General features: G+C 62.5%; 108 protein-coding genes and 1 pseudogene (1 of these 109 running past the window's edge). 66 read left to right on the top strand and 43 right to left on the bottom strand.

The window, feature by feature from the left end:
- A protein-coding gene (locus tag VWZ87_RS15795; RefSeq protein ID WP_416534596.1) for a hypothetical protein crosses the window boundary here: on the bottom strand, positions 1–230 show its start. Its footprint begins 604 nt before the window's first position; the window shows 230 of its 834 coding nt (coding positions 1–230); the start codon lies at positions 228–230; the stop codon falls past the left edge of the window.
- Between the two features lie 381 nt (positions 231–611).
- On the opposite strand from VWZ87_RS15795, the gene VWZ87_RS15790 reads away from it, so the two are divergent.
- Positions 612–1,586, top strand: a complete 975-nt coding sequence (locus VWZ87_RS15790; protein ID WP_416534595.1) for a DUF2332 domain-containing protein — start codon at positions 612–614, stop codon at positions 1,584–1,586.
- A 98-nt stretch (positions 1,587–1,684) separates the two neighbouring features.
- Here VWZ87_RS15790 and leuD read toward each other — a convergent pair whose 3' ends face one another.
- Genes leuD through VWZ87_RS15775 form a run of 3 tightly spaced genes read right to left on the bottom strand, consistent with a single transcriptional unit; the run spans position 1,685 to position 3,860 of the window.
- On the bottom strand, positions 1,685–2,290 hold the full coding sequence (leuD, locus tag VWZ87_RS15785; RefSeq protein WP_416534594.1) for a 3-isopropylmalate dehydratase small subunit: 606 nt from the start codon (positions 2,288–2,290) through the stop codon (positions 1,685–1,687).
- Between the two features lie 12 nt (positions 2,291–2,302).
- Entirely contained in the window at positions 2,303–3,706 is a 1,404-nt protein-coding gene (gene leuC, locus VWZ87_RS15780) for a 3-isopropylmalate dehydratase large subunit (RefSeq protein WP_416534593.1), read from the bottom strand.
- Positions 3,707–3,761: 55 nt separating this feature from the next.
- The gene (locus VWZ87_RS15775; RefSeq protein ID WP_241770621.1) at positions 3,762–3,860 is read right to left on the bottom strand and encodes an isopropylmalate isomerase; all 99 of its coding nucleotides are present in this window, start codon (positions 3,858–3,860) and stop codon (positions 3,762–3,764) included.
- Between the two features lie 236 nt (positions 3,861–4,096).
- On the opposite strand from VWZ87_RS15775, the gene VWZ87_RS15770 reads away from it, so the two are divergent.
- The 3 genes from VWZ87_RS15770 (at position 4,097) to rlmH (ending at position 6,635) form a co-directional block, all read left to right on the top strand.
- Positions 4,097–5,497 (top strand): mechanosensitive ion channel family protein, encoded by a 1,401-nt coding sequence (locus VWZ87_RS15770; RefSeq protein ID WP_340546749.1) that lies wholly within the window; start codon positions 4,097–4,099, stop codon positions 5,495–5,497.
- 214 nt (positions 5,498–5,711) lie between these two features.
- Positions 5,712–6,080, top strand: coding sequence for a ribosome silencing factor (rsfS, locus tag VWZ87_RS15765; protein ID WP_340546750.1), 369 nt, complete (start codon positions 5,712–5,714; stop codon positions 6,078–6,080).
- An 84-nt stretch (positions 6,081–6,164) separates the two neighbouring features.
- A complete protein-coding gene (rlmH, locus tag VWZ87_RS15760) occupies positions 6,165–6,635 on the top strand; it encodes a 23S rRNA (pseudouridine(1915)-N(3))-methyltransferase RlmH (protein WP_416534592.1) in 471 nt (156 codons plus the stop codon).
- A 46-nt stretch (positions 6,636–6,681) separates the two neighbouring features.
- Here rlmH and VWZ87_RS15755 read toward each other — a convergent pair whose 3' ends face one another.
- Together VWZ87_RS15755 and VWZ87_RS15750 are read right to left on the bottom strand one after the other, a co-directional pair.
- On the bottom strand, positions 6,682–7,050 hold the full coding sequence (locus VWZ87_RS15755; RefSeq protein WP_416534591.1) for a hypothetical protein: 369 nt from the start codon (positions 7,048–7,050) through the stop codon (positions 6,682–6,684).
- Positions 7,051–7,086: 36 nt separating this feature from the next.
- A complete protein-coding gene (locus VWZ87_RS15750; protein ID WP_416534590.1) occupies positions 7,087–7,839 on the bottom strand; it encodes a DUF599 domain-containing protein in 753 nt (250 codons plus the stop codon).
- Between the two features lie 91 nt (positions 7,840–7,930).
- On the opposite strand from VWZ87_RS15750, the gene VWZ87_RS15745 reads away from it, so the two are divergent.
- The 5 genes from VWZ87_RS15745 (at position 7,931) to VWZ87_RS15725 (ending at position 13,574) form a co-directional block, all read left to right on the top strand.
- Positions 7,931–9,379 carry an FAD-linked oxidase C-terminal domain-containing protein gene (locus tag VWZ87_RS15745; protein ID WP_416534589.1) on the top strand — a complete coding sequence of 483 codons (1,449 nt, stop codon included), beginning with the start codon at positions 7,931–7,933 and terminating at the stop codon, positions 9,377–9,379.
- Between the two features lie 86 nt (positions 9,380–9,465).
- Positions 9,466–10,566, top strand: a complete 1,101-nt coding sequence (locus tag VWZ87_RS15740; RefSeq protein WP_416534588.1) for an FAD-binding protein — start codon at positions 9,466–9,468, stop codon at positions 10,564–10,566.
- A gap of 3 nt (positions 10,567–10,569) precedes the next feature.
- A complete protein-coding gene (gene glcF / locus VWZ87_RS15735) occupies positions 10,570–11,904 on the top strand; it encodes a glycolate oxidase subunit GlcF (protein ID WP_340546756.1) in 1,335 nt (444 codons plus the stop codon).
- 128 nt (positions 11,905–12,032) lie between these two features.
- On the top strand, positions 12,033–12,872 hold the full coding sequence (locus VWZ87_RS15730) for a trypsin-like serine peptidase (protein WP_416534587.1): 840 nt from the start codon (positions 12,033–12,035) through the stop codon (positions 12,870–12,872).
- A gap of 243 nt (positions 12,873–13,115) precedes the next feature.
- Positions 13,116–13,574 carry an Hsp20 family protein gene (locus VWZ87_RS15725; RefSeq protein ID WP_340546757.1) on the top strand — a complete coding sequence of 153 codons (459 nt, stop codon included), beginning with the start codon at positions 13,116–13,118 and terminating at the stop codon, positions 13,572–13,574.
- Between the two features lie 91 nt (positions 13,575–13,665).
- Here the strand turns inward: VWZ87_RS15725 and VWZ87_RS15720 are convergent.
- Positions 13,666–15,856: pseudogene (locus VWZ87_RS15720) on the bottom strand (esterase-like activity of phytase family protein).
- 135 nt (positions 15,857–15,991) lie between these two features.
- Positions 15,992–17,467 carry an NAD-dependent succinate-semialdehyde dehydrogenase gene (locus tag VWZ87_RS15715; protein ID WP_416536888.1) on the bottom strand — a complete coding sequence of 492 codons (1,476 nt, stop codon included), beginning with the start codon at positions 17,465–17,467 and terminating at the stop codon, positions 15,992–15,994.
- A 202-nt stretch (positions 17,468–17,669) separates the two neighbouring features.
- On the opposite strand from VWZ87_RS15715, the gene VWZ87_RS15710 reads away from it, so the two are divergent.
- The 11 genes from VWZ87_RS15710 (at position 17,670) to VWZ87_RS15660 (ending at position 29,388) form a co-directional block, all read left to right on the top strand.
- Entirely contained in the window at positions 17,670–18,455 is a 786-nt protein-coding gene (locus tag VWZ87_RS15710; RefSeq protein ID WP_340546760.1) for an alpha/beta hydrolase, read from the top strand.
- A gap of 260 nt (positions 18,456–18,715) precedes the next feature.
- Positions 18,716–19,924 carry an aminopeptidase P family protein gene (locus tag VWZ87_RS15705; RefSeq protein ID WP_416534585.1) on the top strand — a complete coding sequence of 403 codons (1,209 nt, stop codon included), beginning with the start codon at positions 18,716–18,718 and terminating at the stop codon, positions 19,922–19,924.
- 351 nt (positions 19,925–20,275) lie between these two features.
- Positions 20,276–21,028 (top strand): CDP-alcohol phosphatidyltransferase family protein, encoded by a 753-nt coding sequence (locus VWZ87_RS15700; protein WP_260079953.1) that lies wholly within the window; start codon positions 20,276–20,278, stop codon positions 21,026–21,028.
- 18 nt (positions 21,029–21,046) lie between these two features.
- Positions 21,047–21,673, top strand: a complete 627-nt coding sequence (locus VWZ87_RS15695) for a class I SAM-dependent methyltransferase (RefSeq protein WP_340546762.1) — start codon at positions 21,047–21,049, stop codon at positions 21,671–21,673.
- Between the two features lie 219 nt (positions 21,674–21,892).
- Positions 21,893–22,975, top strand: a complete 1,083-nt coding sequence (locus tag VWZ87_RS15690; protein ID WP_416535296.1) for a hypothetical protein — start codon at positions 21,893–21,895, stop codon at positions 22,973–22,975.
- Positions 22,976–23,409: 434 nt separating this feature from the next.
- Entirely contained in the window at positions 23,410–24,531 is a 1,122-nt protein-coding gene (locus VWZ87_RS15685) for a hypothetical protein (protein WP_416535295.1), read from the top strand.
- Positions 24,532–24,638: 107 nt separating this feature from the next.
- Positions 24,639–26,576 (top strand): ATP-binding protein, encoded by a 1,938-nt coding sequence (locus tag VWZ87_RS15680; RefSeq protein WP_416535294.1) that lies wholly within the window; start codon positions 24,639–24,641, stop codon positions 26,574–26,576.
- Positions 26,573–26,947, top strand: coding sequence for a hypothetical protein (locus tag VWZ87_RS15675; RefSeq protein ID WP_416535293.1), 375 nt, complete (start codon positions 26,573–26,575; stop codon positions 26,945–26,947). Before VWZ87_RS15680 ends, VWZ87_RS15675 begins: the two co-directional genes overlap by 4 nt.
- A gap of 121 nt (positions 26,948–27,068) precedes the next feature.
- Complete coding sequence (locus VWZ87_RS15670; protein WP_416535292.1) at positions 27,069–28,466, top strand: DUF6638 family protein; 1,398 nt, start codon at positions 27,069–27,071, stop codon at positions 28,464–28,466.
- Positions 28,466–28,732, top strand: coding sequence for a hypothetical protein (locus VWZ87_RS15665; protein WP_416535291.1), 267 nt, complete (start codon positions 28,466–28,468; stop codon positions 28,730–28,732). The genes VWZ87_RS15670 and VWZ87_RS15665 overlap by 1 nt, the downstream gene beginning before the upstream one ends.
- A gap of 8 nt (positions 28,733–28,740) precedes the next feature.
- Entirely contained in the window at positions 28,741–29,388 is a 648-nt protein-coding gene (locus tag VWZ87_RS15660; RefSeq protein WP_340546769.1) for a DUF1523 family protein, read from the top strand.
- Positions 29,389–29,433: 45 nt separating this feature from the next.
- Here VWZ87_RS15660 and VWZ87_RS15655 read toward each other — a convergent pair whose 3' ends face one another.
- A complete protein-coding gene (locus VWZ87_RS15655) occupies positions 29,434–31,011 on the bottom strand; it encodes a DUF5928 domain-containing protein (RefSeq protein WP_416535290.1) in 1,578 nt (525 codons plus the stop codon).
- 141 nt (positions 31,012–31,152) lie between these two features.
- Here VWZ87_RS15655 and VWZ87_RS15650 point away from each other — a divergent pair, with 141 nt between their 5' ends.
- Positions 31,153–31,971: a sulfotransferase family protein gene (locus VWZ87_RS15650; RefSeq protein WP_416535289.1), complete on the top strand. Its 819-nt coding sequence runs from the start codon at positions 31,153–31,155 to the stop codon at positions 31,969–31,971.
- A 130-nt stretch (positions 31,972–32,101) separates the two neighbouring features.
- Here the strand turns inward: VWZ87_RS15650 and VWZ87_RS15645 are convergent, their stop codons facing one another.
- The 3 genes from VWZ87_RS15645 to VWZ87_RS15635 form a co-directional block, all read right to left on the bottom strand.
- Positions 32,102–32,569 carry an NUDIX hydrolase gene (locus VWZ87_RS15645; protein ID WP_416535288.1) on the bottom strand — a complete coding sequence of 156 codons (468 nt, stop codon included), beginning with the start codon at positions 32,567–32,569 and terminating at the stop codon, positions 32,102–32,104.
- A gap of 115 nt (positions 32,570–32,684) precedes the next feature.
- Positions 32,685–34,529 carry a dihydroxy-acid dehydratase gene (gene ilvD, locus VWZ87_RS15640; RefSeq protein ID WP_416535287.1) on the bottom strand — a complete coding sequence of 615 codons (1,845 nt, stop codon included), beginning with the start codon at positions 34,527–34,529 and terminating at the stop codon, positions 32,685–32,687.
- A 79-nt stretch (positions 34,530–34,608) separates the two neighbouring features.
- A complete protein-coding gene (locus VWZ87_RS15635) occupies positions 34,609–34,890 on the bottom strand; it encodes a benzoate/H(+) symporter BenE family transporter (RefSeq protein WP_416535286.1) in 282 nt (93 codons plus the stop codon).
- A gap of 150 nt (positions 34,891–35,040) precedes the next feature.
- Between VWZ87_RS15635 and VWZ87_RS15630 the strand changes: the two genes are divergently transcribed.
- The 6 genes from VWZ87_RS15630 to VWZ87_RS15605 all read left to right on the top strand — a co-directional run bounded on the left by VWZ87_RS15630 (position 35,041) and on the right by VWZ87_RS15605 (position 40,175).
- Positions 35,041–35,601: a helix-turn-helix domain-containing protein gene (locus VWZ87_RS15630; protein ID WP_416535285.1), complete on the top strand. Its 561-nt coding sequence runs from the start codon at positions 35,041–35,043 to the stop codon at positions 35,599–35,601.
- A gap of 180 nt (positions 35,602–35,781) precedes the next feature.
- Positions 35,782–36,645, top strand: coding sequence for a DMT family transporter (locus tag VWZ87_RS15625; protein ID WP_340546775.1), 864 nt, complete (start codon positions 35,782–35,784; stop codon positions 36,643–36,645).
- Between the two features lie 81 nt (positions 36,646–36,726).
- Positions 36,727–37,203, top strand: coding sequence for an SsrA-binding protein SmpB (gene smpB, locus VWZ87_RS15620; RefSeq protein ID WP_340546776.1), 477 nt, complete (start codon positions 36,727–36,729; stop codon positions 37,201–37,203).
- A gap of 236 nt (positions 37,204–37,439) precedes the next feature.
- Complete coding sequence (locus VWZ87_RS15615) at positions 37,440–38,000, top strand: hypothetical protein (protein WP_416535284.1); 561 nt, start codon at positions 37,440–37,442, stop codon at positions 37,998–38,000.
- 139 nt (positions 38,001–38,139) lie between these two features.
- Positions 38,140–38,991 (top strand): 3-mercaptopyruvate sulfurtransferase, encoded by an 852-nt coding sequence (gene sseA, locus VWZ87_RS15610; protein WP_340546778.1) that lies wholly within the window; start codon positions 38,140–38,142, stop codon positions 38,989–38,991.
- Positions 38,991–40,175: an amino acid aminotransferase gene (locus tag VWZ87_RS15605; protein ID WP_340546779.1), complete on the top strand. Its 1,185-nt coding sequence runs from the start codon at positions 38,991–38,993 to the stop codon at positions 40,173–40,175. Before sseA ends, VWZ87_RS15605 begins: the two co-directional genes overlap by 1 nt.
- Before the next feature lie 217 nt (positions 40,176–40,392).
- Here VWZ87_RS15605 and VWZ87_RS15600 read toward each other — a convergent pair whose 3' ends face one another.
- A complete protein-coding gene (locus VWZ87_RS15600; RefSeq protein ID WP_340546780.1) occupies positions 40,393–41,736 on the bottom strand; it encodes an ammonium transporter in 1,344 nt (447 codons plus the stop codon).
- Between the two features lie 26 nt (positions 41,737–41,762).
- Positions 41,763–42,101, bottom strand: coding sequence for a P-II family nitrogen regulator (locus tag VWZ87_RS15595; RefSeq protein ID WP_024095995.1), 339 nt, complete (start codon positions 42,099–42,101; stop codon positions 41,763–41,765).
- A 270-nt stretch (positions 42,102–42,371) separates the two neighbouring features.
- Between VWZ87_RS15595 and VWZ87_RS15590 the strand changes: the two genes are divergently transcribed.
- Positions 42,372–44,627, top strand: coding sequence for a transglycosylase domain-containing protein (locus tag VWZ87_RS15590; protein ID WP_416535283.1), 2,256 nt, complete (start codon positions 42,372–42,374; stop codon positions 44,625–44,627).
- A gap of 272 nt (positions 44,628–44,899) precedes the next feature.
- On the opposite strand, the gene VWZ87_RS15585 is transcribed toward VWZ87_RS15590, so the two are convergent.
- Complete coding sequence (locus tag VWZ87_RS15585) at positions 44,900–45,508, bottom strand: MlaC/ttg2D family ABC transporter substrate-binding protein (RefSeq protein WP_340546782.1); 609 nt, start codon at positions 45,506–45,508, stop codon at positions 44,900–44,902.
- The gene (locus tag VWZ87_RS15580) at positions 45,498–46,277 is read right to left on the bottom strand and encodes a VacJ family lipoprotein (protein WP_374015516.1); all 780 of its coding nucleotides are present in this window, start codon (positions 46,275–46,277) and stop codon (positions 45,498–45,500) included. The genes VWZ87_RS15585 and VWZ87_RS15580 overlap by 11 nt, the downstream gene beginning before the upstream one ends.
- 184 nt (positions 46,278–46,461) lie before the next feature.
- On the opposite strand from VWZ87_RS15580, the gene VWZ87_RS15575 reads away from it, so the two are divergent.
- The 6 genes from VWZ87_RS15575 to VWZ87_RS15550 all read left to right on the top strand — a co-directional run bounded on the left by VWZ87_RS15575 (position 46,462) and on the right by VWZ87_RS15550 (position 52,383).
- Positions 46,462–48,192, top strand: a complete 1,731-nt coding sequence (locus tag VWZ87_RS15575; protein ID WP_416535282.1) for a type I secretion system permease/ATPase — start codon at positions 46,462–46,464, stop codon at positions 48,190–48,192.
- The gene (locus tag VWZ87_RS15570) at positions 48,189–49,505 is read left to right on the top strand and encodes an HlyD family type I secretion periplasmic adaptor subunit (RefSeq protein WP_416535281.1); all 1,317 of its coding nucleotides are present in this window, start codon (positions 48,189–48,191) and stop codon (positions 49,503–49,505) included. Before VWZ87_RS15575 ends, VWZ87_RS15570 begins: the two co-directional genes overlap by 4 nt.
- A gap of 125 nt (positions 49,506–49,630) precedes the next feature.
- A complete protein-coding gene (locus VWZ87_RS15565; protein ID WP_416535280.1) occupies positions 49,631–50,089 on the top strand; it encodes a RidA family protein in 459 nt (152 codons plus the stop codon).
- Entirely contained in the window at positions 50,086–50,859 is a 774-nt protein-coding gene (locus VWZ87_RS15560; RefSeq protein WP_416535279.1) for a glycerophosphodiester phosphodiesterase family protein, read from the top strand. The genes VWZ87_RS15565 and VWZ87_RS15560 overlap by 4 nt, the downstream gene beginning before the upstream one ends.
- Before the next feature lie 46 nt (positions 50,860–50,905).
- Complete coding sequence (locus VWZ87_RS15555) at positions 50,906–52,093, top strand: GNAT family N-acetyltransferase (RefSeq protein ID WP_416535278.1); 1,188 nt, start codon at positions 50,906–50,908, stop codon at positions 52,091–52,093.
- A complete protein-coding gene (locus VWZ87_RS15550) occupies positions 52,090–52,383 on the top strand; it encodes a 4a-hydroxytetrahydrobiopterin dehydratase (RefSeq protein WP_416535277.1) in 294 nt (97 codons plus the stop codon). Before VWZ87_RS15555 ends, VWZ87_RS15550 begins: the two co-directional genes overlap by 4 nt.
- 100 nt (positions 52,384–52,483) lie before the next feature.
- Here the strand turns inward: VWZ87_RS15550 and VWZ87_RS15545 are convergent, their stop codons facing one another.
- A complete protein-coding gene (locus VWZ87_RS15545; RefSeq protein ID WP_340546790.1) occupies positions 52,484–52,972 on the bottom strand; it encodes a peroxiredoxin in 489 nt (162 codons plus the stop codon).
- 123 nt (positions 52,973–53,095) lie between these two features.
- Here VWZ87_RS15545 and VWZ87_RS15540 point away from each other — a divergent pair, with 123 nt between their 5' ends.
- From VWZ87_RS15540 to VWZ87_RS15525, 4 genes are all read left to right on the top strand, one after another.
- Positions 53,096–54,307 (top strand): NAD(P)/FAD-dependent oxidoreductase, encoded by a 1,212-nt coding sequence (locus VWZ87_RS15540; protein WP_416535276.1) that lies wholly within the window; start codon positions 53,096–53,098, stop codon positions 54,305–54,307.
- On the top strand, positions 54,304–54,858 hold the full coding sequence (rsmD, locus tag VWZ87_RS15535; RefSeq protein ID WP_416535275.1) for a 16S rRNA (guanine(966)-N(2))-methyltransferase RsmD: 555 nt from the start codon (positions 54,304–54,306) through the stop codon (positions 54,856–54,858). Before VWZ87_RS15540 ends, rsmD begins: the two co-directional genes overlap by 4 nt.
- A 24-nt stretch (positions 54,859–54,882) precedes the next feature.
- On the top strand, positions 54,883–55,551 hold the full coding sequence (locus VWZ87_RS15530; RefSeq protein ID WP_416535274.1) for an HAD family hydrolase: 669 nt from the start codon (positions 54,883–54,885) through the stop codon (positions 55,549–55,551).
- 185 nt (positions 55,552–55,736) lie between these two features.
- The gene (locus tag VWZ87_RS15525) at positions 55,737–56,063 is read left to right on the top strand and encodes a hypothetical protein (protein WP_040181163.1); all 327 of its coding nucleotides are present in this window, start codon (positions 55,737–55,739) and stop codon (positions 56,061–56,063) included.
- Positions 56,064–56,146: 83 nt separating this feature from the next.
- Here the strand turns inward: VWZ87_RS15525 and map are convergent, their stop codons facing one another.
- Positions 56,147–56,956, bottom strand: coding sequence for a type I methionyl aminopeptidase (gene map, locus VWZ87_RS15520; protein WP_340546794.1), 810 nt, complete (start codon positions 56,954–56,956; stop codon positions 56,147–56,149).
- Between the two features lie 157 nt (positions 56,957–57,113).
- Between map and VWZ87_RS15515 the strand changes: the two genes are divergently transcribed.
- A complete protein-coding gene (locus tag VWZ87_RS15515; protein ID WP_416535273.1) occupies positions 57,114–58,040 on the top strand; it encodes a mechanosensitive ion channel family protein in 927 nt (308 codons plus the stop codon).
- A 17-nt stretch (positions 58,041–58,057) separates the two neighbouring features.
- Here VWZ87_RS15515 and sfsA read toward each other — a convergent pair whose 3' ends face one another.
- The gene (sfsA, locus tag VWZ87_RS15510; protein ID WP_416535272.1) at positions 58,058–58,765 is read right to left on the bottom strand and encodes a DNA/RNA nuclease SfsA; all 708 of its coding nucleotides are present in this window, start codon (positions 58,763–58,765) and stop codon (positions 58,058–58,060) included.
- Positions 58,766–58,815: 50 nt separating this feature from the next.
- Here sfsA and VWZ87_RS15505 point away from each other — a divergent pair, with 50 nt between their 5' ends.
- Genes VWZ87_RS15505 through VWZ87_RS15490 form a run of 4 tightly spaced genes read left to right on the top strand, consistent with a single transcriptional unit; the run spans position 58,816 to position 61,849 of the window.
- The gene (locus VWZ87_RS15505) at positions 58,816–59,553 is read left to right on the top strand and encodes a competence/damage-inducible protein A (protein ID WP_416596891.1); all 738 of its coding nucleotides are present in this window, start codon (positions 58,816–58,818) and stop codon (positions 59,551–59,553) included.
- Entirely contained in the window at positions 59,550–60,293 is a 744-nt protein-coding gene (locus VWZ87_RS15500) for a GNAT family N-acetyltransferase (protein ID WP_416535271.1), read from the top strand. Before VWZ87_RS15505 ends, VWZ87_RS15500 begins: the two co-directional genes overlap by 4 nt.
- Positions 60,294–60,296: 3 nt before the next feature.
- Entirely contained in the window at positions 60,297–60,872 is a 576-nt protein-coding gene (locus VWZ87_RS15495) for a peroxidase-related enzyme (protein ID WP_416535270.1), read from the top strand.
- Positions 60,869–61,849: an OmpA family protein gene (locus tag VWZ87_RS15490; protein WP_416535269.1), complete on the top strand. Its 981-nt coding sequence runs from the start codon at positions 60,869–60,871 to the stop codon at positions 61,847–61,849. The genes VWZ87_RS15495 and VWZ87_RS15490 overlap by 4 nt, the downstream gene beginning before the upstream one ends.
- A 123-nt stretch (positions 61,850–61,972) precedes the next feature.
- Here the strand turns inward: VWZ87_RS15490 and VWZ87_RS15485 are convergent, their stop codons facing one another.
- Positions 61,973–62,878 carry a LysR family transcriptional regulator gene (locus VWZ87_RS15485; protein WP_340546801.1) on the bottom strand — a complete coding sequence of 302 codons (906 nt, stop codon included), beginning with the start codon at positions 62,876–62,878 and terminating at the stop codon, positions 61,973–61,975.
- Between the two features lie 198 nt (positions 62,879–63,076).
- Between VWZ87_RS15485 and VWZ87_RS15480 the strand changes: the two genes are divergently transcribed.
- From VWZ87_RS15480 to VWZ87_RS15465, 4 genes are all read left to right on the top strand, one after another.
- On the top strand, positions 63,077–63,544 hold the full coding sequence (locus VWZ87_RS15480) for a DUF4399 domain-containing protein (protein ID WP_416535268.1): 468 nt from the start codon (positions 63,077–63,079) through the stop codon (positions 63,542–63,544).
- Positions 63,545–63,642: 98 nt separating this feature from the next.
- A complete protein-coding gene (locus VWZ87_RS15475) occupies positions 63,643–63,966 on the top strand; it encodes an NIPSNAP family protein (RefSeq protein WP_416535267.1) in 324 nt (107 codons plus the stop codon).
- Entirely contained in the window at positions 63,963–64,319 is a 357-nt protein-coding gene (locus tag VWZ87_RS15470) for an antibiotic biosynthesis monooxygenase family protein (RefSeq protein WP_416535266.1), read from the top strand. Before VWZ87_RS15475 ends, VWZ87_RS15470 begins: the two co-directional genes overlap by 4 nt.
- Complete coding sequence (locus VWZ87_RS15465; RefSeq protein WP_416535265.1) at positions 64,316–64,714, top strand: hypothetical protein; 399 nt, start codon at positions 64,316–64,318, stop codon at positions 64,712–64,714. Before VWZ87_RS15470 ends, VWZ87_RS15465 begins: the two co-directional genes overlap by 4 nt.
- A gap of 70 nt (positions 64,715–64,784) precedes the next feature.
- Here VWZ87_RS15465 and VWZ87_RS15460 read toward each other — a convergent pair whose 3' ends face one another.
- Together VWZ87_RS15460 and VWZ87_RS15455 are read right to left on the bottom strand one after the other, a co-directional pair.
- Positions 64,785–65,336, bottom strand: a complete 552-nt coding sequence (locus VWZ87_RS15460) for a type 1 glutamine amidotransferase domain-containing protein (RefSeq protein ID WP_416535264.1) — start codon at positions 65,334–65,336, stop codon at positions 64,785–64,787.
- A gap of 160 nt (positions 65,337–65,496) precedes the next feature.
- The gene (locus tag VWZ87_RS15455; RefSeq protein WP_416535263.1) at positions 65,497–67,524 is read right to left on the bottom strand and encodes an FAD-dependent oxidoreductase; all 2,028 of its coding nucleotides are present in this window, start codon (positions 67,522–67,524) and stop codon (positions 65,497–65,499) included.
- A 158-nt stretch (positions 67,525–67,682) separates the two neighbouring features.
- Between VWZ87_RS15455 and VWZ87_RS15450 the strand changes: the two genes are divergently transcribed.
- Positions 67,683–68,165, top strand: a complete 483-nt coding sequence (locus VWZ87_RS15450; RefSeq protein WP_340546806.1) for an RNA pyrophosphohydrolase — start codon at positions 67,683–67,685, stop codon at positions 68,163–68,165.
- A gap of 38 nt (positions 68,166–68,203) precedes the next feature.
- On the top strand, positions 68,204–68,707 hold the full coding sequence (locus tag VWZ87_RS15445) for a hypothetical protein (protein ID WP_416535262.1): 504 nt from the start codon (positions 68,204–68,206) through the stop codon (positions 68,705–68,707).
- Between the two features lie 20 nt (positions 68,708–68,727).
- Here the strand turns inward: VWZ87_RS15445 and VWZ87_RS15440 are convergent, their stop codons facing one another.
- On the bottom strand, positions 68,728–69,597 hold the full coding sequence (locus VWZ87_RS15440) for an EamA family transporter (RefSeq protein WP_416535261.1): 870 nt from the start codon (positions 69,595–69,597) through the stop codon (positions 68,728–68,730).
- Positions 69,598–69,679: 82 nt separating this feature from the next.
- Between VWZ87_RS15440 and VWZ87_RS15435 the strand changes: the two genes are divergently transcribed.
- Entirely contained in the window at positions 69,680–70,168 is a 489-nt protein-coding gene (locus tag VWZ87_RS15435; RefSeq protein ID WP_260082048.1) for a MarR family winged helix-turn-helix transcriptional regulator, read from the top strand.
- A 98-nt stretch (positions 70,169–70,266) separates the two neighbouring features.
- On the opposite strand, the gene VWZ87_RS15430 is transcribed toward VWZ87_RS15435, so the two are convergent.
- Both VWZ87_RS15430 and nth read right to left on the bottom strand, forming a co-directional pair.
- A complete protein-coding gene (locus tag VWZ87_RS15430) occupies positions 70,267–71,256 on the bottom strand; it encodes an adenosine kinase (RefSeq protein ID WP_416535260.1) in 990 nt (329 codons plus the stop codon).
- Positions 71,253–71,897, bottom strand: coding sequence for an endonuclease III (gene nth, locus VWZ87_RS15425; RefSeq protein WP_340546810.1), 645 nt, complete (start codon positions 71,895–71,897; stop codon positions 71,253–71,255). Before nth ends, VWZ87_RS15430 begins: the two co-directional genes overlap by 4 nt.
- 177 nt (positions 71,898–72,074) lie before the next feature.
- On the opposite strand from nth, the gene VWZ87_RS15420 reads away from it, so the two are divergent.
- Positions 72,075–72,932 carry a methylated-DNA--[protein]-cysteine S-methyltransferase gene (locus VWZ87_RS15420; RefSeq protein ID WP_416535259.1) on the top strand — a complete coding sequence of 286 codons (858 nt, stop codon included), beginning with the start codon at positions 72,075–72,077 and terminating at the stop codon, positions 72,930–72,932.
- Here VWZ87_RS15420 and VWZ87_RS15415 read toward each other — a convergent pair.
- Positions 72,887–73,171: a hypothetical protein gene (locus tag VWZ87_RS15415; RefSeq protein ID WP_416535258.1), complete on the bottom strand. Its 285-nt coding sequence runs from the start codon at positions 73,169–73,171 to the stop codon at positions 72,887–72,889. The genes VWZ87_RS15420 and VWZ87_RS15415 overlap by 46 nt on opposite strands.
- A gap of 103 nt (positions 73,172–73,274) precedes the next feature.
- Between VWZ87_RS15415 and VWZ87_RS15410 the strand changes: the two genes are divergently transcribed.
- From VWZ87_RS15410 to VWZ87_RS15400, 3 genes are all read left to right on the top strand, one after another.
- Positions 73,275–73,982, top strand: coding sequence for a helix-turn-helix transcriptional regulator (locus tag VWZ87_RS15410; RefSeq protein ID WP_340546813.1), 708 nt, complete (start codon positions 73,275–73,277; stop codon positions 73,980–73,982).
- Positions 73,983–74,106: 124 nt separating this feature from the next.
- Complete coding sequence (locus tag VWZ87_RS15405; RefSeq protein ID WP_340546814.1) at positions 74,107–74,766, top strand: OmpA family protein; 660 nt, start codon at positions 74,107–74,109, stop codon at positions 74,764–74,766.
- A gap of 221 nt (positions 74,767–74,987) precedes the next feature.
- Positions 74,988–75,530, top strand: a complete 543-nt coding sequence (locus tag VWZ87_RS15400; RefSeq protein ID WP_416535257.1) for an NADPH-dependent FMN reductase — start codon at positions 74,988–74,990, stop codon at positions 75,528–75,530.
- An 83-nt stretch (positions 75,531–75,613) separates the two neighbouring features.
- On the opposite strand, the gene VWZ87_RS15395 is transcribed toward VWZ87_RS15400, so the two are convergent.
- A complete protein-coding gene (locus VWZ87_RS15395) occupies positions 75,614–76,030 on the bottom strand; it encodes a VOC family protein (protein ID WP_260101075.1) in 417 nt (138 codons plus the stop codon).
- A 23-nt stretch (positions 76,031–76,053) separates the two neighbouring features.
- Positions 76,054–77,118 (bottom strand): NAD(P)/FAD-dependent oxidoreductase, encoded by a 1,065-nt coding sequence (locus VWZ87_RS15390; RefSeq protein WP_416535256.1) that lies wholly within the window; start codon positions 77,116–77,118, stop codon positions 76,054–76,056.
- Between the two features lie 57 nt (positions 77,119–77,175).
- Between VWZ87_RS15390 and mnmD the strand changes: the two genes are divergently transcribed.
- Together mnmD and VWZ87_RS15380 are read left to right on the top strand one after the other, a co-directional pair.
- A complete protein-coding gene (gene mnmD / locus VWZ87_RS15385; protein WP_416535255.1) occupies positions 77,176–77,874 on the top strand; it encodes a tRNA (5-methylaminomethyl-2-thiouridine)(34)-methyltransferase MnmD in 699 nt (232 codons plus the stop codon).
- Positions 77,871–78,788: a DMT family transporter gene (locus VWZ87_RS15380; RefSeq protein ID WP_260093550.1), complete on the top strand. Its 918-nt coding sequence runs from the start codon at positions 77,871–77,873 to the stop codon at positions 78,786–78,788. The genes mnmD and VWZ87_RS15380 overlap by 4 nt, the downstream gene beginning before the upstream one ends.
- Here VWZ87_RS15380 and VWZ87_RS15375 read toward each other — a convergent pair.
- Positions 78,762–80,720 carry a lytic transglycosylase domain-containing protein gene (locus VWZ87_RS15375; protein ID WP_416535254.1) on the bottom strand — a complete coding sequence of 653 codons (1,959 nt, stop codon included), beginning with the start codon at positions 80,718–80,720 and terminating at the stop codon, positions 78,762–78,764. The genes VWZ87_RS15380 and VWZ87_RS15375 overlap by 27 nt on opposite strands.
- Before the next feature lie 139 nt (positions 80,721–80,859).
- Here VWZ87_RS15375 and dapA point away from each other — a divergent pair, with 139 nt between their 5' ends.
- Positions 80,860–81,732 carry a 4-hydroxy-tetrahydrodipicolinate synthase gene (gene dapA, locus VWZ87_RS15370; RefSeq protein WP_340546818.1) on the top strand — a complete coding sequence of 291 codons (873 nt, stop codon included), beginning with the start codon at positions 80,860–80,862 and terminating at the stop codon, positions 81,730–81,732.
- A 375-nt stretch (positions 81,733–82,107) separates the two neighbouring features.
- On the opposite strand, the gene sigJ is transcribed toward dapA, so the two are convergent.
- The 6 genes from sigJ to VWZ87_RS15340 form a co-directional block, all read right to left on the bottom strand.
- Positions 82,108–82,989: an RNA polymerase sigma factor SigJ gene (gene sigJ, locus VWZ87_RS15365; RefSeq protein WP_416535253.1), complete on the bottom strand. Its 882-nt coding sequence runs from the start codon at positions 82,987–82,989 to the stop codon at positions 82,108–82,110.
- On the bottom strand, positions 82,986–83,459 hold the full coding sequence (locus VWZ87_RS15360; protein ID WP_014875774.1) for a carboxymuconolactone decarboxylase family protein: 474 nt from the start codon (positions 83,457–83,459) through the stop codon (positions 82,986–82,988). Before VWZ87_RS15360 ends, sigJ begins: the two co-directional genes overlap by 4 nt.
- A gap of 147 nt (positions 83,460–83,606) precedes the next feature.
- Complete coding sequence (locus VWZ87_RS15355; RefSeq protein WP_416535252.1) at positions 83,607–84,494, bottom strand: dimethyl sulfoxide reductase anchor subunit family protein; 888 nt, start codon at positions 84,492–84,494, stop codon at positions 83,607–83,609.
- Positions 84,494–85,288, bottom strand: coding sequence for a 4Fe-4S dicluster domain-containing protein (locus tag VWZ87_RS15350; protein WP_260093545.1), 795 nt, complete (start codon positions 85,286–85,288; stop codon positions 84,494–84,496). Before VWZ87_RS15350 ends, VWZ87_RS15355 begins: the two co-directional genes overlap by 1 nt.
- A 79-nt stretch (positions 85,289–85,367) precedes the next feature.
- Positions 85,368–88,208, bottom strand: coding sequence for a molybdopterin oxidoreductase family protein (locus VWZ87_RS15345; protein ID WP_416535251.1), 2,841 nt, complete (start codon positions 88,206–88,208; stop codon positions 85,368–85,370).
- A gap of 76 nt (positions 88,209–88,284) precedes the next feature.
- The gene (locus tag VWZ87_RS15340) at positions 88,285–89,418 is read right to left on the bottom strand and encodes a citrate synthase (RefSeq protein ID WP_416535250.1); all 1,134 of its coding nucleotides are present in this window, start codon (positions 89,416–89,418) and stop codon (positions 88,285–88,287) included.
- A gap of 32 nt (positions 89,419–89,450) precedes the next feature.
- Here VWZ87_RS15340 and VWZ87_RS15335 point away from each other — a divergent pair, with 32 nt between their 5' ends.
- Entirely contained in the window at positions 89,451–90,302 is an 852-nt protein-coding gene (locus VWZ87_RS15335; protein ID WP_416535249.1) for a phosphate acyltransferase, read from the top strand.
- A 37-nt stretch (positions 90,303–90,339) separates the two neighbouring features.
- On the opposite strand, the gene VWZ87_RS15330 is transcribed toward VWZ87_RS15335, so the two are convergent.
- The 6 genes from VWZ87_RS15330 to VWZ87_RS15305 all read right to left on the bottom strand — a co-directional run bounded on the left by VWZ87_RS15330 (position 90,340) and on the right by VWZ87_RS15305 (position 98,058).
- The gene (locus VWZ87_RS15330; protein ID WP_340546825.1) at positions 90,340–91,500 is read right to left on the bottom strand and encodes an acetate/propionate family kinase; all 1,161 of its coding nucleotides are present in this window, start codon (positions 91,498–91,500) and stop codon (positions 90,340–90,342) included.
- Positions 91,497–92,243 carry a TSUP family transporter gene (locus VWZ87_RS15325; RefSeq protein ID WP_416535248.1) on the bottom strand — a complete coding sequence of 249 codons (747 nt, stop codon included), beginning with the start codon at positions 92,241–92,243 and terminating at the stop codon, positions 91,497–91,499. Before VWZ87_RS15325 ends, VWZ87_RS15330 begins: the two co-directional genes overlap by 4 nt.
- 5 nt (positions 92,244–92,248) lie before the next feature.
- Positions 92,249–94,024 carry a sulfoacetaldehyde acetyltransferase gene (xsc, locus tag VWZ87_RS15320; protein WP_340546827.1) on the bottom strand — a complete coding sequence of 592 codons (1,776 nt, stop codon included), beginning with the start codon at positions 94,022–94,024 and terminating at the stop codon, positions 92,249–92,251.
- A gap of 275 nt (positions 94,025–94,299) precedes the next feature.
- Positions 94,300–95,775, bottom strand: coding sequence for a PLP-dependent aminotransferase family protein (locus VWZ87_RS15315; protein WP_340546828.1), 1,476 nt, complete (start codon positions 95,773–95,775; stop codon positions 94,300–94,302).
- A gap of 161 nt (positions 95,776–95,936) precedes the next feature.
- A complete protein-coding gene (locus VWZ87_RS15310) occupies positions 95,937–96,518 on the bottom strand; it encodes a GNAT family N-acetyltransferase (RefSeq protein ID WP_416535247.1) in 582 nt (193 codons plus the stop codon).
- Positions 96,519–96,660: 142 nt separating this feature from the next.
- Complete coding sequence (locus tag VWZ87_RS15305; protein WP_340546830.1) at positions 96,661–98,058, bottom strand: aspartate aminotransferase family protein; 1,398 nt, start codon at positions 98,056–98,058, stop codon at positions 96,661–96,663.
- Positions 98,059–98,299: 241 nt separating this feature from the next.
- Here VWZ87_RS15305 and VWZ87_RS15300 point away from each other — a divergent pair, with 241 nt between their 5' ends.
- The 8 genes from VWZ87_RS15300 to VWZ87_RS15265 all read left to right on the top strand — a co-directional run bounded on the left by VWZ87_RS15300 (position 98,300) and on the right by VWZ87_RS15265 (position 109,074).
- Positions 98,300–99,106 (top strand): 3-keto-5-aminohexanoate cleavage protein, encoded by an 807-nt coding sequence (locus VWZ87_RS15300; RefSeq protein WP_416535246.1) that lies wholly within the window; start codon positions 98,300–98,302, stop codon positions 99,104–99,106.
- On the top strand, positions 99,103–100,446 hold the full coding sequence (locus VWZ87_RS15295) for an aspartate aminotransferase family protein (RefSeq protein ID WP_416535245.1): 1,344 nt from the start codon (positions 99,103–99,105) through the stop codon (positions 100,444–100,446). Before VWZ87_RS15300 ends, VWZ87_RS15295 begins: the two co-directional genes overlap by 4 nt.
- A 191-nt stretch (positions 100,447–100,637) precedes the next feature.
- Entirely contained in the window at positions 100,638–102,107 is a 1,470-nt protein-coding gene (locus VWZ87_RS15290; protein ID WP_416535244.1) for an aminotransferase class V-fold PLP-dependent enzyme, read from the top strand.
- Positions 102,107–102,886: a class II glutamine amidotransferase gene (locus VWZ87_RS15285; protein WP_340546834.1), complete on the top strand. Its 780-nt coding sequence runs from the start codon at positions 102,107–102,109 to the stop codon at positions 102,884–102,886. Before VWZ87_RS15290 ends, VWZ87_RS15285 begins: the two co-directional genes overlap by 1 nt.
- A gap of 248 nt (positions 102,887–103,134) precedes the next feature.
- On the top strand, positions 103,135–103,887 hold the full coding sequence (locus VWZ87_RS15280; protein ID WP_416535243.1) for a 5-oxoprolinase subunit B family protein: 753 nt from the start codon (positions 103,135–103,137) through the stop codon (positions 103,885–103,887).
- Positions 103,884–104,939: a biotin-dependent carboxyltransferase family protein gene (locus tag VWZ87_RS15275; protein ID WP_416535242.1), complete on the top strand. Its 1,056-nt coding sequence runs from the start codon at positions 103,884–103,886 to the stop codon at positions 104,937–104,939. Before VWZ87_RS15280 ends, VWZ87_RS15275 begins: the two co-directional genes overlap by 4 nt.
- Positions 104,936–105,709, top strand: coding sequence for a LamB/YcsF family protein (locus VWZ87_RS15270; protein ID WP_416535241.1), 774 nt, complete (start codon positions 104,936–104,938; stop codon positions 105,707–105,709). Before VWZ87_RS15275 ends, VWZ87_RS15270 begins: the two co-directional genes overlap by 4 nt.
- 149 nt (positions 105,710–105,858) lie before the next feature.
- The gene (locus tag VWZ87_RS15265; protein ID WP_416535240.1) at positions 105,859–109,074 is read left to right on the top strand and encodes a 2Fe-2S iron-sulfur cluster-binding protein; all 3,216 of its coding nucleotides are present in this window, start codon (positions 105,859–105,861) and stop codon (positions 109,072–109,074) included.
- A gap of 86 nt (positions 109,075–109,160) precedes the next feature.
- On the opposite strand, the gene VWZ87_RS15260 is transcribed toward VWZ87_RS15265, so the two are convergent.
- Positions 109,161–111,737 (bottom strand): HWE histidine kinase domain-containing protein, encoded by a 2,577-nt coding sequence (locus VWZ87_RS15260; protein WP_416535239.1) that lies wholly within the window; start codon positions 111,735–111,737, stop codon positions 109,161–109,163.
- Between the two features lie 81 nt (positions 111,738–111,818).
- The gene (locus VWZ87_RS15255; RefSeq protein WP_416539408.1) at positions 111,819–112,358 is read right to left on the bottom strand and encodes a hypothetical protein; all 540 of its coding nucleotides are present in this window, start codon (positions 112,356–112,358) and stop codon (positions 111,819–111,821) included.
- Positions 112,359–113,006: the final 648 nt, after the last annotated feature.

The following is a 113,006-nucleotide window of genomic DNA, read 5'->3' as shown; positions in this document are numbered from 1 at the left end:
GCCAAGGCGATAAACCGCATTCGGTTCAGCGGCGGGGCTTCGCGAAACTCGACGAAACTGGGGTAGCTTGAGAAATATTCGGCAAAAGTCAGCGCCGCTGCGAGGATCGCAAGAAGGGCAATCACCTCAGGTGATCGGGTTGCCGTATCCGGCAACAACAGCGATGGCATTGCGATCAGCAATGCAACAAAGATGCCGCGGATGGCCGCGCCTGTAATCCGTGCAATCACGCTTCGATCCCTTCAAACTGGACTGGCCGGTGCATTGCCGTGCCGTTGTTCCAACTTGATGCTCGGAGTCGTTTCTTGGTGAAACGTTGTTGCCGAGCGCTGCCTCATTTCTGCCTTATTTCTGCCTGTCAGCGGGAATTTGCTCAAGTTTGATGACGTGATTTGAGATCCTTCCGTGTACTTTGGGTTGCAGACTGGTGCCGGTTTGCATCAGTTGCATATCTTGAGTTGCAATTAAAACAATGGCTTATCGAGTTCTGCACAAGATATTGTGGAATGTCAGCCGTAAAGGGCTAGTAGAATCGTTTCACGGGACGAGGGGGCGCAGCTCAGTCCAGTCAGCGCACTGACAACCGCCGCACCGATCTGACCGGGGGAGCCATGACCAGCGAGATTGCCGCACGTTACACCAGATTCGCGCAGGTGGAGGCGGCAGGTCGGTCGCTGATTTACGAACGGCTGGCATTGCAGGTGGCCCGCTCGCCGCGCTGTCTGGCGTTCCTGTCAGCGCTCCCTGCGGATCGCCAGCAACCGAATCTGCTGTTCGCGGCACTGCGTTCGGTTACAGGCGATATCCCATGCGATGACCGGCTGGATAGGGCAATCCACGAGCAGGGGGATGATATCGCAGCCGTGATGCTGTGCCGGACAACCCAGACGAACGAGCCGGGACGCTGTGCGGTCCTGTTGCCCGTATTGGCCCAGATTACGGGACCGATTGCCCTGATTGAGGTCGGAGCATCCGCAGGGCTTTGTCTGTTGCCGGACTACTATGGCTATGATTGGGAACGTTATCAGCTGCCGCCGTCGCAGCAAATCGGGGTTCGTGCCCCTGTGATGATCTGCAATGCGTCACCCGGTACACCTTTGCCGCGGGCGCATCCCGAAATCATCTGGCGCGCGGGGCTGGATCTGAACCCGCTTGATGTCAATTGCGAGGCGGATGTCCGCTGGCTCGAACACCTGATATGGCCCGAACATCAGTCGCGCCTCGACAGGCTGCGCGCCGCTATCGCCGTTGCCAGGAAGGCTCCTCCGTCGATTGTCGCCGGGGATCTGACCCAGGATCTGCCTGCTCTAATTGCCAAGGCACCTTCCGAGGCGACGGTTGTCGTCTTTCATACAGCGGTGGTGACTTATGTTGCCGATCAGGGCCAGCGCGACGCCTTCGCGGAAATGATGTTGAACAGCGGGGCGATCTGGATCAGCAACGAGGGTACGCGCGTCTTCCCGCAGTTTGCGGACCGGGCGGGACCGGTGCGGGACAATATGTTTCTGCTGACGCAGAATGGCCATCCGCTGGCCTGGACCGGCCCGCATGGCCAGGTGATCGAGTGGCTGCCAGAAAATCGTTGAAACCTCGAGTTTGCCGATTTTCGCCCGCGATCCGCCTCATGGAAAAAGCCGCCCATGCGGGGCGGCTTTTCTGTGCATAGTCGGTTTGAACCGTCGGGTCAGACCCAGGGGCGCTCCTGCGCGGCCTTGTCTTCAAAGCTGGCGATGGACGCGGATTTTTCCAAGGTCAGGCCGATATCATCCAGCCCGTTCAGCAGACAGTGCTTGCGGTGAACGTCGACTTCAAATGCGACGACTTCGCCGTCGGAGGTGGTGATTTCCTGTGCTTCCAGATCCACGGTCATACGGGCATTCTCACCCTTCTCCGCGTCCTTCATCAGCAGATCAACCTGCTCCTGCGGCAATACGATGGGCAGGATCCCGTTTTTGAAGCAGTTGTTGTAGAAGATGTCCGCAAAGGAGGTCGAGATCACGCATTTGATACCGAAATCCTTGATCGCCCAGGGCGCATGTTCGCGCGAGGAGCCACATCCAAAGTTGTCGCCTGCAACCAGAATCTCGGCGTTGCGATACTGCGGCTTGTTCAGCACGAAATCCGCAATCTCAGACCCGTCGCGGTTGTAGCGCATCTCATCGAACAGATTCTTGCCGAACCCGGTGCGCTGAATGGACTTCAGAAACACCTTCGGGATGATCATGTCGGTGTCGATATTGACGAGCGGCATCGGTGCGGCGACGCCGGTGAGTTTTTGAAACTTATCCATTGGGCGTATTCCTTACATCAGCTCGCGAATATCGGTCAGCTTGCCGGTCAGCGCGGCAGCGGCAGCCATGGCAGGCGACACCAGATGGGTGCGGCCCTTGTAGCCCTGACGCCCCTCGAAATTGCGGTTCGAAGTGGCGGCGCAACGCTCGCCCTCGGACAGCTGATCGGGGTTCATAGCCAGACACATGGAACACCCCGCAAGGCGCCATTCAAACCCGGCCTCGGCAAAGATCTCGGCCAGGCCTTCCTCCTCGGCCTGAGCGCGGACCAGACCGGACCCCGGTACGATCATCGCACGCATGCCTTCCTTGATCTTCTTGCCCTTCACCACCTCGGCAACAGCGCGCAGATCTTCGATGCGGCCGTTGGTGCAGGAGCCGATGAACACGGTGTCGATTTCGATGTCAGTGAGCTTCTGGCCGGGGGTCAGCCCCATGTATTCGATCGAGCGGCGCGCGGCTTCAACCTTGCCGCCCTCGAAATCCTCGGGGTTCGGCACCACGCCGGTGATCGGCAGCACGTCCTCAGGGCTGGTGCCCCAGGTCACAACCGGCTCGATATCTTCGCCCTTCAGGGTGACGACCTTGTCGAAATGAGCGCCCTCGTCGGTGTAAAGCGTCTTCCACCAGTTGAGCGCCGCTTCCCACTGGGCGCCCTTCGGGGCGTGCGGGCGACCTTTGACATAGTCAAAGGTGGTCTCGTCCGGTGCGATGAGGCCTGCGCGAGCGCCGCCTTCGATTGCCATGTTGCAGACGGTCATGCGGCCTTCCATCGACAGGTCGCGGATCGCTTCACCGCAGTATTCGATGACATAGCCGGTGCCGCCGGCGGTGCCGGTCTCGCCGATCACCGCCAGGGTGATGTCCTTGGCAGTCACACCCGGCTTCAGCTTGCCGGTGATCTCCACCTTCATGTTCTTGGACTTTTTCTGGATCAGCGTCTGGGTGGCCAGCACATGCTCCACCTCGGAGGTGCCGATGCCATGTGCCAGCGCGCCGAAGGCACCGTGGGTGGCGGTGTGGCTGTCGCCGCAGACCACGGTCATGCCGGGCAGGGTCCAACCCTGTTCCGGGCCAACGATATGCACGATGCCCTGGCGAATGTCATCCACCGGGTAGTAATGCACGCCGAATTCGCGGGCGTTCTTGTCGAGCGCCTCGACCTGAATACGGCTTTCCTCGTTTTCGATGCCTTTGGCACGGTCCAGTGTGGTCGGCACGTTATGGTCCGGCACCGCGATGGTTTTTTCAGGCGCGTGCACTTTGCGGCCCGCCATGCGCAGGCCTTCGAACGCCTGCGGGCTGGTCACTTCGTGAACCAGGTGGCGGTCGATATAGAGCAGGCAGGTGCCATCCTCTGCTTCATGCGCGACATGCGCATCCCAGATTTTATCGTAGAGCGTCTTGGGGGACATGAGTCCTCTCCCGTAGTTTTTGGAATGTAGCTGGCAAAAGGGCTTGGCGGCAGCCTTATAGCCGCGCCAGAACCGTGCGGGCGGCGCCAAAGAACCGTTCGCGCAGGCGCGCGCGGTCTTGCAGTTCGATATGATGGGCCAAAACGAGCGTCATGAGCGCTGGGATACCGCGCTACGCCACGGCAATCAAGATTCGTTCTGAGCGGTCAGCCCGTCATGACCGCGCCATTCGCCCGGCGCGCGTCGTGCCAATGGCGGTCAATGAAGCTACTGTCGCCGGGTGGGCGGACCTACCGCGTTGCAAAAACAACCAAATCTTTGACAGGCCTGGCCGCGACCCCTTGCTTTTGGCAGGTCTCTATCGGCATCCTGAGAAGCAGGAGGCGCGTCATGGAAGAACTGGAACTGCCAGCAACGGTGGTCACGCTTTGGGATCAGATCCTGCATGTCGTGGAGTTGGGGCTGACGCCCGGCTGGCGGCAGTATCAGATCGCCATCATCATATGTCTCTTCATCGTCGCCTATGTTCTGAGGCTCGTGACGCAGCCGGGCTGGGACCGCTGGGCCAGATCCAGAAGCGGCTGGCCCAAGTGGCGCTTGCGGGTTCTGGTGCAGGTACTGCGGCGCATCACCCTGATTTACTTCGTTATTCTTTGCTGGGGCACCTATGTCGTCATGCAGCAGATGACCTGGCCCTCGCGAAGTTACCTGATCGGTGTTGCGGCAACGCTGGGGGTGGCCTGGCTGATGATCGGGTTTCTGGCCCGATTCGTGCATAACCGGACATTGCGCCGCCTAGTGACATGGTCGCTGTGGATCTACGCCACGCTGGTCGCGCTCAACCTTGTCGATGACGTGGCGCAGTTCCTCGATGGGGTCGCGCTGGATATCGGGTCCATGCACCTGTCGTTGCTTGCGGTCCTGAAAGCCTGTGTTCTGGGGGCGGTGCTGCTGACGATGGCGCGGCTCGGGACGCAGGCCGCAGCCGGTGGCTTGCGCCGGAACGAGGATATCTCGCCGTCGATGCAGGTCCTGATGGGCAAGGCTGTGCAGGTTGTGCTCTATGGTTTGGCTTTGCTGTTCAGCATTCGCGCCATCGGATTCGATCTTACCGGGCTTGCAGTCCTGTCTGGCGCGATCGGTGTCGGTATCGGTTTCGGCCTGCAAAAAGTGGTGTCGAACCTGGTCTCGGGAATCATCATCCTGATGGACCGGTCGATCAAACCGGGTGATGTGATTTCGCTGGGCGAGACCTTTGGCTGGATCAATGCGCTTGGCGCCCGTTACGTATCCGTGGTGACCCGCGACGGGCGTGAATATCTGATCCCGAACGAGGATTTTATCACCAGCCAGGTGGTCAACTGGTCCCATTCGGACCGATTCGTACGGCTCGATCTGAATTTTGGCACCGGTTACAATGATGACCCGCATGAGGTGCGCCGCGTCGCCATCGAGGCCACAAAAACGGTGGGTCGGGTGCTCAGCGGTGGCAAGCGTGCCCCCGTCTGCCACATCGTCGGCTTTGGCGACAGCAGCGTGGATTACGTCCTGCGTTTCTGGATCAGCGATCCGACCGGCGGTCTGACGAATATTCGCGGCAATGTCTATCTGGCGCTCTGGGACGCCTTTAAAGGCGCCGGAATCTCCATACCTTTCCCACAACGGGAAGTGCGCGTCCTGAACGACGCACTGCCGGTCGCAATGCAGGATACGGAGGCACGTCGGGGCGGCGGCACAGTGGATGGTTCGGGGGCAGGCCCAGAAGCCGCCGCGCGGCCAATTCAGGACTGACATCACCCGGCCGCACGACCATGCGTTTCGCGCTGCTTTCACGCCTGCACAAGACGCATAGCCGCCGACCATCAAGCTTCATTGAAAAACCGCTTGTAGCTTGCTACATTAACTCAACCCCAGCGCCGGGGGACCGGCGGCGCGCTACAAGGAGGACAATGTCCTGTCACCCGAACCTCAGGCGGCCCCAGATGCTGGTCGCGGAGTGGCCGTAATGGCTACCACATCACAGCCAACCAGCGACGAGCTGCTGGCGCGTGTTCTTTCCTCGCTGAATGACGACAAGGCCGAAGATGTTGTGCAGATCGACCTGCGCGGCAAAACGGCTATTGGCGACCATATGGTCATCGCCTCGGGTCGCTCGACCCGTCAGGTGGCGTCGATGGCTGAAAAGCTGGCCGACCGCCTGAAGCAAGACTATGGCATGGTCTGCAAGGTCGAAGGCAAGGACACCGGCGACTGGGTGCTGATCGATACCGGCGATATCATCGTCCATCTGTTCCGCCCGGAAGTGCGCGAATTCTATCAGCTCGAAAAAATGTGGCTGCCCGCAGGCACGTCACCAGCCCAGAGCGAGAACTGATCCAGCGACGGGATCCGGTTCCAAGAGATCGGTCCGCGCAGCTCGTCCTTTGCGTCTGGCGCGGACCCGTATCGAAAGTTCCTCATGCGACTCTACTTCTGTGTGGTCGGGCGCCTCAGGGCCAGCCCGGAAAAGCAGCTGATCGACGATTATATCGAGCGTTTTGACCGTACCGGTCGTGCGCTGGGTCTGGGTCCCTGCCGGATCGTCGAAGTTGAGGACAAGAAAAACGCAGGCATGGCCGCTGAGGCGGAACTGCTGCGCAAGGCAATCCCCAAGGGGGCTGTCATCTGCGTGTTGGACGAGCGTGGCAAGCTGCTCAGCTCGCCGGATTTCTCCAAACGTCTGTCTGATTGGCGCGATACCGGCCGTCAGGATGTTGCTTTTGTGATCGGCGGGGCGGACGGCATTGATCCGAGCCTGCGCGCTGAAGCCGATTTTTCAATTTCATTGGGCAAGATGGTCTGGCCGCATATGCTGGTGCGGGTGCTGCTGGCAGAACAGGTCTATCGTGCCGCAACCATACTGGCGGGCAGCCCCTATCACCGGGTTTAGCAGGCGCATCGCGTCTGGTGCGCAGGCACCGGCCACCGCGCGGTGTTCAGCATGAGGTGCAGGTCAGGCGGAGCGTATATGTTGTCTCAGCCCAGCCGTCGACATTGCAGCGCGCCTGAATGAGGACGCTGTCCAGCCCGTCTGGTATCGCCACACCGGCCAGTGATCTGGTGAATGGCTGTTCGTTGACATGCGGATGCGCCAGTTCCCTCAGGCCCAGCACATTCCCGTCCATATCGAGCACCCGCCAGCCGTCGGTATAGTGACCCCAGCCGGTATCGGGGTGGCGCAGGGTGACGCTGATGCGCCAGCTGCCAGCTGTCTGCTGCGCGACAGCATCAGTTATTTGCGGATCATCGGCCAGCGCCGCCGCAGGCAGGCTTACCGCCACGAGCAAGGCGAAGAGTTTTGTCATGGCGCGAGTATAGGTCCGAAGCCTGCCGCGGTAATGTCACAACTCTGTGTTGGCAGCGGATCCTGAGGGTTCGTTTAAGGGTGGGGTCGCGTTTGCTGGGACCCGCTGCAGAATCTGGCGGGACTGCGAGGCAAACTCCCGCCGATAAAGCACCGCAAAGGTCACGATTGTCGCCGCAACCAGCGCCCATGGTCCGATCAGCCATGCGACGGCGGCGAGCGCGAAATAGGTGGACCGCATGGCGCGGTTGAAACTGCGCGCGGCCGTGATGCTCAGGTCTGCTGCCTGTCGCGCGCGGGGATAGGCACGGGGGTCGGCGTCGGTATTGGGCACAGCGGCCATCAGCACAAAACAATAGCCGAACAGACGATGCGCCCAGACATATTTCAGGAACGCATTGGACAACAGCAACAGCACCAACAGGATTTTGACATCCCAGACAAAGGCAGGCGCGCTCTCCAGATTGAGATCCTGCGCCACACCGGCCAGTTGATCGGTATTGCCGATCAGTGCCAGTCCTCCGCCGATGGCGATCATCGAGGCAGAGGCAAAGAACGCGCTGCCTTGTCGCAGATTTGCGATCAGCTGGGCGTCAAAGATGCGGGGATCACGCTGCACCATCTGAATCATCCAGGCATGGCGGAACTCGGCCATCAGGCCAGAGACCGAGGGATGCTCCGAAGTGGCGTGTTCAATGCGCCAGCCGATGCCGATCCAGCAGAGCATCAACAACAGGCAGGCCGCCAGATCTAGGGGCGAAAACAGGGCGATACGGTCAAGCAGTGTCATGGCTCGACCCTACCTCCGGAACTCGGGGCTTGCCAGATCGGATAATTGGTAATATTAGTTTACCAAATTTAGAAATCCACAGGAGAGCCCCATGGAGATGCCAGCCCCGGATCAGACCGTCCTGTCGCGCAAGGCTGAACTTGTTTCGCGTCTTTCTGCTGTGTTGCCTGCGGATGCGCTGGTCGAAGATCCCGCAGCGACGCGGGCCTACGAATGTGATGCGCTGACCGCCTACAAATGCCCGCCGATGCTGGTGGTGCTGCCGCGGAGCACGCAAGAGGTCTCGGATGTGCTGCGGATCTGCCACGAGGCAGGCGTGCCGGTGGTCCCGCGCGGGGCCGGGACGTCGTTGGCCGGCGGGGCGCTGCCAACGGCCGATTGTGTCCTTCTGGGCGTCGCGCGGATGAACGCGGTGCTGGAAACGGATTACGACAACCGCATTATCCGGGTGCAAACCGGCCGCACCAACCTGAGTGTTTCGGGCGCGGTGGAGGAACAGGATTTCTTCTATGCTCCTGATCCGTCCTCGCAGCTGGCCTGCGCCATCGCCGGCAATATCGCGATGAACTCCGGTGGCGCGCATTGTCTCAAATACGGTGTGACCACCAACAACCTCATGGGTGTCACCATGGTGATGATGGATGGCACCGTGGTCGAGATCGGCGGCGCCCATCTGGATGCGGGCGGGCTGGATCTGCTGGGTGTGATCTGCGGCAGTGAAGGGCAGCTGGGCGTGGTGACCGAGGCGACCCTGCGGATCCTGCGCAAACCCGAAGGCGCGCGCCCGGTGCTGATCGGTTATGACAGCAACGAGGTGGCGGGGGCCTGCGTCAGCGATATCATCAGGGCAGGGGTTCTGCCGGTTGCGATCGAATTCATGGACCGGCCCTGCATCGAGGCCTGCGAGGCCTTTGCCAAGGCGGGTTACCCGATGTGCGAGGCGCTGTTGATCATCGAGGTCGAAGGTAGCGACGCGGAAATTGACCTCCAGCTGAGCCTGATCACCGAGATAGCCCGTTCGCACAATCCGGTGGAGCTGCGCGAGGCGCGTGACAGCGACGAGGCCGCGCGGATCTGGCTGGGCCGAAAATCGGCCTTCGGGGCGATGGGGCAGATCAACGACTATATGTGTCTGGATGGCACGATCCCTGTCACCGCGCTGCCGCTTGTCCTGCGCCGCATTGGGGAAATGAGCCGGGAGTTCGGACTGGACGTCGCCAATGTGTTCCATGCGGGCGATGGCAATATGCACCCGCTGATCCTGTTCGATGCCAACAAGCCCGGCGATCTGGAGACCTGCGAAGCCTTTGGCGCCGAAATCCTGAAGCTCTGTGTGGAGGTGGGCGGATGCCTCACCGGAGAGCATGGCGTGGGGATCGAAAAGCGCGATCTGATGCTGCATCAGTACCGGCCCGCCGATATCGAGGCGCAGCTGCGGGTGAAAGATGTGTTCGATCCTAAATGGCTGCTCAACCCGGCGAAAGTGTTCCCGCTGTCCACGACGCAAAGCAGACGCGCGCCCGCAATCGCGGCTCAGTAACAGATGGTAGTCGACAGGCCCCGATGTGGGCCTGTTGCGGGGGCCTTGCCCCCACACCCCCAGAGTATTTTTGAAAAGGTGAAATCATGACACCTCAGAGTGAGGCCGAACTGGCCGAGATTATTGCGGGGGCCAAGGGGCCTTTGAGTATCCGAGGCAGCGGCACCCGTGGTATCGCCGACAACGGCGCGCCGCTGTCGGTCGCGGGGTTGAGCGGTGTCACCCTTTACGAGCCGGGAGCGTTGACGCTTGTTGTGCAGGCGGGCACACCGGTTGAGGAGGTGAAGCAGATCCTGGCAGGTGAAAACCAGCGCCTCGCCTTTGAGCCGATGGACCATCGCGGACTGCTTGGAACTGACGGTGCGCCCACTATGGGCGGTGTGTTTGCCGCCAATATCTCCGGTCCCCGCCGCATCCAATGTGGTGCGGCGCGCGATTTCCTGTTGGGGGTCCGGTTTGTGGACGGCCGCGGTGACGTGCTGAGCAACGGTGGCCGGGTCATGAAGAATGTCACCGGCTATGATCTGGTCAAGCTGATGGCCGGTGCCCATGGCACCCTGGGTGTGTTGAGTGAGCTGTCGTTGAAAGTCTTGCCCAAGGCTGAAGCCTGCGGAACCGTGGCGGTTGACGTCGCCGATCTGGCAACAGCAGTGGCGGCCATGTCGGTTGCGCTGGGCTCTCCTTATGATGTGACCGGGGCCGCCTATGATCCGGATGCGCGAAGGGCCTATATCCGGCTTGAGGGGTTTGAGGCCTCCGTTGCCTACCGTGCCGAAGCCCTGGCGAAGGAGTTGGCTGGATTTGGCGCCCCGGAGATCTCTCTTGGTGAGAGCACCGCATTGTGGGAGGGGGTTCGCGATGTGGCAGCTTTCCACGACAAACCGGGCGATGTCTGGCGTATTTCGGTGAAACCCTCCGACGCGGTGGCGCTGGCGCCCGCACTGCGGGCGGAGGCTTTGCAGTTTGACTGGGGCGGCGGGCTGATCTGGGCGCTGGTGCCCGAGGGGACTGACCTGCGGGCGCGGATCGGCGTGCCAGGCCATGCAACGCTGGTGCGGGCGTCTGCTCAAACCCGGCAGCAGCTGGGACAATTTCATCCGCAACCTGCCACGCTTGGCGCGATATCTGCGGGGCTGCGCCAGCAGTTCGATCCGCGCGGCATTCTTAATCCGGGACTGATGGGGTAGATCATGCAAACCACGTTTACCGAAGAGCAACTGCGCGATCCCGGCACCCAGCGGGCCAATGAGATTCTGCGGACCTGTGTGCACTGCGGCTTTTGCACGGCGACCTGCCCGACCTATCAGGTTCTCGGCGATGAGTTGGACAGCCCGCGCGGACGGATCTATCTGATCAAGGACATGCTGGAGAACGAGCGCAAGCCCGACGCCAAGACGGTGAAGCACATCGACCGCTGCCTGTCCTGCCTCGCCTGCATGTCGACCTGCCCGTCGGGTGTGCATTACATGCATCTCGTCGATCACGCCCGTGCCTATATCGAAAAACACTATGACCGGCCCTGGAGCGATCGTGCCCTGCGCTGGCTGCTGGCGCGGATTCTGCCCTATCCCGGCCGCTTCCGGCTGGCGCTCGTCGGGGCGAAGCTGGCACGGCCGTTTCGTGCATTTGTGCCCGACGCGCGATTGCGGGCGATGCTGGACATGGCGCCGAAGCGCATTCCGCCGGTCAGCCGCAACGATGATCCGCAGCGATTTGCACCAATTGGACCGCGCAAGAAACGCGTGGCCCTGATGACCGGGTGCGCGCAGAAGGCGCTCAACACCGATATCAATGATGCCACGATCCGCCTGTTACGCCGTCTCGGCTGCGAGGTTGTCGTCGCCGAAGGGGCGGGGTGCTGCGGGGCGCTGACACATCACATGGGTCGCGAAGACGAAAGCCATGCCACCGCTGCCAAGAACATCCGCGCCTGGTGCACAGAGATGGACTGGAAGGGCCTCGATGCGATTGTGATCAACACCTCCGGTTGCGGCACGACGGTGAAAGACTACGGGCATATGTTCCGAAATGATCCTCTGGCGGCAGATGCGGCGCGGGTGTCGGCCATTGCCATGGACATATCGGAACTGCTGATGCAGCTGGAACTGCCAGAAGGTGAGGACAAGCAGCTGACCGTGGCCTATCACGCGGCCTGTTCACTGCAACATGGCCAGCAGATCAAAACCCACCCCAAGACCCTTCTGAAACGGGCAGGTTTCTCTATTGTTGAACCGGCGGATCCACATCTGTGCTGCGGGTCGGCCGGAACCTACAATCTGATGCAGCCGGAAATTTCGGCAGAGCTGAAGGCGCGCAAGGTCAAGACGCTTGAGGCGAAGAAACCGGATCTCATCGCGGCCGGGAATATTGGCTGCATGATGCAGATCGGATCGGGTACTGAGCTGCCTATCGTGCACACTGTTGAGCTGTTGGACTGGGCGACAGGCGGGCCCAAGCCGCGCGCGCTCCAGCTGGGCGGTAGCGTCACTGACACACGGGCCGGTGAGATCCCGATCTTGCGCTGACGCGGTCGGCAAGAAGCCGCCGCAGGCGCTAAACTGCCCGGGTGCATTCCACGTCCGGTTGCCGTAATTTTGCCCCAAGCAGTGCTTACCCTCGGAGGCGAGCGATTGGGACATGGGGCGGCGAAATGATGAGCGCGGGAATACGGATCAGGCAGCTGGTGCTGTCGCTGGCAGCTGCGCTGTCGAGCGTTGCTGTGCCCTCGGCAACGCTTGCCGATGACAGCCGCCTCCAGCGCCTCGAAACCACAGAGGCGGGCCGTGACTGGCAGGCGGTTGGTCGGCTGGACGTCAATGGCGAAGGGTTCTGTACCGGTGCGCTGATCGCGCCGGATCTGGTGCTGACGGCAGCGCATTGCCTCTATGATCGCGACAGCCGCACCCGGATCGAGCCGCAGACCATCGAATTTCTAGCCGGGTGGCGCAATGGTCGGGCCTCGGCCTACCGAAGCGTGCGTCAGGCGGTGATCCATCCAAGCTACATCTACGATGGCAAGGTGTCGACCGACAGGGTGCGCAACGATATCGCACTCCTGCAGCTGCAGAGACCGATCCGCAACACCACAGTGACCCCGTTTGAAACCGACCAGCGCCCGGAGAAAGGCGCCCGGATTGGCGTTGTCTCTTATGCGCATGACCGATCGGAGGCGCCGTCGCTTCAGGATGTCTGTGCCGTCATGGCCCGGCAGGAGGGGGTGCTGGTGATGTCCTGCGATGTGGACTACGGCTCCTCCGGTGCGCCGGTGTTTTCCTTTGATGCCGGTCGGCCCAAGATCGTGTCGGTCGTCTCTGCCAAGGCCGAGGTCTCAGGCCAGCAGGTTGCGCTCGGGGCCGCCCTGGCTGAGGAACTGGCGCTGTTGCGCGCGCAGCTGGCCGGAAGCCGGATCGGTGGCCAGATGCCGCCCGGTGTCGGGCGTGTAACTGTGGGCGAACGGGGTACGACCTCAGGGGCCAAGTTCATCAAGCAATGAGGTTTCGCGCCGCTGGCCGCAGCCGGTCGGTAGATCGGCGGTTCAGGCGCATTTCGGCGGCTGTCGGCAACCGGATGAAAGCTGAGAAATTTGTGCGCCCCAGAGGGTGGACGCCCTCTTGAACCGGCAATTCCAGTCCTTATCTCAGTGCTGTTCGGATCGCCGATGAACGGGGTCCGACGCTCCAGACGCCCGTCCCGATTGGGAGGGCAGGTTGAAATCGCTCACTGATGAGGATGACACATGCGTAGTTTTGATTTTGCACCGCTGCACCGGGCCACCATTGGCTTTGACCAGATCGCCGACCTTATGGATCGTGCACTCAGCTCTGATGTCGCGCAGCCGAGCTATCCCCCTTACAATATCGAAAAAACCGCCGCTGATGCCTATCGGATCTCGATTGCCGTTGCGGGCTTCTCCGAAGCCGATCTGGGTGTCGAGGTGAAGGAAAACGCGCTCGTCGTTTCGGCCAAGAAATCCGAGGATGACAGCGACCGCACCTACCTGCATCGCGGTATCGCGACCCGCGCGTTTGAGCGCCGGTTCACCTTGGCCGACCACGTGCGCGTCACCGGCGCCAGCCACTCCGACGGGATGCTGCATATCGACCTGCAGCGCGAGGTGCCCGAGGCGCTGAAACCGCGCCGGATCGAGATCACCTCAAACAAGACCCGCGAATTGGACGCCAAACCGGTCAACTGATCCGCGCTGATCGCTGAGTTCGGACAATCCAGAAACACAACAGCCCCCCGGATCCGCCGGTGGGTTGTTTGATATTGTGTCGGGAGTCGGCTCAGTTCACCTTGAGCTGGCTGACCATCCCGATGGAGAAGAACATCGTCTCGCCGGAGGCATCATCGACGCCGTCGTTGTCCGTCACGACAAAGCCTTCTCCCTCGGCAGTGATCGCGAGGCCTTCGACCTTGTCCAGCACGTAGCCACCGGTTGTGGTCAGATCGGGCAGCAGATCGCGGACCAGCTCCTTGCTGACAACCGGCAGATCGCCGCCCAGCGGTGCAGGCTGCATCTCAGCCAGCGGAATGCGGTAGATCTTCTTGGTGATGGCGCGGAAATCATGCTGGTTGTCGCGTTCGATCACATAGACATAATCGCCATGCGCCACGATCTCCGACAGGCCGGTCCAGCCGGTCTGCGGCTCAGCCTTGGGATAATGGACCGCCCCCCATTCCTTGGTTTCCAGATTGTAGGCCACAAGTTTGACGTGGTTCTTGGGATCGTCTTTCCACTCGCGCTGAACCGCCATCCAGAGCGTCTCGCCGATCCTGGTGATGCCTTCAAAGCCAAAGCGTTTTTCAACCGCCATCAGTTCGGCGGGCAGACCGATTTCACCCGTCTTTGCCTTTATCAGACCATCCTTGGAAACGTGATAGATCGCGTGCGGGATGACGCGATCGCTGCGGCCTTCGGAGGCCACGTAAAAGCCGCCTGCGCCGTCAAGCGTAATGCCTTCCAGATCCAGTTTCTGGGCGGGGTTGCCGTCTTGCCGATGGATGCGGATCACATCGACGATGCGGGCCGGTGTCTGGCTGGGGTCAATCTTGAAGATCGAGGGCTGGAAGCCATAGAAACTGTCGTTGACCGCGTAGATCATGCCGTCGGCATCCGCGACCATGCCCGATAGCGCGCCCCAGCCGATCAGTTCATCCGCCCCGGCAGAGGTCAGATGCGGATAGACCGGCGCGCCATCCTGTAGCGCGTACATCATCACGTGGGCGCGGGGGCCCTTGTCGTCGATCAGGTCCTTTTCATTGGCGGAGACCAGCAGATTGCGCTCAGGCAGTACAGCGTAGCCTTCCGGGCCGACGCCCGAGGGCAAGAGCTGTGTCAGCACCGGGTTGGCCAGATCGCTGACATCGTAGACGCCGACAACAGACGCCCGCTCAGCCCCGACAAATACATAGGGTGTACCGTCGAACTCCGCGAAGATCACGCTTTCGGGTTCCACTCCTTTGGCGTCAGAGCGTTTGTCAGGGTAGTGGCCGATCTGCACGATTGCATGTTCGAAGGAAGTGCCACTGTCATAGACGACGGTGCCGTCCTTGTTAAAGATCGTCCAGCCGCGCGATCCGCCCTGATAGTCGCCTTCGTTTGCGGTGGCGAAATGGGCGTCATCAATCCAGGTCACCGCATCCGGTTCGCGCAGGCGACCCTTCTGGTTCTCTTCAAAAATCAGTGCACCGCGTTCGTCCGTGGCGTCGATACCCTCCAGATCGACAGCCCCTGCCGAGAAATGGCTCACGATCTCGCCGTCCCTGGAGACGATCACCAGATGATTGTTCTCCTGAAGGGTGACGACGGTTTCCCCCAGCCCATTCACAGAGACATACTCTGGTTCCGGGTCCTCGCCTGCGATGTCAGCAAGGCCTGTCAGGTTCACCATCTTCATCGACGCGCAATCAAGGCCTCCCTCGGTGGTATTCACCAGCACCAGATTGCCCGCAGGCATCTGCGGCAGCATACCATCATTCAGATCCTCGTCCCGCTCGTTTTTCGATCGCCACGGCGAGGAAGGCGCCATCCTTGGACTTGGCGAGTGAATCCGGCTGACCACCCAGGTCGCAGGATCCGGTTTCAGCGCCTGTTTCCGTGTCAAAGGATGTCAGCAGACCCGAGGGCTGCGTGTAGCTCTCAGAGGTGTTCACGCCCACATAGGCCGTGCTGCCAACAACCGCGACCGATGTCGGCTCACCTGGCAGGGCGATATTGCCCTTGGGGGACGGATTGGCCGGGTCGGTGATATCAATCAGCCCCAGCGCGCCCAGCGGGCTGTCGGTATAGACCAGCGTCATGCCATCCGCTGTGGCGTCGATGATCTCGGGCGAGGTCTCGCGCGTCTGATCCTCACCGGCGGCCATATTCTGGACGACGGGAAAGGCGGCGACGCGGTTAAAGGATTTTTCTGCCTGGGCGACACCAGCGGTGAGGGCCAGCACAGAAGTCAGGCACATGAGGCGCGGAAACATCGGCTACTCCGAAAATTGGACAATTGACTGCCCATGCTCCTGCCCGTTCTGCCTAACGGGAATGTGACGGTTCGATGTAGTTTTGATGATGCAAGAAGGCCCCGACAGCGATCTGCCGGGGCCCTATGTTGCGGATCAGATCGACATGCAGATGTATTTCATCTCCAGATAGTCCTCGATGCCGTGGTGGCTGCCCTCTCGGCCCAGTCCCGATTGCTTGACGCCGCCAAACGGCGCCACCTCGGTCGAGATGATGCCGGTGTTAACGCCGACAATCCCGTATTCGAGCGCTTCGGCCACCTTGTAGACCCGGCTCAGATCCTTGGCATAGAAATAGGAGGCAAGGCCAAAGATGGTATCATTGGCCATCTCGATCACGTCGTCCTCGGTCTCGAATTTGAACAGAGGTGCCATCGGGCCAAAGGTTTCGTCCTGAGAGAACACCATATCCTGTGTGGCGCCGGTGATGATCGTCGGCTCAAAGAAGGTGCCGCCCAGCTCAGAAGGATTGCCGCCCAGGATCACCTCTGCGCCTTTCTCCTTGGCATCGGCAATATGTGCCTGCACTTTTTCAACAGCTTTCTGGTTGATCAGCGGCCCGAACTGTGTGCCCTCACTCAGGCCATCACCAACCGTCATCTTGGCCACGGCCTCCTTCAGCTTGGCAGCAAAGGCGTCATAGACACCGGCCTGCACGTAGATCCGGTTGGCACAGACACAGGTCTGGCCGTTGTTGCGGAATTTGCACATGATCGCGCCTTCGACAGCCGCGTCGAGATCGGCATCGTCAAACACGATAAATGGCGCGTTGCCGCCCAGTTCCATCGAACATTTCATGACGGTATCTGCCGCCTGCCGCATCAGGATACGACCAACCTCGGTGGAGCCGGTAAAGGTCAGCTTGCGCACGGCTTTGTTCTCGCAGAACTCCTTGCCGGTCTCAGACGCATTGGAGGAGGGGACGACATTGAACACACCAGCAGGAATGCCGGCGCGCTCCGCCAGAACCGCCAGAGCGGTCGCCGACAGCGGGGTAAGCTCGGCGGGGCGGGAGACAAAGGCGCAGCCAGCCGCCAGCGCCGGGCCCGCCTTGCGGGTAATCATCGCATTGGGAAAATTCCACGGCGTGATCGAGGCTGCAACGCCGATCGGCTGTTTCAGAACGGTGATGCGCTTGTCACGCTGGTGGCCCGGAATAGTCTCGCCATAGATACGTTTGGCTTCCTCGGCGAAAAACTCGATGAACGATGCGCCATAGGCGATTTCGCCGCGCGATTCCGCCAGAGGCTTGCCCATCTCGGCGGTCAGGATCACCGCCAGATCCTCCTGGTTTGCCATCATCAGGTCGAACCATTTGCGCAGCACGCCCGCGCGCTCCTTGCCGGTCCATTTGGCCCAGTCCTTCTGCGCCGCCTCTGCCTGGGCGATGGCGCCTGCCACCTGGCTGCGGCTGACATCGGCCACCTGCGCGATCACATCGCCACGGGCCGGGTTGATCACGTCAAAGGTGCCGTCGTCGCCATCAACGAACTGGCCGCCGATATAGGCCCGGCTTTCCAGCAGGCTGGGGTCTTTGAGCAGGGATTTCAGATCTGTAGTCGCGTCAAGCATGGCTTGCCTCCCGGATGTCGTTTGCTGGGAATGGAAATCAGCTGTCACTTGATATGTCCAGAAAGAGTGATGAGTCCAGAATTTGATCAAATATACCGGCGGTATGTGGCTCGCTATTGCGCCGCCGGTTGCCGTGGGCCGTTTGACATGTCCGACCCAAGGTAGTCAGGTAGGGCAAATACCAAAAAAGGGGAGGTCCGGCATGGAACTGGACGACGCATATTCCAACGGGGCCTATATTGAGAACGCTGAAAGCTATCCGCCACGCTGGGCGGCCTCGGCCGAGGATTTCCGCAACGCCATGCGGGAGCGGTCGCGTATTGACGTCTCCTATGGGGACAGCGAACGCCAGAAATATGACCTGTTCTTCCCGAAAGGAGAGAGCAGGGGTCTCCTTGTCTTTGTCCATGGCGGCTATTGGCTCGCCTTTGACAAATCCAGCTGGTCCCATCTTGCGGTCGGGGCGCTGGCCCATGGCTACGCTGTCGCCATGCCCTCTTATGACCTCTGCCCCGAGGTGCGCATTGCCGATATCACCCGCCAGATTGCGGCGGCGGTGACGGCCATTGCAGCAGAGGTGCCCGGCCCGATCTCGCTGGCCGGGCATTCGGCCGGGGGGCATCTGGTGGCGCGGATGCTGGACAGGGCGCTGCTGCCCGCCGAGGTCGGGGAGCGCATCCAGACGGTCGTGCCGATTTCGCCTCTTGCGGATCTGAGACCGCTTCTGCGGACCTCAATGAACGACAAGTTCAAGATGGAGGCAGCCAGTGCGGCGGCGGAAAGCCCGGTGGATATGCAGGACCGCTATCGGGCGGAGGTCACCGTCTGGGTTGGCGGTGAAGAACGCCCGGCGTTTCTGGATCAGGCGGTCTGGCTCACCGAAGCCTGGGACGCAGATCACGTGATCGCCTTCGGCAAGCACCATTTCAACGTGGTCGAACCGCTGGCCGATCCTGAAAGCGATCTGGTGAAGCTGCTGACCAGGTAGCCGATCCGAAAGATCGCGATAACCGGGCCGCAGAAATTTGCGGCCCTTATCTTTCCAGGGGGCGTTTCGGCAGCCCGTGTTGAGGTCGCTTTTGGGCGATAGCTGGTGATTTCGAACCAGCGCCGTGATGACGCTCGGCCTATCGTGGTGTCACGGGTAAGGCGATGGCGTCGCCGCATGCACAGCATATTGCCCATGATTGATCTCAAAAAACACGTCCTGAACGCCGGGACCTTTCTTGTAAGATGGAAGGGTCGACTATGACTTCACGTCCTGAAATGTATCGTTTTCACAATGGTGAAAAGGCACCGCTGCAATTTGCCGTCTCCGAATATGAGACGCGGATCGCAGGCCTGCGCAAGATCATGGCAGACACCGGTGTGTCCGCCGCGGTCTTCACCTCGATGCACAACATCTCTTATTATTCGGGCTTCACCTATTGCGCCTTTGGCCGCCCCTACGGTCTGGTGGTGACCGCAAGCGAAGCCGTAACCATCTCGGCAGGTATCGACGCGGGCCAGCCCTGGCGCCGTTCGTTCTGCGACAACATCACCTATACCGACTGGCAGCGTGACAATTTCTGGCGTGCCATCAAGTCGGTGAGCGGCGAGGGCGTGGTGGTCGGCTATGAGAGCGACCACCTGACCCTGCTGCAGAAGGCCAAGCTGGAGGGCTTCCTGAAGCCGTCACAGCTGGTGGACCTTTATGAGCCGACCATGCGCCAGCGGATGGGCAAATCCGCAGCTGAACTGGAGATGATCCGGGCCGGTGCTGCGGTGGCGGACGTCGGCGGCTTTGCCATCCGCGACGCGGTCAGGGAAGGCGCGCGGGAGATTGACGTGGCGATGGCGGGCCGTGACGCGATGGAGCTGGAGATTGCCAAGCGTTTCCCGGATGCCGAATACCGCGATACCTGGGTCTGGTTCCAGTCCGGCATCAACACCGATGGCGCCCATAACCCGGTGACCGGTCGCACCCTGCAGCGCGGAGATATCCTTTCCCTGAATACTTTCCCCATGATTTCAGGATATTACACCGCGCTGGAGCGGACCATGTTCGTAAAGGAGGTGGATGCCGACTCGCTGCGCATCTGGGAGGCCAATGTGGCGGCTCATGAGCTGGGCATCTCGCTCTTGAAACCGGGGGCAAGCTGTGCGGAGATCACTCATCAGATCAATGCCTTCTTTGAGGAACAGGACCTGCTGCAATACCGCACTTTCGGCTATGGTCACTCGTTCGGCGTCCTGTCGCACTACTATGGTCGCGAGGCCGGGCTGGAGCTGCGCGAGGACATCGACACGGTGCTGGAGCCGGGCATGGTGATTTCTATGGAGCCGATGCTGACCATCGCCGACGGCCAGCCGGGCGCCGGCGGCTACCGTGAGCATGACATCCTGATCATCCACGAGGACGGCAACGAGAACATCACCAAATACCCCTACGGGCCGGAGTTCAACGTCGTCGGCTGATCCCGGCGCTGGATGGGCTGAAATATTGTCGGCAGGCGAGTGCTCCCGCCTGCTCCCCGCCTCCCGAAGGGAGGCCGTCCCAGTTGGGCGTGGCACCGTGCAAGGCACGGTGCCACATCGCACTTTCGAAGGTCTCCCCCGATCTGAGAGCGGCGGGGTGCCGCGCGTCTTCGCTGCGGGTGGCGGATGATCCTGTCGTCAGACCGGACCGGTGTGTCGCAAAGATTGCGCTGGCGTCCGGCATGAGGCATATGTGCGCTAAGGCGACATCTGATCCAGCGATCACGCCCGGTTCCCGGCTTATGCGGGGCTGCGGTGGATCCCGGTCGTGAACAAGGACATATCACAGCCATGCACCACCCCCCGGAGAAGCGAAAATCCGAATATGCGCTGATCCAGCTGTTGCCGAACATGATGACCATCGCGGCCATCTGTGCGGGGCTGTCTGCGATCCGCTTTGGGGTGCAGGGCAACTACACGCTGGCGGTTCAGCTGATCCTGGCGGCTGCGATCCTTGACGGGTTTGACGGGCGTCTGGCGCGTATCCTGCGCAGCGACAGCAAGATGGGCGCTGAGCTCGATTCGCTGGCGGATTTCCTCAACTTCGGCGTCGCCTCACCGCTGGTGATCTACTATTGGGCATTGCAGGATATGCGCGGCCTCGGCTGGCTCGCGGTGCTGGTGTTCTCGGTCTGCTGCGTGGTGCGTCTGGCGCGCTTTAATGTCTCCACCAAGTCCGAGCAGAAAGTCACCGCAAAAAGCGTCTATTTCGAAGGCGTCCCATCTCCGGCGGGGGCGCTCCTGGCCATGCTGCCGATGTTCATCTCATTTGCCTTCGCCGACGCGCCGGTGGTCCCGGACATTCTCATTTGCCTTCACATGGTTGTCATTGGATTGCTTATGATCAGCCATGTGCCAACCTGGTCGCTGAAGGCTGTCAAAATTTCGCGCGAAAACGTGAAGTACTTTCTGGTCGGTTTTGCCTTTGCGGGGGCAGCCGTCCTGATTTACGCATGGATTACGTTGGTGATCCTGTGCCTTGGGTATGCCGCGATGGTGGCCTGGGGATTGGTTAAGAGGAAAACGCCGGAGACCGGCGCATAAAAGAGTAAGGGTGGAGAATTGGATATAAAGGCTGTTGAAACGTCGTATGCCCGTTGGGCGCCCGTTTATGACAAGACCTTCGGGGCGATCACCAATGTCGGCCGCCGCCGCGCTGTTGGTTACGTCAACGAACATCGCAGCGGTCGGGTTCTGGAGGTGGGCGTTGGCACCGGCCTCTCTCTGCCGCTCTACAAATCCCACCTGAAAGTCACCGGTATCGACTTCAGCGAAGACATGCTGCGCAAGGCGAAAAAACGTGTCGCCGAAAACAAGCTGCATCATGTCGAGGCACTGCGCCAGATGGATGCGCGCGCGCTCGATTTCCCCGATGCCACCTTCGACACCGTTTCTGCCATGCATGTCCTGTCGGTTGTGCCCGATCCAGAGAAGGTGATGGGCGAGATTGCCCGTGTCCTCAAGCCCGGGGGCAAGGTTGTCATCACCAATCATTTTCTGCGCGAACAGGGGGTGCTGGCCTTCATTGAACGGGTTTCGGCGCCCTTTGCCAATGTGCTGGGCTGGCATTCGGATTTTGAACTCGACACGATCCTCGGTGAAGATCATCTGTCCGTGGAGCATCATCAGCCCTTGCCGCCCTTTGGCCTGATGACGTTTCTGGTGCTGTCCAAAATTCAGTCCGTCTGAGTTGCTATGCCGCACGGTGGGGGCGTCATCTGACGTCAAAGACCGATCGGGGAGCCGGTCGGTCTTTTCATTGCGGGGTGGCTCTGCAAAACTATCGCCAACCGGCCTGATGTCTGGTGCCTGATGACGGCATGGCAGTCGGGTTTTCTTTATCCGGGGGATGTAAATTATGTTCACATTCCCCATATGACACATAAGACATTGCAGAAAGGGCACTTTATGAGCCAATCACAATTTGACGAGATGGTACGCGCCTCCCAGGACAAGGTGCGCGAGTCGCAATCCAAGATCGAGGCGCTGACCTCGCGCATCGAGGTTGCGCGTAGCAAGATCGAGGCGGGCGAGGATGCCAGCATCGACATTGAGAACGCAACGCTGGACGACGTGCACGCCCATACTGAGGTGATGAATGCCAATATCGCCGAGCTGATCATGGGGCTGGATGATGTGACCACCGCGTTCTCCAAGGATTTCGACGAGATGCGTTCGAAAACCGGCTGGGAGAGCTTTGTTGGCTTTTTCAGCCGTGGCAAATCGGATTCGATGCGCCAAGAACGGATGCGCACGGCCAGTATCGACGACAAGCTGCAGGACCTGATTGCCAAGTCTGACGTGATCGTAAAACTTCTGGAGGGTCAGCTGGCGACGCTGGAAGATCAGCGTGAAAAGGTGCAGGTGAACCTGTCGGCCACATTGGACGACCGCGAATTCACTGTGCAAGAGCTAGAGGCGGTTCGCGCCGAGATTGTGGCCCTGGACCCCCAGATCATTGAGCTGGAAAACAAAATCTCGGTTGAGCAGGACGCGGCCGCGCGCACCAAACTAGAGACCGAGCTGGCGGATCTGAATGCGAAATATAACGCGATGGTGCAGGATGAGCAGGTGAAGCTCGCCAAGTCCCAGACGCTGGAGCGCTACATCGAGAAGGGCAAGACCTGGGTCGACTCCCTGCAAAACCAGGCAGCGACGCAGATGGTGCTGATCAACAAGCTGCAGACGGACACCCAGCAGCGAGTGGTGCTCTATGACGCGCTGACCAAATCGCTGAAGACCGCGCAGCAGCAGGATGTGGCGCACCGGATCAACGAGATCGGCGTACAGACCGACAAGGAAGCCCAGACCGCGATGGCCGCAATCGGCACCGCCACCAACCAGAAGATGGCTGACATGCTGGAAAGCCACGAGGACAACATGGTGTTCGCCCGCGACGTGCTGGAGAAGAAGGCCAAGGCCGATGAACGCTTTGCCCGCCGGTTCGCGGCGATTGTCGAGAAGCACGATAAGAACCTGTATGGGGGGTGATGTACCGAAGACGGTCTCTGCTAGGTGATGCCAGACCGGGTTCCCGGGAAACGCGGCTGAAAAAGCGATTTCTGATCAGCGCCGTCGTGACCGGTTTTGCTGCGGCGTGCTTCTTTCTCGTTGGTTTCATCCGATTTGGAAGCTGGAGCCTTTGGTTAACTATTGGCCTATTGGGGTCTTTGGAGCTGTTGCGGGGAATAAGGTATCTGCTGCGAGTGTTCAGCTTTTGGATGCCGGGCCTGTCTATTTGGTACGCGCGATATGAAAGTTGGATGGATGAAAAGATTCAGCCGTGAGCTTCATGATAGAGGACTGAGCGCGGCAGCGGGTGGGGGCGTATCGCCCGCCGTTTTGCCCGGGGCAAACCTTCGGTTTGATGGGGGCGGCCGGGCGCTGTCCGCGCCGCAAGCGGTATGTCCGGAAAGGGTGTGCGCATGACCGATCCCTCGCATGATCACGCCGGCCTCAGCGATACCTTCGCCTCACGCCGGTATTTCAAGAAGTTCGAGACCATTATCCGGCACCTAACCCGGGTGTCGGCAGCGATGCAGGCGGAGGGGCGGCTGTCGAAATCGGATGTGAAGGTGCTGACCGCCTACCTGATGCGGCTGAACTTCACCTTCCGCGCGCTCTCGATGAAGTACCTGATGGCGGGGCGCGACACCGGGCGGTTCTTTGGCAGCTTGGCGATGGACAAACGCGATAGCGGGTTTCCCGTCGCCGCCGAGTTGATGACCATGGCCAATGACGCCCAGCAGGCGGAGCGGCATCTGGCCAATATGGCCAGCGAGACGCAGCTGAAGGACGATATGGTGCGCACCATCATTTCAGATCGCGCAGCGCCATCAAAACTGCAGTTCGCTCTGTCGCAACGGCTTTATTATCAGGAGCTCATGAAGGGGCAGCTATTTTGGACCCAAAATGATCCGGTCTGCGAATGGCTGGAAAACCTTGGCCCGCGCCGTCGGCGCTTCCTTTTGCATTGGGCAGCCTACGACAGCCAGGTGAACCTGCCAGTGATCTACCTGATGGAGCTGGAGGACAGCGGCAAGGTGGCCTTGCCCAAGGACGAGCGTCGCTGGCCCGAGGTGCAGGCGCATCTGATGGCACAGGCCTTGGCCGGGCTGAAGCTGGTCACGATTGCCAAGGGGTTTGACGAGGATTTCGACGACCTCCACCCCAAGCATCTGCGCCGCTACCATGTGGGGCCGATGTATTCCTCCGCCTATACCGATCAGTCCGGCCCTCTGCACCGGGTGCTGGAGGAGGCGGAGGCCCCAGCGGGTCAGGATTGGGCCCTGGCCTGGACGCTGGAGGAGTTGGAAAGCGAAGAGGTGCGCGAGGAGCGGTCGGGCTGGTTCGGCACCGTGGAGCGGGAGATCTTCGCGCTCGACCCCTTTGGCGGGCGTGGTGCGGATACCGGCGCGACCCGGACCCAGCGCGCCATCATCCTGCCGCAGCGCCCGTTTCAGGTGCTGGCAGAGCTGGACCCGCCGGGGTTCGGCGATGTGCAGAAATTCGTGGTGAGCGAAGCGGGGCAGGTGCTGCGGTACTGACGTATGTGCTTGTGGCCGGGTGCGGGAGCCTCCGGCGGGGATATTTTTAGCCAGAAGATGGGCGGGCCGGATTTTTCGCCCGCGACGATACGAATTGAGAGGGTGAGATGAGCATTTCAGGCAATCAGATGGAACTGCGGGAAGAGGATATCCGCAAGCACTACGCGGCGGCGGCGGCGATGCTGGAGGGGTTTGACCACACCCCGCGCATTGCCAAGCCTGCGGTCGAGGGCAAGGCGCCAGAGCGATCTGCAGGGATCGGCACGCGGCGGCGATTCCGCTCGACCACGCCAGGGCTGGTCACACGCTCCACCGCGCGCCCTGAGGGTGTGCATCTGATTGCCCGCATCGAGGCGGCGGATGACGATGATCCGCTGACCTCGCCGCTGCAGGCGACCCTGCAGCACGCCTTGCGCCGGGCGCTGGCGGTTTCCCTGGCGATGGGAGAGGCTTATGCGGATGTCTCGGGTCTGGGTGATCTGAAACGGGCCAATCTGGCCGGCTCGCTGGATGCGGCGCGCAAGGGGGAGTTCACCGAATTGCTGGCCGCCGAGGCGCTGATTGCAGCGCATGTGTTTGCCAATGCCGCCGCCTATCTGCTGGCACCGCATGGGAGCGAGGCGCAGGCCGAGGTGGGCGAGGCGGAGGAGCTGCTGACGGACAACGCGCCGCTGGCCCTGCACGGGGCGCTGTGGGAGCTGGACCAGAAACTGGCGCTGCATGCCCCCGATGATGCGCATCTGATCGCGGCCACGGCCGCCTATGCCGAGCAGCTGATGGAAAAGGCGGCCTTGCGCGCCCAGAACGCGCCGCGGCTGGAAGCGTTCACCGCTGCGGACTGGCGGGTGGAGGCAGATGATCTGACCATCAGCGGTTTTGAACCGGCGGCGAAGGCAAAGTCCACAACGCTCACCATGGCGTTCAAGAAACCGCATGAGGTGGTGGGCAACCATATCGCCAAATACCAGGCACTGCGCCTGTCCAAAATGCTGATGGCCTATGATTTCGACCGCCGCCTGAACCCGTTTGCCGAAATGGGTGGCTTCATCTTCACCTTCATGGGGGATGGCAAGCCCGGGACGGGCAAGACCACGCTCATTCAGATGATGGCCGGCCTCATCCATGATTATTGCCAGAATGCGGGCTATGCCTTCCGCTACCAGAATTTCGGCATCGACAATATCGACAGCTATCAGGGCAAGTCGGGGCAGAACGCCAAGTCTTTCATCCAGAATGTGATTGACCCGCATGTCATCGGCTTTGGCACCATCGACGACATCGACCAGATCGCAGGGAAACGCGGCGACCGGCAGTCCAGCGCGGGCCAGCAGGAGGTGACGGCGGTGTTCATGGAGGCCTTTGCCGGCGCCAATACCGTGGTGCGCGGCAACTGCACCTTTGGCATGTTCTCCAACTACCCGGAAAATGTGGACGACGCCCTGCGGCAGCGGGCCGGCGCGCGGTTCCTAGTGGACGGGCCGCAGACGCGGGAGGATTACATCGACATCCTGACGCTCTTGATGGGCAAGAACCATGCGATCCCGCTGGGCGACCATGACCTTTACGGTGCGCAGGAGATTAAACAGGCCGTTGCACGGTCGTTCGAGGCGCACAACCGCCCGCAGGAGCCGGGGCTGATGGAGGTCTTTGGCCGGGTGCAGGATCAGATCGGCGCGCTGGATGATCTGGCCAAGCTGGGCACGTACCTTAAGGCGATTCAGCAGGCGGATGAGCGCTTTACCGGCCGCGCGATCAAGAACATCACCGATGCGGTCAAGGTGCGGGCGATGGATTTCGAGCTGCCGGATGAATGGATGGAGAACCCGGAGCTGTTCCTGTTCAAGGATTACGAGACCAAATCCGCGATGATTGCGGAACTGCGGGTGCCCATCACGGTTGACATGGTGGTGCAGGAGATCAACCGCTACGCCGACAGCGAGTTCCGCTATGCCGACAAGTCGGATGAGGTGGCGATAGAAAACATGGTGCGCGACTTCGGGCGGCAGGAAGAGGCCAAGCGGCGGTATCTGGAGGGGAAGGGGTGACTGGACTGGATAAGAAGACTGTCGAAATTTTGGCTGCGGCGGGAGTTAAGTTTGTAAGTGGAGTCACGGCGCCCGGCGGGCAACAGACTGTTTACTTAGAGCCTGCTGATTTACCAGATTTCGTGTCCGACAATGAACTTTGGTTCGCCATGAAGCATGGTGCTACCAAAGAAGATTACCTCAATTGGGTTCACTCTGAAGGGACGCCAAAATGTGGATTTATTCTAAAGAATGGGCGACGTTGTCGAAATATCGTTAGCGGTGGAATTCAAAGAAGTTTTCTCGATTGGTTAAACGAAGAAGCTGGGCTTTGCACCGTGCATGGAGGCGATAATAGCGAAGAGGCTAAAGAAAAACGGTGGAAGCGTTGAGTTCATCGGTTGCTCTCGCGGCGAAGCCGCGACGCGCCCGACCCGCCCCCCAGGGCGGGCGCGTTCCGCACCCACCCTCGGGTCGGGCGCATCGCTTGTGCTATGCACACAGGAGGACAGCATGAAACGCCTCATCCAGCATGGCCTGATGTTCGGCAATCTCTTCCATGTGGCCTCGCCCGCGCTGGTGGAGCGCTATAACCGCGCGCTGACGCATCTGACCGGCAAGACCACGGCTCTGACGGATTTCCACGTCGATATCTCTGGCTACTCGCCGGAGGTGGGCGATGAGCTGGGCGATGATCACTATCTGAACCACGCGGGCGTCAACCGGCAGTTCATCCTGCTCAGCACCGAACAGAAGCGCTGCCCGCTCCTGAATGTGAAATTCTCCACCAGCCGGGACATTCTGCGCCGGTTCATTGCGGCCAATGAAAACCAGCTTTTTGCGCTGACGGCGACCGATGCAGTGGCGGGTGAGTTGGTCAATTCGGTGTTTGAGGTGGCAACGCCTGCGCAGCTCTTTGACATTCGGCAGGTCAGGGTCGAGGCGGACACCACAAGGGGCACGCTGCGGCAGGCCGACCAGCTGGCCGAACTGGTGGAGCGGTTCAAGAGTGAGGAAGACGGCTGGTTCGATGACGCGCTGATCGCCGAGATGATCGAGACGGCGGAAAAAACCGGCGATGTCACCCGCAACCCGGTGCGGTTGAAGCATGAGGTGTTTGAGCAGCAGAATTTCTGGACCGCGCATTTCGGCGGGCTTTACGTGTTTCAGAAGGTGGAGCACCCGGCGGTGATCGCCAGCGGCGCCAAGCCCGAGGGCGTGCCGCTGGACCATGTGTTCGACCTTGGCCAGAAGAACGCCATTGCCAAGTTTCTGGAGTTGAACGGGCTGGTGGAGCCGATCATCCGCGCACGCGGTGTCGATGGCGCGGCCATCCTGCGCCAGAAGATGGGATTTCTGGCGATCAGTGTTCTGGCGGATAAGGGCATGGACCTCTCCGGCCTGTCGCGCAGCGATCTGCGGCGGCTGGCAGCGCGTCACGCCAGTGATCTGCCTGCGGAGTTCGAGGGCATGGCGGCCATGGTCCGCTGGGCAGATAGCGGCGGTGCATGGCCCCAGATCAAATCGGACCATCCCGCCTATTTCTATTGCCTGCGGGCAACCAATACGCCGGATCGCGATCTGGTCAACATGCTGCTGGCAGAGCTGACCCCGCTGGATTTCCGCCAGCTGTTCATCTGCCACAAGGAGGCGTTCTATCAGCAGTATCGCGGCTGGCCAGAGAACAAGAAGGATCACGTCGTGACCTTCCTTGCGCGGGAATATGCCGTGGACAAGGCCGGCGCGCGGGCTGCTCTCTTTGGTCATGAGCCGGATATGAGCGGTCGCAGCCCTGCGATTGAAGCCCGCCGTCGGGGGGGCGAGCAGGCGCCTTCCCCGGATCGTCTGGTCGAGCGGGTCGGCCCCTGGGGGGCGGTAGGTCGCCGGGGCAATACGCGGGGGCGGCGCTGATGTTTGCCTTCATTCGCCTGATGGCGATCCTTCTTGTGGTGCTGACGGTGATCTATGCCCTGGTGTCGCTCTACTCGCGCGAGGTACGTCGGGCCAAGCTGAAACGCCGCTGGACCGAGAAGGGGTTGACCGGAGACCGTTCCGCCTTCATCCAGCGCGGGCTGCACCAATATGACCGCTCGCTGCGGCGCAGGCTGATCCTGCTGGTCTATATCGTGCCGCTGGGGGCCATTGCGCTTCTGGTTTATGTCATGAATTTCATGTGAGGTCGCTGATGCGTTACGTAAAATGGGTGTTCATTCTCACCTTCTGGCTGCTGGCGGGGGCCTTTCTGCATTACACGCTGCCGCAGAACGACGTGGTGCGCGTGGTCAAGACCGAGGTGCGCCGGGTCGATTTTGGTGAAAACTCGATCTTCTGGGCACAGCAGGATACCGCGCAGGAAAGCGCGACCAGCGTCAACCGCGACGTGCGCTTTGTCGAGGCTTTCTTTCCCAATGGTCGCCCCATCGTCTATCGCAACGAGGACACCGGCTGGGGCTGGCCGCCGTATTTCAAGCTGGACAGCTCCAATCTTCAGGCCGAGCTGACCGATCTCGCGTCCACCAAATCAGACCCGCAGTGGGTGCTGGTCCGCCACTATGGCTGGCGCAATGAATTCCTGTCGATCTTTCCCAACGCGGTTGCGGTCAAACCGGTTGACGGCCCGGATCATACCCAGGTGAACTGGTTCAACATCATCTTCCTCACGCTGCTGGCAGCGGTGGTCTGGGCGATATATGTGCGCTGGCGCCGTTTCCGCCGGGCGCGCATCGACCCGATGGTCGAGAATGTCGAAGACAGCCTTTATGCTGCCGGCGATGCGCTGTCGGAACGCCGTGGCCGGTTGCGCCGCTGGCTGGACAGCTGGAAGCAGAAATAGCGCAGGACAAGCGGGGCTGCCGACTGCGCAGCCCCAGATGGCCCCCTAGTCAGAGAACAGGTGCTCGGTCCGGGCAAGGCTCAATGCGGCGTCATGGTCCAGCGCCAGAAACGGCATCATCTGTTCGGCGATCTGCTCGTCACTGTCGCTTTCGCGGATCAGGCTGAGGTGATCAAATCCCACATCGCGGATGCGGTCGGATTCATGCTGGATATCGTTGCGGATCGTCGGCAGCAGCCGCTCCAGTGCGGCGGCTGAGGTTTGTTGACCGGCCAGACCAATGCGTTCGGCATGACCGGTGAGATAATCGTCGCTCAGGTTGCATTCGATCTGTAGCAGACGTGTCACCGCCCGGTCCGCGCAGAAATCCTGCATCAGCTCCAATGCCGAAGGGTCAAGGCAGATCACCAGCCGGTCGGTCTCATAATAGTCAAACAGCATCCGAACCAGCGCGCGGCGGTGGCGGGTGCGTTTCCATAACGTCGCCTCGATACCGCCGAGGTCGGGCATCTCGGTGCCTTCTTCGTCAAACAGATAGGCGAGCGCCGGGATGTTGCTGACCTCACGCAGCCGCTCGATCAGGCGTTTGGCCACATGCCATTTCTTGCAGGTGATGATCAGCAATTCGCGGTTGCGCCCGAGCGTGCTTTCGGTTTCCCAGAAACGGGGGGCAAAGCGCAGCCCGTTGCGTCCGCGTTTGGTCAGAAACTCATAGAGGTTACGACCCTCGTTGGAGATCTGAAACTCAACCCCCTGTGCGGCATAAAGCGCGCCGAGCCGGGATTTCAGCTCCTGTGCCTCGGGGCTGATCTTGCGGGCAAAGAGAAAATCCTGCCCCATCAGCATGTCGTAATGGTCGTTGTAGAACTGGACCGGCATTCCGTAGTCAGAGAACATCAGCAATGTCAGCGTGCGGCTCTCGATCTCCCTGGCGGGAACCAGATGGCGCACCAGGGTCTGAAAGAAGGTCTCATCCGGGATCCAGGTGGTGCGAAAGAACCGCAGCACATCGCGGCGGTCCTTCAGGAACGCCAGGATCCATTCCACGGTGCGGCGGCGCAGGCACCACCACTGGCTGCCGATCTGGATCTGCATATCCTCGGGCAGGACGCGCGTCAGGCCCAGCCGTTTCTGCACCATGTGGCTCAGATCAAAGAGGCGTTTGTTCCTGCGTTCGTTGAAGATATGGCGATAGATCAGCCGGTCTTCCTTCATGCCGGTCTTGATCCAGTCGCTTTCAAAAAAATCGAAGCTCTCGATGTAATCGCAATCCTGCGCGTCCAGCAGCTGGCTCGCGTATTCGGCCGTCTTGATCGCCATGCAGTCGCCGGACACCATGTAGAAATGCGTCGCCCGAGGGAAGGTGGCGACGGCGCTTTCAAGCGCGTGGAGCGTCGCCTGAACCAGAGACCATTCGCCCCAGCCGCATTTGACCCGCTTGCGGGCAAAGCAGACATTCGGGTTGTCCTTCAGCGCGGCTCGGATCTGCTGGAAATCACGTGCAGGAGACCGGCCATCGAAGTGGATCGCCATGTAATCCCCGGCGGCAGTCAGTTGCTCTGCCTGCTGGATAATCGCCTCTGGGTCCTTATGGCACAGCAGAACATATGCGATTTTTGCCATGACGACGCCCCGGGGTCTTATTTTGATTGATTGTTTCCTTGATACTGACGAATTCTCACTGAATAAACCGCATTATTTAGCTTTTAACGACTAGGCTGGCAGATGGCGCCTATTGCAGCGCATCGGACTGGGAGAGCAAGAATGGGATTTCCGGGCACTTGGATGACAGAGAGCGAAAGCGTGGTCTACCGCGTGGTGCCCAAATGTGCCTGCTCGACCATTGGTCAGATCATGTATTACTCAGATCATGGCCGGTTCTTCGATGGCGATATCCATGATGCCACCAGCGGGCTGCATAAATGGGCTCTGCCGGACAGCCAGCCGCTGATTACCGGCAATGTGCAGTCGCAGAAATCCTATGCGTTCACCTGCGTGCGCAACCCTTACACGCGCGTGCTGAGTTCCTTCTTCGACAAGATTTGCGGCATCCAGCGCAATGGCAAACGCTACCGGGGCAATCTGGTGCCGCGGCTCACCTATGACTACGGCATCGAAGTGGGCGGTGACGATGGCAAGCAGCCCTTTGACCAGATCAAGAGCTTTCGCCGTTTCCTGCTGTTTGTCCGCGACACGGTGAAGTTTCGCCGCCCGATGGATCCCGATATCCACTGGTCCGCAACCTCGGGCCATGTTTCCACCTTCATCTGCAACGGCGGGCGCTACGACAAGGTGATCTGGACCGAAGCCTTCAACGAGGGCATGCAGGATGTACTGGACGCCATCGAGACGCCGCATCAGGTCGATCTGGCGCAGATCCCACGCTTCAACGAAAGCGAAGGTCACGGTCCCAAGCGGGCGCATCCGGTCGAGGAGTACTTTGACGATCTGTCGATGCATCTGGTCTATGAGATCTACAAGCGCGATTTCGAGGTGTTCAAATACGATTTTGAAAACCCCGCCAACAAGATGCCCATCGGCGAGATCGACCTCGATGAGGTGCATGCCAAACTGGGCGAGTAGGTCACACCCGACCATCAGCTCCCGCCCGGGCTGCAATCATTGACATGATCTTGTCCCGGTTGGGCGTGGCGCCGCTGGCGCGGCGCGCCTCCGGCGGGAGTATTTCGGGAAAGGTGAGGGGTTTTGTGCCCTATACGCGGATCGGGGACCCCAGATCTTGCAGCTGGGCTAGCAATCCGGTTGGAAACAACTCAATCCCGCCAGTCTCCAGCGCATCAGGATGCACCCATCTGGCAATAGATTTCAGGCCGTTGTCTTCGTAGAACTCAATCGTATCGCCTGCCAGATGCGGGGTCTCTGGCCAGGTGACCTGCGCGGCGAAGATGATTTCATGGCCGGTCTGGCCTTCGTGCCGATAGATGTTTTCCAGCACCACCGGCGCGCCGATGATGGTGATTTCCACAGCGAGCTCCTCCTGAAACTCCCGTCGCAACGCCTGTTGCCAGGTTTCACCAAATTCAACGGTGCCACCCAAGGGGCGGACGCCTTTGGTCCGGCCGCTGTCATCGGGCACCTCCGCCGCGAGGAAACGGCCATCGCGCCAGGGCAGACCAATGGTTTTCACGCGAATGGACTGGGCCGCGCGCCAAATGGTCATGTCGGATCTCCTGCGGTGCCGAGGTGGGTCGAGTAGGGCTGGATCTCTATGAAAGAAAAAGCCCCGACATCCAAGATGCCGGGGTCTTCAAAAGCGGACTCACTGACAGCGCTGATTATTCGTCGTCGGGCAGGGCGCGCACGGCGCCTTTTGCGGCGGAGGTGGCCAGCAGGGCATAGGCCTTGAGCGCGGTGGAGACCTTGCGCTTGCGCGGCTTCACCGGTTTCCAGCCTGCTGCGTCCTGGGTGGCGCGCCGTGTCGCCAGCTCCTCGTCGGAGACCGCCAGGTGGATGGTGCGGTTGGGGATGTCGATCTCGATGGTGTCGCCCTGGTGCACCAGGCCGATGGTGCCGCCTTCAGCTGCCTCAGGCGAGACATGGCCGATCGACAGCCCGGAGGTGCCGCCGGAAAAACGGCCGTCGGTCAGAAGCGCGCAGGCTTTGCCCAGCCCTTTTGATTTCAGATAGGAGGTCGGGTAGAGCATTTCCTGCATCCCCGGACCGCCGCGCGGGCCTTCATAGCGGATCACCACCACGTCTCCCTCCTTGACCTTGCCGGTCAGGATGTCGTTCACCGCCTGATCCTGGCTTTCGCAGACATAGGCCGAACCGGTGAATTTCAGGATGTTTTCATCCACCCCTGCGGTTTTCACGATGCAGCCGTCGCGGGCGATATTGCCAAACAGCACCGCCAGACCGCCGTCCTGGCTGAAGGCATGTTCCTTGGAGCGGATCACCCCGCCTGCACGGTCGGTGTCCAGCTCCTTGTAGCGGTTGGACTGCGAAAACGCTTCGGTGGTGCGCACGCCGCCGGGGGCGGCCTTGAACAGCTCTTCGGCCTCGGGGTTGTTGGCAACCTTGATGTCCCATTTGGCGATTGCCTCGCCCATGGAGCTGGAGTGGACGGTGGCGCAATGGTCATGCAACAGTCCCGCGCGGCTGAGTTCACCCAGGATGGAGAAGATGCCACCGGCGCGGTGGACGTCTTCCATATGAACGTTTTCGGTGTTCGGTGCGACCTTGCACAGGCACGGCACCTTGCGCGACAGGCGGTCCATATCGGTCATGGTGAAATCGACCTTGCCTTCATTGGCGATGGCCAAGAGGTGCAGCACCGTATTGGTCGACCCGCCCATGGCGATATCGAGGCTCATGGCGTTTTCAAACGCATCAAAGGTGGCGATTTCGCGCGGCAGCAGGCCTTTCTCCTCGCCCACGTAGTGGCGCTTGGTGATGTCGACGATCTTGCGGCCCGCCTCAAGGAACAGGTGTTTGCGGTCGGCGTGGGTGGCCAGTGTCGAGCCATTGCCCGGCAGCGCCAGACCCAGCGCCTCGGCCAGACAGTTCATCGAGTTGGCGGTGAACATCCCGGAGCAGGAGCCGCAGGTGGGGCAGGCGTTTTCCTCGATATGCTGCACCTGCTCATCGGTGAGGTTCTCGTTGGCCGCCGCAACCATCGCATCGACGAGGTCGATCTTCTTGGCGTCGAGATCGGCAATGTCGATCTTGCCCGCTTCCATCGGTCCACCGGAAACGAAGATCGCCGGGATATTCAGCCGCATCGCTGCCATCAGCATGCCGGGAGTGATCTTGTCGCAGTTGGAGATGCAGACCATGGCGTCGGCGCAATGGGCGTTGACCATATATTCGACGGAATCCGCGATCACCTCGCGCGATGGCAGCGAGTAGAGCATCCCGTCATGGCCCATGGCGATACCGTCATCCACCGCGATGGTGTTGAACTCCTTGGCGACGCCGCCGGCCGCCTCGACCTCGCGGGCGACCATCTGGCCCAGATCCTTGAGGTGGACGTGGCCGGGTACGAACTGGGTAAAGGAGTTGACGATGGCGATAATCGGCTTGCCGAAATCATCGTCCTTCATCCCTGTGGCGCGCCACAATCCGCGTGCGCCCGCCATATTGCGGCCATGGGTGGAAGTTCTGGATCGGTACATTGGCATCTGGCTGGTTCCCTTGTCTTTGCCCCTCAGGGACACGATTTGCGCAACAAAGGCAACATGTCGGGGCGGTCTTCGGTAATTATCTGGTGGTTTCTGCCGGTTTTCGCAGGCTTTGGCGGGGCGGAGTGGCGAACCGGGCGGTCAGGATCGGCATCCGGGACATCAGCGACAGGCCGAGGCTGTTGAGCCCCATGCCCACACCGATGCCCATAACCAAGACCAGAATCCAGCTGTCGGCCTGCGCCAGATTGGCGCCGGGGGCGCCGCTGGCCTGAGCGATGATCACGACAGATCCGGTGTAGCCCAGCAGCACGGCAACAGCGCCGGCAACACTATGCGACAGTTTCAAGGGGCTGAGCATCCGGGTTTTCCTGAGCTGGCGGATCCGCTAGAGATCGCAGGTCTGTGCGTTATAGCGCACAGTAGCGTTTGTGCGTTATAACGCACAAGAGGTTTTTGAAGCGCGGCATGAACCAATCCGCATCAGGCGGACCAGAAACGGGCAGCAGGCATGAGCGAAGATAGCATCACTCTGAATTTGCGGGACATTCGCCAGGGCGCAGGGCTAAGCCTGTCACGGGCTGCCGAGGTCACCGGCGTCAGCAAGGCGATGCTGGGCCAGATCGAGCGCGGCGAATCAAGCCCGACGATTGCCACCCTGTGGAAAATTGCCAAGGGGTTTCATCTGCCGCTCAGCGCGCTGATCGGCGAGGCGGCAGCCCCGGATCTGGCCGCCAGCGGCGAGCGGGTGTTCCGCTCGGTCCAGTTTCCCGGTTCGATCGCTGTGAAGATGGTGTTTCCCTTTGATCCTGCGCTTGCGGCCGAGACCTTTCACGTGAGCCTGCGTCCCGGCCAATGCCACCTGTCCCAGCCCCACGACAGCGGCGTGACTGAAGAGGTCTTCGTGCTGGAGGGCGCGATGGAGGTGTTGCGGGGCGACGATTGGGTGGCGCTGGATACCGGGCAGGGGCTGCGCTTTGCGGCGGATCAGCCACATGGCTATCGCTGTGGCGACAGCGGTGCTGCGTTCTTGAACATGCACCACTATCGCCGCGTGGCCTCTCGCGGCTAGCAGCAGCCGGATCAATTGGCCGCAGCGGCGCGGCTTGTCGCCGGGGCAGAGGATGCCTAATGCTGGTGGCATTGATGACGAGGCGCCAGAAGCTCCGGGGTGCGCGCGTCTTGCCCCTGTTTCCATTGACCTATTGCCGGAGAGTTTTCCACCGGCCTTATTACGAAAGCGATCTGATCCATGGACACTCTGCGCGGCAGTCTCCTGATGGTGCTCGCTATGGCCGCCTTTGCGCTGGAGGATATGTTCATCAAATCCGCGGCCCGAAGCCTGCCGGTCGGGCAGATCCTGATCCTGTTCGGGGCCGGGGGCATGGTGATTTTTGCCATCATGGCGCGTGCACAGGGGCACCGCCTGTGGACCCCGGTGTTCTGCACGCGCGCGCTTGTGTTGCGCTCTGTCGCCGAGGTTGCAGGGCGGCTGTGCTACACGCTGGCAATTGCGCTGACGCCGCTTTCTTCGGCCTCCGCAATCCTGCAGGCGACGCCGCTGGTGGTTGCTGCCGGCGCGGTGGTCTTCTTTAACGAGCATGTGGGCCTGCGCCGCTGGCTGGCGATTGCGGCGGGTTTTGTCGGCGTCTTGATGATCCTGCGCCCGGGGGCCAGCGGGTTTGAGCTGGCCTCGCTCTTTGCGGTGGCGGGAACGCTTGGCTTTGCAGGCCGCGATCTGGCCACCCGCGCGGCTCCGGCCGGGCTGTCGAACGCGCATCTCGGGCTGGTCGGATTTGCCATGCTGATCGTCGCGGGGGTCTTGGCGCAGCCCTTTGGCGCGCCGATGGTGATGCCGGATCTCGCCACCGGGGCCGGTCTGGTGGCTGCAACCGTGGTGGGGGTGGTGGCCTATCACGCCCTGACCGGCGCCATGCGGAGCGGCGAGATTTCGGTCATCGCTCCCTTCCGCTACACCCGGCTGGTGTTTGCCATGGTGCTTGGGGTGGTGGTCTTCCACGAGCGCCCCGACCTCTGGACCCTGATGGGCAGCGCGGTCATCGTGATCAGTGGCGGCTTTACCCTGATGCGCAGCCGTCGCCGTCAGCCTACCTGAAACCGGTCGGTGGGGCGGGGGCCAATCCTCCGCTGCATCACCATCTTGCACCTCTCCCCCCGGCAGCTTACATCTGCGCCCATGGCCAAGCAAAAATCAGACCCGAATTACAAAGTGATCGCAGAGAACCGCCGCGCGCGGTTTGACTATGCGATTGAGGACGATCTGGAATGCGGGATCCTGCTGGAAGGATCCGAGGTCAAATCCCTGCGCGCGGGCGGTACCAATATCGCCGAGAGCTACGCGACGGTGGATGATGGCGAACTCTGGTTGGTGAACTCCTATATCGCGCCTTACGAGCAGGCGAAGATGTTCAAGCATGAGGAGCGTCGTCGCCGCAAGCTGCTGGTGTCGCGCAAGGAGTTGTCGAACCTTTGGAATGCAACCCAGCGCAAGGGGATGACCCTGGTGCCGCTGGTGATGTATTTCAACCATCGCGGTCTGGCTAAGGTGAAGATCGGCATCGCCAAGGGCAAGAAGAACCACGACAAGCGCGAGACCGAGGCCAAACGCGATTGGTCGCGCCAGAAGCAACGCCTGCTGAAAGACCACAGTTGAGTGCGACGCATTGCAGCTGCGGTGGGACAGGGCCACGTCTGGATCTGCCGCCGGGCCTGCGCCGGACCTACGACCGTCGCTTCCCGGCCACCCTATCCTGCCCGGCAGTTGCACCGGGTAACGCGTGGCCATTGCAATAACTGACTAAATAAGTCAGATAAGCCCAACCCAGCAGACACATCCCTCGGTCAGGCCCGGCATCTTCTGTTTTCCTCCCTGTGACAAGGATGATGCCGATGCCTGAGGCCCTTTCTGATTCGCGACCTCTGACCCCTGCGCCCGCCGCTGACATGCCAACTATGCCCGCAGAAACCGCGCTTGCGGAACTGGGGCTTGATCCGTTTGAGGTCGCGCTGCTGCCACAGCTGCGCCATTTCACCACCTGCCTGCGAGAGCCGCAGAGCCAGGCCTGGCAGCACGCCTGTTGCAGCGCGGCTGAGCGCTGGGGTGAGAGTTTCGGCCTGGGGGTCGCGCATGCGCTGTTCAAGGTGGTGCGCTGCCTACATGACCTGCGCGGCGAGCTTTATCAGGGGCATGACGCGCTGACCCTCTCGACCCGAGCCAGTGTCACCGCAGATGAAGCGGCCTGTCTGCGGATGCTGCATCACATGCGCCGCGACAACACCCCAGCGGCCCGCGACGCCGTGGCCGATCTGACCGGCGGCTGGATGGACCCGCATGTGATCCGCGCGGCGCTGTCCTTTGCCCATCGCTTCCCGGCGGGCAAGGCGGATCCGGCCCCTCGGTCACAACCTGCCACCGAATCCGCGCGCCCTCGGCTGCGGGTTGTCCGCTGACAGGGAGTGCAGATGCCCGCGCAGCGCCTCCGATCCGGCCCGGTGGGACAGATTGTTGCGCTGCAGGCCTGGCCTCCCTTGCGACTCTGTCCGCGCGGTTGTACGGATGCCTCAGCACATATGAGGGGAGGCGGTAACGTTGGATGATCCTAAAACGCTTGTGTCGACAGACTGGCTTGCTGCGCATCTGAAGGACCCTGATCTGCGGCTCCTTGATGCCTCGTGGTACATGCCGCACGAAGGGCGAGACGCCAAGGCGGAGTATGACGCAGCTCATATTCCCGGCGCGCGCTTCTTTGATATCGACGATATCGCCGACAATCGCTCCGAGCTGCCGCATATGGTTCCCCCGGTGGAGAAATTCATGTCCCGCCTGCGCGCGATGGGGGTCGGTGACGGCCATCAGGTCGTGGTCTATGACGGCACTGGGCTGCGGTCAGCGGCGCGGGTGTGGTGGCTGTTCCGCCTGATGGGGCAGACCAATGTTGCGGTGCTGGACGGTGGTCTGCCGAAATGGCAGGCCGAGGGCAACCCGGTCGAAGATCTGCCGCCGGTCATCCGCGACCGCCATATGACCGTGCGGGTGCAGAACCATCTGCTGCGTGATGTGACGCAAGTGTCCTCCGCCGCCAAGCTTGGCGATCACGAGATCATCGACGCCCGTGCGGCCGCGCGGTTTCAGGGCACGGTTGCCGAACCCCGCGAAGGTCTGCGGTCGGGTCATATCCCCGGCTCCAAGAACCTGCCCTATACCGAACTGCTGAACGCTGATCAGACGATGAAAGCGCCGGACGCGCTGCGTGCCGCCTTTGAACGGGCTGGTGTCGATCTCAGCAAGCCTGCCATCACCACCTGTGGGTCAGGCGTGACCGCCGCAGTCCTCAGCCTCGCCATGGAGCGGATCGGCAAGACCGATCATTCGCTTTATGACGGCTCCTGGACTGAGTGGGGCGCCTTCCCAACCCTTCCCGTTGCAACCGGAGAGACCTGATGTTCGAAACCCTGAAACCCCAGCCGGCGGACAAGATCCTGATGCTGATGCAGACGTATCGCGACGACCCGCGCGATGACAAGATCGACCTTGGCGTCGGCGTCTACAAGAACGCCGAAGGGGTGACCCCGGTGATGCGCGCCATCAAGGCGGCAGAACATAAACTGTGGGAAGAGCAGACCTCCAAATCCTACGTCGGCCTGGCCGGTGATCCGGCCTATTCCGACGCGATGATCAAGCTGATCCTTGCGGATAGCGTCGAGCGGGGCAATGTCGCGGCAGCCGCCACCCCCGGTGGCACCGGTGCCGTGCGTCAGGCGTTTGAGCTGATCAAGATGGCCAACCCCGGCGCGCGGGTGTTCGTGTCGAACCCGACCTGGCCCAACCACATCTCGATCCTGAACTATCTGCACATCGAAACCGTCGCCTATCGCTATTTCGACCGCGAGACCTGCGGCGTTGATTTCGATGGCATGATTGAAGATCTGAAAACCGCCAACAAAGGCGACGTGGTGCTGCTGCATGGCTGCTGCCACAACCCGACCGGTGCCAACCTCAACATCGTGCAGTGGCAGGAAGTGGTGGCGCTGCTGAACGAACGCGGTCTCATTCCGATGATCGACATTGCCTATCAGGGCTTTGGCGATGGTCTGGAAGAGGACGCGCAGGGCGTGCGCTACGTGGCGGCCAACACGCCGGAATGTCTGATCGCGGCCAGCTGTTCAAAGAACTTCGGCATCTACCGCGAACGCACCGGCCTGCTGATGGCAGTATCGCAGGATGCAGGCGCACAGGGGCTGAACCAGGGCACGCTGGCGTTCCTGAACCGGCAGAACTATTCCTTCCCGCCGGATCATGGCGCGCGTCTGGTGACCATGATTCTGAATGACGACGCGCTGCGCGCCGATTGGGCGGCGGAACTGGAAGAGACCCGCCTTGGCATGCTGAAACTCCGCCAGCAGCTCGCGGATGAGCTGCAGCGCCTGACCGGGTCTGACCGCTTTGCCTTCCTGGCCCAGCATCGCGGCATGTTCTCACTGCTCGGCACCACGCCTGAAATGGTCGAGAAGATGCGCGCCGACAGCGGCATCTATATGGTCGGCGACAGCCGCATGAATATCGCAGGTCTGAACACCCAGACGGTGCCGATCCTCGCCCGGGCGATTGTCGACGCTGGCGTCTGATCCTGCCTGGCTGATCCCGCCTGTCTGATTCAGGCTGTCAGAACCGATGATCACGCCCCGCTTCGGCGGGGCGTTTTTGCGACGGCTCACCAGACTTTCTCAATTCGTCTGGGCAAAAGCCTTCAAAGACTTTTGGCTGCCGCCCGGGGGGCACCCAAATGAAAACGCGGCCCCCGGAGGCACCGGGAACCGCGTTCAGTTTCAAGCCGGGTTCGGATCAGCTGGGGGAAAATTCGGGATAGGCTTCCATACCCAGTTCCGCCATGTCCAGACCGTTGACTTCGTCCTCTTCGCCAACCCGGATACCGGTCACCGCCCGCAGGATCAGCCAGACCACGGCGGAAGAGATAATGACGAAGAGCGCGACAACCACGATCCCGGTCAGCTGTGTGATCAGGCTGGCTTCGGGGTTGGTCAGCACAACCGCGATGGTGCCCCAGATACCGGCCACCAGGTGAACCGGGATGGCGCCGACCACATCGTCGATTTTCAGCTTGTCCAGCAGTGGCACCACAAAGACCACGATGATGCCGCCAGCAGCCCCGATCAGCGTCGCCATGCCCAGACCGGGCGTCAGCGGTTCTGCGGTGATCGACACCAGACCCGCCAGCGCGCCGTTCAGGATCATGGTAAGATCGGGCTTCTTGAACAGCAGCTGCGTCAGGATCAGCGCGGCCACGGCGCCGCCAGCTGCGGCTGCGTTGGTATTGGCAAAGATCCGGCTCACGTCCGCGACATCCCCGACAGTGCCCATCGCCAGCTGCGAGCCACCGTTAAAGCCGAACCAGCCCAGCCACAGGATGAACGTCCCAAGGGTGGCCAGCGCCAGGTTGGATCCGGGCATCGGGACGGTCTTGCCGTTCTTGTACTTGCCAATGCGCGGGCCAAGGATCAGCGCGCCGGTCAGAGCCGCCCAGCCCCCAACGGAATGCACCACGGTGGAGCCTGCAAAGTCGAGGAACCCCATTTCGTCCAGGAAGCCGCCGCCCCATTTCCAGCTGGCCTGCAGCGGGTAGATCACTGCGGTCAGCACGATGGTAAAGGCGAGGAAGGGCCAGAGTTTCACGCGCTCGGCGAGGGTGCCGGAGACAATGGAGGCCGTGGTTGCACAGAACATCAGCTGGAAGAAGAAATCCGATCCGGTGGAGGCATAGGAGTAATCATCCGCCTGCTCGGCGGTGATGCCCACCGCCTCCAGAACGCCCGGACCCCAGACACCGGAGAGGACGCCCTCAATCGACCAGGTGCCCAGCGGATACATCAGGTTATAGCCGATCAGGTAATAGAAGATGGCCGCCAGAGAGAACAGCGCAACGTTTTTTGTCAGCTGCATGGTGACGTTTTTCGACCGCACCAGACCCGCTTCCAGCATGGCAAAACCGGCCGCCATCCAGAACACGAGGAAGCCGCCGACCAGAAACAGCAGCGAGTTGAGGATAAACACCGTGTCGGTGGCTGCCGCTCCGGGCGCCGGGGCCGCAGCGGCGGTCTCCTGGGCGAGGGCGAGGCCGGGCAGGGCCAGCGTCGCCACCGCTGCAAGGGAAAGGGTTGATTTACGCATAACTGATTTCCTTCCTTTGCGCGTTTTCACAGCGCGTCGTGATTGGTTTCGCCGGTGCGCACGCGGATCGCCTGCTCAACGTCGAGAACAAAAATCTTGCCGTCACCGATCTTGCCGGTGCGGGCGGTCTGGGTGATGGTGTCGACGACCTGATCGGCCAGCCCCGAGGGCACCACCAGATCCAGCCGCATCTTGGGCACGAAATTCACCTCATATTCCGCCCCACGATAGATCTCCGTATGGCCAGACTGGGCGCCGAACCCCTTGATTTCCGTGACCATCAGCCCGGACACGCCGATGGATGTCAGCGCCTCGCGGACCTCCTCCAGCTTGAACGGCTTGATGGTTGCTATGATCATTTTCATGCCCGACCCCCTGTGATGATGGCGGCGCGTGGTGACAGCGCCTGAACTGTTTGCAGATGCAGCAAATCCGCAGAGCCGAGTCGGTGGAACGTTTCGGGCCGGGTTTTGAGGGCGGTTGCGGCGGGACGGCTAAAAAATAGGCGATCTTTTGCCAGTCCGCCTAAAAAACACCCGGCTTTCAGAGGGGAAATGTCGTGAAACTGCCCCTCAACAAACCGTCGCAGACACGGTATGGTCCGCAAAACGGGCAAACCGGGCAGGATCTGGAAGATGGCACAAGGACCGCGGCGCCGACCTCTGGTCGCAGACAAGCGCTACGCGACAGCGGGGCGCGGCACGCAGGGCAAAGCGCCCGCGCGCAAGGCCAAACCACGGCCGAAATCAACCGCAAGGCCGCGTAAATCGGGCTGGCTTGGCCTGTTCGGCGGCGGTCGCAAAACGGGTGGCACCGGGGGCGGCGGAAGAGGCCCGCGCAAACCGCAGAAACCAAAGACCCTGCTGGGCAAGATCCTCGCGCTGCTGCTGGCACCGTTTCGCTGGGCCTTCCGGCTGGCCTGGGGATTTGCCTGGCGGATCGGCATGATCTCGACCGCGCTGGTGGCGCTGGCGGTGGGCTACCACTACATGAAACTGCCCGAGGTTGCTGAACTGTTGGACGGGCGCGCGCGCGGCTCTGTCACGCTCACCGATCGCAACGGCGAGGTCTTTGCCTGGCGGGGGGATCAATTCGGCGGCGTGGTCACCAGCGAAACCGTCTCGCCCTACCTGAAGAACGCCATCGTCGCGACCGAGGATAAACGGTTCTACCGCCACTTCGGTGTATCGCCGCGCGGCGTTGCCAGCGCTGTCCGCATCAACCTGAGCGAAGGGCGCGGCCCGCTGTCCGGCCATGGCGGCTCCACCATCACGCAGCAGACCGCCAAGCTGCTGTGCCTCGGCGTGGTCTATGATCCGACCGAATGGGAGAGCGAGCGCGCCTATGAACGCGACTGCCGCCAGGGGTCGCTGTGGCGCAAGGCCAAGGAAGCCATCTTCGCGATGGCGATGGAGGCCAAATACACCAAGGATGAAATCCTCTCGATCTATATGAACCGCGCCTATCTGGGCGGTGGCGCCTATGGGGCCGAGGCCGCAGCGCAGCGCTATTTCGGCAAATCCGCCAATCAGGTGGATGCCGCAGAGGCGGCGATGCTGGCGGGTCTGCTGACAGCCCCTTCAACGCTGGCACCGACCAATAATCTGCAACGCTCGCAGGATCGCGCCGCCACCGTGCTGCGCCTGATGCAGGAGCAGGGGTATCTGACCACCGCTGAAATGCGCGCGGCGCAGAATACCCCTGCGGTCCTGAGCGAGGCCGCCGCCGCCCGCGCCGGTGGCTATTTCGCCGATTGGGTGATGGACACCATCCCGGATTTCTTTGGCAATGAGACAACCGAGGATGTGGTGATCCGCACCACCATCGACCAGCGCCTGCAACGCGCAGCCGAAGATGCGCTGAACCATGTCTTTGACACCAAGGTCCGCGAAGGCTCCAAGGCGCAGGCCGCCATTGTGGTGATGAGCGCGGATGGCGCGGTCCGGGCCATGGTGGGTGGGCGCAAATCCCGTGTCTCCGGTGTGTTCAACCGCGCGACCCAGGCCAAGCGTCAGACCGGCTCGGCCTTCAAACCCTTTGTCTATGCCACGGCGCTTGAGCTGGGGTATTCGCCGCTCGACCGAGTGCTGGACGCGCAATATTGCCTTGATGTTCCGGGGTCCGGCCAGTGGTGCCCAAAGAACTATACGCGGAAATTCTATGGCGAGGTCACCCTGGCGCAGGCCCTGCGGGATTCGCTGAACGTCCCGGCTGTGAAAGTGTCCGAGGCGGTGGGCCGCGATCTGGTGCGTCGCGTGGCCGGTGATTTCGGACTGGACAGTGAACTGGCCGCCGGCCCTGCGCTGGCGCTGGGTGCCTCCGAAAGCACGCTGCTTGATATGACCGGAGCCTATGCGGGCATTCTCAATGGTGGCTCCTCGGTGACCCCATATGGCGTGACGGAGCTGACGATCATTGGCGACAACACCCCTCTGATGGGCGCCAGCGGCGGTCTGGGCGAGCGGGTGATACAGACCAAGGCGGCGCGGGAACTGATCTGGATGATGGAACAGGTGGTGTCGCAGGGCAGCGGTCGGCGGGCGCAGATCCCCGGCTGGCAGGCGGCCGGCAAGACCGGCACGACACAGGCGGCCCGTGATGCCTGGTTTGTGGGCTTCACTGCCGATTATGTCGCGGGCGTCTGGATGGGTTATGATGACAACACGCCGCTCTCCGGCGTGACCGGTGGCGGTCTGCCCGCCGATATCTGGCGCGAGGTCATGGTGCGGGTGCATGACGGTCTGACACCCAAACCGCTGCCGATGATCGCACCGCAGCCCATCGCACCACCGCCACAACCGCAGCCACAGCGTCGCCAGCGGCCCAACGTCGGGCAGGAACTGGGGCGCGCGGTGGACGGTCTGCTGCGTGACATCTTCGGCAACCGATAGCGCATCATGCCGGACCAAGCCGGGCCAATATGGGTCTTATGTCCCCCATGTCTCTGCGCTGTCACCGTGCAGCGTTCCGGCGCGGTCGTCGGCGGTCAGTCACTCCGTTTGGTGACCGCCGGTAGCCCCGTTTGGTGTCGCACCGCGCTGGGGATCATCGCGCGACCTTATGCGCGCTGACCGGGCGCGGCGCACAAACTGCAATCCTGAAATAGAAAAAGGGGCCGCCGGGCCCCTTCTTCGTGATCTGTCTGACGCTGCGGTGGCTGAACTCAGCTCAGCCGCTTCAGCTCGGCGATCAGCTTGTTGATATCACCCTTGTTGCGGTCAAGGATGGCCCCGATCTCGGTGCGTTCGGTCAACAGCAGGTTCACGCCTTCGATGAACATGTTGTAGAATTTGTCGCGACCGGATTTATCGGACACGAGGAAGGTCACCTCAAACGGCGCCTGACCTTTCAGCTTGGCCAGCGATTTGATCTCATAACCCGCCTTGATCTTGCGCGCGGATTGCACCTCGACCGAACCGCCGATGAACTCGCGGAACCGCTTGCCGTATTTGCGGGAGATATAGCCCTGGAACGCATCGGCAAAAGCGTTCATCTGCGCGCCCGAGGCGCGGCGGGCATCCACACCCAGCGCATAGCGCGCCATGATGTTCACATCCGCATAGCGCACGAAAATCTTCTCGAAATCACGGATCATCGCACCTTCGGACTTGCCGGAGGCGATGACCTTGTTGATGTCGCCAACAACGCTGCCGACAAGGCTGCGCGCGGCGGCTTCACTCAGGGCAAGCACTTTACCGGGCAGGGCGGCCAGCCCGAGAAAGGCAACGCCAGTGGCCAGGAAACTGCGGCGGGTCAGAAAATTACTCGGCATAGATGTCCTCATACGGATCTGAATAGGGATCGCCATAGACCCCTTCGTATTCACTTTGATCGCCGCCCAACTCGAAGCGGCGGTTCTGAAGGTAGATCAGCCGCGCCTGCGCGTAGCTGTCGGCGCTCTCATACAAAATCGAGTCGATGGTGTCGGAATATGTGCCACGATCCCCCAGACGACGCACCACCTCGGCATAGATGCCGATGTTGTCGGCTGGATTATGCCGAGCGTAGCTGATCGGATTGGTGAAGAAATCCACCACTATGCCAGCCCCGTCGCGGGCGGTGGAGGGGCCAAAGAACGGCAGCTCGACATAGGCGCCTTCGCCAACACCCCAGACATGCAGTGTCTCGCCGAAATTGGTGTCCACACGCGGCACGTTGAAGTCAGAGGCCGGATCGCCAAGGCCGCCGATGCCAAAGATCGTATTGATCACAAAGCGCGATACAGCGATGCCCGATTCCTTGAAATTGCCCTGCAACAGCGCATTCACCGCCTGACCCGGCATCGACAGGTTCTCGGCAAAGTTGTTGAAACTGGTCACCATATCCGGCGGCACAATCGCGACATAACCCTTGGCAGCGGGGCGAAAGGCAAAGCGGTCAACACCACGGTTAAAATTGTGAATGGATCGATTGGTGTTCTCGTAAGGATCGAACACCTCACCCGACGCGCGCGAGACACTATCTTGGGTTGCGCAGCCTGCCAGTGTCGACGTAACAGTTACCAGGGCCATAATCAAAAAAGGTCGCAGCGGGAAGGTCATTCGCTTCGGTGTCCAATCTGTCTGCTGTGGGCGCGTTGGACCCACTTAGGGTGTTTCTCAGCTCTGCCTAGTCAGAGACTGGGCTTGTTTACACAGTTGTGGCAGATTTGGAACATATGTGGTCCGGTTTTCTGCGCGCGTGGCTGATACATAGGGCATATTGACAGGGAATTGCAGACCTCTCATGACGAAAACTACTAATAAATCCGGCTTCGATGAGCTGCGGGCGCATCGTCGCCGCAGTCGTGGTCTCTATTGGTCGGTCGGTATCTTCAGCTTCTTCGTGAATATGCTGATGCTGACGGGACCGCTATACATGATGCAGGTCTATGACCGGGTGCTGGGCAGCCGGTCGGTGGCGACGCTGATCGCGCTGTCACTGCTGGTGGTGTTTCTCTACGGCACCATGGGTATTCTGGACTATGCGCGCGGTCGCATTCTGTCGCGGGCCGGGGCGCGGTTTCAGGCCGGGCTGGACCAGCGCGTGTTTGATGCCATGATCCGCCGTTCCGCGGTGGCTCAGGATCCGGTGGCGCAGACCGGTCTCAGCGATCTGGAATCGGTGCAACGTCTGATCGCCTCGCCGGTGCTCGGTGCCGCATTCGATCTGCCCTGGACGCCGATCTTCCTGTTTGGCATCGCTCTGTTCCACCCCTGGCTCGGGCTGCTGGCGCTTGGTGGTGGTGCGGTTCTCATCGCCATCGCGGTGCTGAACCAGTTCCTGTCGCGCCGCCCGCAGATGCAGGCGGGCATTTCCGGCCACCGGGCCAATCTGATGTCCGAGGAAATCCGCACCGAAGCGGAGATGATCCAGTCTATGGGTATGCGCCGCGCCGCGTTTCAGCGCTGGAAAGCGGGCCGCGATGCCGCACTGGTGGACAGTGTCGCCGCCAGCGACGTTGGCGGCGGCTTCACCACATTGACCAAAACCCTGCGCCTGTTCCTGCAATCGGCGATGCTGGGTCTGGGCGCCTATCTGGTGCTGCAGAACGAGGTGACCGCCGGCGCGATGATCGCAGGCTCGATCCTGATGGGCCGGGCGCTGGCGCCTATCGAACTGGCGCTTGGTCAATGGGCGATGGTGCAGCGCGCGCTGAAGGGCTGGCGCAATCTCGCCGAGCTGCTGGAGAAAGTCCCGGAAGAGCCGCAGCGCACCGAATTGCCCAAACCCTCCGCCAATCTCGAAGTACAGGCGCTGGCGGTGGTGCCGCCGGGGGACAGCCGCCCGCAGCTGCGCAATGTCAGCTTCCGGGTGCAGCCGGGTCAGGCCATCGGCGTGATCGGCCCCTCAGGCTCCGGCAAATCCACCCTCGCGCGGGCACTGACCGGCGCCTGGCGCCCGGCGGCGGGCACGGTGCGGCTGGATGGCGCCTCGCTGGAGCAATACGCCCCCGAGGTGCTGGGCCAGAACATCGGCTACCTGCCGCAGCGCGTGCAGCTGTTCGAGGGCACCATTGCCCAGAACATCGCCCGGCTGTCGTCCAACCCGGATTCCGAAAAAGTCGTCGCCGCCGCGAAAAAGGCCGCGGCCCATGATATGATCGTGCATCTGCCCGATGGCTATGACACCCGGATCACGGCTGGGGGCGGGCGGCTCTCCGGCGGTCAGATGCAGCGTGTCGCCCTGGCGCGCGCGCTTTATGACGATCCGGTGATCGTCATTCTGGATGAGCCGAATTCGAACCTCGACAACGACGGGTCGGTGGCGCTCAACCGGGCGATCAAACAGCTCAAGGCCGATGGCAGATCGGTGCTGATCATGGCCCATCGCCCGGCGGCCATTCAGGAATGTGACCTTTTGCTGGTCATTGATCAGGGGATCCAGACCGCCTTTGGCCCCAAGGACAAGGTCCTGCGGGAAATGGTTTCGAACCACCAGAGCATTCAACAGGCAGCGCCAGGAGGTGTGCGATGAACCAGACCGATACCGGGGCCACATCCTGGTCCGCCCGCCGTCCGCTGCTGATCGGCCTGTTCGGCGTTGTGATCCTGCTCGGGGGCTTTGGCACCTGGTCGGTTGCCACCTCCATCGCCGGTGCCATCGTGGCCTCGGGCCGGATTGAGGTCGACCGCAACCGGCAGGTTGTGCAGCACCTCGACGGCGGCATCGTGCAGGACATTCTGGTGGAAGAGGGCGACACCGTGGCCGAGGGCGCGGTGCTGCTGCGGCTGGATGCCAAGGAGCTGCACTCGCAATTGGTCATCACCGAAGGTCAGCTGTTTGAACTGATGGCACGCCGCGCGCGCCTTGATGCCGAGCGGGACAGCGCCGAGACGGTTGAGTTCGACGCCGAGCTCTCCGAACTGGCCGAAACCCGGCCAGAGGTGGCCGACCTGATGCAGGGCCAGCTCCGCCTGTTTCAGGCGCGCAAGGATTCAGTGGCGCGCGAAATCGACCAGCTGGAAAAACGACGCTCGCAGATACAGGATCAGATCAAAGGCGTTCTGGCGCAGCAGGCCTCGCGCCGCACCCAGCTCGAGCTGATCGAGGAGGAGCTGGCAAACCAGCAGTCGCTGCTGGATCGCGGGCTGGCGCAGGCCGGCACGGTTCTGAACCTGCGCCGGACCGAGGCCGACCTGCAAGGTTCGCTGGGCGAGCTGATTGCCACCGAGGCCCAGGCCGAGGGGCGCATCACCGAAATCGACATCGAAATCCTCAAACTGGGCACCCAGCAGCGCGAGCAGGCCATCACCCGGCTGCGCGATCTTCGCTATCAGGAGCTGGAACTGGCCGAGACCCGCCGCGCGCTGAAGGAACGTCTGGCGCGGCTCGATATCACTGCACCGGTCTCCGGCATCGTCTATGGTCTGCAGGTCCATACGCCGCGCTCGGTGATCCGGGCGGCGGAGCCGGTGCTTTATCTGGTGCCGCAGGACAGGCCGCTGGTGATTGCCGCGCAGGTGGCCCCCACCGATGTCGATCAGATCTATGTCGGTCAGCCGGTAACCCTGCGCTTCCCGGCTCTGGATCAACGCCTGACGCCGGAACTTTTCGGCACGGTGAAACAGGTCTCTGCCGATGCGTTTGAGGATCAGGCGAGCAAGCTCTCCTACTACCGCACCGAGATCGAACTGGATCCGGGCCAGCTGGAAACCCTGCCCGAGGGCACGGTGCTGATCCCCGGTATGCCGGTCGAAGGATACATCCGCACCGCCGAGCGCACGCCGCTGGCCTATCTCGTGAAACCCCTTGCCGACTACTTCGTCAAAGCCTTCAGGGAAAGCTGACGGGGCCGAGCAGCGCGAAGCCGCGGACACGTCGCAAAACCGCCCCACCCGGGGCGGTTTTTTGCTTTCCGCCCTGCCGCTTCCCGGTTAGCGTTCCGCAAAACCTGATGCAAAGGACTGCACCCATGGATATCGAAGCCAAACTCAAAGAACTGGGCATTCAGCTGCCGAGCGCACCGGCCCCGGCTGCCAATTACGTCCCCTATGTCGTGGTCGGCGATATGGTCTACATCTCCGGCCAGATCTCGGCCGGCCCCGAAGGGCTGATCACCGGCAAACTGGGCGCCGACATGGATGTGGCCGCAGGTCAGAAAGCCGCCCGCCAATGTGCCATCGCGCTGCTGGCGCAGCTGAAAGCCGCCTGTGATGGCGATCTCAATCGCCTGAAGCGCGTCGTCAAACTCGGCGCTTTTGTGAATTCCACCGACAGTTTCACCGACCAGCCGCAGGTGGTGAACGGCGCTTCCGATCTGATGGTCGAAGTGCTGGGCGATGTCGGCCGTCATGCCCGTGCCGCCGTCAGCTCGCCTTCGCTGCCGCTGGGGGTCGCTGTGGAAATCGACGGCGTGTTCCAGATCTCATGAGAGCTGACCTGCCTGCCGCACTCCTGCGCCAGCCCATAACCCATCGCGCGCTGCATGATGTACGCGATGGCCGCCCGGAAAACAGCCGCGCCGCCATCCGCGCCGCGATCGAGGCTGGCTATGGTATCGAAATGGATTTGCAGCTGTCCTCGGACGGCTGCGCCATGGTGTTTCACGATTACGCCCTGGACCGGCTGGCCGAAGGCACCGGTCTGGTGGCGGATCAGACCCGCGATCAGCTGCGCGCGATCCCGCTCAAGGGCGGCGACGGTGAATGTATCCCCGATCTGGCAGAGATCCTTGATCTGGTGGCAGGCCGCGCGCCGCTGCTGATCGAGCTGAAGGATCAGGACGGCGATATGGGCCCCAACATCGGCGCGCTGGAGGCAGACACCCTGCGCCAGTTGCAGGGCTACAAGGGCGATGTCGCCCTGATGTCCTTCAACCCGCATTCCGTGGCAGAGCTGGCACGGCTGGCGCCCGAGGTGCCGCGCGGACTGACCACCAGCGCCTATGATCCGGTCAGCTGGCGCGAATTGAGCACGCCGACCTGCGACCACCTGCGCGCGATCCCCGATTTCGACCGCGTCGAAGCCAGTTTCATCAGTCACGAGGTGCAGGACCTCGGCCGGGATCGCGTCACGCAGCTGCGTGATCAGGGTGTGCCGATCCTGTGCTGGACGGTGACCTCTGCCGCGATGGAAACCGAGGCACGCAAAATTGCGCATAATGTCACCTTCGAGCGCTATCTTTCTGATATTCCGGGTTGAACCCGTCCGCGACGGACACAGATACTGTCTGTCGCGGAGGCATTGAATGGAACAGGCGCAGATCGAAATCGAAGTGCTGGCTGCGCTGTCGCAGCTGGAGGCTGCGGAATGGGACGCCTGCGCCTGTCCCGAGGCCGCTGATGGCGGCCCACCGCTCGACCCCTTTACCACCTACCGGTTCCTGTCCGCGCTGGAGGATAGCGGGTCGGTGGGGCGGGGCACCGGCTGGCAGCCGCAGTATCTGACCGCGCGGCGCGACGGCCTGCTGATTGCCTGCGCCCCTATGTATGTGAAATCCCACAGCCAGGGCGAATATATCTTCGACCACAACTGGGCCCATGCCTATGAACGCGCAGGCGGGCATTACTATCCCAAACTTCAGATCGCGGCCCCCTTTACCCCCGCGACAGGCCGCCGCTTTCTGGTCAGGCCCGGGTATGAAGGCGTGGGCCAGTCCGCGCTGGTACAGGGCGCCGTGCAGCTTGCCGCCAATAACCGCGTCTCCTCGCTGCATGTCACCTTCTGCACCGAGGATGAGGCCGCCATGGGCGCCGAAATGGGTCTGATGGCGCGGGTCACCCAGCAGTTTCACTGGCTGAACGACGGCTACCGCAGCTATGACGATTTCCTCGCCGCGCTAGCGTCGCGCAAACGCAAGACCATCCGCAAGGAACGCGCTCAGGCGCAGGGCTTCGGCGGCGAGATCCGCTGTTACCACGGCAGCGATCTGCGCCGCGAACACTGGGATGCCTTCTGGACCTTCTATCAGGACACCGGCGCGCGCAAATGGGGCTCGCCCTATCTCAGCCGCGCGTTCTTTGACATCGCCCATGACACCATGGCCGACGATATGCTGCTGATTCTTGCCGAACGCGACGGGATACCGGTGGCCGGTGCACTGAATTTCCTAGGCCGTGAGACGCTTTACGGTCGCTACTGGGGGTGCACCGAACACCACCCCTGTCTGCACTTCGAACTGTGCTACTATCAGGCTATTGAACACGCGATTGCGCGTGGCCTGACGGCCGTCGAAGCAGGCGCGCAGGGCGAACATAAACTGGCGCGCGGCTATCTGCCCCGGCAGACCCACAGCCTGCATTGGGTGGGCGATCCCGGCTTTGCCGATGCAATTGCCCGTTATCTGGACGCCGAACGCGGCGCCATCGAGGAAGAGATCGAGATCCTGACGGACTACGGTCCGTTCCGCAAACCCCATGTGGAGGAGCAACAATGACCGAGAAACTTTCTGAAGCCACCCGTGGCCCGCTGCTGGACCCGCTGTTCAGCGCCGGATGGGAGGTGGTCGAGGGCCGCGACGCCATCACCAAGACCTTTAAATTCGCCAGCTTCGTCGATGCCTTTGGCTGGATGACGCGGGCTGCAATCTGGGCCGAAAAATGGAACCACCACCCGGAATGGAGCAATGTCTACAATACCGTTACAGTGACCCTGACCACCCATGACGTCGGCGGTATCAGCGCGCTGGACGCCAAGCTGGCGCGCAAGATGGAGAGCCTTGTCTGACAGGCGCCGTCTTCATCCCCGGTAGAATGACAAGAGAGGCACGGGTATCCGCGCCTCTCTTGGTGCTTCTGGTGTCCCGATCTTGGTCTGGGGCAGGGGCTCAGCCCATCGCCTCCAGCAGGGCCTCGCCTGCCGACAGCTCACATTTGCCGGGCGAATCCTCGGCATTCATGATCTCGACCTTGCCGTCGCGGGCCAGCATCGCATAGCGCAGAGAGCGCCCGACCAGCCCCGCCGCAGGCGCGTCCAGCCGCATCCCGATCGCATCGGTAAAGCCGCATTCGGCATCCGACAGCATGGTGATCCCCGCTGCACCGGCACCGGTCGCCTCTGACCAGGCCTGCATCACAAAGGGATCGTTGCCCGCAATGCAGATGATTTCATCCACGCCCTTGGCCGCCAGCGCCTCGGCGTTGCGCACGAAACTGGGCACATGGGCGGAATGGCAGGTCGGCGTAAACGCACCCGGCACCGCAAAGATCGCCACCGTGCGCCCCTTTGTCAGATCGCTGATCGCGACCTGCTCCGGCCCGTCCTTGCCCATCCGCGTCAATGTTGCCTCCGGCAGGCTGTCCCCTTGTGAAATCATGCTGTGTTCCTCTCCGTGCTGATTGTGTTTTATGTTCCCCCACATATAGGGTTCGGCAACAGCCTGACCAGCACGCAAACTGGCAATGGCATTTCCGAAAGACAGCAGAAGGCACAATAGCAAATGACCCATTTTGTCGTGATCGGGGCAGGCCAGGCGGGGGCCTCGCTGGTGGCGCAGCTGCGCAAGCAGGGTTTTGACGGAGAGATTACGCTGATTGGCAGCGAACCCGTTGTGCCCTATCAGCGCCCGCCTCTGTCAAAGGCCTATCTCCTGGGGGAGATGGAGATGGACCGCCTGTTCCTGCGGCCCGAGAGTTTTTATGCCGAGGCCAATATCACCCTGAAACTTGGTCAGCAGGTGCAGGCCATCGACCCGGCGGCGAAAACCGTGACGCTGGCGGATGAGGTGCTGCACTACGATCAGCTGGCGCTCACCACCGGCTCCACCCCCCGCCGCCTGCCTGCGGCCATCGGCGGCGATCTGGGCGGGGTCTACGTCCTACGCGATCTGGCGGATGTGGATGCCATGGCCCCGGCGGTCACGGATGGCGCGCGCACGCTTATCGTCGGCGGTGGCTACATCGGGCTGGAGGCCGCAGCGGTCTGCGCCAAACGCGGGGTTGCCGTGACGCTGGTCGAGATGGCGGAGCGCATCCTGCAACGGGTCGCAGCTCCCGAAACCTCGGATTATTTCCGCGCGCTTCACACGGGCCACGGTGTTGATCTGCGCGAAGGCGTGGGTCTTGTGCGGCTGGAAGGTGAGGGCGGCGCCGTCAAACGCGCCGTGCTCAGCGATGGCAGTACGGTCGAGGTGGACTTCGTCATTGTCGGCGTCGGCATCACCCCGGCCACCGATCTGGCAGAGGCGGCAGGCCTCGCGCTGGAGAATGGCATCCGGGTGGATGAACAGGGCCGCACCTCGGATCCGTCGATCTGGGCGGCGGGCGATTGTGCGTCCTTCCCCTATCGCGGCAGCCGCATCCGGCTGGAAAGTGTGCCCAACGCCATTGACCAGGCCGAAGTCGCCGCCCGCAATATGCTCGGCGCGAATGAAACCTATGTGGCCAAACCCTGGTTCTGGTCCGATCAATACGACATCAAACTGCAGATCGCGGGCCTCAACACAGGCTACGACAACGTGGTCACCCGCACTGGCAGCGATGGCACCATGTCGTTCTGGTACTATACCGGCGATCAGCTGGTGGCGGTGGACGCAATGAATGATCCGCGCGCCTATATGGTTGCCAAACGTCTGATCGAGGCCGGGCGTACCGCTGACAAATCCGTCGTGGCGGACGCTGACGCGGATCTGAAGCCGCTGCTGCGCACATGAGGATCATCGCCGGCGAGTTTCGTGGCCGCGCGCTCACCAGCCTGGGCAAGGGCGACGCGGGCGCGCATCTGCGCCCCACCACCGACCGTGTGCGCGAAAGCCTGTTCAACGTGCTGGGCCATATCGTCGATTTCGACGGCGCGCGGGTGCTGGATCTGTTTGCAGGCACAGGTGCCCTGGGGCTTGAGGCGCTGTCGCGCGGCGCGGCCGAGGCCGTGTTTGTGGATGATGGCCGGGTGTCGCAGGGGCTGATCACCAAGAACATCGACCTGCTGCGCATCAAGGACCGCGCCCGCCTCATCCGCCGTGATGTCACCCGCCTGCCGGTCAATGACGCTGCGCCTTACGATGTGGTCTTTCTCGATCCGCCTTACGGCAAGTCGCTGGGGCAAAAGGCGCTGGCGGCGGTGACAAAAGGCGGCTGGCTGGCCGAGGAGGCGCTGGTCGTCTGGGAAGAAAGCAGCCCCATGCAGCCCCCCGAAGGATTCACTCTGCACGACAGCCGCAAATACGGGGACACCCATGTCTCCCTTCTGTGGCGCGAGAGCTGAGCATCAGCCAAAAAGGACAGCACCATGCCGATTACATATCCCACGCCGAAACTGGTGATTTTTGATTGCGACGGTGTGCTGGTCGATAGTGAAACACTTAGCAATCAGGTGCTGGTCGACAATCTCGGACGGTATGGTCTGCAACTGTCGCTGGCGGAGTGCATGGACCTCTTTGTTGGTGGCACCATGGCGGATGTCCGAACCAAGGCCATCGCGCGCGGTGCGGATCTGCCCGAGAACTGGGTGGCGCAGGTCTATGATGAAACCTACGCAAGGCTGCGGCAGGGTGTGGATCTGGTGCCGGGTATCCCGGATCTGCTGGCGCTGTTACAAGCCCGCGGCATCGCCTTCTGCGTCGCCTCCAACGGCAGCGAGGAAAAGATGCGGATCACCCTTGGTCAGAACGGCCTCTGGGACCTGTTCCATCCCCATGCCATGTTCTCGGCCCAGACGCTGAAGACCGGCAAACCCGATCCCGATCTGTTTCTTGCGGCGGCCTGTCATTTCGACGTGCAGGCGCGCGACTGTCTGGTGATCGAAGACAGCGAAAACGGCGCCCTCGCCGCCGCCCGCGCCGGGATGCGCTGCCTTGGCTTTGACCCGCAGGGCAACGCCAGCCGCCTGACCCGCCACAACGCCGAACATATCACCGCCATGTCAGAGGTTCCGCGCCTGATTGGACATATTCCCTAAAGACACCCTCAGGTAGAGTGCGACATTTTCACAGCAATCTATACGCTTTGTTCAGCGAAAACCCCACGATCCAACCGCAGGATTTACACCGTTCGATGCAGGCAATATTCGGCCTGTGAAACGGACGATCAATCGTTTCGTTCAGCACTTCATTTCAGATGCTCAAAATTGACGTAGGACACAATATGAAATTCAATCTCCGTATTGGCCTGGCGCTCGCCAGCGCCTTGGCCCTGTCGGCCTGCGTGTCGCCTGATGTTGTCACCAAAACGCAGGTGGGGGATGCCAAGCTGACCTGCACCGAAATCGCGGTGCAGCTGAACCAGCTGGAAGAGATCCGCAAAGAAGCCAAGAAGGGCAAGAGCATGTCCGGCGAGAATATCGCCGCCGCGCTGTTGTTCTGGCCGGCTGTTATCGGCAACCATTCCAACGCCAAGCAGGCGCTAGAAGCCGCGAACGAGCGTCACGAGGTTCTGGTAGCCTTGGCAGAGCGCAAACGCTGCAAGCTCTGATACCGGTACGGGGCAACCCGTATCGCAGAACGACAAAGGGGCGCGCCACAAGGCACGCCCCTTTTTTGGTAAATGATACGGCATCAGCCGTAGGTCGGGTGAAACTTCCCGCCGGGCGACAGGGTAAAGATCTCGGCCCCATCAGCCGTAACGCCAACCGAATGCTCGAACTGCGCGGACAGCGATTTATCGCGGGTAACAGCGGTCCATTCATCCGCCAGGATCTTGGTTTCCGGTCGGCCAAGGTTCACCATCGGTTCAATGGTGAAGAACATGCCTTCCTCCAGCACCGGGCCGGTGCCCGGGCGGCCATAATGCAGCACATTGGGCGGCGCGTGGAACACCTGACCCAGACCATGGCCGCAGAAATCCCGCACCACGCTCATGCGCTGCGCTTCTACATAGGATTGGATCGCATGGCCAATGTCGCCAAAGGTGTTGCCGGGTTTCACCGCCTCGATCCCCTTCATCAGGGAGTCATGGGTCACCTGGATCAGCCGCTCGGTTTTGCGCGACAGCTTGCCTGCCACATACATCCGGCTGGTGTCGCCGAACCAGCCATCGACGATGACGGTGACGTCGATATTCAGGATATCGCCATCCTTCAGCTTCTTGTCGCCGGGAATCCCGTGACAGACCACATGGTTCACGCTGATGCAGCTGGCGTGCTGATAGCCCTTGTAGCCGATGGTGGCCGAGGTCGCGCCTGCGTCCTCCACCATCTGGGTGATCAGCCGGTCCAGCTCGCCGGTGGTCTGACCGGGGACGACATGGGCAGCGATATCGTCAAGGATCCGTGCCGCCAGCGCCCCGGCAGCGTGCATTCCGGCAAAATCGCCGGGCTCATAAATGCGAATGCCGTCTTTGGTGGTGCGGCCGTCTTTCGATCTCATCAGATGAGGCTCCATCGGGTGTCTTTGACATAGCTATCTACGCGCTCCGCGCCAAAAGGGCCAGAGCCGGCACCACCGCCTGCCGGGAACTTTTTGCCACCCGGATGCGTTCCCCTCCCTGACGAATTGCAATCGCACCACGGAGGGACCCGCAGCCATGGACAGTATGAATGCCCTGATGCAGACCGAAATCTACAACGGAAAAGCGCTGGCCGATCTGATCACGCTGGAATTTCTGGCTCAGGCCATGGGCAGCGTGCTCGCCGCCATGCTGATCCTGATGGCTGGCTTCATCGTCGCGGGCTGGGTCAAACGACGGATCGTTCAGATCGGCGACAGCCATGCCAGCCTTGATGTGACGCTGTTCCACTTCCTCGGCAATCTGGCACGCTATGTGATCCTTGCCTTTGCGGTGCTCTTTGTTCTCAACACCTTCGGGGTCCAGACCACCTCGATCATCGCGGCCATCGGTGCCGCAGGTCTGGCCATCGGTCTGGCCATGCAGGGCGCGCTGTCCAATGTGGCAGCTGGCATCATGCTGATCCTGTTCCGCCCGTTCAAACTGGGTGATTTCATCGAAGTGGACGGCGAAATGGGCACGGTCAAGGAAATCACCCTGAACAACACGGTGATCGCCGACCTGTCGAACCTCAAGGTGATCATCCCCAACTCCGAAGTCTGGGGCAACACGATCACCAATTACTCCGAATATGACACCCGCCGCGCGGAATGGACCTTCGGCGTCGGCTACGGGGCCAACCTTGCCACCGCCGAGCAGGTCATCCGCGACGCCATCATGTCCGACAGCCGCTCGCACGCAGAGCCGGAACCCTTCATCCAGGTCAATAATCTCAACAGCAGCTCGGTGGATTTCCTGGTCCGTGTCTGGGTCGATGCGGTGGAATATTTTCAGTATCAGGCGGATATGAAACGCCGGGTGAAGGAAGCACTGGATGCGGCCGGAATCGATATTCCCTTCCCGACCCGGACGCTGGTGCAGGCCAGCCCCGACAGCTCGGACAGCTCGGACAGTGCCGAGCAGAGCAAAAGTGGCGCCACCGACACGCAGAGCGAAGCAGCCTGACAGGCGACCCGCAGCGCTCAGCCCGCGCCTGCGCCAATCGCGCCCGCAATTGCAACACCCTCCGGGGTGATGCGGGTGGCGATCACCAGCCGCTCCACCCCCGCAGCCGCCGCCGCATCCCAGGCGGCGGCATAGGTCGGGTCAATATCGCGGGCAATCTCAAACCGCTCACAATCACCGCGCTGCACCAGATAGAGCAGCACCGCCCGGTGACCGGACCGGCACATGTCGGCCAGGTTGCCCAGATGCTTGGCCCCGCGCGCGGTTACGCTGTCGGGGAACTCCGCCAGACCGGGCTGGCGTGACAGCGTCACGCTTTTGACCTCAACATAGCAATCGGGCAGGCCGGGCTGGCTCAGCAGGAAATCAATGCGGCTCTTCTCGGCATATTTCACCTCGGCCCGGACCGTTTCATAGGCCGACAGCGCTGCGATCTGGCGCGCCTCCAGCGCCGATTTCAGCGCGCGGTTCGGCACCGATGTATCCACACCCACCAGGGTGCCACCGGCAACCTCGACCAGCCGCCAGCCGTATTTCAGCTTCTTCTTCGGATTGTCATTCGGCTCCAGCCAGACCGTGCTGCCCGGGTCCGCCAGCCCCATCATCGAGCCGGGATTGGCACAATGCGCGGTTATTTCGCGCCCATCCGGCAACTGGCAGTCCGCCAGAAACCTCTTGTAGCGTCGGATCAGCGTGGCGGGCAGCAGAGGGGTTTGAAAGCGCATGTGACAGGGCCTATACCTGCGCTATCATTGGTTCAAGAGGAGGAGCGCAGATGGCCACCCCAACCGGCGCTATGCCAACCGCAGCGATGCTTGTCATCGGTGACGAGATTCTGTCCGGGCGCACCCGCGATGCCAATATGTATTACCTCGCCGGCGAGCTGAGCAAACATGGCATCGACCTGCAGGAAGTGCGCGTCGTCAGCGACAATGAGGCCGCGATCATCGCCGCCGTCAGGGCGCTCTCGGATGGTTTTGACCATGTCTTTACCAGCGGCGGTATCGGCCCCACCCATGACGACATCACCGCCGATTGCATCAGCAAGGCCTTTGATGTGCATCTGGACGTGCGCGAGGATGCGCGCGCGCTGTTGCAGGTCCATTACGACAAATCCGGGCAGGAGCTGAACGCCGCCCGCCTGCGCATGGCCCGGATCCCCGATGGCGCCACGCTGATTGAAAACCCGGTCTCCACCGCGCCCGGTTTCACCCTGCGCAACGTGCATGTGATGGCCGGGGTGCCCAGCGTGTTTCAGGCCATGGTCGCCTCGGTCCTGCCGACGCTCACCGGCGGTGCGCCGCTCTTGTCGCAGACCCTGCGAGTGCAGCGGGGCGAGGGCGACATTGCCCCTATCCTGACCGCCATTGCCGAGGCCTATGATGACCTCTCGATCGGCTGTTACCCGTTCCAGCAGAATGGTGCCTTTGGCGCCAATGTGGTGGTGCGCGGTGCCGATGGCGCGCGGGTGGATGCGGCGATTACCGCGCTGGCGCGGGATCTTGATCTTTGACTGCCACGCCGTCGCTGACCGACCCGAAATACTATGACGTCACCGACCACACCTGGCCTGCCGCCGAGGTCCGCCAGCTGGGTCCGGTCACCCTGCGCCGGGGCGATGGCGGCGGCAGCCGGGTCTCCGCAGCAACCGTCATCACAGGCCACGCAAGCGAGGCAGAAATCACCGCCGCCGAACTGGCGATGTCGGAGATGGGGCAGGATCATCTGTTCATGATCCGCGACGGTCAGGACGCCCTTGATGCGCAGCTCGCTGCGCGGGGCTATGTGATCAAGGATCCGGTGGTGCTCTGGACCTGTCCTGTCGAACAGCTCTGCCATGTTGAAATCCCGCCCGTGACCGCCTTCTGTGTGTGGGAGCCTCTGGCCATTCAGCATGAGATCTGGGCCGCAGGCGGCATCGGTCCTGAGCGCTTTGCGGTCATGCAGCGCACGGCGGGGGCCAAGACCTCGCTGCTGGGCCGGTGTGATGATTCTCCGGGCGGCACCGGCTTTGTGGCGATCCACGATGGCACCGCCATGGTCCACGCGCTGGAAATCCTGTTACATCAGCGGCGCAAGGGCATGGGCGTTTGGCTGATGCACCGCGCTGCGCAATGGGCCGCCGATCAGGGTGCGCGCGAACTGGCGGTTCTCTGCACCGAGGCCAACGCCGGGGCAAACGGTCTATATGCCTCACTTGGCATGCTGCGCGCCGGGCGTTACCACTATCGGCACAACCCAAAGGGAGTGTAACCAATGACCCGCGACACCGACGCACCCACAGCACTTGATCTGCCGATGGTGGACCCGCTTCCGCCCGAGACACAGAAGTATTTCGACATCTGCCAGGAGAAGCTGGGCATGGTGCCCAACGTGTTGCGCGCCAATGCGTTCGACATCGACAAGCTCAATGCCTTTACCGGGATGTATAACGACCTGATGCTGGCGGACAGCGGCCTGTCAAAGCTGGAGCGCGAGATGATCGCGGTGGTGGTCTCCGCCATCAACAGCTGTTTCTACTGCCTCGCAGCCCATGGCGCTGCGGTGCGTCAGCTGTCGGGCGATCCCAAGCTGGGCGAGATGCTGGTGATGAACTACCGGGTTGCTCCGTTGGAGCCCCGCCAGCGCGCCATGCTGGATTTCGCGGCCAAGGCGACCAAGGCCAGCGCCGAGATCGAAGAGGCCGACCGCCAGACCCTGCGCGACCACGGCTTCAGCGACCGCGATATCTGGGATATCGCCAATGTCACCGGCTTCTTTAACATGTCCAATCGGGTTGCCAGTGCCACCGGCATGATCCCCAACGACGCCTATCACGCGCAGCACCGGTGATCCGTCGCGCTGTCCTTGCCGCCCGGCGGCTGACGCCTGCGGTGGCGGGGCTGCTCTGTGCGGCGCTGCCGTCCCTTGTGGCAGCCCAGGGCATCGAGCTGCCGCCCGGTGCGCGCCAGCTGGCCGAACGGCCAACCGCCCTTGGCAGCTACGCGGTACCGCTAGGTGCGGCCAGCGACGACGGCGTGCCCGAACGCCAGGTTGAAGGTCAGATTCTGCGCCGCAGCTGGCGAATTTCCGGCGATTCCACGGTTTTGCAGGTGCTGGCGCCATTGCGCGCGCAGCTGGTCGATGCCGGCTATGACCTGCTGTTTCAATGTCCGGCGCGCAGCTGCGGCGGCTTTGATTTCCGCTTTGATATCGAGGTGATCCCGGCGCCGGATATGACGGTGGATGTCAGCAACTTCAGCTTCCTCTCTGCCGAACATCTCGACGGGCGGATCGTCACCCTGCTGGTTTCCCGCTCCGGCAATGCAACCTTTGTGCAGATGATCGAAGTCCGCCCCGCGGAAACCGCCAGCGCGGCACCGCGCGACGACACCGCCACCACCGCCAGCCAGCCAGAGGAGGCGCCGATCGTGGCACCGCCGCTGGTGGGCGCGGCAGAGCTGATCGAGCGCCTGCGCCGCAATGGGCGCGCGGTTCTGGCAGATCTCGAATTTGAAACCGGCGCGGTGGCGCTGGGGGCCAAACCCTATGCCAGTCTGGCGGCGCTGGCAGAGTTCCTCAGCCAGAACCCCGACTATTCCGTGCTCTTGGTGGGCCATACCGATACCGTCGGCAGTCTTAGCCAGAATATCGCGCTCTCCGAACGGCGCGCCGATGCGGTGCGGACCCGTCTGCTGGAGGAGGGCGATCTGGAGCCTGGTCGCGTGTCGGTGGCAGGTGCGGGCTTCATGGCGCCGCTGACCAGCAACCTCAGCCCCGAGGGGCGCGAGGCCAACCGCCGGGTCGAGGTGGTTCTGATCGCCCGCTGACAGGACGCTGACAGGACGCCCACAGGAAACCCGCAGATCTCCCATGGCCACCGCCCAGAGGCCTGGAACGGGAAAACCCGGCACAATGGCCGGGTCCTCTCCAGTTTCAACGGGGCGCGCGGCTCACCAGGTGATGCCATCCTTATCGGCAAAGGCCTCAGCGAGAAAGTCGATGAACGCCCGCACCTTGGGCTGGGTAAAGCGGCCAGGAGGGTAGACCGCATAGATGCCTTGGGTTTCCATCGGCAGCGAGGGCATGACGTCCTCGACCAGCCCCTCGGCCATGGCATCTGAGTAGAGATAGCTTGGCAGATAGGCGATCCCGAGGCCTGAAATGGCCGCATTCAGCAGCGACTGCCCGTCATTCACCGACAGCCAGCCAGAGGTCCGCACCTGCCGTTTTTCGCCCGACGGCGCGGTGATCTTCCACATGCTGCCGCTGGACTGGTTCGAATAATGCAGCAGCTTGTGCATGTTGAGATCGTCGATCTTCTGTGGACGACCGAATTTCTCCAAATAGGCGGGGGAGGCGATCATCCGCTTGGTGGTTTCGGTCAGCTTGCGCGCCCGCAGAGAGCTGTCTTCCAGCTCGCCGATCCGCAGCGCCATATCAAACCCTTCGGAGATCAGCTCCACATAGCGGTTGTTCAGCACCATGTTGACGGTGATATCGGGATAGTCGCGCAGGAAGTCCGACAGCACCGGCGACAGGTGATTGACGCCGAAATCCGTCGCCACTGAAATCCGCAGCAGCCCCGATGGCGCCGATTGCATGGAGGTGACCAGCGCATCCGCCTCACCGGCATCATTCAGGACACGGCGGGCGCGGTCATAGTAGGCCAGCCCAATTTCGGTGGGCGAGACCCGCCGCGTGGTCCGGTTCAGCAGCCGCGCGCCCAGACGGGCCTCAAGGCTTGAGACATGTTTGGACACCGCCGATTTGGAGATCCCCATCTTCTTTGCCGCATCGGTGAATCCGCCCTGGTCCACCACATTGGCAAAGGCCTCCATTTCGGTCAGTCGGTCCATAGCACTCGCGTCCTTGTTTACCCGTGTTGCCTCAAATGTCGCGGGCAAATCGGGCAAGAACGGGGCGAGGATGGGATAATTGCAGGGTTATTCACCCATAGTTTACCAGCTGGAAACACCTGCGGCTCGGCCCGAAGATCGCAATAGCAGTCAAAGCCACTATGTTGAGAAGGGCTTACATCAATGGGAGGACAACTTATGACTGCGATCATCAGATCCACGATAAGAACCACGCTGGCGGCCCTCGTCGCCTGTGCCCTGCCGGTTTCCGCGGCCCTGGCCGGCGGCGAAACCCCGTCGCCGGAGGGGGCGGAGGTCTACTTCGTGATGCCCAGGGATGGCGATACCGTCTCATCCCCGGTCACCGTGGTCTTTGGCCTGCGCGGCATGGGGGTGGCCCCGGCGGGCACCGAAAAGGAAAACACCGGTCACCATCACCTCCTGGTCGACCGCCCGCCGCTGGGCGAGGGCGAGGATGGCGCGGATGAGCTGTCCTACGGTCTGCCATCGGATGAAAACCACATCCATTTTGGCGGCGGCCAGACCGAAACCACGCTGGATCTGGCACCGGGCGAACATACGCTGCAACTGGTGATGGGCGATTACGGCCATGTGCCGCATTCCACCCCGGTGGTATCGCAGGTGATCACCATCACGGTCGAATAGGCGAGGCAACGGGCGGCGATACTTCGGCGCAGGGCGAAGCATCGCCGTCAGGCCGACTGCTAGATCAGGGGCGTATTTCTCAACGAAGGACGCCCCATATGCTCACCTGTGTCATCCGCTACCATATCGACCCCACCAAACGTGAGGATTTCGCCACCTACGCCCGCAACTGGGGGCAGGCGATCCCCTGCTGCGGCGCCGATCTGATCGGCTATTATGCCCCGCATGAAGGCTCATCAACGCTGGCCTATGGCATCTATGATGTGGCAAACCTTGCTGAATACGAAGCCTACCGCGCGCGCCTCGCAGCCGACCCGCTGGGCCGCGAAAACTACGCCTTCGCCCAGGAGCGCCGCTTCATCCTGCGCGAGGATCGCACCTGGCTGAAAAAAGTTTCCGACCCAGAAGGATCCACAGGATGATCGCAGTCATATTCGAGGTTGAAATCAAGGATGGCGCCAAGGACCGCTATCTTGAGATCGCAGCCAGTCTGAAGCCGCTCCTGGAGCAGATCGAAGGCTTCATCTCCGTCGAACGGTTCCAGAGCCTCACCACGCCGGGCAAACTCCTGTCGCTGTCCTTCTGGGAGAGCGAGGACGCCGTGGCCAACTGGCGCCAGCTCAGCGCTCACCGCGCGGGGCAGAAAGAGGGCAGGGACCATGTGTTCAGGGATTACCGCCTGCGGGTGGCAGGCGTGCTGCGCGACTACGGCATGGAGCGGCGCGACGAAGCCCCCGCCGATGCCCGCGCGGCCCACGACCCTGTTGCCACGTGAAACACGAGGGACGCACGCTACACCTCTGGGGCTTTGCCGTGATCGGTATGGCCCTCTTCACCTCTCTTGTTGGGGCGGAAGAGGCGCGAATACCCGGCGCGGCGATCCTGTCGCCCCGAGATGGCGATATCGTCGCGTCGCCCATCACAGTTGGTATCCGCGTACCCGCAAAGGGCGCATATCACCTCTATGTCTATGGCGACCCTGTCGGTTCTGATGGGTTGCCCATGGGCGACATCCGCCTGACATTGGATGTGCCAACAGGGGTCCACGAACTCGACGTGCGCCAGATGGGCGCCGCCGTCAGCGGTCAGGCTATCACCGTGCTTGTTGACCGGATCACCTTGCCGGACGACAAGAACTGCCTCGCCTGTGGCGGTTTGCGCCGCCCTTGATCGTTACGTCAAAGACCCCGGTTGCGAACCGGGGCCGTTGTGGAAATAGACACATTAACCGGTCGCAGCTTCAGCGCGGGTGGCGGCCTTCTTCGATCTCTTCCACGATCTTGCCGACAAATGCCTTCAGATCATCGGGGTTGCGGCTGGTCACGATTCCGTTGTCCGCGACGACCTCCGCATCCTGCCAATCGGCCCCCGCATTGATCATGTCGGTCTTGATCGACTGAAACGAGGTCATGGTGCGGCCCTTGACCAGACCGGCCTCGATCAGCAGCCAGGGCGCATGGCAGATTGCGGCGACAACCTTGCCCTGATCGTAGAAACCGTTGATCAGCTCGATCACATCGTCATTGATGCGCAGCAGATCCGGGTTGATCTGACCGCCGGGCAGGACCAGGGCGTCGTACTCCTCGACACGGACCGCCTCCAGCGCCAGATCCGCCTTGGCCTCACGGCCCCAGTCATCGCCTTCCCAGCCCTTGATCGCCTTGCCATCGAGGCTGGCGACAGAGACCTCAGCGCCCTTGACCCGCAGCTGATCGCGCGGGAATTCCAGTTCGGACTGCTCGAACCCATGGGTGGCAATCATCAGGATCTTGGCGTCGGTGATACGGGGCATGAAACTCTCCTGTCTGTCGTGGCGGTAATCGCGCCACCGGGGCGGCGCCGTTCACAGACAAAACGCCACTGGGCGCCGGAGGTTCCACAACCGCAAACGACCCCCGCCACCACAGGCGGCGAGGGTCGCAAGATTTACACAGCGGCGAGACGGTGCCGTATCAGAGGCTGGCCGCCAGCCGTGTGCCCTGATTGATGGCCCGTTTGGCGTCCAGTTCGGCCGCAAGATCGGCGCCGCCGATCACGTGGCAGGATGTGCCTTGTGCCGCCAGCGCATCCGCCAGCGACCGCTCCGACAGCTGGCCAGAGCACAGCACGACGGTATCCGCCGCGATCACGGTTGGATTCTCGCGCGCCTCGCCAAAGCTGACATGCAGCCCGTCGTCGTCGATCTTCTCATAGTTCACGCCGCCGACGAAATTCACATCCTTCATCTTCAGCGTGGCGCGGTGGATCCAGCCGGTCGTCTTGCCCAGCCGCTTGCCGTGGCGCTCCGCCTTGCGCTGCAACAGCGTCACCTCGCGGGCCGGGGCCTCGGGCTGCGGGCCTTCGGGGGCCAGACCGGCGCGATGCTCGGCCGGGTCCGCAACGCCCCATTCCTTCATCCACAGGGGCAGGTTCTCCGTGGCGCTTTCACCTTCGTGCAGCAGGAATTCCGACACATCAAAGCCGATGCCGCCTGCGCCGATCACCGCCACCCGCTTGCCCACCTTGGCCTTGTGGCGCAGCACGTCGATGTAATCGACCACATTGTCCCGGTCCTGACCGGGGATCTGCGGATCGCGCGGCACCACGCCGGTGGCAATCACCACCTCGTCAAAGCCCTTGAGATCGCCCGCCGACACCTCGCGGTTCAGCTCCAGCGTCACATCGCTCTGGGCCAGCATGGAGCGATACCAATCGACCAGCCCCCAGAATTCTTCCTTGCCCGGCACCTGCTTGGCCATGTTCAGCTGGCCGCCGATCTCGCTTGCGCGATCAAACAGCGTCACCTTGTGGCCACGTTCCGAGGCCGCCAGCGCGGTGGACAGACCCGCAGGACCCGCGCCGACAATGGCGACGGTCTTCACGCTCTCCGCAGGCGTCAGCACCAGTTCGGTCTCGTGGCAGGCGCGCGGATTCACCAGGCAGGAGGTCAGCTTGCCGCTGAACGTATGGTCCAGACAGGCCTGATTGCAGGCGATGCAGGGTGCGATCTGATCGGCCTTGCCCTCCGCCGCCTTGGCGACAAAATCCGCATCCGCCAGCATTGGCCGCGCCATCGACACCATATCGGCGCAGCCCTCGGACAGCACCTGCTCGGCGACCTCCGGCGTGTTGATCCGGTTCGATGTGATCACCGGAATGCCAACCTTGCCCATCAGCTTTTTGGTGACCCAGGCAAAGGCCGCGCGGGGAACAGATGTGGCAATCGTCGGAATACGCGCTTCATGCCAGCCAATACCGGTGTTCAGGATGGTGGCACCGGCCTTCTCGATCTCCTGCGCCAGTTCGACCACCTCGTCATAGGTGGAGCCATTGGGAACAAGGTCGATCATCGACAGGCGGTAGATGATGATGAAATCCGTCCCCACCGCCTCACGGGTGCGGCGCACCACCTCGATCGGCAGGCGCATCCGGTTCTCATAGGACCCGCCCCAGCGGTCCTCGCGCTTGTTGGTATGGGTGACGAGGAACTGGTTCAGGAAATAGCCCTCCGACCCCATGATCTCAACGCCATCATAGCCCGCCTGCTGTGCCAGCACGGCGGCATTCACGATGTCGGAGATCTGCTTCTCGATACCCTCTTCATCCAGCTCCTGCGGCGGGAAGGGCGAGATCGGCGATTTTATCGGGCTGGGCGCCACGCATTTCGGACCATAGGCATAACGCCCGGCATGCAGGATCTGCATCGCGATCTTGCCCCCGGCCTCATGCACGCGGTTTGTGACGATGCTGTGGTTGGCCACATCCTGCTCGCTCGCCATCATCGCCGCCCCCGGCAGAACCGATCCTTCAAGGTTCGGACCAATGCCACCGGTGACCATCAGCGCCACGCCACCGCGCGCCCGGTCGGCATAGAATTCGGCCACCCGGTTCCAGTCCTTGGTTTCCTCAAGCCCGGTGTGCATGGATCCCATCAGCACGCGGTTTTTCAACGTGGTAAAGCCGAGATCCAGCGGCGCCAACATTTTCGGGTACGCAGTCATGACACTCTCCCTGGTAGTTCTCTGATAAGTCTTTGGTCTTCGTTTGCGCGAAAATGGCCCGGCCTGAAAGGGATTGTCACTTTGGACGCGGCGTCAACCTCTTGCACGACGCTGGGGCACAGGTGCACAAGGGGTACATCCAACCAAGGAGAGACTGGATGACCCCCGAAGATATCGCAACCCTGCCGTACCGGCCCAATGTCGGCGTGATGCTGGTCAATGCAGCGGGTGAGGTCTGGGTCGGCCAGCGCATGGACCGGCACAAGGACGCCTGGCAGATGCCCCAGGGTGGTATCGACGCAGACGAAGATCCCAGGCTGGCGGCGCTGCGCGAACTGGAGGAAGAAACCGGCGTCACCGCCGATCTGGTCGAGATCATCGCCGAAAGCAACGGCTGGCTGCCCTATGATCTGCCCGCCGAGGTGGTGCCGCATTTCTGGGGCGGCAAATATCGCGGGCAGGAACAGAAATGGTATCTGATGCGCTTTCTCGGGCGCGACGATCAGATCAATATCGCCACCGACCACCCGGAATTCTCCGCCTGGTGCTGGCAGCCGGTCGATCAGCTGGTCGGCAAGATCGTGCCATTCAAACGCGAGGTCTACGAACGGGTTATTCAGGAGTTTCAGGACCATCTATGATGGTTCGGACTGTCCCCCGTCTGACAAAGGATGTCCTGATGTCGCCGCTTCGCACGCTTTTTCTGCCTGTTGCCCTCCTGTCTGCGCTGGCCGGTCCCGCATCCGCCCTCAGCTGCCTGCCTTGGGGACCGTCGGACGCCTATCTGGAGGCGGTGAAATCCGACAAAAACTACGTCGTGGTCGAGGGTAAGCTCAGCTTTGATGAAACCGCCCTGCCGAAACCGCCGCAGGACAATCCCAATGATGCGCCGCCGCGCAGCCTGATCCCCGCGCGGATCAACGGTAAGGCGATGACCCCGGACGGCTTTTCAAAAGACGTCGATCTGGACATCACGCTGGAACTCCTCTGCTTTGGGCCGTGGTGTGCTGGCGCTGCGGATGGCGTGGACTATCTGGCATTTCTGGAGCAGCGCGCAGGCGATTACGTGCTGCGCATGGATCCCTGTGGCGGCTTTGGCTTCGGGGGCACCGATGGTGCCGCCCGAGAGGAGGTGCTGGCCTGCCACGCGGGCACATCCTGCACCCCTTGGTCTGAACGCTAACCCGGACCCGGTTTGGGAGACTAGATGCCAGCCACCCGCCGCCTGCGCCAGCGCAATCCGCTTTGCCCCAGCCACAGGCTGAACAGCGCAAGGCCCGCGCCAATCGCCTGTTTCGCCGTCAGCACCTCGCCAAGGAACACCCAGCCGAGCACCACCGCTGATAGCGGGCTGAGCACCCCGAGAAGCGACACCACCGATGGCTCCAGCCGGGCGATGCCGCGAAACCACAACACATAGGTCGCAGCGCCGCCGATCAGGCTCATATAGGCCAAGCCGAGCAGGTTCTCGGCACTCAGCTGCGGCAGCGATGGCAGCGACCACAGGGTGACCGGGATCAGCAGCAGCCCGCCCGCCGTCAACTGCCAGGCGGTGAAGGTCAGCAGCGACACAGGCGGCTGCCACTTGCGGCTCAGCACCACGCCGGCCGCCATCGCAATGGCCCCGGCGAGCCCTGCCAGAACACCGATCCCGTCCAGCTGCGCACTCGGCGTCAGCACCAGCAGCGCCACGCCCAGAATGCTCAGGGCCGCCGCCAGCACTGCCGCCGTGCGCACCGGCGTCTTCAGCATCAGCGCCGACAGGAACACCACCACCAGCGGCTGCACCGCGCCAAGGGTCGCAGCAACCCCGCCGGGCAGGCGATAGGCGGCCACAAACAGCAGGCTCCAGAAGATCGAGAAGTTCAGCGCCCCCAGCACCAACAACCGCGGCACCCAGCTCAGCGGCGGCAGTTGCCGCACCATTAGCATCAGCAACAGCCCCGCAGGCAGCGCGCGCAGCAGTGCCACCAGCAGCGGCGACTGCCCCGGCAGCAGGGTGGTGGTGACAATATAGCTGCTGCCCCAGATCACGGGGGCCAGCGCGGTAAGGATCAGATCGCGGCTTTGCATGGCAGAGGTTCCTTTATTTCTCGACATCAAGATATATCGGTTTTTCTTGACGTCAAGATATCAGGCGATAAAACCTTCCCACATGGACCATGTGGATTTTGTGACCCAGCAATGGGAGCGAGAGCGCCCCGACCTTGATGTATCGGCGATGGCCGTCATCGGGCGGGTCGGACGATTGGCGCAAGCCTATCAGAAAGAAATGCAGAAAACCTGGGCGCGCTATGATCTGAACGCGGCCAAGTTCGATGTGCTGGCCACCCTGCGCCGGGCAGGCGCGCCTTATCGGCTGTCACCGGGCGATCTGTTGCAGGCCACCATGGTCGCCTCCGGCACCATGACCAACCGCATCGACCGGCTGGTGGACGCCGGTCTGGTGGCGCGCAGCGTCAACCCCGAGGACAGCCGCGGCTTCCTGATTGAGCTGACGCCAGAGGGGCTGAAGCTGATCAACGAGGTGGTCGAGGCCCATGTCGCCACTCAGGCCCGCCTGCTCGGCGATCTGTCGGACACCGAACAGCGCAGCCTGACACAGCTTCTGTCCAAGGCGCTGAACGCGGCAGAAACCGCCTGAAGCCCCCCGCGACCGTCAGGGTCGATCACCGATGAAAAAAGCCGTCCCCGATTGCTCCGGGACGACTGTGCAATAGTGGCTGCGGGCACGGCCCCGGCTCAGATCAGCCCTTCGCGGCGCAGCACCTGATTCATCACCGCCTTGGGGCGGGGGCCGATATGGCTGATCACCTCGGCGGCGCAGACATTGCCGATCCTGGCGCAGGTCTCGATATCCAGCCCCTTGGCCATGCCGAACAGGAACCCGGCCGCAAATTGATCGCCGGCCCCGGTGGCATCCACCGGCACCACCCGCTCAACCGGCACTGTCACGCGGGTGTCGCCCTCAACCACGGTGACGCCATCGCCGGAGCGGGTGCAGACCACCAGCGGGCAGATGGCGGCTGTCTTGGCCAGCGCCTCTTCCAGATCGTCGGTTTCAAACAGCGATTTGATCTCGGCCTCATTGCCGATCACGAAATCGAGGTCGTGTTCGATCAGCGACAGGAAGTCGGCCCGGTGGCGTTCCACACAGAAGGGATCGGAAATCGCGATGCCGCATTTGCCGCCGCCGTTGCGGCAGTCCCGCGCCGCTTCCATAAAGGCGCTCTTGCCCTTGTCTTTGTCGAACAGATAGCCCTCAAGGAACATCAGCTGCGCCTTGCCGGCCACCGTGTCCGGCACATCCGACGAGGACAGCTCAGAGGAGATGCCCAGATAGGTGTTCATCGACCGCTCGCCATCGCCGGAGACAAAGATCATCGACCGCGAGGTCGGCAGCTCGCCGCCCGCAACCGGCGGGTTCACAAAATCCACGCCGTCATCCGCCATCGCCTTGGCGTAGAACCGCCCCAGCGCATCGTCATGCACCCGCCCGATAAAGGCCGCATCCAGCCCCAGTGCACCCGCGCCCGCAATGGTATTCGCCACCGAACCGCCGGGCGTCTGCACCCGTTCCTGCATCGCCGCATAGAGCACCTCGCCGCGATCACGTTCGATCAGCTGCATAATGCCTTTCTCGATGCCCATATGCTCCAGAAAGCTGTCGTCACATTGGCTGATCACGTCCACAACGGCATTGCCGATCCCGACGAGCTGGTAGGTTTTCATAGAGTCTTGTCCTCAAACTGGCAGAGATCGCGGATGATGCAGGTGGGGCACATCGGCTTGCGAGCCTTGCAATGGTATCGTCCGTGCAGGATCAGCCAATGATGGGCATGAAGCTGGAAATCTGCCGGAATATTGTCTTCGATGGCACGTTCGACCGCATCGACATCCTTGCCCGGCGCAATGCCCGCCCGGTTGCCAACGCGAAAGATATGGGTGTCCACCGCCTGTGCGGGCTGGCGCCACCACATGTTCAGCACCACATTTGCGGTCTTGCGCCCGACACCGGGCAGGGATTGCAGCGCCGCGCGGGAATTGGGCACGATGCCGTCATACTCCTCGACCAGAATCCGCGACATCTTGATCACGTTCTTGGCCTTCTGGCGATATAATCCGATGGTCTTGATATGCTCGATCAGACCTTCTTCGCCCAGATCCAGCATCTTCTGCGGGGTGTCGGCAATCTTGAACAGCTCGCGTGTTGCCCGGTTCACGCCCGCATCGGTGGCCTGCGCCGACAGCGCCACCGCCACCACAAGCGTATAGACGTTGACGTGATCCAGTTCGCCCTTCGGCTCTGGATCCGCTGTCTGAAACCGCGTGAAGATCTCACGCAGCGTGTGATAATCGAGTTGCTTTGCCATCGCGGCCCTTAATGCCGCGCAGGAACAGTCGGCGCAAACAGAAAAGCGGGTCAGGGTGAGCGAAGCGTTACACTGCGGCTTGCCGGTCTCGCGCAGGCCCTTCGCGCAAGATCCGGGTCGCACTGCCCGGCCAGCGCCATATACTGGAGCACAGGACCACAGGCGGGAGTGCGACCCATGACATTGCAGACGCGCGAGGAGAGCTATCATTACGGCGTCATGCGCCGGGCGATTGCGCTGATTGACGATGGCGGCGAGGATCTGACGCTGGCCGAACTCTCTGCCGCGATGGGGATGAGCCCCTCGCATTTCCAGCGGCTGTTTTCGACCTGGGTCGGCGTCTCCCCGAAACGCTACCAGCAATATCTGCGGCTGGGCCATGCCAAGAGCCTGCTGGAGGATCGCTTCACCACGCTGGAGGCCGCCCATGCCGTGGGTCTTTCGGGCAGTGGTCGGCTGCACGATCTGTTCCTGCGCTGGGAGGCGATGAGCCCCGGCGAATACGCCCGCAAGGGGGCCGGTCTGACAATCCACTGGGGCTGGTTTGACAGCCCCTTCGGTCTGGCGCTGGTGATGGGCACGCAGAAAGGCATCTGCGGGCTGGCCTTCGCGGCGGAAACCGGGCCGGAGGCGGCGATGGCGGATATGCGGTCACGCTGGCCTCAGGCCGCGTTTGCCGAAACCCCGGAGCTGTTGCGGCCGCAGGCGGAGGCGATCTTTGCACAGCGCGGCGAGGCGGCCCTGCATATGATCGGCGCCCCCTTGCAGATCAAGGTCTGGGAGGCGCTGCTGCGCATCCCGTCCGGGCAGGTCACCACCTATTCCGAGATCGCCCAATCCATCGGCGCGCCGCGGGCGGTGCGCGCCGTCGGTACGGCGGTGGGGCGCAACCCGGTCAGCTGGCTGATCCCCTGCCACCGCGCCCTGCGCAAATCCGGTGCTCTTGGCGGCTACCACTGGGGGCTGCCGGTCAAACGCGCGATGCTGGCCTATGAGGCGGCGCGAGAGGAGGGGCAGCAGGACGGCGCGGCCTGATCCGCGCACACCCTGTCCTGACCCGCGCGCCGCGCAAACAGCCGCCGCAGCAGGCCGGGGCGCTTGCCACCCGGCGTGATCTCGGCCTCGGCCCGCGCTGCGGCCATTGCGGCGGCCTTTGCCGCGCCCCGGATCTGAGCGGCCTCCCGCTCCACTTCGTAGGATTTGGAAAACTGGCGCTGGGCCTCCCATTTGTCTTTGCCCAGCGTGATCAGAACAATCCAGTCATAGGTCAGCATGGTGTTTCTCCTTCTGTCTGAAGCCAGAACACCACAACGCTGCTGACACGCTTTGTCAGCGGCCTGTGCTAAGATGTCAGCAGCCTGTCAGTGGAGAGAGATCATGGAGCGCACCGGCCGCCTGTTCGAAGTCATCCAAATCCTGCGCGCCGCCTCCGCCCCGATCCGGGCGGAGGATCTGGCGGAAAAGCTGGAGGTCTCAAAACGCACCGTCTACCGCGATATCGCCGCGCTTCAGGGGATGCGCACCCCGATCGAGGGGGAGGCGGGCATCGGCTATGTGCTGCGCAAGGGCTATGATCTGCCGCCGCTCAACTTCGACGAAGAAGAGCTGGAGGCGCTTTATGTCGGCCTGTCCCTGTTGATGCGAACCGGCGACGGCGCCTTGCAGGAGGCGGCCAAAAGGGTCTGTCGCAAAGTCATGGAATGCCGCTCGCCCGGAGATCGGTTGCAGGTGGCCCCCTGGGGTGGCGCGCCGCTGGATGATCCCGAGCGGGGCTGCGTGTCAAAGGGGTTGCTGCGACAGGCGGTCCGGGAAAGCCGCAAACTGCGGCTCACCTATCTCTGTCCCGACAGCGGCGAAACCCTGCGGGTCCTGCGCCCGCTGGCGCTGATCTACAACGTCGAAACCACGCTGCTGGCGGCCTGGTGCGAATTGCGCGGCGGCTTTCGCCATTTTCGCGCCGACCGGATGCTCTGCGCCGATCTGCTGGCGGACAGCTTTGCGGCAGAGGCCGATCTGCTGCGCAAACTCTGGATGGAACAGGGCGGCGGACTTGAGGAGGATGCGGCCCGGATCACCTCAGCCTAAAGCAGAGCTTGGGCAGGTTTTCGCCGAGCCAAAAAGACGTTACCTTGTGATGACGGCACCGCAACACGATATTCTCCGCAGCACGGGCCCCGCCCGGATTGAGCAAGCAAAAGGCAGATTTTTGATGATGCAGATGAAACTTACCACCGCCGCCATCCTGGCCGCAGGCCTGGGCCTGACCGCCTGTACCGATCCCGCAACCGTCGGCACCCCCGGCAGCAAGACCCAGAGCGGCGCTCTGATCGGGGGCCTGATCGGCGCGGGCGTTGGCGCTGCTGCCAATGATTCCGACCGGGGTCTTGGTGCTGTCACCGGCGCGCTGGTCGGTGCCGCCGCCGGCAGCGTCATCGGCAACCAGCTGGACGCGCAGGAGCGCGAGCTGCGCCAGTCGATCTCCAATGATGGCATCTCCATCGTCAACACCGGCGACCGCCTGATCGTGTCGCTGCCCAATGACCTCACCTTTGCCACCGACAGCGCGGCGATCTCGCCCGCGGTGCGCTCTGACCTGAACAAGGTTGCCGCCAGCCTGGTGCGTTACCCCAACAGTCAGGTTCAGGTGATCGGCCATACCGACAGCGATGGCGATGCCGCCTATAACCAGGGCCTGTCGGAGCGTCGCGCAAATGCGGTCGCCGATCAGATCCAGGCCGGTGGTGTGCCCTACAACCGCGTCCAGATCATCGGCCGCGGCGAAAGCCAGCCGGTGGCGTCGAACCTCACACCCGATGGCAAGGCGCGCAACCGCCGCGTGGAAATCGTCGTGATCCCGCAGGGCGCCTGAGCCTTCTGACGCAGCCATATCCGGGGTGTTGCCCCGTCCAAGCAGAAAGACCGCGCCGCAGGGTGCGGTCTTTTTTCTGCGCAGTTATGTAACTATTCCAGACTGCGTGGCGTTGTGTGGATGACTGCACATCGACTGCGCAGGCGTCGGGGTTTTCTCACCGGCCTGACGGCATAGGTTTGTCCGAGACAGAAATTCAAAACCGAAAGAGGCATCACACCATGTCCGACCCCAAAATCCTGACCATCTCCGGTTCGCTGCGTGCGGGCGCCACCAACCGTAAACTGCTGGCCGAGGCCCTGCGCCTGTTTGGTCCCGCCGAGGTGAGCGAGGCCGATCTCAATCTGCCGCTTTATGACGGTGACGACGAACAGGCCAATGGCATTCCCGCAGCGGTTCAGCGGCTTGCGGATCAGATCGAGGCGGCGGATGCGGTGATCATCTCCACCCCGGAATATAACGGCGCGCCCTCTGGCGTGTTGAAGAACGCTCTCGACTGGGTCAGCCGCACCAGCAACAAACCGTTTCAGGACAAACCGGTGGCCGTCATGTCCGCCGCTGCGGGCCGCGCCGGCGGGGAGAAGTCGCAGATGCTGCTGCGCACATTCCTGGTGCCGTTTCAGCCCCGCGTGCTGACCGCACCGCAGGTGCATGTGGCGGCATCGCAGTCCGAATTCGACGAAGGCGGCCGCCTGAAAGGCGAGATGTATGTCAAAACGCTGGAAACGCTGATGACGGCGCTGCGGGCCGAAATCGCGCGCTGAGCTGGCCCAGACCAGAGATCAACCAGCCTCGCAGCGCAACCACCGCTTCGGGGCTGTCTTTGTGTCGGCGTCTGCCGCGTTGATCACCCGTCGCGGCCCGGCTCGTCGGGAGAGTTGGAAAACAGCGCGATCTTATTGCCGTCAGGGTCGCGCAGATAGCCGACATAAAACCCGGCGCTATAGGCCGCGCGAAACCCCGGCTGGCCGTCATCAGATCCGCCCGCCGCAACCGCCGCCGCGTGCAGGTCGCGCACCTGCTGCTGATCGCGGGCCTGAAACGCCACCATCACGCCATTCCCAGCCGAGGCGGCAGCGCCATCAAACGGCGGCTTCACATAGAAATCGGGCAGGGTCGGCAGCTCTCCCTCCGGCACTGGCAGGGCAAAGCTCAGCCCTTCCGGCCCCTCGCTGAGACCATAGCCAAGCACCGGCAGAAACGCGGTGTAAAAGGCCTTTGCCTTTGCCATGTCATTGGCACCGATGGTGATATAGGCGATCATTGCTCTGCCCCTTCGCCTGACATTCAGAAGTTATCTTCGACCCGGAACCCGTCGGGGATATCGTCGTTTCCGTCCAGAACCAGATCTGCCATTGTCCCGGCGACCTTTGGCGCCATGCCAAAGCCGATCTTGAAGCCGCCATTGGCAATGAAATGACCATTCCTGCCGGGCCAGCCGCCCAGCATCGGCGCGCGTGAGCGGGCGCGGGGCCGCACCCCGGCCCAGCGTTCGATCACCTCGGCACCATGCAGCACCGGCAAGGCGGCGCAGGCGCGCGCGATCACATCGTCCAGCTGCGCATCGGTGCTGCTTGGATCCTCAAACTCACGTTCACTGGTGGAGCCAATCGCGAGGGTGCCATCGGCATGGGGAATGATGTGCAGCCCGTCGGCATAAAGCTGCGGCACATCCCCCTCGGCAAAGCGCAGCAGCGCCGCCTGACCCTTGACCCCATTGCCCAGCGTCTTGCCCTCGGCCGGGCCGCCGGGGCCAGCCAGCCTGTCGTTCAGCTCCAGCAGTCCCGCATAGCCCTTGGCATGGATCACCTGCCCCTGATCGGCGCCCTCTGCCTGCACCTCGATCCCCATGACGGACAACCCTGCCACCAGCGCGGCACAGGCGCGGCGCGGGTGCATCCGGGCGCTCAGCGTATCGTGGATGACATATCCGCTGGCGCTGGGCGGCACCCATGGCCCTGCGTCGGCGGCGGCGATGACGGACCAGTCCGCCAGTCCCCGCCACAGCGTCCGGGCGCTTTCTGCGCGGTCATGGGCCAGATCCAATGTCCGCTGATCATTGATCGGTTGCAGCCGCCCGGTGCGCCCATAGCCGGGAGACACCCCGCCGGTTGCCTCAACCTCGGCCCAGAAGGCGTCAGCCATCAGCAGGCTTTCCAGCTGATATTGTTTCTTTGGGTTCCAGTTCTCCGGCACATGCGGCGCCAGCGCGCCGACCAGACCGCCGCTGGAGCCTGAGCCGGCGCCAAAGGGATCAATGATCTGGACCTTGGCGCCGCGCCGTGCGCAGGCCCAGGCAATCGACAGGCCAAAGATCCCGGCCCCGCGTATGGTGATATCCGCCATTGCCATTCCTGCACCCTTTCGCCAGTGTCGCGTCGTTCACCACATCACTTAGGGGATTATAGCATGGCAGACCAGCAGGCCCGGCTCAGCTGGCGGGATGGCAGCATTCCGGTGTCGGATCAGTTCGACGATCCCTATTTCTCCATCCATGATGGGCTGGCCGAGACGGAGCATGTGTTTCTGGGCGGCAATGATCTTTCTGATCGCTTTGCCGCTGCGGCGGAGGCGGGTGCGGATTTCCATATTGCCGAACTTGGCTTTGGCACTGGGTTGAACCTGCTGGCTGCCTGGCGGGCCTGGGAGACGGCGCAGGCTGAACATGACGCCGCAGCGGTGCTGCATTTCACCAGTTTCGAGGCCTTCCCCATGGTCAGGGACGATATGGCCCGTGCGCTTCAGGCCTTTCCCGAGGTGGCGCCCTGGGCCGAACGGTTTCTGGCGGTCTGGGGCGGGGCGGGCGTCTGCGATCTCGGCAACCTGCGTGTCACTGTCCTCACCGGCGACGCCCGCGTGTCGCTGCCGGAGTGGACAGGCAAGGCGGATGCCTGGTTCTTGGACGGGTTCTCCCCGGCAAAGAACCCGGAGCTGTGGCAGGACGACCTGCTGGAAGAGGTTGCCCGTCACACGGCGGCAGGCGGCACGGCGGCGACCTACACGGCGGCGGGATTTGTCCGCCGCGGGCTGGAGGCTGCCGGATTTGACGTAACACGCACGCCCGGTTTCGGGCGCAAGCGGCATATGACAAAGGCAATATTGCGATGACCATGCGCCCCGACGCCAAGATGCTGGAGCCTCATCCGCCCCGGATTATCCAACAGAACAACGTCACCGCCGGCGTGCTTCTGATGATTGCGGCAACCATTGTGTTTGCCTTGCAGGATGGCATCTCGCGGCATCTGGCGGGGCAGTACAACACCTTCATGGTGATCATGGTGCGTTACTGGTTCTTTGCGCTGTTTGTGATTGCACTTGCGGCGCGCGCACCGGGAGGTATTCGCGCCACGGCCCGCACCGATCAGCTGGGGTTGCAGGTCTTTCGCGGCGTGCTGCTGGTGGCGGAAATCTGCGTGGCTGTCTATGCCTTCACCGTGCTTGGGCTGGTCGAAAGCGTGGCGGTGTTTATCTGCTATCCGCTGCTGGTGGCGGCCCTGAGCGGGCCGGTGCTGGGCGAGAAGGTCGGCTGGCGGCGCTGGGCGGCGATCTCGGTGGGGCTGATTGGCGTGCTGATCATCCTGCAACCGGGCGTCGGTGTCTTTGATCCGCTGGCGATCATCCCGTTTGTTTCGGCGCTGATGTTTGCGCTTTATGGTCTGATCACCCGCTATGCAGCGCGGCGCGACAGCACGGCGACCAGTTTCTTCTGGACCGGAGTTGCGGGCATGGTGGCGATGACCCTTGTCGGCATCTGGTACTGGGAGCCGATGAGCCAGGGCGACTGGATGTGGATGGCCGTCCTGTGCCTCACGGGTGTGACCGGGCATTGGCTGCTGATCAAATGCTATGAGATGGCCGAGGCCAGCGCGGTGCAGCCCTTTGCCTATTTCCACCTGATCTGGGCCGCGGCACTTGGGGTGGTTGTCTTTGGCGAGGTGATCCGCACCAATGTCGCCATCGGTGCGTCCATTATCGTGGCGGCCGGCCTGTTCACCCTATGGCGCGAACGCGTCAAGAGTTGATCCGGCCAGTTCCTTGGAAAACGGCACCGGCAGCGGCGGTTTGCCAAGGCGCGCGCGATAGATCGGCAGGCTCTCGGTGACGCGCATCACGTAGTTGCGGGTCTCGTTGAAGGGGATGTGTTCGATCCAGTCGACAATCCCCGGCGTGCCATCGCGCGGATCGCCGTAGCGTTCCATCCAGGCCTTTGGGCGATGGGGGCCGGCGTTGTAGCCTGCGGCCATCATCACCACATTGCCGTTAAAATCACCCGCCAGATCGGCCAGGTAATTGCTCCCCAGAAGCGCGTTATAGGACCAGTCGGAGATCAGCCGCCCGGTGGTGTGATCGGCCAGAAGACCCATGTTCGAGGCCACCAGCTTGGCGGTGGCGGGCATCACCTGCATCAATCCGCGCGCGCCGGCATGGCTGATCACGATGGGGTCGAATTCGCTCTCGCGGCGGGCAATGGCAAGGGTCATCTCCCGCGCCATTGGCAGATCTTTCCCGGCCACGGGATGCAGCGGAAAATAGGCCGCTTCCAGCTCTTCGCCGGTCTGTGCGGCGCGTTTGGCGATCATCACCGCCAGATGTGGTTCGTTCATGCTGACAGCCATCTCGCCCAGCTGGCGCGCCTCGACCGGGTTTAGCCCCTCAACCAGATGGGTGAGGAAGCGTTCCGCCAGGGCCAGATCGCCCGCCTGCAACAGCAGCAGGCCGGCCTCTGCGACGGTGGAGTTCAAAAAACTGGCCGCGCGCCAGTCGGGCAGCTGCGGCGGGGTGATCAGATCGGGATCAAAGGGGCGGCCCAGAACCTCTGCCGCCAGCAACCCGTAGAAAGACGTCTGATAATCTGCCGCCTTGGCATAGGCGGCATGGGCTTTTTCGATATCGCCGTGGGCACCATAGGCCTGACCCAGCCAATAGCCGCCGCGTCCGATTGAGATCGGGCTTTCGACCGAGGCGAGGAAGCGTTCGAAGTGATAGGCGGCCAGCTCGGGGTCGTTGAGCTTGCGCAGGGCGATATAGCCGGCCAGCCATTCGCAGTCGGAATAGCCATAGCCTGCATCCGCCGTGGCAAAGTGATGGGCGGCCAGCTGATAGGCGCGTTCGTGGTTGCCGTCGCGCATGTCCTGCCGCGCCAGATCCCGGCGGCGGCGCAGCCATTTTTCGGGCTGTCCCAGTTTCTTGGCCGAGGTGCTGCGGTCCATCATCAGGCTGATGGCATCCTCCTGCCGCCGCTTGCGGTCGCGCCAGGCAAAGCGGTCATAGGCGAGACCCGCGTCATCCTTCAGCGCGTCGGGGACGGCGGCGATTTTGCCGTCAACGCCCGGCTCGGCGTCTTGCAGGGCGAGGCGCGCCTCCGCCAGCCTGCGCTGATTGGCGCTGACCAGGGACAGCATCTGCCGCGCGCTGACCTTGTGATTGTCCCACAACATCTGGTCGAGCCGGGCCGCGTGATGCGCTGAGAGCAGCTTGGCGTGGTCTTTCAGATAGTTGTCCTGGATCACCGACCCCATCGGCATCGTACGCCAGGCCAGCACCAGCTCGGCCTCGCCTTCGCCCTTTTGCCCGGCCCCGATCAGCGCACGCCCATAGCTCAGCGCGCCCTCGGCGGTCTGCGGGCGATGGTCGCGGTAATAGGCCAGAATGGTGTCGCGGCTGGCTTCGGCGATCTGCGGCTCGTGCTTGCGCCGCAGAAGGTCCAGCCCCGGCCAGTCGGCACGCCGCGCCAGAAAGGCCACAACATCGGAGACCGACCCCATGCCCTCCCGCAGGCGGTGCCATTCGATGACGTCGCGGGCCACGGTGGTCTCGCGCCCGGCACTGCGCCCCGCCTCGCTCCATTTTTCCGAGCGCATCAGCTCCAGCGCGCGACCAAGGTCGGCCGCCATGGCAGGTTGGCCGCTCAGGCTGGCGGAAATGAGGGCAATGAGGGCCAGAATGCGTGTCATCTCTTGCATTTTCCAACGTTCCGGGGATAGAGCCAATGACGATAATCCGTGACCTGCCGGTATCAACTCAAATCCCCGGCATGTCCATCACCCAAGGCGGCGCAATCGCGCCTGCACGAACAGCAAAGGGAGCGTGCCCATGTTCAAAGGCTCTATGCCAGCCCTCGTCACCCCGTTTTCCAACGGCGAGCTGGATCTGGATACGCTCAAACGCTTGGTCGAATGGCATATTGACCAGGGTTCCACGGCGCTGGTCCCGGTCGGGACCACCGGTGAAAGCCCGACGCTGACCCATGAAGAGCATGAAACCGTGATTGCCGAGGTGGTGAAAACCGCCGCTGGCCGGGTGCCGGTGATTGCCGGTGCGGGCTCCAACAACACGGTTGAGGGCAAGCGGTTTGTGCAATTCGCCGCCGAGGTTGGCGCCGATGCCGCGCTGGTGGTGACGCCGTACTACAACAGGCCGACTCAGCGCGGGTTGATTGCGCATTTCACCGAGCTGCATGACTGCGCCGATATTCCGATCGTGATTTACAATATCCCAGGTCGCTCGGTTGTCGATATGACCCCCGCCACCATGGGCGAACTGGCCAAGCTGGAGCGCATCATCGGCGTGAAGGATGCAACCGGCGATATCGCCCGTGTGTCGCAGCAGCGCGCCTCCTGTGGTGCGGATTTTGTGCAGCTGTCCGGCGAGGATGCCTCGGCGCTGGGGTTCAATGCCCATGGCGGCGTCGGCTGCATCTCGGTGACGGCCAATGTGGCGCCGAAGCTCTGCGCGGAATTCCAGGCGGCGACGCTGGCGGGTGATTACGCATTGGCGCTGGAGTATCAGGACAAACTGATGCCGCTGCATGAGGCGATTTTCATTGAGCCGGGTCTGGTCGGGGCGAAATACGGCCTGTCGAAACTGGGTCTGTGCAGCGAGGAGATCCGCCTGCCGCTGACCGGTCTGACCGACAGCACCAAGGCCGCGATTGATGCCGCGATGGTACACGCGGGCCTGCTGTAAGCGTAGAACACCGACCATAGACATGGTTCTTCGGACCGGGACGCTGCTGCGTTCCGGTCTGTTTCGTTTGGGCTGTCTTCTGTCTCTAACTGGCGGTTCAGGGTCACATCCCCAGCGCCAGATCCGTCGAGAATAAAAAGGCGGCGCCGCCCCGAGGAAGGATCCCGGGAAAGGCTGGAAGCTGCGGGGCGCGTCACTGCCCCGGTGCCAAACTGTTTTGCACGGACCCCGGCGGCATCACTGCCAACAGGGTCGGTTTCCATGGTGTCCGGGGTCGTAAATCCCGGAGCAGATCGCGATCCCCAGCAGGTTAGCCAATCGGCGTGCAGGCCCCGTAAACGCTGCGCGCGCCGCCGGGCAACGGGGGGCTGCCCATCACGGCAGAGCCGCCGCCAGATGCCGGGTCTTGTCCGGGTTGCGGGTGACATAGATGCGGGCAATCCGGCCGTCGCGGATATCCAGAGAGGTGGCTTGCAGGATGCCGTCCTCGGCTCGGGTCAGCATCGCAGGCAACCCGTTCAGCTGGCACAACCGCCATTGTTCGGGGGCTGTCTGATTGCTCTTGCGGGCAAGCCCCGCCAGCAGCCGCAGCACCTTGTCGCGCCCGTAGATCGGGTTGAGCGCCGCAGTCGCCTTGCCACCGCCATCGGAAATAAGCTGCACATCTTCGGTCAGCAGCCGGGTCAGGGCGGCGGTGTCACCGGTCTTTGAGGCGCGAAAGAACGCCTCGGTCAGCGCGCGCCCCTCATCCGGGTTGCCGGGGCGCTGGGGGCGCAGCGCCTGCACCTTGCGGCGGGCGCGGGTGGCGAGCTGGCGGCAGGCCTCGGGCGAGCGGTTCAGGGCGGCGGCCACATCCCCGTAAGAGCTGTCGAAGATATCATGCAGCAGAAAGGCCGCGCGTTCGAGCGGCGACAGCGCGTCCAGCGCCAGGAGCAGCGCAACCGAGACGTCATGGTCCAGCTGCTCGGTGGCGTCATCGGTGAGCACCGGTTCCGGCAGCCATTCACCGGGGTAGATCTCGCGCCGTTTGCGGGCCGATTTCAGCTGATCAAGGCACAGCCGCGTGGTGATCCGCATCAGATAGCCGGTGGTATCCAGAATCTCGCCCTGGGGTGCGGATTGCCAGCGCAGATAGGCATCCTGCAAGACGTCCTCGGCGTCCGTCACACTGCCCAGCATCCTGTAGGCGGCCGCAAACAATCGCGGCCGCGCGGTCAGGAACGCATCGGTTCCTGTGTCTTTCATCTGTGCAGTCACGCGGCGTTGGCCCCTGTGGTCTGGTCCTCGCTCACAGGGTGGGCGCTGCGAAAGCCGATTGCAATGCGGTTCCAGCTGTTGATGGCGCCAATCAGCAGCGTCAGCAGCACCTGTTCGCGCGGCTCAAACAGGTCTGCCATGGCGTCATAATCGGCATCCGGTGCGGCGGTGGCCTCCACCCGCGTCAGTGCCTCGCACCACGCCAGGGCGGCGCGTTCGCGGGGCGTGTAGAGCGGCGATTCACGCCAGGCGTTCAGCAGATGCATCCGATCCTCGCTCTCGCCGTGGGCGCGCATCTCATGGGTGTGCATATGAATGCAGAAGGCGCAGCCGTTGATCTGGGAGGCGCGCAGCTTCACCAGCTCCACCACGCTGAATTCCAGCGTGCTGTTCTTGAACAGATTCTCCTGCTCCAGCATCGGTTTGAATAGATCACCGGCGACAGAGAAATAATCGAGACGTTGGGTCATTGGTTTGGTCCTTTCTGATGGGTTCAGAAACAGGACGAGGCAGCGGGCGGGTTTGTGACATGACCGGCGCGATTTTTTGAAAAAGGATGCGCATTCAATGAAAAAAGGGCGCCTCTGGGGCGCCCTGATTGTGGTCTTTGGTGGTGATCAGCGTTTGCCGTAATAAAGCCCGACCACATGTTCGGCCTGGGCAAAGAACAGCCAGCGCGACACGGCAATACCGGCGATATGCAGCAGCACTGCGACGGCTGCGAGCAGGTGTTTGAGCATCAGACCCTCAACTGGCAGGATCAGGCAGATCAAGGGCAGCGCAAAGCCAAGGGCAAAGGCAATGACCCGCAGTTTCTGCGCGTGTTTGCGCCCGACAACATGCACGAATTCGCGCAGCAGATAATTGGAGCCGGTATGGGGCGGCTCAAACGCGCGCACGGTGCCGCGATCGCCAAGGCCGGTGGCGGTGCCCATATTGGTGCCAGAGGTAGCAAAGGCCTGATCGCCCTTGGCCCAATAGGCCAGCTGCACCGAGCCTGCGATGGCCAGAAGCCAGGGCGCCAGCGCTTCCGCTCCAGCCAGCAGCGATCCGCCCGCAAGGCTGAAGGACAGGAACATCACCGGCGTCAGGGACATGTTCCAGCGCGGGATGGTCTTCAGCTGGGTGTAGATCATCGAGGTGGTAAAGACCGTTGCCAGCGACAGCGCCGCACCGAGCCAGCCAAGCGCCCACCAATGGGTGTCCAGAAACACCGCGCCAAAGGCAAAAAGCCCCATCACGATGAGGGCTGCAACCGCGCAGATGCCCTCACGGCTGAGCCAGCTGGTTTTCCACTGGGTGAAGGCGCGCCAGGCCCGTTCCGGTCGGCCAAGGTGAAAGGTGGAGGCCAGTAGCCCGCCCACGGCAAAGCCAAAGGCGATGGCATAGAACACAAAGGCAACCCAGCCGGTGACCTCGGGCTTGCCGAGGCCAAGGAAGGTCAAAAGCCCAAAGCCCAGACCGGAGAGAGTGGTGAAGATGATAACGGATGGTGCCGGATGCATCAGCTTGCCCCCCCTGAAGTCTGTCCCGGAAGCTTATCAAGCGCCTTGTCCAGCCAGCCAAGGAAGCCTTTGGGATCTTCGGCGACGGGGGCCAGCAGCGGGGCGAGGATGTCGATCTGATCCTCGATCTGGTCCTTGGGGCGGGGCGGCAGGTATTTGTTCACCGGTTTGGTGCCCATTTCCGGCATCAGATCCATGCCGCCGCGCGCGGCCACCAGTTTGGAGACATCGCTGCCGGGATCCCCCAGATCGCCAAAATGGCGCGCGCCTGCCGGGCAGGTCCGCACGCAGGAGGGCACACGGTCCACCTCCGGCAGGTTCTCATTGTAGATCCGGTCGACGCAGAGGGTGCATTTCTTCATCACCCCTTCGGCCAGATCCAGCTCGCGCGCGCCATAGGGGCAGGACCAGGCACATAGGCCACAGCCGATGCAATTGTCCTCGTTCACCAGCACGATACCGTCTTCCACCCGCTTGTAGCTGGCGCCGGTGGGGCAGACGGTGACGCAGGGGGCGTCTTCACAGTGCAGGCAGGATTTCGGGAAATGCACCAGCTGGGCCGCCGGGTTGGGCTGGCTGGCACAGGGGGAGGGCTGCACCTCATAGGAATGCACACGGTTGAGGAAGGTGCCGGAGGGATCAGCGCCATAAGCGTTCTGATCGCTGAGCGGCGCGCCATAATTTTCGGTGTTCCAGCCCTTGCAGGAGATCACACAGGCATGGCAGCCGACGCAGGTATCAAGGTCAATGACCAGACCCATCTTGCGGTCGGTCCTGGTGGGAAGCTCGGTCATTGCATACCCTCAGTACAAGTTGCGGAACCAAGAAGACGGGTATTTTCTTGGCAATTTTCCTCGAAGAAAATTGGGTCGATCATTTGCCCACCTTCCATGTGAGGTCTTTGGGGCCGGTGCCCACCGGCGAGGCCTGCGCCGCGATGGCGGGTTGGCTTTCGCTAAGATCGTCCGGCGCGGCGGCTTTCTCGATCTTCACCTTGAGGTCGAACCATGCGGCCTGACCGGTGATCGGGTCGGAGTTGGCCCAGCGGAGGCCGTCGCCCTTGGGTGGCAGCAGCTCGTGGATCAGATGGTTGAGCAGGAAGCCCTTGGTGGCTTCGGGGGCGTTTTCCTCCAGCGCCCAGGCACCCTTGCGCTTGCCGATGGCGTTCCAGGTCCAGACGGTGTTTTCATTGAGCGCGGCCATCTCCATCACCGGAACAGTGATTTCGCCATGGGGGGAGGTGACCTTGGCCCAGTCGCCATCGCTGAGATTGTTTTGCCGCATCAGTTTGGTCGGCACATAAAGCGGGTTGCGCCCGTGGATCTGGCGCAGCCAGGCGTTCTGCGTGCCCCAGGAGTGATACATCGCCATCGGACGCTGGGTCAGGGCGTTGACGGTGAAGCCTTCGTTGCCCTGCTGATCGGTCTCGTACCAGATCGGCAGCGGGTCCATGGTCTGGCGAATGCGGTCGCGCAGATGGTCGGGCGGCTGACGTTCGCCGTGGCCTTCGGCGGCCAGCTGGAATTTGCGCAGCGGTTCGACATAGAGCTGGAACAGATAGGGCTGCGGGCTGTCGAACAGACCGAGGTTCACCGCCCAGTCCTGATAGGCCATGTTCCAGGGTTTGAAATAGCTGGCCTCTGCCGGGATATGTTCGACAAAGAAACCGCCGTTTTCGATGTATTTGTTCAGCTGTTCGGGGTTCACCTCGCCCCGGCCAACCTTGTCGCCATTTTCACCGCGAAAGCCAGCCAGCGGACCGATGCCGGGTTTGCGTTCGTGGTTCACGATATAATCGGCATAGTCCTGCCATTTGGCGGTGCCATCCTCATGGGTGAAGCCGGGCAGCTTCATCTTGTTGGCAAGCTGCACCAGCACGGTCTGGAAACCCCGCACATCGCGGTCGGGTTCGACCACAGGCCAGCGGATCGCATCCGCTGCGCCATCGGCTTCGCAGATCGGGCGGTCCAGCAGGGAAATACAGTCGTGGCGCTCTAGATAGGTGGTGTCGGGCAGGATCAGATCGGCATAGGCCACCATCTCCGAGGAGTAGGCGTCCGAATAGATGATCCGGGGGATCACATAGTCGCCGTTGTCGTCGGTATCGGTCAGCATCTCCATCACGCCGCGCGTGTTCATCGAGGAGTTCCACGACATATTCGCCATATACATGAACAGCGTGTCGATCTTGTAGGGATCGCCGGCATGGGCGTTGGAGATCACCATATGCATCAGCCCGTGGCTGGACATTGGGTTTTCCCAGGTAAAGGCCTTGTCGATGCGCGCCGGGCTGCCGTCGGTTTTCAGCGCCAGATGTTCCGGCCCATGGACAAAGCCCAGATGCGGGCCATCCAGCGGTTTGTTCGGGGTGACGCGGCAATGGGGGGCGGGATGCGCCTCTACCGGTTTGGGGTAGGGTGGTTTGAAACGGAAGCCGCCGGGGGCCTCGACCGTGCCCAGAAGGATCTGCAACACATGCAGGGCGCGGCAGGTCTGGAACCCGTTGGCATGGGCCGAGACACCGCGCATGGAGTGCATGGCAACCGGGCGGCCCTTCATGGTTTTATGGGTTTCGCCGCGGAAATCGGTCCATTCCTGATCCAGCTCAAACGCCTCGTCAAAGGCGACGCGGGCCAGTTCGGCGGCGATGGCACGGATGCGTTTGGCGGGGATGCCGCAGCGATCAGCCACCGCTTCGGGGGCGTAATCGTCGCTGAGATAGCGCTGGGCCATCAGCTGGAACACCGACACATGGGTGATGCCATTGAGTTCAAACGAGCCGCCCAGATCGGGGCGCACGCCGCGCATGTCAAAGGGCGCCAGCTTGCCGGTGGTGCGATTGATCACCAGCGGCGCGCCGTGATCGTCGCGCAGGAACAGGCCATAGTCGGGGCTGGCGGGATCCTGATTGACCAGTACCGGCGCATTGGTGAACTGGCCGAGGTAGTCGAGGTCGATCTTGCCAGCCTTCATCAGCACATGCACCAGCGACAGGATGAACAGCCCGTCGGTGCCCGGCGTGATGCCGACCCAATCGTCGGCCACGGCATTATAGCCGGAGCGGATCGGGTTTACCCCGATGACCCGCGCGCCACGCGCTTTTATCTTGCCGATGCCCATCTTGATGGGGTTGCTGTCGTGATCCTCGGCGACGCCGAACAGCAGGAACAGCTTGGTATGGTCCCAGTCGGGCTGGCCGAATTCCCAGAACGCGCCGCCCATGGTGTAGATGCCGGCGGTGGCCATATTGACCGAGCAGAAACCGCCATGGGCTGCATAGTTGCAGGTGCCGAAGTTCTGCGCCCAAAAGCTGGTGAAGCTCTGGGACTGGTCGCGGCCGGTGAAAAACGCCAGCTTTTCGGGGTTATCCTCGCGGATCGGTTCCAGCCAGCCCGCAGCGATGTCCAGCGCCTCGTCCCAGGAGATTTCCTCGAACTTGCCGGAGCCGCGCGGGCCGACGCGTTTCATTGGCGCACGCAGACGCGAGGGCGCGTTGTGCTGCATGATGCCGGCGGAGCCTTTGGCGCAGAGCACGCCCTTGTTCACCGGGTGATCGCGGTTGCCTTCGATATAGGCGACTTTCTTCTGGCCGTCCTCGCCGGTTTTCATGTGGACGTTGATGCCGCAGCGGCAGGCGCACATGTAGCAGGTGGTCTGGCGGATCTCGTCCGACACGGGCGGCGAGGTGTCTAGCTGGGGCTGGGTATGTGCCATGGTGTCCCTGTTTGATGATGCGCCGGGCCTGCATGGGCCGGGCGGCGTTATGTGATATGGCGCGGAGTGTCGCGGATCAGCGCGTATTTATCGGAATATAGGCGCGGGGTTCCGGCCCGTTGTAAAGGGTCAGCGGGCGGATCAGGATATTGCCGCGCTGCTGTTCGATGCACTGGATGATCCAGCCGGGCATCCGCCCGATGGCAAAGATCGGCACGTAGAGATCCATCGCGATACCATGCAATTGGTAGATCACGCCGGAGTAGAAATCGACATTCACGTTGAGACCATGGCGCGCGTAGGGCTGCATCGCCTCGACCACGGCTTGCAGGATTTCATACCATTCCGGCGCGCCCATTTCCGCACCCAGCTGGCGCACGCCGTCGCGCATGTGCCGCGCGCGCGGGTCTTCCTTGCGGTAGACGCGGTGGCCAAATCCGGTGACGGCCTCCTTGGCGGCGCGCTTGGCCTTCACATAGGCGGCGGCTTTGTCGGGGGTGCCGATCTCATGCACCATCTTCATCACGTCTTCGGCAGCGCCGCCATGGGCCGGACCTGCAAGGGTGGAGAGCGCGGTGACAATGCCGCCGTGCAGATTGGTTTCGGTCCCGATGGTGACGCGCGCGGCAAAGCTGGAGGCATTGGCGCCATGTTCGGCGTGCAGGATGAAATCCACATCCGCCAGCCGGGTCGCCTCGGGTGTGGGTTTTTCCCCCTTCAGCATCCACAGCCAGTTGCCCGCATGGCTGAGATCCATGTCGGGCGCGACCACTTCGCGGTCATTTCGGATCGCGTCATGGGCGGCGATGATGATCGGCACCTGCGAAATCAGCCGGATGCCGTTGGCAACGAAGGCGTCTTCGCCCACGTGCTGGCTGTCTGGTTCGAGCGCGGCGAGGGCGGAGACGACAGTGCGCAGCACGTCCATCGGATGGCCATCCTTGGTGGCGCGGATGATATCGAGCACCGCCGGCGGCAGCGCCCGCGCGGATTTCAACGCGGCGTCAAAACCGGCCAGTTCCTCGGCAGTGGGCAGCTCGCCGTGGATCAGCAGGTAGGAGACTTCTTCAAAGGTCGAGTGCGTCGCCAGATCGTGAATCGAATAGCCGCGATAGCTCAGCTCGCCCTTGGCGCCATCAATGTCGGAGACCCCGGAGCGTTCGAAGTAGATCCCCTTGAGGCCCCGGTTGATCTTGACGTCATCGCTCATTGCTGGCTCCTTTCCCCGCAAGGGAGATAAAAATGATTGTACTTGAAAAGGCATATGCGCAGGCCCGCAACCGCAAGGCGCGGGTGGTGTTCCCCGAAATGGACGATCCCAGAGTGGCGGCCGCCGTCGACCAGCTGACCCGCGAGGGGCTGGTGGAGGCGGTGCCTTTGGCGCCGCTGTCTGACGCGCATGTGGAGGTGCTGGTGGCCGCGCGCGGCATGAAAGAGGGGATTGCCAAGCGGATGCTCGCAAAACCCTTGTACCGTGCGGCCGCGATGGTTTCTGCGGGCGAAGCGGATGCGATGGTGGCGGGTGCGGATGTGCCCACGCGCCGGGTGATCGAAGCGGCGAGTATCGGCATCGGGCTGGATGCGGGGGTCAGCACCGCCTCGTCGTTTTTCCTGATGATCTTTCCCGATGGGCGCGAATTGGTGTTTGCCGACTGTGCCGTCAACGTGGCGCCGGATGCCGCGCAACTGGCTGATATTGCACGGGCTTCTGCGCGCTCTGCCGAGGCGCTATTGGGGGCTGCGCGGGTTGCGATGCTGTCGTTTTCCACCGGCACCTCGGGCGATGGCGACAGTGTGGCGCTGGTGCGCGCGGCGGCAGAGGCCAGCGGATTTGCAGGTCCGGTGCAGGCGGATGCGGCGTTGAACCCTAGGATTGCCGAGAAGAAGGGCATCGCCCCGGTTAAGGCCAATGTGCTAATCTTCCCGACGCTGGATGCGGGCAATATCGGATACAAACTCTGCCAGGAATTGGGCGGCGCGCAGGCGCTGGGGCCGTTCTTGCAGGGCTTTGCCAAGCCGGTCTGCGATCTGAGCCGGGGCGCCTCGGTCGAGGATATCGTGGCGGCGACTGTGCTGACGGTGGCGCAGATCTGATCCGGCGCGTGAGATGACAGGAGGGCGGGGGCGGCGATCATGGCGTCCCCATCAGGGTCTGGGCATCCATGGCGATCTGGCGCTCTTCCTCGGCCTCGACCACCCAGATCGCCACCTTGGAGCTGGCCGCATGCAGGCGCGATTTGCGGGCGTGGTTGGCATCCACATCCATCCGCGCGCCGATCCATTCCAGACCGCGCAGGATGCGGGCACGCACACCCACCGCGTTTTCGCCGATGCCGCCGGTGAAGGCGATGGCATCAAGCCCCTCCATTGCGGCAATCAGACTGCCCGCATGACGCAGGCTCCAATAGCAGAAATGTTCGATGGCAAAGGCGCTGTCAGCACTGGGGTCGAGCATCAGGTTGCGCATGTCGGATTTGCCACCTGACAGGCCGAGCAGGCCACTTTCGTTGTTGAGGATCGCCTTGGTGCGGTCGAGGCCGTTGTCCTCGACCAGGCGCAGCACCGCATTGGCGTCGATCCCGCCTGACCGCGTGCCCATGGTGAGGCCATCCAGGGGCGAATAGCCCATGGTGGTGGCAACGGACTGGCCATTGCGGATCGCACAGAGCGACGCGCCATTGCCGAGGTGAAACGCCAGCAGGCGCGAGGGCAGTGCGGCGCCGGAAATCTCCGGCAGGCGCCGCACCAGCGAGGCGTAGGACAGACCGTGAAACCCGTAGCGGCGGATGCCCTTGGTCTCTTCCACGCGGGGGATCGCATAGCGCGTTGCGACCTCGGGGTTGGTGGCGTGAAACGAGGTGTCAAAGCTGGCAAACTGCGGCAGATCGGGTGCGGTGGCGGCCATGGTGTCGATCGCGGCAAGGCTGTGGGGGTTATGCAGCGGGGCAAGCGGCGTGCAGTCGGCGATCTCGGCCCGGATATCGGCGGTGATCCGCACCGGCTTGGTCAGCTTGCGCCCGCCATGCACCACCCGGTGGCCCACGGCGGCCAGATCTGCGGGATCAATGCCATGGTCCGGCAGCGCCGCCAGAATGGCCGCCAGCGCCTCGGCATGGGTGGGGAACTGGCTGTCCCGGCTGTCGCCCGCGATGCGCAGGCGCGATTGCGGCGTGCCGATCCCCTCGGCCAGACCGGCGAGCCGCTGAGTGAGGTCGGCGTCGAAGATCGCGAATTTGATCGAAGAGGATCCTGCATTGAGGATCAGGATATCGGCGGCGGATCGGGGGCTCATAGCGCAACCTTCGCGATATTGAGGGCGGCCAGAGCCGCCAGCAGGGTGACGACATAGCGACGAAACAGATGCGGCGCGGCGAGCGCAAAGCCGCGTGAACCGACCCAGACGCCCGCGCCAAGGATCGGAAAGGCAAGGAGAACCCCCCAAAGCGTGTCCGGCCCGGTCAGCCCATGGGCGGACATCACCGGCAGGGCCATCAGGTCGATGCCGGTGAGAAACACGATCATCGTGGCGCGAAACACCGCAGGCGGGATCGGCTGCGCGGTCATGAAGGCTGCGGCGGGCAGACCACCGACACCTGCGCTATTGGCCATGCCGGAGGCCATGCCCACAGCGACATGACCGGTAGTGCCGATGGGCCGCGCGAGGCTCCAGCCACTGAGCAGGAGCAGGCTGAGCGCAAAGATCAGCACCGAGATCACCAGTCGGGCCTGATCCGGGCCAAGGCGCGCCATCACGGCCACGGCGGGCAGGGTGGCAACGGCGGCACCTGCCAAGAGGGCCGCCGATCTGCGCCAGTCGATATGGGGGCGGATGCCGCGCGCCTGAAAGACGGTCATCGCAATCTCGCAGGCAAAGACCACAGGGATCAGCGGCAGCGGGTTGGTGATGAGAGCGGCAAGGATGATGAAGATCGCGGAAAAGCCAAAGCCGGAGTAACCGCGGATAAAGGCCGCCGCAAACAATGCGGCGGCCAGAAAGGCGCCCGCGCCCATTGAGAGATCAAAAGGCAGGGGCATTTGCGTCAGACCTGCTGTTCGCGCATGTCGGCCTTGTCGATGCCTGCCACGCGGACCGGTTTCTTCATGGCGTCACGGCGGAACGGTTCCCCCAGTTCCTGGTTGATCATGGCTTCGATCAGGGTGGTCTTGCCGTTTTTCTGGTCCTCGATGGCCTGCGCCAGTGCCGAGGTCAGCTCGTCCATGGTGCGGGCCACAACGCCGTTGAGACCACAGGCCTTGGCGATGCCTGCATAAGAGACCTGCTCGTCCAGCTCGGTGCCGACGAAGTTGTCGTCAAACCACAGGGTGGAGTTCCGTTTCTCCGCGCCCCACTGGTAGTTGCGGAACACGACATGGGTGATGGCGGGCCATTCCTCGCGGCCGATGGCGGTCAGCTCGGTCACGGCGATGCCGAATGCGCCGTCGCCGGAGAAGCCGACGACAGGGGTGTCCGGGCAGCCGATCTTGGCGCCGATGACAGCGGGCAGACCATAGCCGCAGGGGCCGAACAGGCCGGGGGCGAGGTATTTGCGGCCTTCGTCAAAGGAGGGGTAGGCGTTGCCGATGGCGCAGTTGTTGCCGATGTCGGAGGAGATGATCGCCTCACGGGGGAGGGCCTGCTGGATGGCGCGCCATGCCATGCGCGGGCTCATCCAGTCGGGTTTGTCGTCGCGGGCGCGCTGGTTCCAGGTGGTGCCCGGATCGTCGTCCTCGTGGGTCATTTCAGTCAGCTGCTGCGCCCAGCGGGATTTGGTTTCCGCAATGCGGTTCCTGCGTTCGTCGCGGCCCGCGTCACCGGCGGTGTCGCTCAGCTGCGCCAGAATGCCATTGGCCACTTTGGCGGCGTCGCCGATGATGCCGACGGAGACTTTCTTGGTCAGGCCGATGCGGTCGGGATTGATATCGACCTGAATGATCTTGGCATTGGCCGGCCAGTATTCCATGCCGTACCCCGGCAGGGTGGAGAACGGGTTCAGACGGGTGCCGAGGCAGAGGACGACGTCGGCGTCCTTGATCAGCTCCATGCCGGCCTTGGACCCGTTGTAGCCCAGCGGACCTGCAAACAGCGGGTGGTTGCCGGGGAAGGCATCGTTGTGCTGGTAGCCCACGCAAACCGGAGCATCCAGACGCTCGGCCAGTGCTTTCGACGCGGCGATGCCGCCCTTGGACAGGACAACACCGGCACCGTTCAGGATCACCGGGTTCTTGGCTTCGGAGAGCAGTTTGGCCGCATCGCTGACAGCGGTTTCGCCACCGGAGGGGCGTTCGAATTCGACGATGGCGGGCAGTTCGATGTCGATGACCTGGGTCCACATGTCGCGCGGGATGTTCAGCTGCGCAGGTGCTGAGGCGCGTTTGGCGTTCATGATCACACGGTTCAGCACTTCGGCCACGCGGGAGGGGTCGCGGACCTCTTCCTGATAGGCCACGCAGTCGGCGAACATGCGCATTTGTTCCATTTCCTGGAAACCGCCCTGACCGATGGTCTTGTTCGCGGCCTGCGGGGTGACCAGCAGCAGCGGCGTGTGGTTCCAGTAGGCGGTTTTGACGGCGGTTACGAAGTTGGTGATGCCGGGGCCGTTCTGGGCGATCATCATCGACATCTTGCCGGTGGCGCGGGTGTAGCCATCGGCCATCATCCCGCCGGAGCCTTCATGGGCGCAGTCCCAGAAAGTGATGCCCGCTTCGGGGAAGATGTCGGAAATCGGCATCATGGCCGAGCCGATGATGCCAAACGCATGTTGGATGCCGTGCATTTGCAGTGTTTTTACAAATGCTTCCTCGGTGGTCATTTTCATCGCGTGTTCTCCTGATGAGACGCCAATAGGGCCGGCACAGAGGCCGGGATGACTCTGGTGTATTCCGCCGCGCGAGGGGCGGTTAGGGCCAGTTCGGGGGCTGGATTAAGACCAGTATTCCGGGGCGTGCCGAATGCTGCGCTGCGGCGGCAAACGGGGCGCAGGCACGGCACGTCCCGAGCGCGTTCTGATCGCGGCCTGATGGCGCTTCAGGCACGCTTGAGGCAGGCACCGGGCAGGCTTTGGGGCGGTCCGGGTGGGATTGCCTTGCAGGGCTAGCCTGCCTTTGCGCGGCAGGGGCGCAGGGCATCGGCCAGCAGCGCCAGACCCGGCTCGATCCGGCTGGACGGGATCGAGGAATAGCCCAGCCGGTAATAGTTCTGTTTGCGGTGTTCGGCGGCAAAGAAGGGCGCGCCGGGTTCGATCAGGACGCTTTTTTCAACCAGCGATCGGGCAACAACCGCAGTGTCCACGTGATCCTCGGCCCGCATCCAGAGGGAAGAGCCGCCGTAGACGCCGACCCCGGCGACGCTGAGCCCGTGATCGGTCACCGCCGTTTCGATCACGCAGCGGCGGTCATGCAGCACCTTGGCCATGCGGCGGATCTGGGCGTCGTAATGGCCGAGCGACAGGAAATAGGCCACGGTGCGCTGCACATGGCCGGGCGGGTGGCGCAGCACATTGGCGCGCAGCGCGCGGGCCTGACGGATAAATGGCTCGGAGCCGACCAGATAGCCAAGGCGCAGCCCCGGAAAGAGCGATTTAGAGAAGCTGCCGACATAGACCACCCGGCCATCGGCATCGAGCGACTTCAGCGCGGGGGAGGGCGCGCCGAGGAAGGACATTTCAAACTCATAATCGTCTTCGACAATCACCGCGTCGATCTCGCGGGCGCGTTCCAGCAGCTGCTTGCGCCGCGCCATCGGCATGGTGGCGGTTGTCGGGCTCTGGTGGCTGGGGGTGGTGAAGATGACATCGGTGTCATCGCGAATGGCATCCGGGGGCAGCCCGTCGTGATCCACCGGCAGGCAGTCGATCTGGCAGCCGCGATAGACCAGCTGATCGCGCAAGGTGTAATAGGTCGGATCCTCAAGCGCGGCCTTGCGGCCCGGTCCCAGCAGCAGCTGGGTCACCAGCCAGAGCGCGTTCTGGGCGCCAAGGGTGATCAGGATCTCCTCGGGCCGGGCAGAGATGCCGCGCCGGGGCAGGGTATGGCGGGCGATATATTCCACCAGAAGCGGGTCGTCCTGATCGAAATAGTCGTTGGTCAGGGCCGCAAAATCCTTTTGCCCCAGCGCGCGCAGGGCACAGAGCCGCCAGTTGGCGTGGTCAAACAGCGTGGCATCGGCCTGCCCGTAGATGAAGGGATAGCGGTAGTCGCGCCAGTTCTGCGGTTTGCGGGGCGTATCGCCGCCGCAGTAGTTGCCGACGATGGTGGAGGCCCAGTCGACCGTATCGGCCGATTTCTGCGAGGGCGCATAGCTGGGCGGCACCGGCGCGTTTTCAGAGACATAATAGCCCGACCGCCCTCTGGAGATCAGGTAATCATTGGCCAGCAGCTCTGTGTAGGCCAGCGTCACGGTGATGCGGCTGATGCCCAGATGCGCGGCGAGTTTGCGCGAGGACGGCAGTTTTTCCCCGACCCGCAGGCGGCCGGAGAGAATGCCCTCGGCAATCATTTCCTGGATCTGCGCCTGCAGGGTGCCTTGCGCGTCGGGGTTCAGAAAGAAGGTGTCGACAGAGATAGCCATGAATCACTGTAGGCTGGACATAAATGGGGTGCAATCTGGACTTACGTGTTTTTTTGCACGCTTGCGGAGGAAAACCCAGCCGCCGGGTCAGGCCCGTGATGCCGCATCTTGCCCGTGATGATGGTGATGGTGAGAAAGCGGATCCGCCGTACCGGGCCGGGTTACCTGTCTGACAGATGTTGCAGGTGGGCGCGGATCGTGGGCCATTCGGCGGCGGTGATGGAATAGACGGCGGTGTCGCGCAGGGTGCCATTGGCCAGTATCATATGCGCCCGAAGGATCCCGTCGAGCTGCGCGCCGAGCCGTTCGATGGCGGCCCGGCTCTGGCGGTTGAGACGATGGGTGCGGAACTCCACCGCGATGGCCCCGAGCGTTTCAAACGCATGGGTGAGCAGCAGCCGTTTGCATTCGGTGTTGATCCCGCTGCGCTGCACCGATCTGCGATACCAGGTGGCGCCGATTTCCAGCCTGCGGTTGGCGGCGTCGATGTTCATATAGGTGGTCATGCCGACCGCGCGACCTGTCTGATCCAGCACGGCGAAGGGGGCCATTTTGCCGCTCTGTTGCAGGGCAAGACGACGGCTGATTTCGGCCCCGATATCCTGCGGTGCGGGCACTGTCGTGTACCACAGCCGGTGCAGGTCACCGTCGGCGGCGGCTTCTGCCAGATCGCTGGCGTGATCGGGCAGAAGCGGGGTGAGGCTGACGGTCTTGCCCGTCAGCGGCAGGGGAGACGCCCACATGGTTGCGCACCTTTGATCTGAAACATCCGACCCAGAGATGCAGAAAAGGTGGCCCTGTGTTAAGGGCCACCTTTGGATTTTTCGATCAGGCCAGATTGGACCGGTCTGTCAGGCCTGACTTATCAGGCCTGATGGGGGGTGATCAGCCAAACACCTTGGTCAGGGCCACATCCACCGCGTCGGTGATCTTGTCCACGTCTTCCGGCGTGACGATCAGCGCGGGGCTGAAGCACAGGGTGTTGTTCTTGCCCGGAATGGAGCGGTTGGTCACGCCGATGATGACGTTCTGATTGCCACATTCAGCCACAACCGCCTGCGCCAGTTTCTCGTCCACCGGTTCCTTGGTCTCGCGATCCGCGACCAGTTCGGCGCCGAGGAACAGACCCTTGCCGCGGACATCGCCGATGACCTGATGTTTCTCCATCAACGCCTCGAGGTTGGCCTTCATCCGCGCGCCCATGGCGGTGCAATTGTCGAGCAGGTTCTCATCCTCGATGATCTGCATATTGACCAGCGCGGCCGCAGGGCCGGCGGTGCAGCCGCCAAAGGTGGAGATATCGCGGAAGTAGTTCATCGGATCACTGGCGTCATCCTTGAACATGTTGAAGACCTCCTCGGTGGTGACAAGGCAGGCAATCGCGGCATAGCCGGAGGCCACACCTTTGGCCATGGTCACGAAATCAGGCTGGATGCCGTAGTGCTGATAGCCGAACCAGGTGCCGGTGCGGCCAACGCCACAGACCACTTCGTCGATGTGCAAGAGGATGTCGTACTGTTTGCAGATCTCCTGCACGCGCGGCCAGTAGCCTTCGGGCGCCTCAATGACGCCGCCGCCTGCGGTCACCGGTTCAAGGCAGAGCGCGCCGACGGTGTCGGGGCCTTCGCGCAGGATGACCTCTTCGATCAGGTTGGCGGCGGCAATGCCGAACTCCTTGCCGGAGAGATGCTCCAGACCCAGCTCGTGCTTGCGGTACTCCATGCAGTGGGGAACCTTCACGAAATCGGGCGCGAAGGGGCCGTATTGCATATTGCGCTCTTCCTGACCGCCTGCGGACATCGTCGCGAGGGTCGAGCCGTGGTAGTCGCGGTCGCGGTAGAGGATCTTGGTTTTCTTGCCGCCGTATTTCTTGTGCGCGATCTGGCGCACCATCTTGAAGGCTTTCTCATTCGCCTCGGAGCCGGAGTTGTTGTAATAAACCCGGCTCATCCCCGGCATTTTCGAGATCAGCTTCTCGGCGAACAGCGCACCGGGGATGGACCCTGCCGACTGGGCAAAATAGCAGAGTTTCATCAGCTGGTCGTAGACCGCCTTGGCGATCTCCTCGCGGCCATAGCCGACGTTGACGGTCCAGACACCGCCAGAGACGGCATCGAGCCATTCCTTGCCGTTCTGGTCCCAGACCCGCATACCCTTGCCCTCGACGATGATGCGGGGGTCGTTTTCCTCAAACGGTTTGTGCTGGATCAGGTGATGCCAGACGTTGGCCTTGTCGGCGGCGATGACCCGGCTCAGGTCGTTTTCATTGAACGTGCCATCCATGACATGCCCTTTCCAAGTTGTTCGAAAATGCGATCCGCCACCGGTCGGCTGGCCAGACTCGCCCTGTCACTACGAAACGCTATATTTACGTTTTGCTCTAGGTCCAGTTGTCGGCGCAATTTAGCTCCAGACGCGGAGCTGGCGGATGAGTTCTGTAAAAAACATATGTTCTGGAATTGCCGGATTGAGAACGTGTGTTGTTATGCGCCAGATCGGTGCAGGACACAGGCGGAGCGACGCGTTGACGACATATCATCTGATGGTGGCCCCCAATGGGGCACGGCGGCAGCAGGCGGATCATGCAGGGCTGCCGTTGCGCACGGCCGAGATTGCTGCGACGGCGGCGACCTGTCAGCGCGCCGGGGCGGATGCGCTGCATCTGCATGTGCGCGACCGGGACGGGGGGCATTCGCTGGATGCCGGGCGCTACCGGGAGGCGATGGCGGCGGTGGCCGAGGCCGCGCCGGGCATGGCGATCCAGATTACCACCGAGAGTGCCGGGATTTTTGACGTGGCCGATCAGCTGGCCTGTCTGGAGGCGCTGCGTCCGGCGGCGGCCTCTGTGTCTATCCGAGAGATGGCGCGGGATTGGCGATTGGCATCGCGGGCCTATGCGATCTGCGCCGAGGCCGGGACACAGGTGCAGCATATTCTATACGGTGCCGACTGCATTGCGGAGTTGCGCCGGGCCTATGAGCGCGGGGATGTTCCGGCGCAAATGCGGTCCGCGATCTTTGTGCTTGGCCAATACGCGCCGCCGCGTCTGGCCCATCCGTCGGAGCTGCGTCCGTTTCTGGCGGCAACTGCGGATCTGGATCTGGACTGGGGACTCTGCGCTTTTGGCCATAGGGAACATGATTGCCTGCTGGCGGGGCTTGAGGCCGGGGGGCGGCTGCGGATCGGGTTTGAAAACAATACCCAGGCTGCGGACGGTTCGGAGTATTCTGACAACGCGGCCTCTGTCGCGGCTTTTGTCGAACGTGCCGGTGCGGCGGGGCGTCTGCCTTGTGCGCGCTCTGTTTTCAATGATCAAGGAGCTCAGCCATGAGCCATGTTTTTCCGCGCCACACCAAGGCCAATCTGCCCACTGCCGTTGGGGGCGATGGCTGTTATCTGATTGATGCCAATGGCAAACGCTATTTCGATGGCTCCGGCGGCGCGGCGGTGTCCTGTCTGGGGCATTCCGATGCCGAGGTGATTTCAGCCGTGCAGGCGCAGGTGGGCCAGCTGGCCTTTGCCCATACCGGGTTCATGACCTCGGAACCGGCCGAGGCGCTGGCGGATCTGTTGATTTCACAGGCGCCGGGGGATCTGGACCGGGTCTATTTCGTCTCTGGCGGATCCGAGGCGACCGAGGCCGCGATCAAGCTGGCGCGGCAGTATCATCTGGAGCGCGGCGACAGCGCGCGGCGTCACGTGATCGCGCGCAGGCAGAGCTATCACGGCAACACGCTGGGGGCGCTGGCGGCGGGCGGCAATGAATGGCGACGCCAGCAGTTTGCGCCGCTGCTGATTGATATTTCGCATATCGCGCCCTGCTATGAATATGTCGATCGGGGCGACGGCGAGCGCAGCTATGACTATGGCCAGCGTGTCGCCAATGAGCTGGAGGCGGAGATCCTGCGGCTTGGGCCCGAGACGGTCATGGCCTTCATGGCGGAGCCTGTGGTGGGGGCGACATCCGGCGCGGTGCCTGCGGTTGAGGGCTATTTCAAGCGTATCCGCGAAATCTGCGACCAATATGGCGTGTTGCTCATTCTGGATGAGGTGATGTGCGGCATGGGGCGCACCGGGCATCTGTTTGCCTGCGAGGCGGATGGTGTTGCGCCCGATATCCTCTGTATCGCCAAGGGGCTGGGCGCTGGCTATCAGCCGATTGGCGCGATGCTGTGCAGCCGCCGGATCTATGACGCCATTGAAGGCGGCAGCGGGTTTTTCCAGCACGGCCACACCTATATCGGGCACCCGGTGGCAACGGCGGCGGGGCTGGCGGTGGTGCGGGCGCTGCTGGATCGCGGGCTGGTGCAGCGCAGCGCCGAGATGGGCGAGACATTGCATGGCGCATTGGTCGAGGCCTTTGGCCAGCATCCTCATGTTGGCGATCTACGCGGGCGCGGGTTGTTCCGCGGGATCGAGCTGGTGGCCGACCGGGAGAGCAAGACGCCCTTTGATCCCGGCCTCGGTATTGCGGGCAAGCTGAAGAAGGCCGCGTTCGAGGCCGGGCTGATCTGCTATCCGATGGCGGGCACGCGGGATGGGCGCAACGGCGATCATATCCTGCTCGCGCCGCCCTTCATCCTGACGCAGGATCAGATCGGCGAGATCACTGACAAGCTGAAGATTGCGCTGGCGCAGGTTCTGCCTGCTTCGGGCTCTGGAACCGGGTGAGATCGCGGGCGACTCGGTCGTTTGGCGATCACGTTGGTGGGTCGTAGCCGGATTGCGCAGGTTTTGATCGGCGGACTGGTAGGTTTTGAGATCATTCCGTGAAAAGAATGATGTGCTCACGCAGTATATGAGTGATGTTTCTTCATATCTTCTTGGTAGTATCTCTGCATAACTCCAAGAGGACCGATCAAATGACCACAGATATTGCCCCTGCCGACCTTCTTGATCGCTTTCGCGCATCACTTGCCGGGGCGGATTGTCTGGAGCGCCTGCGTGCGGGTGTCATTGGTGAGGGGGCCGAGCTGCCGGGGCCAAATGGGCCGGTCAAGATGATCTACGCCGATTATGTCGCCTCTGGCCGCGCCCTGCGGCAGGTTGAGGACTTCGTTCTGACGGAGGTGCTGCCGTTCTATGCCAACAGTCACACCGAGGCGTCATATTGCGGCAGCTTCATGACCCGGCTGCGTGGCGCGGCACGGCAGACGATTGCGCGGATCTGCGGCGCCGATGATCGCTTTGCCACGGTGTTTACCGGATCGGGTGCAACGGCGGGTCTGAACCGGCTGGTGCATCTGCTGGGGGTGTCCGGCGCGGTGGCGGCGGGGCAGCGGCCGCTGGTGATCCTTGGCCCTTATGAGCATCACTCAAACATCCTGCCCTGGCGCGAAAGCGGCGCCGAGGTGGTGGAGATTGCCGAAGCGGCCGAGGGTGGGCCGGACATGGCGGAGCTGGAGGCGGTCTTGCAGGGGGCGGCAGGCGGCGACCGCCTGATCGTGGGGGCGTTTTCAGCGGCCTCCAACGTGACGGGGATTGTCACCGACACCGATGCGGTCAGCCGGTTGCTGCGCCGGTACGGCGCGCGGGTGGTCTGGGATTATGCGGGCGGTGGCCCCTATCTGCCGATGGATATGGCGGCGGGCACCGATGCCGAGAAGGATGCGATTGTATTTTCCGCCCATAAATTCCTGGGCGGGCCGGGGGCATCCGGCGTGATGATCCTGCGCAAGGCGGCAGTGGCCAGCACACGCCCGACGCTGCCCGGTGGCGGCACGGTGAAATTCGTCTCGCCCTGGCAGCATGACTACGCCGAGGATCTTGCCGCCCGAGAAGAGGCCGGCACGCCCAATGTGGTGGGCGATATCCGCGTCGCGCTCTGCCTGCTGGTCAAGGAGGCGATGGGTCAGGCGTTTATGGACCGGCGGCAGGAAGAGCTGCGCCAGCGGGCGCTGGCGGCCTGGCAGGGTCTGCCCAATCTGCAAATCCTTGGCAATCCGAACGCTAAGCAGAAGCTGCCGATCTTTTCGTTTCAGGTGCAGGATCCCGAGACCGGCGCGCCGATCCACCAGCAGCTGTTCACCCGGATGCTGTCGGATCACTATGGCGTTCAGGCCCGCGGCGGCTGCGCCTGTGCCGGACCTTATGCGCATCGGCTGCTGAACATCGGGCAGGTGCAGTCCCGCGCCATGCGGGCGGCCATTCTGGGTGGCAAGGAGATCGAGAAGCCCGGTTGGACGCGGCTCAACTTCTCCGCCACGCTGAGCGATGAGAAAGCCGATGCGATCATCCATGCGGTGCGGGACCTGGCGCAGGATCCGCAGCGGTTCTGCGAGGGCTATAACGTCGATGTCTCTACCGCGCGCTTTGCGCCGAAGGTGGCATAATGTGCCGTCTGCTCGCCTGGAACGGGGCCCCGCGCTATCTTGAGGATCTGGTGTTCGTACCGGAACATTCGCTGGTGCATCAGTGCCGTAACGCGCTGATCTGCAAGACGCCGATCAATGCTGATGGGTTTGGTATGGCCTGGTATTCGGACCGGCCCGAACCCTGTCTGTACAAGGATACCCATCCGGCCTGGTCCGATCCAAATCTGGCGCAGATTTCGCGCCACACCAAGACCGGGCTGTTTCTGGCGCATGTGCGCGCCTCGACCGGGACGGCGACCTCGCGCAACAATTGCCATCCGTTTGCCAGTGGCAAATGGAGCTTCATGCACAATGGTCAGGCCGGCGGGCATATGATGTTCCGCAAGCGGCTGGATACGATGATCCCGGATGCTTTCTACGATCACCGTCTGGGCGGCACCGAGAGTGAGGCGATTTTCCTGATCGCGCTTGGGCTTGGCCTTGATGAGGATCCGATTGGCGCGGTGGCGGCGGCGGTACAGCAGGTCGAAGCGGTGTCGCGCGATCATGGCACCACGCCGCATATGCGGTTTGGCGCCTGCTGGTCCGATGGTACCCGGCTTTTTGCGGCGCGCTATGCCTCTGATCAATACGCACCGAGCCTCTATTACCGGATCTACGATGAGGGGGTGATTGTCACCTCCGAGCCGCTGGACAGCGACACCCGGAACTGGATCGAGGTGCAGCCGAACCGTGCGCTGGTCGTCGAAGGGGGGCGGGTTGTCGAGCTGCCGTTCACGGCGGCGCTGGCGGCGTAGCCATCCGGGCGGGTCAGAGCGGGGGCTCTGACGGGTCTCAGATCTTGCCTGTAACTGAGCCTTTGACCGGGCTTTTGACTGGCCCCTAAACTGGGCCTCTGCCCGCCCTCCGATATATCAGGGGGATCGCGGGAAGAGGCCGGTTGACTATCCCTACGATGCAGCGCAACCCTGTGGCGAAAATGGACGGGGATAGCTGAGCCGCCCGGCAGGGGTGGTCCGGCGCCCGGACCTGTGTCGGAGGAACCATGTCGCGTGAGGGATCACCCACCTACCCGTTGATCCGAAATGTCGGGCTGTCCGGTATGCTGGTCAGCTTTGGCGATCAGCTGGATGAGGCCACCAATCGCGCCACGCTGGCCTTTCGCGGTGCGGTCGACGATCTGGCGCTGAGCGGTGTGGTGGAAACCGCGACATCGCTGGCCTCGGTCTTTGTGCGGTTTGACCCGGCAGAGCTGCCGCATGAGCGTTTGCACGCGGCACTGGCGGATCTGTTGCAGACACGGGACTGGCGCCAAGCGCCCTTGCCGCAGGGGCGGCGGTTCTGGCGGGTGCCCACGGTCTATGGGACCGAGCTTGCACCGCAGCTGGCCGAGGCGGCGGATCTGGCGGGCCTGAGCGAACAGGCGGCGATTGACGAGCTGGGCGCGGCGCGGGTCAGGGTGCTGACCATCGGATTTGCCCCCGGGCAGCCCTATCTGGGCACTTTGGGCGAACACTGGGACATCCCGCGCCAGAGCGAAGTCACCCCTCAGGTGCCGGTCGGGGCGCTGGTGCTTGCGATCCGCCAGTTCGTCCTGTTTTCGACCGCGTCACCGACCGGCTGGCGCCATGTCGGGCAGACTGGCCTGACGCTGTTTCAACCCGAAGCCGCCGATCCATTTGCGCTGCGAGCGGGGGATGAGTTGCAGTTCGAGCCGGTCGGAACGGCCGAGTTCCTGCGTCTGCGCGAGACCGGTGCGCCGCAGGGCGGGGCCATTGTCAGCGAGGTTTCGGCATGAGAGCGCTGCGGGTTCTGCGGATCGGTCCCTCCTGCACGGTGCAGGACGGCGGACGGGTTGGCTATATCGGGCAGGGGCTGTCGCAGGGCGGCGCGGCGGATCGGCTGGCGCTCGCCGAGGGCGCGGCGCTGCTGCGGCAGGATGCCGGGTTGGCGGCGCTGGAGATGGCCGGCATGGGCGGGCTGTTCGAGGCAACCGAACCCATGCGGATTGCTCTGACCGGCGCCGAGATGCAGGCTACGCTGGATGGTGCGCCGCTGGTCTGGAACGGCTCGCACAGGATTGAACCGGGGCAGCGGCTGGAGATCGGCGCGGCCCGGCGCGGCGTCTATGGCTATCTGCATCTGGGCGGCGGATTGGCCACACCACAGCGGCTGGGCGGACGGTCGACGCATCTGGTGGCAGCCCTTGGCGCGCCGCTGGCCGAGGGCGATATCCTGCCGGTTGGCGAGGAGACGACGCCGGCGGCGCGGCGGGTGACCGGGCTTTGCCTTGATGTGGCGGATCGGTTCTCCGGCGGCGAGCTGCGGTTGGTCGAGAGTTTCCAGTCCGATCTTTTTGACCCGGCGGTGCGTCGGCGCTTTGCCGAGACGCCGTTCACGCCGGGGCGGCGCGCCAGCCGCATGGCGCTGCAACTGATGTCCGAGGGCGAGGGATTTGCCGCAGCGGGGCAGCTGAACGTTCTGTCGGAGGTCATCGTGCCGGGCGATGTGCAGATGACCGGCGATGGCCGCCCGTTCCTGCTGCTGCGCGAGGCGCAGACCACCGGCGGCTATCCCCGGATCGGTACGGTTCTGCCCTGCGATCTGTCGCGGGCGGTTCAGGCGGCGGCTGGGGCTGTGCTGCGGTTTCGCTGGGTCTCGCTGGCCGAAGGGCTGGCGCAGCAGGCGGCGCATGACGCGGCGCTGGCGCGGCTTCCCTCTGCCTGCCGACCGTTGTTGCGCGATCCGGCTGATATGGCTGACCTTCTGTCCTATCAGTTGATTGGTGGCGTGGTTTCCGCCGCAGCGGATCCTTTTGAACCCCGAGATGAGCCTGGAGCCGAGACATGAGCAAAACCGTCGATCTGAACGCCGATATGGGCGAAAGCTTTGGACCTTGGACGATGGGCGATGATGCAGCCCTGCTTGACGTGGTCTCCTCGGCCAATATTGCCTGCGGGTTTCATGCGGGCGACCCGGATGTGATGGCCGCGACCATGGCACTGGCGCGGGATCATGGCGTCGGGATCGGCGCGCATCCCGGTTTCGATGATTTGCAGGGGTTTGGTCGCCGCAAGATGCAGGTGCCGCAGGATACGCTGGCCAATCTGATCCGCTACCAGCTGGGCGCAGCGCAGGGCATGGCGCGGGCAGCGGGCACCGAGGTGCGCCATCTGAAGCTGCATGGCGCCCTGTCGAATATGGCCTGCGTCGATCACGGCATGGCGCGGACCTGCTATGAGGCGGCGCTGGATCTGGACCCGGATCTGATCATCATGGTGCTGGCCGCCACCGCCATGGAGGAGGTGGTGCGCGAGCTGGGCTGCAACTGGTGCGGTGAGATCTTTGCCGACCGGGCCTATAATGACGATGGCACGCTGGTGGACCGGTCGCTGCCCGGCGCGGTGATCCATGACCCGGAGATTGCGGGACCGCGGATCCTGAAGATGGTCGAGGAAGGCGCGATCATCACGGAGAGTGGCGCCCGCATTCCCACGGCCATCGACACCATCTGCCTGCATGGCGACACGCCCACGGCGGTGCAGCTGGCCCGTTCGGTGCGCCAGTCGCTCTCCGATGGTGGAATCGCTATCCGTGCCTTTGAGGGCCGCCGCGGCTAGGCAGGGTGATGTGAAATTGGATGTGAATAATTTTGATGTATATCAGGAGTTTATGTCGCTGATTATATAAATTGGATGTTGGAGCCTATTCCAATCGCCGATTTCTGGAGTAAACCTGTGGCAGCCCATCCCTGTATCAGGTCCCTGCCATGCCTCTTCGTCTGTTCTCGACCCGCTCACGTCCCATACATCTGGGCCCCTTTCCGATGGAGCGGTTGCAGCCCGGGGTGATGCCGGATCTGACGGCGGTGCCGCCATTTCAACGGCTGAGTTTTGCCCGGCCCGATATGCCTGCCTCTATCGTCAATGCGATGGGCGAATATCAGGCGATGATGGATGCGATCCGCGACGGGCTGGTCAACAAGGCGCAGGCTGACTGCCCGAGCGATCCGCAGGAGCGGGCCGAACATATCAAGGCCTTTGGCTATTTCAGCGATGCGGCGATGGTGGGGATCGGGCCGATGCCTGCCTCTGCCCGGCTGCACGTGCCTTATCGCAACCCCGATATCGACCGTCTGGCCCACGATCTGAAGACCCGCCAGACCAAGACGCTGGCCTCTGGCATCGACATGATCATGGCGGATCTGCGCGATGCGATGGAGGCGCCGCCGACCACCATCGGCGATCACACCCATTCGATTGTGTTCCTGTACGACATGCCGCGCGACCCGCGCCCGGAGGAGGCGGGCTGCGACTGGCTGGAGGGGGCCGAGCGGCACCGCGCCTGTCTGCGGGCCTCGGAGACGGCGGTGGTGCTGGCGAATTACATCCGCCTGCTGGGCTGGGATGCCAAGGCGCATACCGGGACGTCGGCGGATGTGGATCTCAACCAGCTGACCGTTGCGGCGGGGCTTGCGACGGTTGAGGATGGCAAGCTGGTGAACCCCTATCTGGGGACGCGGTTTGGCGTGGCGGTTGTGACCACCGATTTCGACATGGCGCAGGACAAGCCGCTGTTGCCGCAGGATCTGCAACCGGTGATGCAGGTGAAGGGGCCGAAATGGTGGCTGGGGATCGGGTCCGAACGCTCAGCGCTGAATGGCGACCCCTTTGCCCGCCGCGATTTCCGCGATGGCCCGCATCCGTTTGAAACGCTGAAGCGGGTGGAGGATCCCACCACCTATATTGACGAGGCGCGGGTGGCGCGGGTGCCCAAACGCGCCGACATGTTTGCCCGCAGCCAGTTCGGCGATATGGGCAAGACCAATCAGCAGGCCGCAACTGGCGGGTTCTACGTGCGCAAGGCAGCGCCTTCGATGGCGCAGCGGCGGATGCTGGGGGCCTTTGTGCTGTTGCAGGATGGTGCGCCGGCCACGCAGGCACCGCGCCCCACGGATGCGGAGCGCAATGCGGCCAACATCAAGGCGGCGAGCTATTGGCTGGGGATTGATGCGGTGGGGATCAGCCGCTGCCCGGAGTGGACCTGGTACAGCCATGACGCCACCGGTGCCGAGATCCACCCGGAACATGATCAGGCGATTTCGATGATTGTCGATCAGGGCTTTGACACCACCGAGGGCACCTCGGGGGACGACTGGATTGCAGTGGCGCAGTCGATGCGGGCCTATCTGCGGTTTTCGTTGCTGGGCGGTGTGATTGCGCGCCAGATCCGCAACCTTGGCTACAAGGCGAAGGCCCATACGGTGATGGATGGTGAGGTGTTGCAACCGCCGCTGCTGCTGTTGTCGGGGCTGGGGGAGGTGAGCCGGATTGGTGAGGTGATCCTGAATCCCTTCCTCGGACCGCGTCTGAAGTCCGGTGTGGTCACCACCGATATGCCGATGGTCCATGACAAGCCGATCGATTTTGGCCTTCAGGCGTTTTGCGAGGCCTGCAACAAATGTGCGCGCGAATGCCCGTCGGGGGCGATCACGGCCGGGCCGAAGCTGATGTTCAACGGCTATGAAATCTGGAAGTCGGACAGTCAGAAATGCACCACCTACCGGATCACCACGCCCGGTGGGGCGATGTGCGGGCGGTGTATGAAAACCTGCCCCTGGAATCTGGAGGGGATATTCAAGGAAAAACCCTTCCGCTGGGCGGCGATGAATTTGCCAGCGGCGGCGCCTGCGCTGGCCAAGCTTGACGATATGGTTGGCAATGGCGAGATGAACCCGGCCAAGAAATGGTGGTGGGATCTGGAGCTGGAAGAGGACGGCGGCTATCGCCCGACGCGCCACCCGGTCAATGCGCGCGCGCTGCAAAAGGAACTGGATCTGCGCTATGAGGATCAGACGCTGGCGGTTTACCCCGCGCATCTGGCGCCGCATCCCTGGCCCTATCCGTTTCCTATGGACCGGGAGGCGGGGATCGAGGCCTATCAGGCGATGATCACCGCTGAGGAATACAAGGCCCGCCGGGCGCGGGGCGAGACCGGCGATTGGGATCACATCTATACAAATGACGGCGACAGCCCGGTTCTGCGGGTGGAGGTGTCGAATGTCGATGTGATGAGCGATGGCGTCACCAAGTACGAGTTCCAGAGCCTCGACGGCAGCCCCTTGCCCGAATGGACGGCGGGGGCGCATCTGGACATCGTGGTGGCACCGGAGTTCCTGCGCCAGTATTCCATGTCCGGTGACCCGGCGGATCGGTCGAAATATCAGATCGGGGTGTTGCGCGAGGATGTGGGGCGAGGGGGATCGAAGCTGCTCCATCGGATCTTCACCAAGGGACGTCGGGTCTTTATCTCCAAACCGATCAACCATTTCCCACTGGTGGAGGAGGCCAGCCGCAGTTTCCTGATGGGGGGCGGAATTGGTGTCACGCCGATGATTGCGATGGCGCATCGTCTGCATGCGTTGGGACAGCCGTTTGAGCTGCATTACTCCGTCCCCTCGCGCAAGGATGCAGGCTATCTCGACGATCTTGCAGCGATGCGCTGGGCGGACAATGTGCGGGTGCATGTCTCGGATGAGGGTAGCCGCGCCGATCTGGACCAGCTGCTGGCAGGGTATCAGGACGGCTGGCATGTCTATACCTGCGGGCCGGATCGCTACATGAGTGGGGTGATGGAGGCAGCAGAGCGGCAGGGCTTCCCTGAGGAGGCGCGCCATCTTGAGTATTTCTCGGTGCCGGAGGTGCCGGAGTATGAAAACCACGACTTCACGCTGAAGCTGGCGCGCTCGGGGCGTGAGGTGTTGGTGCCTGCGGAGAAAACTGCCACCGATGTGCTGGCGGAGAACGGCATTCATATTGATGTGAAATGTTCCGACGGCATCTGTGGTGTTTGCAAATGCGGGCTGGTTTCAGGCGAGGTGGAACACCGCGATTTCGTGCTGTCCAAGGCGCAGCGCAAGAGCGCGGTGATCCTGTGCCAGTCACGGGCCGCAGAAAAGGGCGGCGTGATCGAGGTGGATCTCTGAGCGCTGTGCGGAGGCGTCAGCCGGCCGCAAATAAAACGGGCCGCGCGTGACATCGCGCGGCCCGTATCGTGCTGGTAGGTCGCGGTTTAGCTATCCCTTGCGGCCTTCATCTCGCCTGCGCGGATCAGGGCCGTGGCCAGCGCGCTTTCGGAGATCGGTTTTTGCACAATCGGGCAGGGCGGGTAGATATCGACGATATCCTGCACCTCGCCATAGCCGGTGGTCAGCACAAAGGGGATGCCCTGCCGGGCCAGCTCCTCGGCCACCGGCACCGATTGTTCGGAGCCGAGATTGACGTCCAGCACCGCATATTCAAAGCCGCCCTCCGCCAGTGCGTCCAGCGCCTTGCCGACGGAGGAGGCGCTGGCGACCTCGAAGAAACCCATATCTTCGAGCATTGCGGTAAGATCCATGGCGATGATGAAACTGTCCTCAACCACCAGCGCCTTGCCCTGAAGCTGCGCGGCCTGTTGGGCCGGATCCACCGTGATGGTGGTCTTGGCGACAGTTGTCTCATCGACGATCTTGTGCAGGTAGAGGGTGGGAATGCGGAACGATGCCTCAAGACCTGTGGTCTTGTACTGGATCTTGGCATCGCCCTTCAGCTCATGCGGGATGGAATTCTCCACGATCGAGGAGCCAAATCCGCGCCGCGAGGGAGGGGCAACCGGTGGCCCGCCCCGTTCGACCCAGTCGATCAGAAGCGCGCCGCTGTCTTCTTCCTTCAGGGTGATGATGACCCGGCCCACCCCGTTGCTGAGCGCGCCGTGCTTGACGGAGTTTGTGGTCAGCTCATGCAGGACAAGCGCCAGCGTGGTGAACGCCGTCGGCAAGATCAGCGCGTCAGGACCGTTGATCACCACCTCATCAGGACGCCCGGTGGTATAGGCCTCCAGTTCGCAGGTTATAAGGGCGCGCAGAGAGGCGGGCTCCCATTGTTCGCTGGTCAGCTGGTCATGGGCGCGTGCCAGAGAATGGATGCGGCCATCAAGATTGTCGGTAAATTCGGTCAGCGTGCGCGCCGTTCCCTTGGTCTGGGTGACCAGCCCGCGCATCAGGTTGAGGATATTGCGGACCCGGTGGTTGAGTTCGGAGATCAGCAATTGCTGCTGTTCCTCGGCCCGCGCCCGTTCGGCATTGGCGGCCTCGGTCACCTTGAGGAAGATTTCCAGCAGCACGGTGCGCAGCAGATTGGCACTGTGAAGGGCTTCCTCTGCCCAGGGGACACTGCGCCATTCCACGGTTTCCTGCCAGGCCTCAAAGCTCTTGCGCGGGGTAAGCCGCACGCCATTGGGGCCGACCTCCATCGGTTTGGTCGGATCCCCCGCCCATTCCACGGTCTGCGAGATCTTGCGCCGACATAGGATCAGATAGTCGCGCGGGCGTTTGGAGATCGGGATCGCCAGAATGCCTGCGCAGCGGTCGATGTAGTCGCGTGCGGGTTCGTGAAGGCTCTCCAGCTGGTTGGTGGAAAAGGCGGTGGTGCCGATGGTCAGATCCAGCATCCGCGCCAGCGACCGGGTTTCCTCGGCGGTCGGGGTGAGGCCGGTGGCCTGGAAGTCGCCATCTGAGTAGAGCACCAGCCCGTCATGCGGGATCACGTCCTGAATATCCTCGGACACCGATATCAGGCTGTCCTTGAACGGGCGGCCATCCGCCAGCATCGCCATCAGCTGCGTTTGCAGCCGGTTCATGTTCTTTTCTTCGCGGCTGCGCTGCTTGGTCTCGAACTGGCTCAGCTCATAGGAGAAGACATGGGCAAACATCTCGATCGCGGTGCGGCGCTCATAATCAATGTAGCGCGGGCGATTGTGGTGGCAGGCAAACAGCCCCCAAAGCTCGCCATCCTTCATGATCGACACCGACATCGAGGCGCGCACGCCCATGTTGCGCAGATATTCCAGATGGATCGGCGACACGGCGCGCGTCACCGCCAGCGACAGGTCCAGCGGGGCGCCGTCGATCTTGAAGGCGGGGGTGATCGGTGATCCGGCATCATCCACATCCGCAATCAGCCGCAGCAGCGAGCGTTTGTAGAGCGCGCGTGCCTGAACCGGGATATCGGAGGCGGGAAAGAACATGTTTTCGTATTTCTTGGTCCGGTCGCTGCGCACCTCGGCAATGACCTGGCCGGACTGATCGGGCTGGAACTGATAGACCATCACGCTGTCGAAACCGGAAAGCGCCTGCAGGCCCCGTGCCGCCCCCTGCGCCAGTCGGGCGATGCCCTCATCGCGGCGCAGCTGCGAGAAATGCGGATAGATCTCCGACATCACATCGCGCTCGCTGCGGTCGAACTTCGGTTCGAACTCCACCACCAGATGGCGCCCGCTCTGATGGATGCTGATATCAAAGGCCTGAACGCCGGTCTTCAGCGGGATGTTGAAAAAGCGCAGGCTGCTGTCCGGAGCTTCCAAGGCGCCCAGATTGCGGCGAATGCGGCTGAAGGCCGCCTCGGTGATCAGCCCTGCCAGCGACTGGCCGATGGCCTCCTCAGCCGCGATGCCCAGGATTTCCTGCAGGTTCTCCGAAGCATGCTGCACGATCCAATCGGTCGATAAGGCGATCAGCCCGCCATAGGATTGCACCCGGCCCAGTTGATGAATGGGTTCGCGATCGCAGTTGGTCAGGGTCGTGGTGGAAACGGTTTGTTCCAAAGCCATTATACAGGCCCTTTTTATTGGGATGTTATCAATATCATGCGCGCTGTCCGATCCGCGCAGTCTTCTCAGCAGTCTTATATATCAAGCGGGTAATTCAATCGGCGTGGTGCCGAACGGTGTAAGCCGGGCGGCGGTCTGGAAAAGGTCAAACCCCTTGCGGGTATCCGCCACGATCCGATGCGCCAGCGCGCCATCGGGGGGGAGGTGATCCAGATCATCGCATGTTGCCCGCCATGGCACCAGATGGTCGCGCGGTCTGAAATAGTCAGGCAGCTCCCCCGGTCCTGCGGCATCGCTCAGGCGGCGGCGCAGCACCTCATTGCCCATGCGCGAGCCAAGCACCAGATAGTCGACGGCTGTGGGGTGCAGCTCTGGCGTATCCGCTGCAATGACGGCCGGCTGTCGCCCGATGGCGGCGCAATCCGCGCGCAGGGCGTCGATCAGCGCTGCCAGCAGCGGGCTGGCGCGACCGGTCTGGCCGCCGCTGGTCCGCGATAGCGCGTAGAGCGCAGTATGCTGACAGCTGAGAAACCAGGCGAGATGGGGCAGGGGGCTTTCGTGAAACGGGGCAAAGGCCCGCTCTGCCGCGTCATGTTCCACACGGGTGATCCGGCGCAGCATGTGGCGGAAACCGTCATTCGTCGCACGCGCTCCGTCTTGGCCGGGGGCAGGTGCCGGGGGGGCTGCTGACGCACGGCTCTCCGCCGCTCGCTGCGCGGACTGGGATAGGGGAAGGTCTCTCATCGTCTTTTGTCTTGGTTCCGCGATTGCGCTGTTGATTCCGTGGCAGCCCAGGCATCAGCGGGCCCGGGCTGGTCGTGCATTCCATCGCAGTCGGCGGGCGGTGAGGAGGACATTGAGCCGTGTTCTGACCGATGCCGCCCCGCCCCGGCTGCGGCTCCACCAAAGCCTATGATGGTGCGACGACACAAGCCATAGTCTTTATAGTGACCTCGCGGCGCGGGTCGATTTTGCGAGCCGGGGGCCGCGGCGTGGACTTTTTACGCTGAGAGTCCCGTGCTCGGAGCGCGTGACGCGCTGAGACACCGAGTCGGATGAGCGCGAGTCGGCAGGCGCTTAGTGGTCCCGGGCGTGCGTACCTCTATATATAGATTTGAGCAGGGGGATCTTTGGTGATCGCACCTGCGGTTGCGGGCAGAATGGATCACGGAAGCTGGGTTAATCTGTCGAATCTGCATGTGTAACAGTATGATATTGCTTGATAATATTACTTTTCGCCGGAAACTTCATGAAAATGTCAAAAAACCG

The organism is Phaeobacter sp. JH20_37, assembly GCF_048056015.1.
GTDB lineage: Bacteria > Pseudomonadota > Alphaproteobacteria > Rhodobacterales > Rhodobacteraceae > Phaeobacter > Phaeobacter bryozoorum.
This window is presented reverse-complemented; position numbering and strand designations above follow the sequence as displayed.

Coding starts and splice junctions, on each gene's coding strand:
- VWZ87_RS15495 (WP_416535270.1), top strand. CDS start 60,297: ATGACCCGCGACACCGACGCACCCACAGCACTTGATCTGCCGATGGTG.
- VWZ87_RS15255 (WP_416539408.1), bottom strand. CDS start 112,358: ATGCTGCGCCGGATCACCCGTGTGGAACATGACGCGGCAGAGCGGGCC.
- VWZ87_RS15570 (WP_416535281.1), top strand. CDS start 48,189: ATGAACCAGACCGATACCGGGGCCACATCCTGGTCCGCCCGCCGTCCG.
- nth (WP_340546810.1), bottom strand. CDS start 71,897: ATGGCAAAGCAACTCGATTATCACACGCTGCGTGAGATCTTCACGCGG.
- VWZ87_RS15725 (WP_340546757.1), top strand. CDS start 13,116: ATGCGTAGTTTTGATTTTGCACCGCTGCACCGGGCCACCATTGGCTTT.
- VWZ87_RS15715 (WP_416536888.1), bottom strand. CDS start 17,467: ATGCTTGACGCGACTACAGATCTGAAATCCCTGCTCAAAGACCCCAGC.
- VWZ87_RS15700 (WP_260079953.1), top strand. CDS start 20,276: ATGCACCACCCCCCGGAGAAGCGAAAATCCGAATATGCGCTGATCCAG.
- smpB (WP_340546776.1), top strand. CDS start 36,727: ATGGCCAAGCAAAAATCAGACCCGAATTACAAAGTGATCGCAGAGAAC.
- VWZ87_RS15705 (WP_416534585.1), top strand. CDS start 18,716: ATGACTTCACGTCCTGAAATGTATCGTTTTCACAATGGTGAAAAGGCA.
- VWZ87_RS15270 (WP_416535241.1), top strand. CDS start 104,936: ATGAGCAAAACCGTCGATCTGAACGCCGATATGGGCGAAAGCTTTGGA.
- VWZ87_RS15660 (WP_340546769.1), top strand. CDS start 28,741: ATGCGTTACGTAAAATGGGTGTTCATTCTCACCTTCTGGCTGCTGGCG.
- VWZ87_RS15470 (WP_416535266.1), top strand. CDS start 63,963: ATGATCGCAGTCATATTCGAGGTTGAAATCAAGGATGGCGCCAAGGAC.
- VWZ87_RS15690 (WP_416535296.1), top strand. CDS start 21,893: ATGAGCCAATCACAATTTGACGAGATGGTACGCGCCTCCCAGGACAAG.
- VWZ87_RS15665 (WP_416535291.1), top strand. CDS start 28,466: ATGTTTGCCTTCATTCGCCTGATGGCGATCCTTCTTGTGGTGCTGACG.
- VWZ87_RS15745 (WP_416534589.1), top strand. CDS start 7,931: ATGGAGATGCCAGCCCCGGATCAGACCGTCCTGTCGCGCAAGGCTGAA.
- VWZ87_RS15755 (WP_416534591.1), bottom strand. CDS start 7,050: ATGACAAAACTCTTCGCCTTGCTCGTGGCGGTAAGCCTGCCTGCGGCG.
- VWZ87_RS15560 (WP_416535279.1), top strand. CDS start 50,086: ATGAGAGCTGACCTGCCTGCCGCACTCCTGCGCCAGCCCATAACCCAT.
- VWZ87_RS15740 (WP_416534588.1), top strand. CDS start 9,466: ATGACACCTCAGAGTGAGGCCGAACTGGCCGAGATTATTGCGGGGGCC.
- VWZ87_RS15400 (WP_416535257.1), top strand. CDS start 74,988: ATGTCCGACCCCAAAATCCTGACCATCTCCGGTTCGCTGCGTGCGGGC.
- VWZ87_RS15420 (WP_416535259.1), top strand. CDS start 72,075: ATGACATTGCAGACGCGCGAGGAGAGCTATCATTACGGCGTCATGCGC.
- VWZ87_RS15565 (WP_416535280.1), top strand. CDS start 49,631: ATGGATATCGAAGCCAAACTCAAAGAACTGGGCATTCAGCTGCCGAGC.
- VWZ87_RS15515 (WP_416535273.1), top strand. CDS start 57,114: ATGGACAGTATGAATGCCCTGATGCAGACCGAAATCTACAACGGAAAA.
- VWZ87_RS15730 (WP_416534587.1), top strand. CDS start 12,033: ATGAGCGCGGGAATACGGATCAGGCAGCTGGTGCTGTCGCTGGCAGCT.
- VWZ87_RS15435 (WP_260082048.1), top strand. CDS start 69,680: ATGGACCATGTGGATTTTGTGACCCAGCAATGGGAGCGAGAGCGCCCC.
- VWZ87_RS15290 (WP_416535244.1), top strand. CDS start 100,638: ATGACCACAGATATTGCCCCTGCCGACCTTCTTGATCGCTTTCGCGCA.
- VWZ87_RS15600 (WP_340546780.1), bottom strand. CDS start 41,736: ATGCGTAAATCAACCCTTTCCCTTGCAGCGGTGGCGACGCTGGCCCTG.
- VWZ87_RS15315 (WP_340546828.1), bottom strand. CDS start 95,775: ATGGCTATCTCTGTCGACACCTTCTTTCTGAACCCCGACGCGCAAGGC.
- leuD (WP_416534594.1), bottom strand. CDS start 2,290: ATGGATAAGTTTCAAAAACTCACCGGCGTCGCCGCACCGATGCCGCTC.
- sfsA (WP_416535272.1), bottom strand. CDS start 58,765: ATGCGCTTTCAAACCCCTCTGCTGCCCGCCACGCTGATCCGACGCTAC.
- VWZ87_RS15460 (WP_416535264.1), bottom strand. CDS start 65,336: ATGCCCCGTATCACCGACGCCAAGATCCTGATGATTGCCACCCATGGG.
- xsc (WP_340546827.1), bottom strand. CDS start 94,024: ATGAAAATGACCACCGAGGAAGCATTTGTAAAAACACTGCAAATGCAC.
- VWZ87_RS15455 (WP_416535263.1), bottom strand. CDS start 67,524: ATGACTGCGTACCCGAAAATGTTGGCGCCGCTGGATCTCGGCTTTACC.
- rsfS (WP_340546750.1), top strand. CDS start 5,712: ATGGCTACCACATCACAGCCAACCAGCGACGAGCTGCTGGCGCGTGTT.
- VWZ87_RS15305 (WP_340546830.1), bottom strand. CDS start 98,058: ATGGATGGCACGTTCAATGAAAACGACCTGAGCCGGGTCATCGCCGCC.
- VWZ87_RS15790 (WP_416534595.1), top strand. CDS start 612: ATGACCAGCGAGATTGCCGCACGTTACACCAGATTCGCGCAGGTGGAG.
- VWZ87_RS15265 (WP_416535240.1), top strand. CDS start 105,859: ATGCCTCTTCGTCTGTTCTCGACCCGCTCACGTCCCATACATCTGGGC.
- dapA (WP_340546818.1), top strand. CDS start 80,860: ATGTTCAAAGGCTCTATGCCAGCCCTCGTCACCCCGTTTTCCAACGGC.
- VWZ87_RS15450 (WP_340546806.1), top strand. CDS start 67,683: ATGACCCCCGAAGATATCGCAACCCTGCCGTACCGGCCCAATGTCGGC.
- VWZ87_RS15540 (WP_416535276.1), top strand. CDS start 53,096: ATGACCCATTTTGTCGTGATCGGGGCAGGCCAGGCGGGGGCCTCGCTG.
- VWZ87_RS15395 (WP_260101075.1), bottom strand. CDS start 76,030: ATGATCGCCTATATCACCATCGGTGCCAATGACATGGCAAAGGCAAAG.
- rsmD (WP_416535275.1), top strand. CDS start 54,304: ATGAGGATCATCGCCGGCGAGTTTCGTGGCCGCGCGCTCACCAGCCTG.
- VWZ87_RS15345 (WP_416535251.1), bottom strand. CDS start 88,208: ATGGCACATACCCAGCCCCAGCTAGACACCTCGCCGCCCGTGTCGGAC.
- VWZ87_RS15415 (WP_416535258.1), bottom strand. CDS start 73,171: ATGCTGACCTATGACTGGATTGTTCTGATCACGCTGGGCAAAGACAAA.
- VWZ87_RS15590 (WP_416535283.1), top strand. CDS start 42,372: ATGGCACAAGGACCGCGGCGCCGACCTCTGGTCGCAGACAAGCGCTAC.
- VWZ87_RS15485 (WP_340546801.1), bottom strand. CDS start 62,878: ATGGACCGACTGACCGAAATGGAGGCCTTTGCCAATGTGGTGGACCAG.
- VWZ87_RS15445 (WP_416535262.1), top strand. CDS start 68,204: ATGTCGCCGCTTCGCACGCTTTTTCTGCCTGTTGCCCTCCTGTCTGCG.
- VWZ87_RS15710 (WP_340546760.1), top strand. CDS start 17,670: ATGGAACTGGACGACGCATATTCCAACGGGGCCTATATTGAGAACGCT.
- VWZ87_RS15330 (WP_340546825.1), bottom strand. CDS start 91,500: ATGAGCCCCCGATCCGCCGCCGATATCCTGATCCTCAATGCAGGATCC.
- VWZ87_RS15750 (WP_416534590.1), bottom strand. CDS start 7,839: ATGACACTGCTTGACCGTATCGCCCTGTTTTCGCCCCTAGATCTGGCG.
- VWZ87_RS15355 (WP_416535252.1), bottom strand. CDS start 84,494: ATGCATCCGGCACCATCCGTTATCATCTTCACCACTCTCTCCGGTCTG.
- VWZ87_RS15525 (WP_040181163.1), top strand. CDS start 55,737: ATGAAATTCAATCTCCGTATTGGCCTGGCGCTCGCCAGCGCCTTGGCC.
- VWZ87_RS15670 (WP_416535292.1), top strand. CDS start 27,069: ATGAAACGCCTCATCCAGCATGGCCTGATGTTCGGCAATCTCTTCCAT.
- VWZ87_RS15475 (WP_416535267.1), top strand. CDS start 63,643: ATGCTCACCTGTGTCATCCGCTACCATATCGACCCCACCAAACGTGAG.
- VWZ87_RS15480 (WP_416535268.1), top strand. CDS start 63,077: ATGACTGCGATCATCAGATCCACGATAAGAACCACGCTGGCGGCCCTC.
- map (WP_340546794.1), bottom strand. CDS start 56,956: ATGAGATCGAAAGACGGCCGCACCACCAAAGACGGCATTCGCATTTAT.
- VWZ87_RS15770 (WP_340546749.1), top strand. CDS start 4,097: ATGGAAGAACTGGAACTGCCAGCAACGGTGGTCACGCTTTGGGATCAG.
- leuC (WP_416534593.1), bottom strand. CDS start 3,706: ATGTCCCCCAAGACGCTCTACGATAAAATCTGGGATGCGCATGTCGCG.
- VWZ87_RS15615 (WP_416535284.1), top strand. CDS start 37,440: ATGCCTGAGGCCCTTTCTGATTCGCGACCTCTGACCCCTGCGCCCGCC.
- rlmH (WP_416534592.1), top strand. CDS start 6,165: ATGCGACTCTACTTCTGTGTGGTCGGGCGCCTCAGGGCCAGCCCGGAA.
- VWZ87_RS15440 (WP_416535261.1), bottom strand. CDS start 69,597: ATGCAAAGCCGCGATCTGATCCTTACCGCGCTGGCCCCCGTGATCTGG.
- VWZ87_RS15505 (WP_416596891.1), top strand. CDS start 58,816: ATGGCCACCCCAACCGGCGCTATGCCAACCGCAGCGATGCTTGTCATC.
- glcF (WP_340546756.1), top strand. CDS start 10,570: ATGCAAACCACGTTTACCGAAGAGCAACTGCGCGATCCCGGCACCCAG.
- ilvD (WP_416535287.1), bottom strand. CDS start 34,529: ATGCCAATGTACCGATCCAGAACTTCCACCCATGGCCGCAATATGGCG.
- VWZ87_RS15275 (WP_416535242.1), top strand. CDS start 103,884: ATGAGAGCGCTGCGGGTTCTGCGGATCGGTCCCTCCTGCACGGTGCAG.
- VWZ87_RS15635 (WP_416535286.1), bottom strand. CDS start 34,890: ATGCTCAGCCCCTTGAAACTGTCGCATAGTGTTGCCGGCGCTGTTGCC.
- VWZ87_RS15295 (WP_416535245.1), top strand. CDS start 99,103: ATGAGCCATGTTTTTCCGCGCCACACCAAGGCCAATCTGCCCACTGCC.
- VWZ87_RS15530 (WP_416535274.1), top strand. CDS start 54,883: ATGCCGATTACATATCCCACGCCGAAACTGGTGATTTTTGATTGCGAC.
- VWZ87_RS15605 (WP_340546779.1), top strand. CDS start 38,991: ATGTTCGAAACCCTGAAACCCCAGCCGGCGGACAAGATCCTGATGCTG.
- VWZ87_RS15555 (WP_416535278.1), top strand. CDS start 50,906: ATGGAACAGGCGCAGATCGAAATCGAAGTGCTGGCTGCGCTGTCGCAG.
- VWZ87_RS15390 (WP_416535256.1), bottom strand. CDS start 77,118: ATGGCAATGGCGGATATCACCATACGCGGGGCCGGGATCTTTGGCCTG.
- VWZ87_RS15310 (WP_416535247.1), bottom strand. CDS start 96,518: ATGTGGGCGTCTCCCCTGCCGCTGACGGGCAAGACCGTCAGCCTCACC.
- VWZ87_RS15410 (WP_340546813.1), top strand. CDS start 73,275: ATGGAGCGCACCGGCCGCCTGTTCGAAGTCATCCAAATCCTGCGCGCC.
- VWZ87_RS15405 (WP_340546814.1), top strand. CDS start 74,107: ATGATGCAGATGAAACTTACCACCGCCGCCATCCTGGCCGCAGGCCTG.
- VWZ87_RS15260 (WP_416535239.1), bottom strand. CDS start 111,737: ATGGCTTTGGAACAAACCGTTTCCACCACGACCCTGACCAACTGCGAT.
- VWZ87_RS15775 (WP_241770621.1), bottom strand. CDS start 3,860: ATGACGCTCGTTTTGGCCCATCATATCGAACTGCAAGACCGCGCGCGC.
- VWZ87_RS15650 (WP_416535289.1), top strand. CDS start 31,153: ATGGGATTTCCGGGCACTTGGATGACAGAGAGCGAAAGCGTGGTCTAC.
- VWZ87_RS15645 (WP_416535288.1), bottom strand. CDS start 32,569: ATGACCATTTGGCGCGCGGCCCAGTCCATTCGCGTGAAAACCATTGGT.
- mnmD (WP_416535255.1), top strand. CDS start 77,176: ATGGCAGACCAGCAGGCCCGGCTCAGCTGGCGGGATGGCAGCATTCCG.
- VWZ87_RS15655 (WP_416535290.1), bottom strand. CDS start 31,011: ATGGCAAAAATCGCATATGTTCTGCTGTGCCATAAGGACCCAGAGGCG.
- VWZ87_RS15335 (WP_416535249.1), top strand. CDS start 89,451: ATGATTGTACTTGAAAAGGCATATGCGCAGGCCCGCAACCGCAAGGCG.
- VWZ87_RS15630 (WP_416535285.1), top strand. CDS start 35,041: ATGAGCGAAGATAGCATCACTCTGAATTTGCGGGACATTCGCCAGGGC.
- VWZ87_RS15580 (WP_374015516.1), bottom strand. CDS start 46,277: ATGACCTTCCCGCTGCGACCTTTTTTGATTATGGCCCTGGTAACTGTT.
- VWZ87_RS15375 (WP_416535254.1), bottom strand. CDS start 80,720: ATGACACGCATTCTGGCCCTCATTGCCCTCATTTCCGCCAGCCTGAGC.
- VWZ87_RS15625 (WP_340546775.1), top strand. CDS start 35,782: ATGGACACTCTGCGCGGCAGTCTCCTGATGGTGCTCGCTATGGCCGCC.
- VWZ87_RS15350 (WP_260093545.1), bottom strand. CDS start 85,288: ATGACCGAGCTTCCCACCAGGACCGACCGCAAGATGGGTCTGGTCATT.
- VWZ87_RS15685 (WP_416535295.1), top strand. CDS start 23,410: ATGACCGATCCCTCGCATGATCACGCCGGCCTCAGCGATACCTTCGCC.
- VWZ87_RS15680 (WP_416535294.1), top strand. CDS start 24,639: ATGAGCATTTCAGGCAATCAGATGGAACTGCGGGAAGAGGATATCCGC.
- VWZ87_RS15595 (WP_024095995.1), bottom strand. CDS start 42,101: ATGAAAATGATCATAGCAACCATCAAGCCGTTCAAGCTGGAGGAGGTC.
- VWZ87_RS15380 (WP_260093550.1), top strand. CDS start 77,871: ATGACCATGCGCCCCGACGCCAAGATGCTGGAGCCTCATCCGCCCCGG.
- VWZ87_RS15550 (WP_416535277.1), top strand. CDS start 52,090: ATGACCGAGAAACTTTCTGAAGCCACCCGTGGCCCGCTGCTGGACCCG.
- VWZ87_RS15360 (WP_014875774.1), bottom strand. CDS start 83,459: ATGACCCAACGTCTCGATTATTTCTCTGTCGCCGGTGATCTATTCAAA.
- VWZ87_RS15285 (WP_340546834.1), top strand. CDS start 102,107: ATGTGCCGTCTGCTCGCCTGGAACGGGGCCCCGCGCTATCTTGAGGAT.
- VWZ87_RS15280 (WP_416535243.1), top strand. CDS start 103,135: ATGTCGCGTGAGGGATCACCCACCTACCCGTTGATCCGAAATGTCGGG.
- VWZ87_RS15575 (WP_416535282.1), top strand. CDS start 46,462: ATGACGAAAACTACTAATAAATCCGGCTTCGATGAGCTGCGGGCGCAT.
- VWZ87_RS15340 (WP_416535250.1), bottom strand. CDS start 89,418: ATGAGCGATGACGTCAAGATCAACCGGGGCCTCAAGGGGATCTACTTC.
- VWZ87_RS15585 (WP_340546782.1), bottom strand. CDS start 45,508: ATGCCGAGTAATTTTCTGACCCGCCGCAGTTTCCTGGCCACTGGCGTT.
- VWZ87_RS15325 (WP_416535248.1), bottom strand. CDS start 92,243: ATGCCCCTGCCTTTTGATCTCTCAATGGGCGCGGGCGCCTTTCTGGCC.
- VWZ87_RS15545 (WP_340546790.1), bottom strand. CDS start 52,972: ATGATTTCACAAGGGGACAGCCTGCCGGAGGCAACATTGACGCGGATG.
- VWZ87_RS15430 (WP_416535260.1), bottom strand. CDS start 71,256: ATGAAAACCTACCAGCTCGTCGGGATCGGCAATGCCGTTGTGGACGTG.